The sequence below is a fragment of the Ciceribacter sichuanensis genome, from assembly GCF_024055605.1.
GTDB lineage: Bacteria > Pseudomonadota > Alphaproteobacteria > Rhizobiales > Rhizobiaceae > Allorhizobium > Allorhizobium sichuanense.
This window is the reverse complement of the sequence record NZ_JAMXLX010000004.1, coordinates 57,026-170,130: the sequence shown is the minus strand read 5'-3', so window position 1 is coordinate 170,130 and position 113,105 is coordinate 57,026. Positions and strand designations below refer to the sequence as shown.

Sequence of the window (113,105 nt, the reverse complement as noted above, 5' to 3'; positions counted from 1 at the left end):
GCGAAGTCCAGATATTGCTCGGTGGTCACCATTGGCTCTGAAAACGACGGGAAGTAGATCGGGCCGAAGTCGTAACCGTGAATTTCGTGATATTTCGGGATCGAATAATCAACGAGCTTGTGACCATTGAACCGAACAGGCACGACGGACGTGAAATAGTAGTCGAAATACTTGATGATGTCGCCGGCATAAACGAGATGCTTGAGCGCGATCCGTACGATTTCGCTTTCCCGGATGAAATCAAGATAGTGCGCCGTAACCTTGATCTTGATGCCCTTGCTTGAAGCCTGCTCCTGCAGAGGATGCGACAACATCTGGTATAACCCATCGATCTGCCTCAGCAGACCGGTGTTCACAATTTCATTCATCTTCTCACCCCAATGTGAAATACGCATGTTTCTATATTCGTAGGCACGCAATCTAGTGTGGGGCTTGTGAAGTTTTTTATCCTATTATCGGCGGCCGGTGCCAGCGCGCGGAACCATATCAAGAGCTTATCCAGGGTCAGGACCCAGGGGCCGAGGCAAGCACAGCTGGACTCAATCACTGCCGGATCAAGTACCTAGCTTTACAGACGATCGAAATGCAGCAACCGGCTCCGGCCGGAGTGGCATTGCTTTACGCGGCTGGCCGATGGTCAGCGCGGGGACTTTCGCGTCTCCGACAACTCCTCGAAAAGCTCGAGTTGCATCGCCTGGATCTTCGACAGTCTTTCCCACTGTCCCACGAGGATATGATCCAGTTTTTCATGCAGATGCCGGATCTCGAGTTCGGCCTTGAGGTTGATCTGGTAGTCGTTCTGCGAACGCAGCCTGTCCTTCTCCTCCTGCCGGCGTTGGCTCATCATGATGAGTGGAGCCTGGAAGGCGGCGGTCATCGACAGGAAGAGATTGAGCAGGATGAAGGGAAAGGGATCGAAGCTCGTGAAGATCGCCGGGATGGCGTTGACGAACATCCAGGCGACGAGGAAAAAGAGGAAGGACAGGATGAAGGTCCAGGAGCCGGCGAAGGAGGCGATCCGATCCGCAATGCGGTCGCCGAGGGTGACGGTCTCCTCGTAACTCTCCTCGGTGTTCTCCGTCACCACCTCATGCGAGGCGATGCTTTCGATGACCTCCCGGTCGAGTTCGCTCAACTGTCCGCGCTCACGGCGGATCATGTCCTCCACGGAGCGGCGGCGGCATTCCTGCAGGTCGTCGTGGCAGATCCAGCCGGTGGAGCGCCAGTCCGGCGTGGTACGGTCCAGTTCTTCCGCAAGCGAGGGACGCACGACATCGCACGCCGTCATTTCGCGCGTCGATTTCAAGAGCTTGCAGACGCCGCAGGTTTCCTGGACATATTGACGGGCGGGATGATGCGGCATGCCTGTGGTCTCCAATGCACGTGACGATTCGCGGCCATGGTGGCGACGCATGCGCGAGGAGGCAAGCGATCCCACGCGGTTCAGTCGATGTTGCGCGGATTGACGCCGGGATACCAGCCCCTGGAGGGAGGATTGCGGCCTTCGAAGACCATGCCATCCTTGGTGCAGCGGTAGATCACGACAGGCACGCCATCGCCGCTTCGAAGGGGGCTTTCGCGGCCCCGGTTAACGAAGCGCGTCGTGGTGTGACAATCATAGCCCGAGTCGGAAGAAAAACCGCCGGGCGGCATGGGACGGACACCGGGAAGGTCGGGATAGGAATCGCCTCCGGATTTTTCGAAGGTATTCGGCAGGCGAAGTCCGTCAGCGGCCGATGCCGTATCGAGAAGGGACGAAAAGGAAACGGCAACAGCCAGCCCCGCCATCAGGGTGCGTTTCAAGCCCCCCAGCTTCGGTCCCTGCCTCATCCGTTCACTGTCCGACATCGCATCCTCATTTCGCATCGACACGATCCGCCGCGCTCCTTTGCCGGCTGACCATTTCGTTATCAGATATAATGACAGCGCTATCCTTACGAAAAGGGGCATACGCATTTGTGATCGGTGCGCAGCTTTCAGGCAATCGGGCGGCGGTAACCGGTCGGCATGTCGTAGAGCCAGCCGATGCGCTTGACGGCGACGTCGAAATCCTCGCGCGCCACGGTCATGGTGTGGCCGTTGGCATGAAGGAGCGTGCTTTCGTCCTCCATGATACCGGCATGCCCCTTCCAGAAGACCAGATCGCCCCGGCGAAGCTCTTCGCGCGAAATGACCGTTCCGAGGCCCGCTGCCTGCATGTCGGAATCGCGCGGCGCGCTTCGTCCGGTCATCTGAAGCGAAAGCTGCACGAGACCCGAGCAATCGATGCCGAAACCCGAACGTCCGCCCCAGAGATAGGGCGTTTCGAGGAAGCGGGCGGCAATGGCGACGTAATCATCATCAGGCCAGGAGCCGACCGGCAGGCAATGGCCGGCGACGATGGCGCGGCCGTCCACCAGGAGATGATAGCGCGTGCCCCGCGTTTCGGCCTCGCCGACGACGGTGATGCGGCTGCCCATGGAAAGAGTTGACGACACGGGGAAACGCAGGTCCGGCCCCGGATAGATGAAGGTGCGCGGCACGACGACATGATGGGTCGGGGCTGGCGAAGCATCGGAAAGCACCGTTTCCGGCAGGTAGCCGACGTAACCATCCTGCCTGGCCTTCACCCATGCGAAGCCGCCTGCCCGATCGAACACCGTTACCTCTTCGCCGAAAAGCACTTCGGTATCGATGCCGACGGAAAGGTCGGGCCTCGGCCGCAGGGCTGCGACCGGCACTGCCAGTCTTGCGGGGGACCCCTCGACGAAACGGGCCGCTTCCACCTGTCCTTTGAGCGCGGCATCCGCCAGATCGACGCGGTAGGCGTTGAGCCTGCGATCGAGGATCGTTTCGGTGTTGCTCATGGATGTCTCAATAGCTCAGCTGTCGGCCCTGCTCGATGATCAGGTCGCCGAATTTTTCGAGGAACAGCGCGCCGCCCACGGTGCGTTTCACGATGACGCTGCGGCGGTCGCGCTCATCGCGGACGCGATCCACCAGCCCCATCTCGCCCATGGTGTCGAGCGCACGGGTGATGACCGGCTTGGTGACGTTCAAGGTCGCGGCAAGGCCACGGACGGTATGCGGCGGCGGCACGAGATATATCTCGAGAAGGATCGCGATCTGGCGCAACGTCAGGTCGCGCTTGTCCTGCTGCACTTGCTGCAGCGTCACCTTGTGCCAGAGGCCGAGCGCCTCCGTGGCGGTCAGTTCAACAGTCATGGGCGGATCCGAGACGTCGTTTGCAGATTTCTTTTCCGGCAATCGCCGCGGCATTGCAAGAGCGGCGACCACAGGCCGCCGCTCTTGACGTCATTACTTCAGACCGGTGCGCAGGAAGCGGTAGAGCGCGCGGATACCTTGCGCTTCGCCACCCATCGGCGAATGCGGCCGTTCGGACTGGGCCCAGCCGAAGATATCGAAATGCACCCAGCTCTTCGACTTGCCGACGAACCGCTTCAGGAAGAGCGCGGCGGTGATCGCACCGGCCATTCCGCCGGCCGGTGCATTGGTGAGGTCGGCTATCGGAGTGCGCAGGTTTTTCTCGTAGCCCTTGTAGAGCGGCATGCGCCACAGCGGGTCGTCGGTCTCGAGGCTTGCATCGACGATGTCGTGGGCGAGATCCTCGTCATCGGTGAAGAAGGGCGGGAGATCGGGGCCGAGCGCTACGCGGGCGGCACCGGTCAGCGTCGCCATGTCGATCAGCAGGTCCGGTGCATCCTCGTCGGCATAGGCAAGCGCATCGGCCAGGATCAAACGTCCCTCGGCATCGGTATTGTCGATCTGGACCGTCAGGCCCTTGCGGCTCTTGTAGACATCGCCCGGGCGAAACGCATTGCCGGCTATGGAATTCTCGACGGCGGGGATGATGACGCGCAGGTCGATCTTGAGCTTGGCGTCCATGATCATCAGCGCCAGACCGAGAACATTGGCGGCGCCGCCCATGTCCTTCTTCATCAAGAGCATCGACGAGGCAGGCTTGATGTCGAGGCCGCCGGTATCGAAACAGACGCCCTTGCCGACGAGGGTAACGCGCGGATGCCCCTTCTTGCCCCAGCGCATTTCCAGAAGGCGGGGCGCGACGGTGCTGGCGCGGCCGACGGTATGGACCAGCGGGAAGTTCTTCTCCAGCAATTCATCGCCGACGATGGAGGTGAATTCGGCCTTGTAGTGTTCCGCCAGCGCCCGGAAGGCGTTTTCGAGATCGGCGGGACCCATGTCGTTGGTCGGGGTGTTGATCAGGTCGCGGGCAAGGAAGACGCCGGCAAGCTGGCGCTTGATGTCGGCGGCATCGGCATCCTGCGGGATCAGCAGCTTGGGCTCGGCCGGACGCTCGGAACGGTAGCGGTCGAAGCTGTAGGAGCCGAGACCGTAGCCGAGCAACAGACGGTTTGCGGTCAACGGCGCCGTCTCGATGTGCCAGTCGCCAGCCGGCAGGCTGCGGGCGAGCTTGCCGGTGAGGAACGGGTTTTCCGAGGGGTTCGAGCCAAGGCCGAAGAGAGCACCGCCAAGATGACCGTCCTCGGTCGGGATGAGCAGCACCGAGCCGGCCTCCGCCTTGAAGCCGGCCTTGCGAGCCCAGTCGAGCGCGATCGGATCGATCGTGCCGGTCTCCACATGCGCCGGTGTCACCGCAAAGACAGGCAGCGTATGCCCCCCCCTGGAGCTGAAGGGATTGTGTCTCTCGATATACTGATAGGGTGCCATTGGCTGTCTTTCAGAGAAGGTGCGGGCGGGAACGGGTCGGGCGGCATCGGTGCGGACGGAATCACCGCGACCGTGGACCCGATTAACACTCCGTTAGGGTTAACAGATTATTGCTGGAGTGGAGGTTGCGCCGCTTTTCACCATGGCAGGGCGCGCAAACGTCACTGCAGCAGGAACAGGAACATGGTTATTCGGCACACCTCTTCGCATCATCGGTTGGACGCGGGCCACCGGATGAGAGTTTTCGGCGGCATCTGCCTGCTGATGGCGGCAAGCGTGCTGGCCGGCTGCTCTTCCACTTCCCGTCCCGACCGCTCGGTAACCACCGGTTCGATCCCGCGGCTTTCCAAGCCGGTCGAGAGCATGACCGCGCCGGAACTCGCCAGCGCCGCCGATAGCATCGGGAAGTCCTACGAGCGCAATCCGAAGGACCGCAATGTCGGCATGACCTATGCCAACGTGCTGATGATGACCGGCCGCAACGCGCAGGCGCTGGCCGTGATGCAGCAGGTGGCGATCGCCAATCCGTCCGATCGCGAAGTGCTGGCAGCGCTGGGCAAGGCGCAGGCCGCTGCAGGCCAGCTTGAAAAGGCGCTCGACACGATCGGCCGCGCACAGACGCCCGACCGTCCCGACTGGCGGCTCTATTCTGCCGAAGGTGCCGTTCTCGATCAGCTCGGCCGTTCGAACGAGGCGCGCTCGCGCTACCGCATGGCGCTGGACATCAAGCCGAACGAACCGACCATTCTCTCCAATCTCGGCATGTCCTACGTGCTGGGCGGCGATCTCCGCACCGCCGAGACCTACCTGAAATCCGCCTCGCAGCAGCCGGGCGCAGACAGTCGCGTGCGACAGAACCTCGCGCTGGTGATCGGCCTGCAGGGCCGTTTCCAGGAAGCGGAACAGGTTGCCCGGCAGGAGCTCAACCCGCAGCAGGCCGATGCCAACGTCGCCTATCTGCGCTCGATGATGTCCCAGCAGAATTCCTGGAAGCAGCTTGCCTCCAAGGACAAGGCAAGCCCGGATAACGGCACCAACTAAGGTCCTGATACCGGCGAGCGCCGCGTTTCGATCAGTCGCCGGTATCGATCTGCGCTCGGCCGCTCGTCAGGTCCGTGACCATGCGGATGACGGTTTCGGCTTCCGCAACCGGAACGGCGACATCGAGCCATGCGCCCTCCGCACCGAACTCCTCCTTTTCCACCCTCAAGTCGGGAACGCCGAGCAGGCGTGACCTGACGAGCGCGAGATCGGAAAAGCCGCAACCAAAGCGGACCAAAGTGCGTGGAACGATTTCGACCTTTTCCGCCGCCCTGAGACAGGTGGCCGCAGTGCCGCCATAAGCGCGGACGAGACCGCCGCTGCCGAGCAGGATGCCGCCGAAAAAGCGCGTCACCACCGCGACCGCGCCATCCAGCGCCTGACCGTCGATGGCCTGAAGCATCGGCTTTCCAGCCGTGCCGCTCGGCTCGCCATCGTCGCTGAAGCGATAGGCCTGGCCGATACGCCATGCCCAGCAATTGTGGTTGGCGGAGGGATCCGACACTTCAGCGATGAAGGCCTTCGCCTCGTCCTCGCTCGCGACCGGCGCGGCATGGGCGATGAAACGGCTCTTCTTGATATCCTGCGTGAAGGTTTCGCGCTGCTTGAGGGTAAACATTTCTTTCTCCGGCCACCCTCATAACGCCGGGAAGATCATACGGCCAGTGCGGGAAAATGCCTATTTTTCTCCCGCCCAGGGAACGAGCCATCGCTCCAGCGCGCGGGCGACGAGTTCCAGCAGGATCGCGATCAGGGCGATGACGCCGATACCGGCGATCACCACGTCGGTGACCAGAAACTGCGCCGCCGACTGGATCATGAAGCCTAGGCCGCGGGTGGCCGCCACGAGTTCGGCCGCGACCAGCGTCGACCAGCCGGTGCCGAGCGCGATGCGGATACCGGTGAGGATCGACGGCAGTGCCGATGGCAGGATGACATGGCGAAGAAGCTGGCCTCGGGTCGCGCCGAAGGAGCGGGCGGCATTCACATGATCCGACGAGGCCGACTTCACCCCTGCCGCGGTGGACAGGATGATCGCCGGCAGCATGGAGAGCGCGATGACGGTGATCTTGGAGGCCTCGCCGATGCCGACCCAGATGATGATCAGCGGCAGATAGGCGAGCGGCGGCAGCGGTCGCAGGAATTCGACGATCGGATCGAGAATGCCTCGGCCGATGCGGCTGGTGCCGATGGCAATGCCGGCGGGCACGCCGATCAGGATCGAGACCAGGAGAGCACCCAGAATGCGGCCGAGGCTTGCGGTCACATGTTCCAGCAGGGTGCTGTCGACAAAGCCAACGGTGACGAGGTTCCAGGCCGAGACGGCAACGACCGCGGGCGACGGCAGGAAGACCGGCGACACAAGCTCCAGTGCGGCCGCCACCCACCAGATGGCGATGATGGCAAGTACCGTGAGGCCGGAATAGACATAAAGCGGCACGACCGGTTTTCGCCGCGGCGGGCGGGCGGGGGTCCCTACTTCGGCATATTCGGCCCGGATTTCGCTCAGGATCGTCATGCGGCCTCCTCGTTTTCGTCCGCGGTGGAATGGATCAGTCCGGTCAGCCCGTCATGCATGCGCTTGTAGAGCGGCGAGGCCTTGATCTGGCCAATCGATGCTCCGGCAAGGAGATCGGTGGCAAAGCCGGTCTCGATATCGGCGGCGAGCCTGCCGGGATTGGGCGACAGCACCACGACGCGGGTGGCGAGCAGAAGCGCCTCTTCGATGGAATGGGTGATCAGCAGCGCGCCGGACCGGCTTTTTGCCCAGACATCCAGCAGGAAGCCCTGCATCTTGCTGCGGGTCAGCGCATCCAGCGCGCCGAGCGGTTCGTCGAGCAGCAGGAAACGGGGATCGGAGGCCAGCGCCCGGGCAATGCCAACCCGCTGGCGCATGCCGCCCGAAAGCTCCCTGATACGGCGGTTTCCGGCACCGGAAAGGCCGACCAGATCCAGCAGTTCATCGGCGCGGGCGCGTCGCTGCTTCTGGTCGATACCGCGCAGCCTGAGCGGGAACGCCACGTTTTCGCGGGCATCGAGCCATGGATAAAGCGCATCGTCCTGGAAGACCACGGCGCGATCCGCACCCGGCCCGGTGATCGGCTTGCCATCCACCTCGATACTGCCTTCGGACGGCGTCAGAAAACCGGCGGCAAGGTTGAGCAGGCTGGTCTTGCCGGAACCGGAACGACCGATCACGACGATGAACTCGCCGGCCTTCAGCGTCAGGTTGATGCGCTCCAGCACAGGTGACCTGCGTCCTACATCTGCATCACCGCTTCTCGGCGGATAGCGCAACGAGACGTCGCGAAAGGACAAGGTGCTCATGGTCAGGGCTCCGGTGAATGCGGGGGGCGGAGCGGCCCGGCCGTTTGCCGGGCCGCTCGCAAGGATCATAGGAGGGATCAGAAGGACAGCTTCGAGGCTTCGATCACCCAGCGCGGCGAGACGTAGGCGGAGTAGTCATCGAGCGTCGTGGGGATCTTGCCTTGCTCCTTGAGGAAGGCGGAGGTCGCGGCGACCGCCTTGACCGTACCGCCGCCTAGGAGATCGGCCTTGGCCTGCTCTTCGAGCGTCGGGAAGATATAGCCCTTGAGAAGGGCTGGAACCTCTTCCTGCCTGGCGCCCGTCAGACGGGCAATCTTTTCGGCCTCGGGCGAGGTCGCGCTCCACGCATCCGGGTTGGCGCGATAGGCGGCGGTCGCATTGCCCGTCACCCGGACGAAGGTCGCGACGATATCCGGATTGGCATCGGCGAACTTCTTGCTGACGATCCATGCGTCGAAGGTCGGGCCGCCCCAATCGGCGACGTCGGCCGAGGTGGCGAGCACAGTGCCGGACTTCTTGATCTCCGCAAGGACCGGATCCCAGACATAGGCGCCATCGATATCGCCGCGAGCCCAGGCGGCGGCGATTTCCGGGGGACGCAGGTTGAGGATCTCGACCGACTTCGGATCGATGTTCCAGTGCTTCAGCGCCGTGAGCAGGCTGTAATGCGCGGTCGAAACGAATGGCGTCGCGATCTTCTTGCCGGCGAGTTCTTCCGGCTTGGAAATGTTGCGAACGGCAAGCGCTTCGGCTTCGCTGATCAGGCCGACGAGCGCGATCGTCTCGATCGGCAGCTGGCGGCTTGCGGCGGCGGCCAGCGGCGAGGAGCCGACATAGCCGATGTCGAGCGAGCCCGATGCGATGGCCGCGATCACGTCGGCGCCGCCGTCGAACTTCTGCCAGTTGATCTTGGCGCCGGTTGCTTTCTCATAGGTGCCGTCAGCCTGCGGTACACGGGACGGCTCGACGATGGGTTGGTAACCGATGTTGACGGTCACATCGGCCGCCGCAGCGGCGGCGCCACCGAGGGTGGCAAACAGGGTGGCGGCAGCAACGAGGCCGGCCAGTTCTCTGCGTTTGAAGGTCATGTCGTTTCCTCTCCTGATTGCTGTCGGAGACCGCCCCCGGCCTCTCGATTGCATTAATGATGGTTCAATACATAGAATTAGTAGAGATAATTCCGCCTCATTTTCCGGCGTTCAGTGTCACGAATTTTCGCGGCAAGCCGGGTTTGCGAGGCGTTCGATCCCCATTTCGAACAGGTGCGACAGCCGGCACACAAGCGTATAGGATCGGTAACGGTAGCAAGAAAATCTATTGCGCATTTATTCTATAGAATTGGATGCGTTCGTTTGCCGCCGGTGGTTGGCTAGTTTCTGTCGGGAGAGATGAAGACAAGTGGGGCCGCGGTCCCACGCTGCGGAGATTTCGACATGTCATCCTATGCTCCCCTACCCGTCGTTGCGATCATCGGCGGGGGCTTTACCGGCGCGGCGGTCGCCGTGCATCTGGCCGAACACGGTCAAGCCGGCGTTGCGGCGCGCATCGTGGTGTTCGAACCACGCGAAAAGCTGGGCGCCGGGCTTGCCTACGACACCGACGAGGCGGCGAACCGCATCAACGTGCCCGCCGGACGCATGAGCCTCTATCCCGACGATCCGGAAAGCTTCATCCGCTGGGTGGAGGAGAACGACGCGCTGAAGGACGATCCGGATGCATTTTCCGCCGACGGACTGCCCTTTCCGCGCCGGCACGTCTTCGGCGACTATGCTTACGCGCAGGCAGCGCCGCATCTTTCCACCGGCCGGATCGAACATCGCCGGACCGAAGTCAGCGGTCTTCGCCGGTCGAATGGCAAATGGCGGGTGAGTGGCGCGGACGGCGCCGATCTGGAGGCCGATCATGTGGTGCTCGCCGTCAGCCACCCGGCACCCGCGGCACCGCGCGTTCTCTCCGCCCTTTCCGGTCATCCGCGTTTCATTGCCGACGCGACCGTAGCGGGTGCCGTCGATGGTATCAGGCCTGACGACCGGGTGCTGATTGTCGGCAACGGCCTGACATCGGCCGATGTGGTGGCAGCGCTGGCCGGTCGGGGACATAAAGGCCGGATCGTCTCGATATCGCGCCGCGGCCTGCGTTCGCGCGGTCATCCGGCCGTCACCCAGGAAGCCTTCGGGGATTTCGTGTCCGAACCGTCCCGCACGGCGTCGCATCTTCTGGCGCGCATCCGCCGGACACTGCGCGAGGCCGAAGCACTCGGCTTCACCTGGCATCCCGTGCTCGATGCGGTGCGCGGTCAGGGACAGGAAATCTGGAAAGCCCTGCCCCTCATCGAACGGCAGAGGCTTACCCGCCATGCCCGCGTCTATTGGGACGTCCATCGCTTCCGCATCGCGCCGCAGGTGGAAAAGGTGCTGGACGATGCCATCGCCGCCGGACGCCTCGAAATCCTGGCGGCGTCGCTCGCTTATGCGACACGCTCCGGTGATGACATCCGTGTCGGCATCAGGTTGCGAGATGGCGGTATCGAGCGTGAGATCGAGGCCGATGCCGTGGTGGTGACCACCGGGCCAGCCCATGACGGCATACTTCATTCGCAGCCTTTCTTTTCCCAACTGGAGGAACAGGGCTACCTGTCGCTCTGCGCGACGGGGCTCGGGCTTTCCTGCGACTGCCAATCCCGGGCACTGAGGGCGAACGGCGAGGCTGCGCCCGACCTCTTCATCGCCGGTCCTCTGGCGCGCGGCACATTCGGCGAGCTGATGGGCCTGCCGCAGGTGGCCGAACATGCGGCAGCCGTTGCGGGGGAGTTGGCCGAGGCTCTTGAAAGGCAGGTGGCCGACAGGCAGGCAAGACGCGGCGTCGCGGGCTGAGGGCTGGAGGTATTGTTTCCATCCGACCTTCAGTTGCTGAACGGGTCGTATTCAAAAGCAAGGCATCCTTCTCCGTCATGCCGGCAAGCCCGGCATGACGGCGGCGGGTGCAAAAATGCCGGATCACTGGGTCTGATCAGCAACGAATTTATTACCAGTCTGTGGCCGGATGGATATCCTCCATCCGGCCTTTCTGTTTTCATTCACAAGCTTGGGACGCAAACCTCAGGCCGCGTCGATGGCCTGGGCGAGATCGGCGATGATGTCATCCGGGTGCTCGATGCCGATCGACAGGCGGACGTAGCCGGGGGTGACGCCGGTCGCGAGCTGGTCGTCGGCCGAGAGCTGCGAGTGGGTCGTGGTCGAGGGATGGATGGCGAGCGAGCGCGCATCGCCGATATTGGCCAGGTGATAGAAGAGCTGGAGCGCATCGATGAAGCGCCGGCCGGCCTCGCGACCGCCCTTGAGTTCGAAGCCGACGAGGGCGCCGAAGGTACCTGATTTCAGATATTTCGCCGCCCGTTCCGCCGCGACACCCGTCTGGAACTTCGGGAAGATGACGTTCGCGACCTTCGGATGGTTCTTCAGGAAATCCGCAACCTTGACGGCGTTATCATTGTGCTGACGAAGACGGAGCGGCAGCGTCTCGACGCCCTGAATAAGCTGGAAGGCATTCTGCGGGCTGATGGCGGCGCCGATATCGCGCAGCAGAACGGCGCGGGCGCGCAGGATATAGGGATGGAAGCCGATGGCATCGGCCTTCTCGATCCAGGTCTTGCCCTGATAGCTAGAATCCGGCTCGTTGAGATTGGGCTGGCGATCCTTGAGCTCGGCCCAGGGGAAATTGCCGCCGTCAACAATTGCGCCGCCGATGGAGGTACCGTGACCGCCGATGTATTTCGTCGCCGAATAGACGACGATGGCAGCGCCATGTTCCAGCGGACGGATGGTCAACGGGGCAGCGGTGTTATCGACGATCAGCGGAATGCCGAAGCGGCGGCCGATTTCCGAGACCTCGGCAATCGGGAAGACCTCGAGCTTCGGATTGGGCAGGGATTCCGCATAATAGGCGCGGGTGCGCTCGTCGGTGGCGCGGGCAAAAGCTTCCGGATCGGCCGCGTCGACGAAACGGGTTTCGATGCCGAAACTCTTCAGCGTCGCGGCAAACAGCGCCCAGGTGCCGCCATAGAGGCCGGCGGCGCTGACGATGTTGTCGCCGGCGCGGGCAAGGTTGAGGAGCGCGAAGGCCGAGGCCGCCTGACCGGAGGAAACCGCAAGTGCGGCAGCCCCACCCTCAAGCTCGGCGAGACGCTGCTCGAGCGCATCCTGTGTCGGGTTGGAGACGCGGCTATAGAGATGGCCGGGGGCTTCCAACGCAAAAAGCTTGTCGGCGCCTTCGGTGCCGGGAAGCTGATAGGAGGTCGTCTGGTAGATCGGCACGGCGACCGCGCCGGTGGTGGGATCGAAGCGGAAGCTGCCGCCATGCAGCGCCTGTGTCTCGGGATGGCGGCTCTTGAAGGTCGCGGTGCCCGCGGGCGCCTGCGGCGTTGCCGATTGCACGATGGTCTCACTCGACTGCTGAATGGTCATGGGTCTTCCTCCGTTATCAGGCGTTATCGGGATTGATCGGTGGACCGGACACCGGTCCGGACCGTCAGGTTGAGAAGTGCCGCTGCCAGCAGGGCCGCGCCGACCCAGAGCGCTTCGGGCGCGTACCAACGGACGCCGAAGAAGTGGTCGTTGGTGCAGAGCGCCTCGGCGAGCCGACAAAGATCGGACGTGCCGGCCAAGCAGGGTGCCGCCTGCGCATAGGTGATGTAACCGCCCTCGACGACCTTGCCGAAGATCAGCCACCACCAGCCGAGCGCCAGAGCGGTGACGACGCTGCCGAGGAATGCGAGCAGCAGGGGAAGCCTTGCCTCAGACGCCATGGGCCACTCCCAGCTGTTCGAGCAGCGTCTGGCGCAGATGCACGAGGTCGGCGTCATCACGGCGGCGCGGGTGCGGCTTTTCGACGACGAGTTCCGAGACGATCCGCGCCGGACGGTTGGAGAAGACGATGATGCGGTCGGCCAGCAGCAGGGCTTCCTCAACGTCATGGGTCACCAAGAGCGCGGTGAAACCCACGTCTTTCCACAATTGCAGCAACTCGTTCTGCATTGAAAGCCGCGTCAGGGAGTCGAGCTTGCCGAAGGGCTCATCGAGCAGGAGCAGCTTCGGATCGTTGACCAGGGCGCGGGCAATCGCCACACGCTGGGCCATGCCGCCGGAAAGCTGGTGCGGGAAAGCATCGCCAAAGCCTTCGAGGCGGACGAGTTTCAGAACTTCGTCGATGCGGTGTTCCTGTTCGTTCAGGACACCGCGGGCATCGAGGCCCGTGGCGATGTTTCGCCGCACCGTCAGCCAGGGAAAGAGTGTCGCTTCCTGAAAGACCAGGATTCGATCCGGGTTCGGCTTGCGGATCACCTCGCCATCCTCGCGAAGCTCTCCCTGCAGCGGCTGTTCCAGCCCGGCAGCGAGCCTGAGCAAGGTCGACTTGCCGCAGCCCGAGGGGCCGAGAAGAGCGACGAACTCGCCGGGCTTCACATCGATCGAGACGTCGTCCAGCACCTGAAGCTGGCGCGTGCCGAGATCGAAGCCGTGGGAGACATGGTCGATATCGAGCGCGAGGCTGCGGCCGGCGTCCGTCTGCCTGTCGAATACGAGCGCCATCAGAGGATCCCCTTCTGCCAGCCGAGAAGCCGGTCACGCAGGATGAACTGCAGCCTGACGAGGCCTGCGCAGATCAGCGCCATGACGATCAGGGCAGCATAGACATTGGCGTAGGCCGAATATGCGGTGTTGAACTGCAGGTACCAGCCAAGGCCGAACTTGGCGCCGAGCATTTCGGCAACGACCAGCACCGCGAAGGAATAATAGAGGCCCATGAACAGGCCGACGAAGACGTTGGGCAGCGAGGCCGGGATCGCAACCTTGAAAATCAGGTAACGATTGGAGGCGCCGAGCGTGCGGGCAACGTCGTAATAGGAGCGGTTCACCTGTTCGACGCCGGCGGCCGTCAGGATGGCGACCGGAATGCCCGAAGCGAGCGCCACGAGGAAGATCGAAGCGTGGAAGGTCGACGGGAAGATGAAGAAGGTGCAGGGGATCCAGGCACTGGCCGGAACCGGCCCGATCAGCTTCAGGATCGGCATGCCCCAATAGGCGAAACGCCTGGACCAGCCCAGCGCCACGCCGGCAGCGAAGCCGACGACGATGCCGGAGAAGAAGCCGAGGCCCCAGAGACGCGCGGTATAGGCGACGCAGACGAGAAGCCTCTCCCAATCCGTGACATAGACATGCAGCAGGCCCTGCGGCGGCGAGAAGAAGGGCTTGGGCAGCCAGCCGAGCTTGGCGGTCAGTAGTTCCCAAACCGTGAACCAGACGCCGATGGCGATGAACCAGGGGCCGTAATGCACCAGCGTCCTTGCCCCTTCGCCGAGCCGCGGCACGGCGAAGGAAAGCGCGAGGAAGATGGCCGCGCCGATCGTCACCACGAGTGCGAACAGGCCGGTTGCGCCCCAGGTGATCACATCAGGGAGAAACCAGGTGACCGCGGCGGCGGCACCCCAGGTGGCGGCGGCCAGAAGGCCGTCCCGCCAGCGCGCCCGGCCCCGGAGTGGCACTGCCCCGGAAACCGCGCCGAACTCGCTTCGGATGACGTCGCTCATGGCCGGCTCACGCAAAGATGTCGATGGTGATGCGGTTTGCGATTTCCTCCGGATCGGTGGAGGCATCGGCAACGCCGGTGAGCTTCAGGTCCTCGTAGCCGGTCTTCACCTCGTTTACGAGTTCCTTGCCGAACCAGTGGTCGTGATAGGTGAAGGAAGCGAGAACCTCGGTCAGATCCTCGAGCGGCAAGCCGGGCTTGAGCGTGTCGAAATACCACTTCGCCACTTCATCGGGATGCTGCGCGGTGTACTGGTGGATTTCGAGGTTGGCGGCTGCAACGCGCTTGATGGCATCCTTGTTGGCCTCGTAATAGTCGCCGTTGACGCCGAGAACGCAGCAGACGCGATCCTGGAAGGTGCCGGTCTGGGTGTCGGCGATCTTCACGAAACCATGTTGCTTTTCATAGGAATAGGCCCAGGGGTCCATATGCGCGACGGCATCGGCCTCGCCCTTCAGAACACCTTCGGCAACGAGATCGAAGGGGAAGACCTTCCAGGTGACGTCGGTTTCCGGATTGAGGCCGGCCTTGGCAAGCGCGACCGAGAAGGCAACGCGCGAGGGCGACATGACGTCGAAGGTGCCGATCGTCTTACCCTTGAGGTCGGTCAGCGTCTTGATGCCGGAATCCGGCTTGACCAGAACGCGCTGGCAACCGCCATGGGAGCCGGCGAAGAGCTTGACATCGAAGCCCTGCTCGATCGGCTTCAGCCAGTCATAAAGAAGACCCGGACCGGCTTCCGCCTTGCGGGTGGCGAGCGCCTGAATGAGCGTCTGGCCGCTGGCGCCCTGATAGAACAGCTCGACGTCGAGGCCGTGCTTTGCATAGACACCCTTGGCGAGACCGAAACCGACGGGCGAGTGACAGGCCGCCACCTCAGTCCATTCGAGCTTGATCGGAATGAGATTGCCGGCAACAGCGTAGCTCGTCGTGCGGGCGCCGAAGATGCCGACGGTTGCGGCCGCTCCGGCGAGGCCTGCCGTCTTGATCAGGGTGCGGCGGGAGAGAGCGCCGCTTGCCGGCTGCGTCTCGGGTGAGGAATTGCTGGTCATTGTTCGTCCCCTTCAATGAGATCCGGGGACAGGATAATAAAAGTAATGTTATTTGATAGATTTTATAGACTAATGAGAATTGCCGAATGGGAATTTTCTACTCTTTCGAAGACGCCTCCGGGACGCCTGTACCAGTCCCCCGCCGGCAGATCCGGCGGGAGGCTGTCTTCATCGATCCCTGCCCTTAATAGGCCTGGGCAACGGCCGGACCGGCGAGCTGTTCCGGCGTCAGCAGGTCTGCGTGATGGGCGCGCGCGACATCCGGATGCGAACGGAGGCGGCTCTTCAGGTGGTTCTGGCCCACTTCACGGAAGATCGGGTTGAGCGGGTCGACGGTCACGCCGCGTTCGTCGCGCTTCAGTTCTTCCGGCAGGTCGATGACCGGAATCGTCGCGTCGTAGCGCGAGCCGAGGAAGAAGGCGACGGAGAAGCGCTCGACACCGGCCGGCGGGGCCACGACGTCATGCACGTCGGCGCGGACGAAACCGTTGGTCGCGAGTTCCAGGAGTTCGCCGGTGTTGATGACGAAGGTTCCCGGGATCGGCGGGGCTTCGAGCCACACACCGTCTTCCGTCTGTACGCGAAGGCCCGGAACGGTATCCTGCAGGAGCACGGTGACAAAGCCGCCATCCTTGTGGGCGCCGACACCCTGATCGGACTTGGCGACTTCGCGGCCGGGATAACGGATGATCTTCAGGAGCTGCGAGGGCTGCGGCTCGTAGATTTCGGCAAAGGCGTTCTCCGGCTGGCCGAGCGCCACGGCGATGGCCTTGAGGATGTCGATGCCTATACGGGTTACTTCGGCCTGATAGGCGAGCAGCAGGGGCTTCAGCTCCGGCAGGGCGGACGGCCACTGGTTGGGACCGAACAGGCGCTTCCAGGCCGGGGTATCGGGACCGAGCTTAACGGCCTCACCCTCCGTGTTGATATCCAGCTGTTCGCGCCAGTCCTGCTCGCCGCGGGTGCGCTCGTAGCCGGCGCGGTTATAGCCGCGGAAATGGGGCGACTTGACCATCTCGATTTCCAGCTTCTGCTCCAGCGGCAGCGCGAAGAACTGCTTGGAAGTGGCGATCACGTCGGCGATCAGCTTGGGATCGACGCCATGGCCGGTGAGATAGAAGAAGCCGTGGTCGTGGAGGGTGCGGCGCAGGTCGGCGATGAAGCTTTCGCGCTCCTCGGGCGAGGCGTGGAAACGTGAGATGTCGATCAGCGGCAAGTGAACGGGCAGAGTATGAATGGTCATGACATTTCTCCTTTTCTTGTAAACGCCGGAATGCCGGCGACGAATTCGGTCGGACAGAGCCTGTTTTCGCTAACGCTCATGCGGCGGCCCGGCGGCGGGCAACCCGGTGGTTGACGATGCGGGCCGTCCAGTCGCCGATCATCTGGATCGACTGGACGATCACCACGAGGATGATAACGACGGCGATCATCACTTCCGGCATGAAGCGCTGGTAACCGAAGCGGATGCCGAGGTCGCCGAGACCGCCGCCACCGACGGTGCCGGCCATGGCGGAATAACCGACGAGGCTCACCAGCGTGACGGTCTGGCCAGCGAGGATGCCCGGCAGGGCTTCCGGCAGCAGCACTTTCCAGATGATCTGCAGCGGGCTTGCGCCCATGCTTTCGGCGGCCTCGATCAGGCTCTGGTCGACCTCGCGCATGGCCGCCTCGGCAAGGCGGGCATAGAGCGGCGTGATGGCGACGGTGAGTGGCACGATGGCCGCAAGCGTGCCGACCGTGGTTCCGGCGACGAGCCGGGTGAACGGAATGATCGCGACCATGAGAATGATGAACGGCGTGGAGCGGACAAGATTGACCACCGTACCGGCGATGCGGTTGAAGATCGGCCGCTCCATGAACTGGCCGGGCGCGGTGACGACAAGCAGGATGCCGAGCGGCAGGCCGATGGCAGTCGAGAGCAAGGCGGCCGCAGCCACCATGGTCACCGTCTGCTTCAGCGATTCAAGAACGAGGCCGACCAATGCCGGCGGAAACAGATCGAACAGCATGGCCGACGAGCTCTCCGTGAAGTCCAAGGGATGAAAGATAAGCAAGGATGCCCGACAGTTTCGGTTCGGCACCTTCTGCGACGAGGGTGATGACCCCGAGCGGGCGTCCGTCGATGTAGTCGATGCGACCATGCAGGATGTTCGGGCGCACGCCGAATTGCTCGACCAGGGTAGCGACCACCGGATCGTGCGCCGCGTCGCCGGTAAAGACGATGCGAAGGACGGGATCGGTGTTGGCGGCCGGCGCGGGAAGAAGCCGGCTGGAGACCTCCCGCGGCAGGTCATGGGCCACGATGCTCGCGAGGAAGGAGCGGGCGACGGGCGATTGCGGGAAGGCGAAGACGTCGAAGGTCTCGCCGCTTTCGACCACCCTGCCATGCTCCAGCACGGTGACGTGGCTGGCGATCTGGCGCACCACGTCCATCTCGTGAGTGATGAGCACGATGGTCAGGCCGAGGCGGTGGTTGATGTCCTTCAGGAGGTCAAGGATCTGCTCGGTGGTTTCGGGATCGAGCGCCGAGGTCGCCTCGTCGGACAGCAGCACACGCGGCTCCAGCGCCAGCGCACGGGCAATGCCGATGCGCTGCTTCTGGCCGCCGGAGAGTTCGGACGGATAGGCGTCCGCCTTGGCGGACAGACCGACGAGATCGAGGAGCTTCGGCACGCGGGTTCGGACGGTCTCGCGATCGACGCCGGCGATCTCCAGCGGCAGCGCGACGTTGGCGGCGGCAGTGCGCGACGACAACAGGCTGAAATGCTGGAAGATCATGGCGATATCGCGCCTTGCGGAGCGCAACGCCGAACCGGAAAGGCCGCTGATCTCGCGACCGCCGACCGAGACCTTGCCGGAGGTCGGCTTCACCAGTCCGTTCAGGCAACGGACAAGAGTGCTCTTTCCCGCGCCGGAACGGCCGATGATGCCGTGGATCTCGCCTTCCGCGACCGTAAGCGAAACGCGGTCGAGGACAGGGCCGGTCTTCGGATCGTAAATCTTCGTCAGCTCGTCCACCCGGATGAGAGGCGCGCCGGCCGTCTCAACGGAACGGGCCGGGACCAATTCATCAGGCAAAGCAAGATCCGGGGAGCGGGAAAGAACGTTCATGACATCACCAGCCGGCGATGACGTTGCCTTCGAACGTCTTCTCGATGGCAGCCTTCACTTCCGGCGACTTGTAGGATTCGACCAGGGTTTTCACCCACGGAGCGTCCTTGTTCTTTTCCGCAACCGCGATCAGGCAGAAATATTCGGAAAGCTGGTCTTCGACGAGCAGGCCGTCCTTCTTGGGGTTGAGGCCTGCCGAAAGAGCGAAGTGCGAGGTGATGACCGAGAAGTCCACATCTTCCAGCGAGCGTGGAAGCTGGGCGGTTTCCATCGGGATGATCTTGATGTTCTTCGGGTTCTCGATGATGTCGAGTTCGCTGGCGTTATAGGTGGAGCCGGGGGTGAGCTTGATGACGCCGCCAGCTTCGAGCAGCTTCAGGGCGCGGCCGGCATTGCTCGGATCGTTGGGGATCGACACCTGAGCGCCTTCCGGCAGGTCGGCCAGCGACTTGAACTTGTGGGAATAGCCGGCCATCGGCAGAAGAACGGTCTTGCCGCCAACGGCGACGAGGTTCAGGCCGCGGTCCTTGTTCTGACGGTCGAGATAAGGCGTGTGCTGGAAGCCGTTGGCATCGAGATCGCCATCATTAGTGGCGGGGTCGATCAGCGCACCGTCGGAGAATTCAACGACCTGGATATCGAGGCCCTTGGCCTTGGCGACCGGCACCAGCGCTTCGGCGATCTGGGCATGCGGGCCGGCGGTGACGCCGAACTTGATGGTTTCGGCAAGTGCCGCGCCATGCGCCGCGATGAAGAGCGCGACGGCCGAGACGGTACCGGCGATCAGGGAGGAATAACGCATGCAGTCTTTTCCTTTTTGAGAGACTTGTTCTGTCTTGTTCGTGGATCAGGTGTCTTGGTGATCAGGTGTCCGGCAGGACCTTGCCGGGATTGAGAATGCCGTGCGGATCGAGCGCGGCCTTGAGGCTGCGCATCAGGGCAATCGCCTCCGCGCCGTGTTCCCGCTTCTGGAACTTGCGCTTGCCAAGCCCAACGCCATGCTCGCCGCTTGCCGTGCCGCCGGCCGCCAGCGCGCGCTCGACGATGCGGTCGGAAAGGCGGGCAACCTCGGCCTCCTCTTCCGGCCGGAGCATGAAGACGCAGTGGAAATTGCCGTCGCCGACATGGCCGACGATGTAGGCGGGGATGCCGGAACGGGCGACGTCTTCCCGGGTTTCGAGAACGACCTCGGCGAGCCTCGAAATCGGCACGCAAACATCCGTCGGCCAGGAATGCGCGCCCTCGCGCTCGGCCTTGGCCCAGGCGAGGCAATCGCGGCGGGTCTCCCAGAGCACCCGGCTTTCTTCCGCATTCACAGGCCATTCGAGGCCACGGCCGCCGTTTTCGGCCACGATGTCGGCAATCGTGCCGGACAGCGACGCGATCTCGGCCGGCGCACCGTGGAATTCGAGGAACAGCGTGGGCAGGGCCTCAAGCCGCATGTCGCCGCGGCGGTTGATGACATCGACCAGCGGCGCATCGAGCAGCTCGACACGGCCGATCTGCAGGCCTGCGCGCTTGATATCGGTGACGGCATTGACCGCGCCGGCCAGCGTCTCGAAACCGGCATGGGCGGAAACGGCATCAGGAATGGGATGCAGACGGAGCGTGACTTCGGTGACAACGCCGAGCGTGCCTTCGGACCCGACGAAGAGCCGCGTCAGGTCATAACCCGACGACGACTTGCGGGCGAGCGAGCCGGTTTTCACCACCTTGCCTTCGGCGGTGACGACGGTAAGCCCGAGCACGTTTTCCCGCATGACACCGAAGCGCACGGCATTGGTGCCGCTCGCACCCGTCGAGACCATGCCGCCAATCGAGGCATTGGCGCCGGGATCGACCGGGAAAAACAGGCCGGTGTCGCGCAGCGCCTGATTGAGATCCAGACGACGGACGCCGGCACCGACGCGGGCAATCATGTCATCGGGGCGGATCTCGAAGATCTCCGAGAGTTCCGAGGTATCGAGCGAAATGCCGCCCCTGTGCGGAATGGCACCGCCCTCCAGCCCCGAGCCCGCGCCGAATGGCGTGACCGGCACGCGGTTGCGCGCGGCGATCTTCACGACATCCACCACTTCAGCCGTCGACTTCGGATGCACGACGATATCCGGTTCGCTCGGCTCGTGATGGCTTTCGTCGCCGGCATGCAGGCGGCGGGCCGATTTGCCCGTGGAGACCGACGAGGGAAAACGCGCCTCCAGCGCCGCAATCGCGGCCCCTATGTTCCTCGGGGTCGCATGGCGGTTCACGAGGCCGCCCTCCAGCCCTGCCCTTCCCGCCAGCGGCGGAGCCGGGAAACGGCGGAAATGATGGTCTCCTCCTTCTTGGCGAAGCAGAAGCGGACATGGCTCTTCACGTCGCGGTCGCCATAAAAGGACGAGACAGGCACGGGCGTGACGCCTGCCTCCAGCGTCAGCCGGCGGGAGAAGGCAAGATCGTCGCCTTCGGGATCGAGCGGCGCGACATTGGCGACGGCGAAATAGGTCGCCGGCACGTCGGCCACCTCGAAGCCCGCATCCCGCAGGCCCTTGACCAGCAGGTCGCGACGGGTGGCAAGCGTCTTGCGCAGACCGAGGAAATACTCGTCCGGCAGGTTGAGGCCGACGGCGACGGCGGCCTGCAGGGCGGGTGGCGTGGTGAAGGTCACGTACTGATGCGCTCGGGCAATCGGCTGCAGCAGGTCAGCGCTTGCCGTGATATAACCGACCTTCCAGCCGGTGACCGAAAAGCTCTTGCCGGCAGAACCGATGCGCACGACCCGGTCGCGGATGCCTTTAACGGCAAACAGGGAGTGGAAGGGGCGCGCATCGAAGACCAGATGTTCGTAGACCTCATCGGCGACGATGACGAGATCGTGCTCGATGGCGAGATCCGCCAGGAACCCCAGTTCCTCGGGATCGAAGATCTTGCCGATCGGGTTCATCGGCGTGTTGATGACGATCAGCCGGGTCTTCGCGGTAATGGCCTTCGTCAGCGCTTCGCGGGGCAATTCCCAATGGGGCGGAGCAAGTCTCACCGGCACGACCTTGCCGCCGGCACGCCGGATCAACGTTGCATAGGCATCGTAGACCGGTTCGAAGACGATCACCTCGTCGTCCCGGTCGAGAAGCGCAAGGAAGGTATCGGTCAGCGCTTCGGTGGCGCCCGAGGTCACGAGCACTTCGCTCTGCCAGTCGATATCCAGCCCGAGGAACCGCTTGGCATTGTCTGCAACCGCCTTGCGCAGCGCCGGCAGGCCCATCATCGGCGGATACTGGTGCGGTCCGTTCTGCAAAGCCTCCACTGCCGCATCGATCAGCTCGCGCGGCTCGAAACCTTCCGGAAAGCCCTGCCCGAGATTGATGGACCCCGTTTCCGACGCCAGACGCGACATGGATTCGAAGATGGAGGTTCCGGATTTCCCGAAGATCGGATTGACCATTTGCATTTGCCCCTGCAATGCCCTTGCGACATTTGATGCAAACGCTAAAGTCTATAAATAAAATAGACAAAGTATGTTTTATTACGCTTGTGCGGCGATGCGGAATGGTTTTGCTGAAATCCCCGCCAAACGCATCGGTCGAGTACTCCCGGCCCGTCGCGGGCACCGGACTTGACGGATGTCATCTTCGGCCACTTTTCCGCGAAACCGCGATGTCGAGAAAAAACCTTCCTCCAATTAATCTATAAAAAATATAGAATGACTGTCATTGCTGAACCGGTCTGCGATGCTGACTGACAGGCGGTTGGCGAAATCGAACGGAGCCATTTCATGACCAAGACCATTCACTTCAACGCGTTCGACATGAACTGCGTTGGCCATCAGTCGCCCGGCCTGTGGGCGCATCCTCGCGACCGATCCTGGAAATACAAGGATCTGGACTACTGGCAGGATCTCGCGCAAACGCTGGAAAGCGGCATTTTCGACGGCATCTTCATTGCCGATGTCATCGGCTATTACGACGTCTACAAGGGCGACAATTACCACGCCATTCATCAGGCGGCGCAGATCCCGGTAAACGATCCGCTGCAGCTTGCGGCACCGATCGCGCTTGCGACCGAGCATCTCGGTATCGGGATCACGGCCTCGACATCCTTCGAGCACCCCTACACCTTCGCCCGGCGGCTGGCGACCGCCGACCACCACACGAAGGGACGCGTCGGCTGGAACATCGTCACCTCCTATCTGGAGAGCGGCGCGAAGAATATCGGTCAGGCGGGCCTGCAACGGCACGACAACCGCTATGACATCGCCAACGAATATCTCGAGGTGATCTACAAGCTTCTCGAGGGATCGTGGGAAGATGGCGCCGTGGTGCGCGACCGGGAAAACCGGGTGTTCACGCTGCCGGAAAAGGTTCACGAGATCGGCCACAAGGGCAAGTATTTCGACGTGCCGGGCTATGCCTTGACCGAGCCATCGCCGCAGCGCACGCCGGTTCTCTATCAGGCAGGCGCATCCGGTGCGGGCAAGAAGTTTGCCGCCGAACATGCCGAATGCGTGTTCGTGGCCGCGCAGACGAAGACGATCCTGCGCAACTATGTGGCCGACGTCACCACCCGGGCCACAGCCGCCGGCCGCACGCGCGACAGCCTGAAAATCTACAACCTGCTCACCATCATCGTCGACGAGACCGATGAGAGGGCCAAGGCGAAGTTCCGCGAATATCTCGACTACGTCTCCTATGACGGCTCGCTGGTGTTCATGTCCGGCTGGACCGGCATCGATTTTTCCCGTTACCGGCCCGACGACCTCGTGCGCAAGGTCGAGACCAATGCGATCCATTCGGCGGTGGAGAGCCTGTCGGAAGGCGATCCGAACAAGCGCTGGACCATTCGCGAGCTTGCCGAATGGGGCGGCGTTGGCGGCATGGGGCCAGTCGTGGTCGGCTCTCCGGCAACCGTTGCCGACGAGTTGCAGCAATGGGTCGAGGAAACCGGCGTCGACGGCTTCAACCTCGCCTATGCGGTAACGCCCGAGACCTTCGAAAACATCGTCGGCTATCTGGTTCCCGAACTGCAGAAGCGCGGCGTCTATCCCACCGAATACCGGCCCGGCACGCTGCGCGAAAAGCTGTTCGGCCGCGGCGCGCGGCTCGAGGCTCCCCATCCGGGCGCCCGCTACCGCGACATCGAGGCGATCAAGCGCAGCGAAGCCCTGCTTCCCACCGGTAGCTGATTTTTCATTCCACCTTCCATTTTGCCGAGGACATCACCATGGGTACCGTTCCCGAAACCAAGATCGATTATTCCGTCCATCCCCGCGTCAACTCCGCCGATCCGGTGCCGCCGCGTCCGCGGCCGGTGCAGCCCGCGCATATCGTGAAGAGCGATGCCGAGGCGATCGAGATTGCCGAAAAGCTCGCCGAGAAGTTCAAGGTGGGTGCAGCGTTGCGCGACCGCGAAGGCCTGCTGCCGATTGCCGAACTCGATGATTACTCCCAGAGCGGCCTGTGGAGCATCAACGTGCCGAAGGCCTATGGCGGCCCCGGCGTTTCCTACGCCACGCTCGCCAAGGTCATCTCGATCATCGCTACCGCCGATCCGGCGATTGCCCAGATCACCCAGAACCATCTGGCGATCGTCGGCACCATCGACCTCGACGGGACGGAGGAGCAGAAGCGCGACCTGTTTGCGCTGGCGCTTTCCGGTATCCGCTTCGGCAACGCCTTCTCCGAACTGAAGAGCAAGAACGTCGCGGCCTTCGAAACGCGGGTCCGCTTCGAAGGTGACGAGGCCATCGTCAACGGCGAGAAGTTCTACACCACCGGCGCGCTGCTCGCCCATGTCGTGCCGATCGTCGCCGTCACCGAGGACGGACAGGCCTATCTGGTCTTCGCCGACCGCGAGGCGCAGGGCCTGACCGTTACCAACAACTGGTCGAGCTTCGGCCAGCGCACCACCGCTTCGGGTGCCGTGCGCATCGAAAACGTCAAGGTCGCGAAGGCACGCGCGCTGCACGTCACCTCCTTCGAACACCCGACCGTTGCCGGCCCGGTTTCCCAGATCATCCAGTCGGCCATCGATCTCGGCATCGCCCGCGGCGCCATCGAAGACACTATCGCCTTCGTCAAGACCCAGAGCCGTCCGTGGATCGACAGCGGCAAGGAGACGGCAGGCGAAGACCTCTTCACCATCGCCGCCATCGGCGACCTGCAGATCAAGCTGCATGCCGCAGAAGCCCTTCTCGAGATTGCCGGTCGCAGCATCGACGTCGCCGATGCCGACGCCAACGAGCAGACGGTCTCGGAAGCGACGATCAAGACGGCCGAATCCAAGGTTCTGACGACGGAAGTGGCGATCCTTGCCACCAACAAGCTGTTCGAACTGGCAGGCACCCGCTCGACGCTTGCCGAGCACGGCCTCGACCGGCACTGGCGCAATGCCCGCGTGCACACGCTGCACGATCCGGTGCGCTGGAAGTTTTACCACGTCGGCAATTACTACCTGAACGGCGTCAACCCGCCGCGTCACGCCTGGAACTGAGGTCGGAGCGATGAGCCAGAACGACCGCAAACTGCACCGGAAGGCCGCGCTCACCGCCGGCCGTCCGGCACCCCATATCCCGCCGCGCCGCACGAAAGCCAACGTCATCAGGGACGATGCCGAGGCTATCGCCGTGGCGAAGGAACTGGCGCGGGATTTCGCAGCAGGAGCCGCGACCCGCGACCGTGAGCGGCGCCTGCCGCTCGCCGAGATCGAGCGCTTTTCGCAAGCCGGCCTCTGGGCCATCACCGTGCCGAAGGAATATGGCGGCGCAGGTGTCTCGGCGGTCACGCTTGCCGAGGTGACGGCGATCATTTCCGCCGCCGACTCCTCCATCGGGCAGATCCCGCAGAACCATTTCTACATGGTCGAGGCGCTTCGCCTTGCCGGCAGCGAGGAGCAGAAGAAGCACTACTTCCAGCGCATCCTCGACGGCGACCGGCTGGGCAATGCTTTTACCGAAATCGGCACCAGGACACCTGTCGACTACAAGACGAATTTCCGCAACGAGGGCGGAAAGCTGCTGCTCAACGGCCAGAAATTCTATTCGACCGGTTCGCTCTTCGCCCACATCATCGTGGCCGTCGCCAAGAACTGGGACGGCCGGGTGCATGTCGTCTTCATCGATCGCTCGACGCCGGGCGTCGATTTCGTCGACGACTGGACTTCCTTCGGCCAGCGTTCGACGGGCAGCGGCACGGTGACCTTCGACGATGTGGAGATCGCGCCCTTTCAGGTGGTCGATCATGAGGTCGTCTTCGAAAAGCCCACGTCGATGGGTCCCTTCGCACAGATCATCCATTCGGCGGTGCAGGTCGGGATCGCCCGCGGCGCACTCGCCGAAACGGTCTCCTATGTCCGGGCCTATTCGCGGCCGTTCTTCGAACTGACCATCGAGCACGGATACGAAGACCCGCACACGATCCACGCGGTCGGTGACGTCTCAATCCGTGTTCATGCGGCGGATGCACTGCTGGCAAGGGCGGGCCGCCTGCTGGATATCGCGACGGCAGATCCGAACGAGAAGACGGTGGCAGAAGCTTCCATCGCGGTCGCCGAGGTCAAGGCGCTCGGCACCGAGGCGGCGCAGCTCGCCTCGACAAAGCTGATCGAACTCGGCGGCGCCCGCTCGACGCTCGAAAGCTACGGGCTCGACCGCTACTGGCGCAATGCGAGAACCCACTCGCTGCACGATCCGGTTCGGTGGAAATATCACCATATCGGCAACTACTATCTCAACGGTCTCCTGCCGCCACGGCACGGCGCGCTCTAAGACTTTCTTTCTTGAAGCATAATCCTACTGGTCCTCGTTTCACTCCGGTCGGATTATGCTTTAAATCATGGTAACCCGACCTCGCCGGATGCGGCTTACCCGCATTCGGCCTTTTCACGTGCAATGGAACCCTTGAATGACCTACACAGCAAACCCCGCCCGCTATGACGGCGCCATCTATCGCAAGACCGGGCGCAGCGGCCTGAAGCTGCCGGCCATCTCGCTCGGCCTCTGGCACAATTTCGGTGACACCACGACGCTCGAAACCCAGCGCTCGATCCTGTTCAAGGCCTTCGACCTCGGCATCACCCATTTCGACCTCGCCAACAATTACGGCCCGCCGGCCGGCAGCGCCGAGATCAATTTCGGCCGCATCCTGAAACAGGATCTTGCCGCCTATCGCGACGAACTGATCATCTCCACCAAGGCCGGCTGGGACATGTGGCCCGGCCCCTATGGCGTTGGCGGCGGTTCGCGCAAGGCGCTGCTTTCGAGCCTCGACCAGAGCCTGAAGCGCCTCGATGTCGATTATGTCGACATCTTCTATTCGCATCGCTTCGACGCCGAGACCCCGCTCGAGGAAACCGCGGATGCGCTCGCTTCCGCCGTGCGCCAAGGCAAGGCGCTCTATGTCGGCATCTCCTCTTATTCCGGCAACAAGACCCGTGAAATCGCGGCCCTGCTTCGCGAGCGAAACGTTCCGCTCCTGATCAACCAGCCATCCTACAACCTGTTCAACCGGTGGGTCGAGAAGGACCTGCTCGCGGCGAGCGACGAGGGCGGCGCGGGCGTCATCGCCTTCACCCCGCTCGCACAGGGCCTTCTCACCAACAAATACCTGAACGGCATTCCGCAGGATGCGCGCGTCAACCGCCCGGGCGGGGATTTCCTCAGGCCTGAACACCTGAAGGAAGAAAACATCGAGCGGGCCCGGGCGCTCGCCAAGATCGCCGAGCGACGCGGCCAGTCGCTGGCGCAGCTGGCGCTGGCCTGGGTGCTGCGCGACCCGCGGGTGACCTCGGCGCTGATCGGCGCAAGCTCGGCCCGTCAGGTGGAGGAAAATGTCGTGGCACTCGACAAGCTTTCCTTTACCGCGGAGGAACTCGCCGAGATCGACCGCTACGCCGTCGAGGGCGGCGTGAACCTCTGGGAGAAGCCCTCCCACGATCAGGCGGTGTAAGCCCGCCCGGATATCCTTCCTCGTGACGCATGGAACATGCGACAACAAGGAACCAACAAAGATGAAACGCGGCAGGCCGGTGGAACTCCGGATCCTGCCGCGTTCGTTTTTTCAGGAACGCAAGGAAGGCATGCGGGGCGCAAATACCGGTCGAAACGTCCGCCATTTATTAATTTGCGGTAAATTCCATCCTCTGGAAGGGATACTTAACCAGATGATAACCAAGCTCTTTTCTATTTCCGTCGCAGGTATTTACTTCGATTTTTACTGACTTAAACGTGGCCGTGCCATTCAAACAAGGAGGACAGCATGAAGGCTGCGCCAGACTACGGACTGATTGGCGTTACGGGATTGGCAGTGATGATCTTTGCCTATCTCGCCCTTTCGGGGGTTACGCCTTAGTCGATTGCCATGAAGGCGTCGACGTCAGAAAAAGCGGAATTAAAGACCTCGCCTTGCCGGGGCTTCGGACTGCTGACAAACCCGCCGACATCTCGGCGGGTTTTGTCTTTCAGGGTTCATTTCGGTGCGAGGTCGGGCGGAACCGACCGAATGACCCACCTGAATCCCCTCAATGCTGCGGATTCTGTAGTTCGTTGATATCTGCGAGCCCCTTCAATCCATCGCGGTTACCGGTCGCGGCAACGGCTTCGAACAGGCGGCGAGCATCCCCCATCATTCCGAGCTTCAGCATCGCGTAGCCGCGCAGCACCATGAGATCCGTCGGTTCCGGCTGCAGCATGGCGCGCTGGTCGAGATAGACGATGGCTTCGCGATAACGTTGCGAATCGAAGGCGGAAAGCGCCCGATTGGCGAGAATGGCCACCTGAAGCTCCGAGGAACGTTCCGGCCGCTGGGGCGACTTCGTTGCCGCAACAGCCGCACTCTTCGTAAGCCCCAGCCGAAGATAGGCAAGGCTCTGCCCGTAGGCGGCATCTTCCCTCACATTGCGCGAAGGGCTCTTCAAGGCGATTTCGAAGGCATCGGCCGCTTCCATCGGGCGGTTCATGTCCATGAGGCACCAGCCGCGCATGTTCGCCTGATCCGGGGATAGGCTGGAGACGGTATCCGTCACCGAGCAACCACCTCGTCTTGCCGATTTCGCGGGTGCGGCAACCCTTGCGACCGGGGCTGGCGCACGTTCCGAGAGGTATCCCTGCTGCACCACCACCGGCCGGTCCTGTTGTTCCACGGGCCGGTAAGGCTGTTCGGCAACAACCTGCGGTGCTGCGGCGGCTGGCACAGTCCGGTTCGTCAGCATGCCCAGTCGGGCGATACGTTCCGAGCGTCCCGCCCATGCCCTCTGGATTTCATCCACGCCGGCGCGGTCGTTCATCTGCTGCCGGGTGATGACGAGGCCATAGGCCGACGGTTCATCATCCGGCTTCCACTGCAACGCGGTTTCAAACCAGCGGGCGGCAGTCTGCCATTGGCCAAAGGCGCGGGCGTACCAGCCGAGCTGCTGCGCGGTGGGCACATAATGCTTCTCGATCACGGTGGTTGCGACGCGCCGGAGCACCGGTTCCGGAACAGTCGGCGGCGGATCGCCGGCCAGGAGGTTTGCGGTGGATGCGAGATAGGTCGCGGTCGCCTCTTCGGAATCATCGCGCCAGCGATACATGACGTCTTCCGCTTCGGCGGAAGCATTGCGGGCGATCAATGCCAGCGCCAGGCCTTGCGAAGCGGAGGCCGTATCGTCCTTCTGCCGCGAGGCGCGGAACCACTTCTCCGCCTCCGTCATGTCCTTGTGGCGGATGTAATACCACCCGAGCAGCAGGCTATCAGTGGCTTGCTGTCCCTGTTCGGCCAGCCGGCGCAACCGCTCCAGATATTCCGGGGCAATGGTCAATTCCGGCTTATCATTGGCATCAGCCACGAAACGCCGGGCCAGATCGTCCCGCAGCGGGTCGAATTCGCGAGCGCCATCGGCCCCGGTCTTCTCGAAGGCTAGAAGCGATTGCAGGTCGGCATAGGGAAGAAGTGTTTGCGCCTTCTGGATGGTCGCGACACGCTGGGCGGAGTCGGTGCAATTCTTCAGGATATAGCTGTAGGCATCAACGCCGCGCTGTACCCTTTCGGTTTCGATGAAAGCTTCCGCCACGCGCCAGAGTACATCGACATCGGAGCAATTGAGCAGGCTCGGCGTGGCCGCACCGATACCGATTACCGTGGCATATTGCTTGAGGTTCGATGCGTTCACCAGCCGCGTCCGCGCCTCGGCGACATCAAGCCGCTCAAGAAGATCGGCCGGCGGCTGCCAGCCTGCCTCCGCCGTCTGGCGGTCGGATATGGCCCTGCGAACCTCGGCATACCGGCCCTGAGAATAAAGCTGCCACATCGCCTCAAGCTTCTCATCCCCGTTGACGGGAACAGCAAGCGGATCGGCAGGTGGGGTCCAGTTCGGATAGAGCGAGCGCAGCCGGGCGATCTCCGCCTGCAGCCGGGCGGTATCGCCCTGGGTCGCGAAATAGCGCAAGGCGCTGAGATCGGGCTGGCCTGCCTGTCCGGCGGCCGGTGCGGCATTGGCCGGCGGCGAAGCCGCGGGAGAGGCGGAAGGGCCGACGGGAGGTGTTTGCGGAAGCGACATCTGCGCCTGAGCCACACCGGCCGCATTTTCCGCACTCACATCCTCGGGGCCGTCCGAGACGTGCTGCACGAGCCTGCCGGTACGGATCTGCTCCGCGATGGCTTCCGCATCGATCTGGGCGGTCAGGACCGGCAGGCGGGAGTGGCGCTGGCTGGCGGTATCTGCGGAAACAGCCTGACGCTCCGTATCGCCCCCCGTCACCACCGTGACAAGGCTACCGGCTACCGCTGCCGCGGAAAGCAACATCAATGACAGCTTCAGAGACACTCCGGGTGTTTCTCCCTGACAAACGCCAGACCCAGCAGTTGCAGGGTGGACGGATAATAGAACTCCGGCTCGAAACGAAACGCCGACGACGGCAGTTTCGTCCCATCCACTACACACGCCACAATATGGTTAACGATCTGATAACCGGCATCCGCCAGGACTTCCTTCGGCTGCCCACTATCGAGATCCACAATGGCCGGCAGATCCTGATCCGTCGTCATTCCCTTCTGCAGCCGCTTGAGGAGTTGAACGTCGTCTACTCCCGCTCTCGCAAGATAGAGCGGAATACGGATGGAATTGTAGGAAAATTCCCTGTCGAAACCGCTCGCCGGTTCGGGCCTGCGCTTCAGGCTGACCCATTCCGCCGGCAACAGGGCCGGGCCGAACTGCAGGGAGCGGACGATATCGAGCCCCCCCTGCGAGACCTTTCTCCACGCATCGGAGGGAGCGAGCAGTTCCAGGACGGGAAATGCCTCGAAGATCCAGTAGGACGGATTGACGACCGGCCCGTCATCCCGGTCCTTTGCCGAAAATCCCGAGGCGCCCGGCAGGAGGATCGTTCGGCCTCCAGACACGACGACCGTCTTGTTCAGGATGCCACGGGCGATAACGGATGCGGCCTTGATGTATTCCGGTTGTCTCCATGCGGCGCCCGCAAGCGCCAGCGCGTAAGCAATCAGGATGTCGCCGTCCGTTGCATTATTGGTGTCGGTGACGCGGGGTTCCTCTTGCGGATTCCATTTCCACACGGCAAGCCCGTCGTCGCGGAGCAGGAGCTCCGTCTGGGTGAAGTACCAGATCTGTTCGAAATCGGCAGGGCTATTGGCCAGATAGGCGAGCAGCAGGCCATATCCCTGCCCCTCGCTGTGGCTGATATCGCCGTTGGCGTTGTCGACGATCCGGCCGCTGACATCGAGAAAGCGAGACTTGTAGAGCGCCCATTCCGCCGTCTGGATCGGCGGCTGCGCCGCCGGCGCCGGGCCGGCAAAGACCATGGCGACCGCCGCGAACAGGGCGCAGCATCTCCGCCTCATGGCTTCCTCCCGAGCGTCGAAAGGAGAGAGGCCGTCACGATGCCGAGCAGCAGGGAGAGGGTAATGAACACGACGGCATAGGAAAGGATGTTGGTCGACAGCCAGTTGGCGGCGATCAGGCGATAATTGTTAAGCGAGCGCGGCTGCGTTTCCACCAGATCGAAGCGATTGGCAGGCACCGTGGTCAATTCCGCAGTCTTGGCCGCATAGGCGGTGAAGCGGCCGGAGAGCTTGCGCCACGACGTCTCCTGCGCAAGGGCCCCGACGCCGGTGCGCAGATCGGCCGGCGTCGGGGCGGCGACCATTGTCCATGTCGCCTCACCCTGCGGGCTTCTTCCCTGGGCAACCAGCAGGCTCTGCTGCGCGGACGGCTCGAAGACCGCATCGGACTGCGGCAGGAACTGAAGGGATGCGAGCGAGATGTCGAAGTTGCGATGCATCCATTCCTGCAGCGAGCTGATCTGGCCACGCCATGCGCCGCCGCTGACGCGGGATCGCCATTGATCGAACGCCCTGCTACTGTCGTTCTCCTGCGCCACGAGCGGACCGGCGGGCCGCCACGACGTGATGCTGGCCGGCGCGATGTTGAGTTGGCTCAGGACCTTCGGCGGCATCTGCGAGATGGAGCCGATGAACAGGGCATTCCGCTCACCGACGCCACCCGGCGATGGAGCTGTCTCCACCGGAAACAGCCGGCCGGCGACCAGGGCCATTCTCGAAAGAACGGTTGCGGCAGCACTCAGGGTATCGGCATCCAAACGGTCAATGGAAAGGACCAGCGGATCCGGAGTCCGGTTATAGGGAAAGCCCGTTCCCGCCAGAGCCGACAGGCTGGGGCTTTGGCCAGCGCGAGCGAAGTGCGGCATCTGCCATTCAGAAGTATCGAACAGCGCGAACCGCGGATCCTTCGACGCCGTGGCGCCGGGCACGCAGGTCGCATCCTCATCGGCCACGAGCACGGCTTCAATGGAGATTGCATTGACCCCGGGCCTGATGTGACGCAGCGGGATCTTGATCGGCAGGTGACGCAGTATGCCGCCATGCGCCGAGGTGATCGGAGCCGTCGAGGCGATATTGTTGTTGATATAGATGTCGATGTGGCTGCCCGGCCTGACGCTGTCGGCAAAGGCCGCGTCGAGCAGCAGGACGGCTTCCCCATAGGCATTGGCGTAGAAATCCGCGGGAACGGCAATGTTGAAATTCGCCTTCACGCGACGTCCCGGAAACTCGATGGTTTCGACGCCCATCTGCGAGAGCGGCAGCTTTTCGCCACCGAAGAAAAGCGGCGCATCGGGAGATGACCAGCGCTGGGTGGCGATGACGTCGCGGCGCACGTCATAGGGCTGGTCCGCCACCGCAACGACGGCATCGACAGCTGCCATGATCGCTTCCCAGGTCGGGCCGGAGATCAGCAGGATATTGCCGTCATTTTGCGGTCCCGGCACGATAGCCGCAACTGCGGAGAGGCTGGCGGCCTGCGGGAGATGCGGGAAGACCCCCTGCAGTTCGGCGGCCGTTCCGATCACCACGCCGAAGCGACCCGGCGCGGCAACCGGCATTTCGGATGCGGAAAATGAAAAGGTCTGGTTCGGCATGCCCGAGAGTACGGACAGCCCCTGCGCCAGACGCATGACGGGAGCGGTCGCGCTCGGCTGTCCCAAGGCGGGCATCAGGATCTTGAAGGTCGTGCCGCCGGTCTCGTCCACGCCGACCGAACGCACCGCCTCGGCGGTCGAGACAGGGCTGTCGGGATTGCGGGAGAAATCCAGATAGGTCTGCCTGGTATCGAAGCTCGTCCAGAGATCGTAAGTCGAACGCACGTCGCAATCGGTGCGGTGACGCTGTGACGCCCTGATGTCGATCTGGTTGGCGCCAGCCTGCAGCATTCCGGCCGGAACGTCCAGAACGGTCGCACGCACCGAGTCGGGCGACGAGATGGACGATGCCGTCAGGCGATGCCCGTTGATCGTGACCGTGAGTTCGGAGGCCTCGGGCGCGACGACGACGGCATTCTGGTAGGCAAACTGCAATCTGGCCGGGCTGCTCGCCTCGCCTTCCGTCAGGTAGATCGACCAGGTATTGCGGTCGTATTCTCCCGACAGGGTAAGCTCACGGCCCGGAATGATGTATCTGCGATGGGTGCCGAGTGACTGCGTCACCGCAGGCGCCTGCGCGGCCGGCTGGGTTGGAGACGGGGCCGGTGTCTGGGCCGGAAGCGCAGGTGGCGGCGATGCGCGTTCGGCGGCGCCCGGAACGGTCGGGGGCAGCGTTATCTGCGGTTCGGGCTCCGGCGTGGCGGGCCGCTCGGTCGACATGTCGAAGGGAATGACCTGAGCCATCGTCGCCGATGCGAGGGACGCCAGAAGCGCGGTCGTGGCCGCCAGGTTCGTAACGATGCGCTTCATGCCGCTTTCCTGTTCAAACCCCGGAACAGATAAACCAGGCCTCGGCTCGTCTGGTACATCGACAGTCCCAGGAACCATATGGTGCCCCGGAAAAGGCCTGGATTCCGCCGTCTGGCGCGCTGAAACTCCTCCCACTGCGACGAATTCGCAAAGATCAGGTCCGCGATCCAACGATGATCGAGCGCGCTCGCGGGCGCATACTGGCAGCCGACGGCCGTGATATCGCCGGTTACCTGAAAATTGCGCACGGCAAGCGGCAGCAGGGCTGTGCCTTCGCCATTGTGTGGCGTGAAACGAATGTGAACGGTATTGCCTTCCTTCAATGCCAGAATGTTCCGGCCGAAGACCTGCAGCCTCGCGCCCCCAGCCGACACGTCTTCCACGGACGCCGGATACCAGGTGTCGTCGACGCCGAACTCGCAGCGCCGGTTGATCTTGAAGCGTCTGGAGGAAGCCCGATCCTTGCGCTCCGACACGACCCCGAGCGCACAGCCGGCCATGATGAGGTTGAAGAGGTTCCAGCCGCCGACCACAAGCGTCACGTCGGCGTTATAGGGTTCCGTGTAGACCCGGTAGGCGGCAACCAGAAGCGCCACGAACAGGGCGGCGAAGATCACAAAGAAGGGACGCCCGATTTCCGAGAGACGGCTGACCGAAACCGATTCGTCCTTGGCCGTGACCTTGAAGGTCGGCTTCCGTGGATTGAGCATGACGGATATCACCGCCGGCAGGAGGTGGACCGTCTGGATGTATTCGTAAAGCTCGGAAATCCAGGGCCAGCGGAACGAACCGTAGAGGTAGTTCTGCATCATCAGGTTCACGATCATATAGGCGAATGTGTAGCCCAGGAACTCGCCGCCGGAGGCCGTGAAGATCTCGAGATCGAACAGCAGATAGAACAGCGGCGCGAAGAGAAAGATCGTCCGCGGAAAGGGAAAGAGCCAGAAGAGCGTCGAGGACATGTAGCAAAGACGCTGCGGCAGGGAGAGGCCGCGCTTGAACAGGGGGAAGCGGAACCTCAAGATTTGCATCATGCCCTGAGCCCAGCGGCTGCGCTGGCCGATGAAGCTCGCAAACGTCGCCGGCTGCAGGCCCGCGATCAGCGGCTTGTCGATATAGATGCTGTTCCAGCCCTGGCTATGCAGGGCGAGCGCCGTCTCGCAGTCTTCCGTGATGCTGATGCCACTGAAACCATCGGTGGTTTCCAGCGCCTTGCGGTTCAGGACAGCGGCCGAGCCGCAGAAGAAGGCGGCGTTCCACTTGTCGAGCCCGCGCTGGATGATGCCGTAGAACATCTCGTTCTCGCTCGGCATCGATTCGAATGTCTGCAGGTTTCGTTCCAGCGGGTCCGGATTGATGAAGAAATGCGGGGTCTGGACGAGGAAGAGCTTCGGATCGTCCTCGAAATAACCCACCGTCTCCATCAGGAAATCATGTGCCGGCGCGTGGTCGGCATCGAACACCGCCACGAGTTCGCCCTGCGAATGCTTCAGGCCATTGTTGAGATTGCCGGCCTTGGCATGCTCGTTACGCTCGCGGGTCAGGTAATTGACGCCAAGCTCCTCACAGAGCTGCGTGAGTTCGCGGTTGCGGGTGACGGCGGCCTCGGCATCGCGGATGTTGCTGGAGTGCTGCTTCTGCAGGGTGCCGCCGTCATCGAGCAGCCAGATCTGCACCTTGTCCTGCGGGTAATCCATCGCCTTCGCCGCAGCCAGCGTATTGGCGAGCAGCGCGGCATCTTCATTATAGGTCGGGACGAAGACGTCGACTGTCGGAAAATGCTTGCGATCACGCGCATGCGACGAACGGGACGGCAGCGGCATGGCGACGATGAAAAGACTGAGCGCCAGCATCATCACGCTGTACATTTCTGCCAGATAGAGCAGCAGGCCGGGAATGAAGTTTTCGGGCTGGTTGATCGGCGGAAGCGTCTCGGTGGTGCGCCAGTAGACGTATCTGAGCACAATGGATGTGCCGAAGGCGAGCGCGATCAGGCGCCATTTTCCGCCCGCTTTCAGGACCTTGATCAGGGCCATGAACGCCACGACGCTCAGGCTGCAGATAAGCTGGGCCTGCAGGCTGACCGGCAAGGTGATCACGACGATCATCAGAACCGAAATGACTGCCCATAGAATGATATTGCGGGCCATGAATATCGACATCCCTTCGGCAGAAAGGCCGGCTGCACCATTGCGCCGGTTTAGTTGCCTTTTGTGGAGCACGCGGCCATCATGACCGTCGCGCCGATGCAATCCGGCGAAGGAACGTTGACCGTTTCTCCACCCGAAGCCTTGCCGGGCACAGCCACCGCAGACGATGACTGAACCGGCGCCGCGGGCGCTGCTTCGATTTCAGGAAGCGGCACGCGCGGCCCGTTGCTGCGCTCGACGGGCACCGAAGGGCTTGTCTCACGCACGACTTCTGCACGCACCGGTTTGGCTTGGCGAGCGGTCGCGACAGGCGGCGAATAACCAAACGAGATATTCTGCGAAACGGTTTCGGCTGCAGGATATATTGGCTGTCCTGTCTGTCCGATACGGCTGTCCACCCCACCGGGACGGCCGTAGGGATTCCAGATTTCTCCCTGGAAGCCACCCGTGACCGTGTAACCATACATGACAGTCAAAAGTTGACGTTCGGTTGCCTGGTTATCGCATATGCGAACACGGATCTGGATCATTCCGAAATCGCGGCCCATGCCGCTTCCCGTGCTTCGCGACCGGATCTGCTGCCAGCCGTAAAGGCAGGCTTCGCCGCTGCTGCTGCGGCCGGAGGCATAACCGAAGGGACCGTAGGCATTCTGCAGGAATGCAGTGGAGCGAACGAGCGGCACGCCGGGCGCGGCGCGCGCGATTTCCCGACGCAGATCGCCCTCGTTCAGGCCGCGATACGTCATGGCGGGACCGTCCTGCGAGCCGGAACTGCCGTAGAATGCTATCTTGAAATAGTTCTGCCCCTGCACAGTGGAGGAGGTGGCGAGCGAGATCGTCTGCTCCACGCCGTTTCCGCGCGTGCGCCCGATCACGCCGACAATCGCCGGCCCGCCGGGAGGCGGCATGACCAGCGCCTCTTCCTTGTCAACCAGTTCCGGTCCGTTACCCTGCTTCACGCTGCCACTGCTGGTGCACGCAGCCAGCATCGCGACAGCCGACAAGGCCGAGACAATCCTCAACAAAGAGCGGAGGTCTCCAAGCAAGACGTTTCCTAACGCAGTTGAAATAGAGGGCCTCGCCAATCAGGCAATGAACGGCGAGTTAACGCGTTTAGTAGAGCCTGCTTATGGTTAACAAAGCGTTAAAAATGGCCATTTCCGGCCTGTTTACGGAAAGCTGGAGTACATCTGCGGCCAGGGTACTTCTCGCGTCTTCGGACGGATTTACTGCCGGAAACAAATGACGTTCAGGCTCACACCCGGCGAACGAAACAATATTCAATTGTCGGAAAAAAATGGCGGACAGGGAGGGATTCGAACCCTCGGTACGCTTTCACGCACACACGCGTTCCAGGCGTGCGCCTTAAACCACTCGGCCACCTGTCCTTGACGGCAATCTGTCCCTTGCGGGGCAACTCGGCCGGTCGGGCGCGATATATACCGATGAATTTCGGCGGATCAACCCAAATCTGACAGAATTTTGACTTGTCCGCGCAAATACCTATCTATTAGCTCTTGGCGGACAGGAAGGGGGCTTGATCCGCAGGTGTGGCGTTCGGCCGTCCCTCTCGGCAAATGCTGGAGACGGAAATGCTGCGCTTTGTATTTCGTGCCTTGAGTTTCCTCTGCCTCTGCCTTGCGGTGATCGTGGCAACGGTCGATTCGATCGAATCGGTTTCCATCTCGCAGGTCACGGTCTCACCGCTTTCAACGACATGGGCCGAGGCGAGCCCCGCAAGCCTCATACAGGCGCAGTCCCTCGTCGAGGTCTATGCCGGCAAGCAGGTCTGGCAGATCGTTTCCGCCTGGCTATTGCCCCAGCCGGCTTTTGCCGTGCTGCTGCTACTGGCGCTGCTCTTGTGGATGGTCGGCTACAAGAAGCCATCGCCCGCGGGCCGCTTCGCAGCCTGACCTGACAGCGGCGCAATGCCGTTCCTATATATATGACACGAATAGCCCGAGGCTGGCAGAGCCGGCCGCAGACAGGAGACCGGAATGTTCCTGATCGACATGTTCAACAAGAAGACCACCATGCCCACGCCGGAAACGGCACTGCCCGGACGCGACCAGCCGCTTCCCACGGCAGAAATCCACTTCACCTCCGGCCGACCGCTCAAGGGTCCCTACCCCGAAGGCCTGAAGACGATCTATCTCGGGATGGGTTGCTTCTGGGGCGCCGAGCGGCTGTTGTGGAATACGCCGGGCGTCTGGGTTACGGCTGCCGGCTATCAGGGCGGCATTACGCCGAACCCGACCTATCAGGAGACCTGTACCGGACTTACGGGCCATACCGAGGTGGTGAAGGTCGTGTACGATCCGAAGCAGGTGACGCTCGAAGCCCTGTTGAAGATCTTCTTCGAGGCGCACGACCCGACGCAAGGGATGCGCCAGGGCAACGATATCGGCACCACCTACCGCTCGGCGATCTATGCCGATACGCCCGATGACATCGACACCGCGATCCGCATGCGCGACGCCTTCCAGGAGGCATTGATCGCATCCGGTCGCAAGACGACGGTCACGACCGAGATTGCAGCAGCCGGCCCCTTCTACTATGCCGAGGATTATCACCAGCAGTATCTGGCGAAGAATCCCGATGGCTACTGCGGCCTTCGCGGCACCGGCGTCTCCTGCCCGATTGCACCCGCAGCATAGGCCCGCTGCCCAAGACGGCGGCAGAAAGCCCATTGATCTGACAGGATTTTCGGCAATCGATGCCAAAAATCCTGAGCCCCCACTATTCCTTTACCGGATGAAAAAAATCTGGTGAATTTTTCCATGAGCCATGCAAGGATGCGCCCAGCCAGGCCCTTGATGAGGGGGTCGGTGGTTCCGCAGACATGCCTTCCAAAGGGCTTGCGGGAGGACCCAACAAGATCAATAGCAACAACAGGGCTGCACAATGAAAAAAACCCTTTTGAGCCTCTTTGCCTTGACTGCCATGTCGGCCGCGGCGCTTGCCGCGGACGTCAAGCCGGCACTCGTCTACGGCACCGGCGGCAAATTCGATAAGTCCTTCAACGAGGCGGCCTATGCCGGCGCTGAGAAGTTCAAGGCCGAAACCGGCATCGACTATCGCGATTTCGAACCGACCGGCGACACCCAGGGCGAACAGGCTATCCGCAACTTCGCATCCAAGGGCTACAATCCTGTCGTTGCTGTTTCTTTTGCCTGGACCTCGGCGATCGAAAAGGTAGCAGCCGAATTCCCGGACACCAAGTTCGTTCTCGTCGACAGCGTCGTCGACCTGCCGAACGTTCGCTCGGTCGTCTACAAGGAAGAGGAAGGCTCGTACCTCGTCGGCATCCTGGCTGGTCTCGCCTCGAAGACCGGCAAGGTCGGCTTCGTCGGCGGCATGGACATCCCGCTGATCCGCAAGTTCGAATGCGGCTACGAGCAGGGCGCCCGCGCTGCCAAGGCCGACATTCAGGTCTTCCAGAACATGACCGGCACCACCGGTGCTGCATGGAACGATCCGGTTCGCGGCGGTGAACTCACCAAGAACCAGATCGACCAGGGCGCGGACGTCATCTACGCGGCAGCCGGCGCGACCGGCCTCGGCGTGCTGCAGACCGCAGCCGACAACGGCAAGATGTCGATCGGCGTCGACTCGAACCAGAACCACCTGCATCCGGGTTCGGTGCTGACCTCGATGGTCAAGCGCGTCGACCTCGCCGTCTACAACGCCTATGCCGATGCCAAGGGTGACAAGTTCACCGCCGGCGTTCAGGCTCTCGGCGTCAAGGAAGACGGCGTCGCCTACGCACTCGACGACAACAACGCCAAGCTGATCACCGACGACATGAAGGCAGCGGTCGAAAAGGCCAAGGCCGATATCATTGCCGGCACGATCAAGGTCCACGACTACATGTCGGACAATTCCTGCCCGAAGTGATCTGATACGGGCGCAAGACGGCATGATCGGCCGTCTTGCGCCCTTTCCATGTCTTGAGCATCCTGTCCGCTCCTGAGGCGGGACCGATAAAACGGGCGGGCTGCTTCAAAAATCCATAAAAGAGGGTGTTCACCGCAGATCTGCGGGCAGCGCTCCGGGGGATTGGAATGAGCGAAACGAACCGGGCACCGGCGATCGAACTGATCGGCATCGACAAGAAGTTCGGTGCGGTGCATGCCAACAAGAACATCAACCTGACCGTGGCCAAGGGTTCGATTCACGGGATCATCGGCGAAAACGGGGCCGGAAAATCGACGCTGATGTCGATCCTCTACGGCTTCTACCACGCCGACAGCGGCAGCATTCACATCGATGGCAAACCCGTTGCCATCCGCGACAGCCAGTCGGCAATCGCCGCCGGCATCGGCATGGTGCATCAGCATTTCATGCTCGTCGAAAATTTTACCGTGCTTGAAAACCTGATGCTCGGCGCCGAAGGCGGCGCCCTGCTCGCCAAGGGCACGGATGCGGCACGCGCCGCACTGAAGAAGCTCGAAGAAGATTACGAGCTCGAAGTCGATCCGGACGCAGTCATTGAGGAACTGCCGGTCGGCCTGCAGCAGCGCGTCGAAATCCTGAAAGCCATGTATCGCGGCGCCGAGATCCTCATTCTCGACGAACCCACCGGGGTTCTGACGCCGGCCGAAGCCGACCACCTCTTCAAGATCCTGCGCGTGCTGCGCGACCAGGGCAAGACCGTGATCCTGATCACCCACAAGCTGCGCGAGATCATGGCGATCACCGACACGGTGTCGGTCATGCGCCGCGGCCAGATCGTGGCGACCCGCAAGACGGCGGAGACCACGGTGGAAGAGCTGGCCGAGCTGATGGTCGGCCGCCGGGTTCTGCTGCATGTCGAGAAGGGTAGCGCCAAGCCGGGCGACGTCTATCTCTCGGTGCGCAACCTCACCGTCAAGGACAGCCGCGGCGTCACCATGGTCGACAACGTCTCCTTCGACGTCCGGGCCGGCGAGATCGTCGGCATCGCCGGCGTCGCGGGCAACGGCCAGAGCGAACTGCTGGAAGCCATTACCGGCATCCGCAAGCCGACCTCGGGCGAGATCTTCATTTGCGGCGAACCGGTCGCCGGCTACGATCCGGCCAAGCTGCGCTCCATCGGTCTAGCCCATATCCCGGAAGACCGGCATCACATGGGCCTTATCCTGCCGTTCGAGGAAAGCCAGAACGCCATTCTCGGCTATCACCGCGATCAGCGCTACGGTAAAGGCCCGTTCCTCGATCCCGAACTCATCCGCAAGGCGGCCGTCGAAGAGATCGAGAAATACGACATCCGGCCGCCGAACCCACGGCTCAAGACCGCAAACTTCTCCGGCGGCAACCAGCAGAAAATCGTCGTTGCCCGTGAAATCGAGCGCGACCCGAAGCTTTTGATCGTCGGCCAGCCGACCCGCGGCGTCGATATCGGCGCCATCGAATTCATCCATCGCCGGATCGTGGAGACGCGCGACGCCGGCAAGGCCGTGCTTCTGGTGTCCGTCGAACTAGACGAGATCCGTTCGCTCTCCGACCGTATCCTGGTGATGTTCGCCGGCAAGATCGTCGGCGAGAAGAGCCCGGAAACCGGCGAACAGACACTCGGCCTGATGATGGCCGGCATTGCCGCATGAGGTTTTGATGAGTACCGCTTCCGTACCCCTTCCCAATTGGATCAACTATGCACTTCTGCCGTTGATCAACCTCATCCTGGCGTTTCTGGTTTCCGGTTTCGTCGTCTGGATCATCGGCGAAAATCCCTATGAAGCGCTCAAGCTGATGTTGCAGGGCGCGCTTGGTCGCGGCGAAGGCATCGGCTTCACGCTCTACTACGCCACCAACTTCATCTTCACCGGCCTTTCGGTCGCCGTTGCCTTTCATGCCGGCCTGTTCAACATCGGCTCGGAAGGGCAGGCCTATGTCGGCGGTCTCGGCGCGGCACTCGTGGCGCTCGCCTTCGACCATTACGTGCCGTGGTATGTGACGATGCCCTTCGCCGTGCTGGGGGCTGCTGCCTTCGGTGCCGCATGGGCGCTGATCCCGGCATGGCTGCAGGCCAGGCGCGGCAGCCATATCGTCATCACCACGATCATGTTCAACTTCATCGGCGCGGCGCTGATGGTCTACCTGCTCGTCAATGTGCTGATCGTGCCGGGCAAGATGGCTCCGGAAACCCGCACCTTCCTGCCCGGCGGCCAGCTGCCGAAGCTCGACTGGCTGATGGCGCTGTTCGGGCTGAAGCTCGGTCCCGCCCCCTTCAATGTGTCGTTCCTGATTGCACTCTTCATGTGCGTCGTCGTCTGGGTGCTGATCTGGCGCACCAAGCTCGGCTATGAGATGCGCACGCTCGGCCTTTCCCGTTCGGCGGCGGCTTACGCCGGCATTCCTTATGTGAAGATCGTCATGATCACCATGCTGATCTCCGGCGGCCTTGCCGGCATGATGGCCCTCAACCCGGTGCTCGGCGCTTCCGCCCGCCTGCAGGTCGAGTTCGTCGGCGGCGCAGGCTTTGTCGGCATCGCGGTCTCGCTGATGGGCCGTAGCCACCCCCTCGGCATCGTGCTCGCGGCCATCCTCTTCGGCGTGCTCTATCAGGGCGGCGCGGAGCTTTCCTTCGACATGCCGAACATCACCCGTGACATGATCGTCGTAATCCAGGGTCTCGTCATCCTGTTTGCGGGCGCGCTGGAATATATGTTCCGTCCGGCGATCGTGCGCATCTACCAGCAATTCGTGAGAGGTTGAGGCAAGACGATGGATTTCTTCGATATCCTCATCAGCATTCTCGGATCGACCATCCGCCTGTCGATCCCGCTGATTTTCACCGCCCTTGCAGGCCTCTTTTCCGAACGCGCGGGCATTTTCGACATCGGGCTGGAAGGCAAGATGCTGGCGGCAGCCTTTGCCGCTGCGTCAGCGGCCTATGTGACGGGATCACCATGGATCGGCCTTGCGTCTGGTATCGGCGTTTCGCTCGCCTTCTCGCTGGTGCACGGTTTTGCCTCGATCACCAATCGCGGCAACCAGATCGTCTCGGGTGTGGCGATCAACTTCGTCGCGGCGGGCTTGACCGTGGTCCTCGGACAGGCCTGGTTCGGCCAGGGCGGCCGTACGCCGCAGCTTGCGAGCACCGCCCGTTTCTCGCCGATCACGCTGCCGGGTGTGGACGCAGTGCGTGACGTGCCTGTTATCGGCCCGCTTTATGCCAATGTGATCTCCGGCAACAACCTCCTGACCTACCTCGCCTTCCTGGCCGTGCCGCTTTCGTGGTGGGTGCTTTACCGCACGCGCTTCGGCCTCAGACTTCGCGCGGTCGGCGAAAATCCCGGCGCCGTCGATACCGCCGGTATCTCGGTCACCTGGCTGCGTTATCGGGCCGTGCTGGTCGCGGGGTTCCTCTGCGGCTTCTCGGGCACCTATCTCGCCATCGCCCAGTCGGCGGCCTTCATCAAGGACATGTCGGCCGGCAAAGGCTATATCGCGCTCGCCGCGCTGATCTTCGCCAAGTGGAAGCCGGTGCCGGTGCTGCTCGCCTGCCTGCTCTTCGGTTTCCTCGATGCGCTCGCCAACTTCATGCAGGGCAAATCCGTGCCGCTGATCGGCGAAGTGCCGGTGCAGATCTTCCAGGCCCTGCCCTACATCCTGACCTGCATCCTGCTCGCCGGCTTCATCGGTGCGGCAAACCCGCCGAAAGCCGGCGGCGTCCCCTATGTGAAGGAGCGCTGACCATGTCGCACGACCTCTTCGAAGCCGCACGCGATGCGATGAAGTTTGCCCACGCGCCCTATTCGAAATTCCCCGTTGGCGCGGCCATCCGCGCCGATGACGGCAAGGTCTATACGGGCGCCAATATCGAGAACCTCTCCTTTCCGCAGGGCTGGTGCGCCGAACCGACGGCTATCGGCTGCATGATCATGGGCGGCGGCAAAAAAATCGTCGAAATGGCCGTCATCGCCGAAAAGCTGGCGCTCTGCCCGCCTTGCGGCGGATGCCGGCAGAAGATCGCCGAATTCGCCGATGCCGGCACGAAGATCTATCTCTGCGACGAGGTGGGCGTGCAGAAGACCATGACAATCTCGGAACTCCTGCCCTTCAGCTTCAAGACGGATATCCTCGGATGAGGGACGTCATCGATCTTCTCATCGACAGGCTGAACGGACTGGTGCCACGCCATGGCATCGTGCTCGGCTCCGGTCTCGGCTCCCTCGTCGACGAAATCCGCAACCCCATCCGCATTCCCTATACCGAGCTTCCGGGGTTTCCGGTGAGCGGCGTGTCGGGTCATGCGGGGGCCGTGGTGGCGGGCCTGCTCGGCAATGTGCCTGTCATCATGCTGGCCGGCCGCATCCACTATTACGAGCACGGTGACCCCAACGCCATGCGACTGCCGATCCAGGTGCTGATGGGGCTTGGCGTGCAGTCGCTGATCCTGACCAATTCGGCCGGATCGCTGCGCGAGGACATGCCGCCGGGCTCGGTGATGCTTATCTCGGACCACATCAACTTCTCCGGTCACAACCCGCTGATCGGCCAGGACAGCGACAAGCGCTTCGTCGGCATGACGTCGGCCTATGACGAGGAACTCTCGGCCGGGATGCGTCGCGCGGCGGAAGAAGAAGGCATTCCGCTTTCCTCCGGTGTCTATATGTGGTTCTCCGGCCCGAGCTTCGAAACGCCGGCAGAAATCCGCATGGCGCGCATTCTCGGCGCCGATGCGGTCGGCATGTCCACGGTGCCGGAAGTGATCCTTGCGCGCTTTTTTGGGCTGCGCGTCGCCGCTGCATCGGTTATTACCAATTACGGAGCCGGCATGACGGGTGGTGAACTCAGTCACGAAGAGACCAAGGACATGGCTCCGATCGGCGGAAAACGACTTGCCGCCATCCTGAAGAGGATGATTGCCGGCGGAGGGACAACCAATGGACACCCATGAACTGCGGGCGACTGCCGCCCGGGCCTTGTCGCTGCTTGACCTGACCAACCTCAAGGACGATTGCACGCCAGCCGCCATCGAGGCGCTGTGCGAACGGGCGGTGACCCCTTACGGCCATACGGCCGCGATCTGCATCTGGCCGCGTTTCGTGCCGCAGGCCCGCGCGCTGCTGAACGGTGGCACCCCGGTTCGGATCGCCACGGTCGTCAACTTTCCTTCCGGTGAGATGAAGACCGAAGACGTGGTTGCCGAAACCCGCGACGCGATTGCCGACGGGGCCGACGAGATCGATGTGGTCATTCCCTACCGCGCGCTGATTTCCGGCGACGAACAGGGCGTCAGCGATCTGGTGGCCAGTGTCAAGGCCGCCTGCGGCCCGACCATCACGCTCAAGACGATCCTCGAAACCGGCGAACTCAAGGACATGGCGCTGGTTCGTCGCGCCTCGGAACTGGCGATCGAAGCCGGAGCGGACTTCATCAAAACCTCCACCGGCAAAGTCGCCGTCAACGCCACGCTGGAAGCGGCCGACACCATGCTGCAGGCGATCCGCGACAGCCGCAAGAAGGTGGGCTTCAAGCCGGCGGGCGGCATCTCGACCGTCGCGGATGCGGCCCTTTATCTCCGGCTTGCCGACACCATCATGGGCGAGGATTGGGCGATCCCATCGACCTTCCGCTTCGGGGCTTCGGGTCTGCTCGACGATATTCTCTCCGTTCTCGGTGGCGCGCGCGTGAGCGCCGGCACTTCCGATTACTGAACCCCGGAACATCAGACATGCTGCCACAGGAAATCATCCGCAAGAAACGCGACGGCGGCACACTGACGCCGGAAGAAATCGCCGGTTTCATCGAGGGGCTGAGCAAGGAGACGATCTCCGAAGGTCAGGTCGCCGCCTTCGCCATGGCTGTCTTCTTCCGCGGCATGACGCCGGAAGAGATCGTGGCGCTGACGCTCGCCATGCGCGATTCCGGCGAGGTACTTTCGTGGCAGGGCGTGGGCAAGCCGATTGCCGACAAGCATTCGACCGGCGGCGTGGGCGACAATGTCTCGCTGATGCTGGCGCCGATCGTTGCGGCCTGCGGGCTGGCGGTGCCGATGATCTCCGGCCGGGGGCTTGGTCACACGGGCGGCACGCTGGACAAGCTGCAATCCATTCCAGGCTATGACGTCATGCCATCGCCGGAGACATTCCGCCGGACGGTGGACACGGCGGGCTGCGCCATCATCGGCCAGACCGGCGACCTCGCCCCCGCCGACAAGCGGCTCTATGCGATCCGCGACGTGACCGCGACAGTGGAATCCATCCCGCTGATTACCGCCTCGATCCTTTCCAAGAAGCTCGCAGCCGGTCTCGAAAGCCTCGTCCTCGACGTCAAGACCGGCAACGGCGCCTTCATGAGCAACCCAGAGGATGCGGAGGCGCTGGCGCGCTCGCTGGTGACGGTGGCGAACGGGGCGGGCGTCAAGACCACGGCGCTGCTCACGGACATGAACCAGCCGCTGGCCGACTGCGCCGGCAATGCGGTCGAAGTGCAGAATGCCGTCGATTTCCTCAAGGGCGAGAAAGGCGGCACGCGGTTGGAAGAGGTGACGCTGGCGCTTTCGGCCGAAATGCTGGTCAATGCCGGCATCGCGGCAGACATCGAAACGGCACTTGCGCGCTGCCGCGCCGCCCTCTCCTCCGGAAAAGCGGCGGACTATTTCGGGCGGATGGTCCATGCGCTGGGCGGCCCTGCCGACTTCATGGAGCGGGCGGAAAGGCACCTGCCCAAGGCTCCGGCTCAGATCCCGGTTCTCGCTTCCTCCGACGGCTGGCTTTCGGCCTGCGATACACGAGGCCTCGGACTCTGCGTCGTGGCACTCGGCGGCGGACGGCAGCGCCCGAGCGATGCGATCGACCACAAGGTAGGCCTCACCGGCTTCCTGCCGCTCGGAACGGCTGTCTCGAAGGGTGGCGTCATCGCCGTTGTGCATGCCAATGACGAAGCCAAAGGACGCCAAGCTGCTGAAATGGTGGCGGCAAGCTATACGGTCGGCGCAATAGAACCGGTCATCGACCCTGCCGTCGGCAAGCGGATCGCCTGATTTCGTCTCGCGAGCGTGAGATAGAGCATTTCCGGCGATAGCAGCATCGCCTCCAATGCTCTATCTCATTGTTTTCCCGCAATTCCAGCAAAACCGCTGCGCACTTTTGCTGGAATTGCTCTAGCGGGTAAGCCGCATGGTGTCGCCTTCGGCGGCATAGGCGTCGAGGCGCTTCAGGAAGCTCATGCCGATCAGCGTGTTGGAAAGCGCCTTGTCGCGCAGCACGAAGGCCTCGACCTTCTCAACCCTGACAGTCCCGATCTCGACACGCTGAAGGGTGATGAGTGCCGCATCCGTGCGACCATTGGCGGTGGAGATCGGATATTTGAAATCGAGTCCGGCAATGCTGATGCCGAGCCGTCGAGCCGTGGTTTCATTGATCGCAACAAGCGAAGCGCCGGTGTCGACGAGGCCCTCGACCGGCTTGCCGTTCATCTTGAAACTGCCGGTGTAGTGACCGCGTCCATCGGCCTTCAGCAGAGCCACACCGCTCGGAAGGCTGGCCGGGGTCGCAGCTGCAACGTCGGCAGCAGACACCGTTGCCGGCACCGTTTCAGCATCCTTCTCGATAAAGCGCGGCACCTGCGTTGCAAGAACGGCAGCCACGGAAACGAAGACAAGCGTGCGCACCAGCATGGGCAATCCCCGACATGACGAAGAGTAGCCTCACTAGCACGCGGAGGCTGAAAAGCTGCTAACCGCAAACGGAAAGCAGCCCGCAAAGGCTGTTTGCGGGCTGCTTTCCTGTTCCGGTGGTTAAGATTTCATTTCGTGCCGTACATGCGGTCGCCGGCATCGCCGAGGCCAGGCACGATATAGCCCTTCTCGTTCAGATGGCTGTCGATGGCGGCGGTGAAGACCGGGACATCCGGATGGGCTTCACAGAAATGCTTGATGCCTTCGGGAGCTGCGAGAAGGCAGACGAAGCGAATGTTCTTCGCGCCGCGCTCCTTCAGCTTGTCGATGGCGGCAATCGAGGAATTGCCGGTGGCGAGCATCGGATCGACGACGATGATCAGACGCTCGTCCAGCGCATCCGGCGCCTTGAAGTAATATTCGACCGGCTGCAGCGTATCGTGGTCGCGGTAGACGCCGATATGGGAGACGCGGGCGGCCGGTACCAGTTCCAGCATGCCTTCAAGAAGGCCGTTTCCGGCGCGCAGGATGGAGGCGAAGACCAGCTTCTTGCCTTCCAGCACCGGCGACTGCATCTCGGTCAGCGGCGTCTCGATCGTCTCCATGGTGAGTTCGAGATCGCGGGTGACCTCATAGCAGAGAAGCGTCGAGATTTCCCTGAGCAGCCGGCGGAAGCTCGATGTCGAGGTCTCCTTGCGGCGCATGATCGTGAGCTTGTGCTGTACGAGCGGATGACCGATGACTGTGACGCCGTGCATGGGGATAACCTTCTTCTATTCTTTGTGGGTGAAATTGTTCTTCCACATTCGCGCGCCGGCCCGCAAGAGCAGGCCGCAAATTTGTGTAATCATCCCCAATCGGCAGCCAATAACTTCGCCAGCAGCGACTCTCGCGTCACCTCATCGACGAAAGCCGCTTCGATCGCGGTGCGGGTCATGGCATTGATCTCGGCATCCGAGAAGCCGAACACCTTCGACGCCGTCTCATATTCCTGCGCAAGCGACGTATGGAAGAAGGGCGGGTCGTCGGAGTTCAGCGTTACCCGCACACCGGCCTCGACGAAGCGGCGCAGCGGATGGCTTTCGTAATCCGGGAAGACCTTCAGCGAGATGTTGGAACCCGGGCAGACCTCCAGCACGGTTCCGAGATCGGCCAGCCGCTTGACCAGATCGGGGTCCTCGATCGCACGCACGCCATGGCCGATACGGCTCGGTCGCACGAGGTCGAGCGCATCGGCGACGGAGAAAGCGCCGCAGAGTTCGCCGGCGTGAATAGTGATGCCGAGGCCTGCCTCGCGCACGATATCGAAGGCACGCGCATAATCGGCCACCCGGTGCATGCGCTCCTCGCCAGCCATATTGAAACCGGTCACCAGAGGATGCTCGAACTTCGCCGCCCATTCGGCCCGGCGTAGCACGCTTTCCGGCCCGAGATGGCGTTCACCGATGATGATCATGCGGCATTCTATGCCGGTCTTTTCCCGCGCGGCCATGACACCCGCCGCCAGACCGCCGACATAGTCGTCCGGGGAAAGGCCGACGGCCTCGCCATGGTCAGGGGAAATGAACAGCTCGCTATAGATCGTGTTCGTGGCAGCCAGTTCACCAAGATAGGCCTCGGCAAGGGCCGCGTAGTCCTCCGCGGTTCGGAAAACCGAGGCGACGAAATCATAGCAATCGATGAAACTGGTAAAGTCCTGCCAGAGATAGCCCCCGTCACGAACGAATTTCGTGGAATCGATCCCGTATTTTTCGGCCTGGGCAAGTGTCAACGCCGGCGGGGCTGCACCTTCGACATGGCAGTGCAGTTCGGCCTTCATCAGATGAGATGTCAAAGAAAACTCCGTCCATGCGGCCCGGCGGGAATGCCGAGATGGGCCGCGATCGTTTCGCCGATATCGGCATAGGTATTGCGGATGCCAAGCGCGCGCGACTTGATGCCGGGGCCAAACGCCATGATCGGCACACGCTCGCGGGTGTGATCGGTGCCGCGCCAGGTCGGGTCACAGCCGTGATCCGCCGTCATGAGCACCATGTCGCCGGGTCGAAGCTTGCGGTGAACTTCGGGAAGGCGCAAATCGAAGGCTTCGAGAGCGGCGGCATAGCCCGGCACATCGCGGCGATGGCCATAAAGCATGTCGAAATCGACGAAGTTGGTGAAGACGAGATCGCCGTCTTCCGCCTCGTCCATGGCCTGCAGGGTGACATCCATCAGCGCCATGTTGCCATTGGCCTTGAGCACGCGCGAGACCCCCTGATGGGCGAAAATATCGCCGATCTTTCCGACGGCATGCACGTGCCGTCCGGCTTCGACCAGCCGGTCAAGCAGCGTCGGCTCCGGCGGCAGGACCGAATAGTCTCGACGGTTTCCGGTGCGCTGGAAGTCGGCCGGGGTTTCGCCCACAAAGGGCCGCGCGATGACCCGGCCGATATTCAGGGGATCGACAAGCTTGCGGACAATCTCGCAAAGCGAGAGCAGACGTTCCAGGCCGAAATAGGTTTCATGAGCCGCGATCTGGAAGACCGAATCCGAGGAGGTGTAGCAGATCGGCTTGCCGGTGCGGATATGCTCTTCACCGAGCCTTGCGATGATCTCCGTGCCGGAGGCATGGCAATTTCCGAGAATGCCCGGCAGATCGGCCTCGCGACAGATGGCCTCGACCAGTTCGGGCGAAAAGGCGTCGCCTTCCGCCGGAAAGTAACCCCAGTCAAACATAACAGGCGTTCCGGCGATTTCCCAATGTCCCGATGGCGTGTCCTTGCCATGCGATACTTCACTGGCGGCGCCATAAAGTCCGAACACGCGCTCGGGAATCGGCATGCCCGCCGGCAGGTGTCCGGAAGCCAGCCGCGCGATCTCGACGAGACCAAGCGCTGACATGTTGGGCAGGGAGAGCGGTCCGGAGCGCAGGCCCTTGCGGTCGCCGATGCCGGCAGCACAGAATTCGGCGATATGGCCGAGCGTATCGGATCCCTCGTCGCCATAGCGATGGGCATCCGGCGCGCCGCCAATGCCGAAGGAATCGAGAACGAAGAGAAATGCACGTGCCATGGTCCACCTGAATCGCAGGTCCGCTGGCCGTCATGGCCATTTCATTCCCGCGTCTATTCGTGCCGATGTTTAGCGCCATGTTGAAGACTTGGCAAACGGGCGGGAAATCCCGCGCCGTGCTCGCCCTTAAGCAGTAATCGGGCGGGCGAAAATGATATCAGCAATCATTGCAGGTTATGTTGTCGCCGACGCGCTGGCGAAAGAAAAATTCGCGAGGGATGGTGATGTTCTTGATGTTCTGGCCCGAGAGGGCGGGCAGATAGAGCAAGAGTTCATGTCCAACGCTGAGTTCCGAATGGACGAGGAAAGTGCTCGCGATCAGCATATCGTCGGGAACCTTGACGGCAGCACCCACGCCATAGGGCGCAGTGCCCGTGTTCGACCAGGACCACGCCACGGTGGCCTGCTTGTTGGCATCGACCTTCACCCCGGTGATCTTCAGGGAGAGATTGTTGACGGAATAGGGAACGAAGATGGCATCTGCGACATCCACCATCCCTGCAAGATCGCTCTTGGTCACCTTATCTTCACGGCTCACGAGATCCGCAATCGTGCTCGACGCCGCCGTGGCCTTCTTTGCCACGGTGAAACCCATCATCAACTCGAAGGCGCAGAGGTAGATAACGATCAGCATCGGCGCCAGCAGCGCGAATTCGACGCCGCCAATGCCCTGGCGGTCGGACAGAAAACGCCGCAACAGCACGGAGGTGCGCGTGAGAACACCCAGCTGGCCGGCGAGGGTATCTTTCCCGTTCAATTCTGGAGCGGAGCGCTTCACGGATACTCCTCGTTGCGGAACGCCGTGGTGGCAATAAGGAGGACCTGATTGGTTTGGCTATCCGGCCGGATGTTGCTGATGGACCGCAACAGATCCATGGTCACGTCCCATCGGTAATAGGCGCGCAGCAGGTTGATCGTATCAGGTCCGCCGGGGGAAAAATGGAAGGCGGACGTATCGAGATCCGAGAGACCGCCATTGATACGCGGAACGCCGACCTTGTCGGCAACCGCTGCAAAGGTCGGGAGCGTCTCAAGATCCAGATAGAGCTTCTGCGGTGTGGCGGCCTCGGTGGCGGAACAGGCGATCACGACGGAAATCTGGTCGCAGAACGCGACCCGGAACTCTTCCATCGTCATGTCGGTATCTCGCCCGAGATTGTAGGTGATGTTACCCGTGCGCACTTCGCGCGCCATGACGTTGACGGCGTTCGCCACGATCTGTTCGGCCGTATAGGCGACAAAGGTCTCGAGAGTCGCAAAAATGATGAGAAAGTAGGGAATGGCCAGGATCGCAAATTCGATTGCGGCCGCGCCATCCCGGGAACGGGCCATCCGGCGCCATAATGAAAAGCGCGGCCGCTTCCTGCGGGTTTTTGCTTCGTCCGGATGAGTGACTGGATTCATCGCCTGTGACCGAAATGCGGTTTTGTCGAGACCCTAGAGGCGAAGTATTGAAATTCCGTTTCCGGTTTCTTTACGTTTTTCCCGATCTGGGGCGGCAAAAGGTCTCACTTCGTCCGGTTATTTCGAGCTGACACCGGTAGCGGCATGCTCCTCGCAATTCGGTGTGCAGGAAAGCACGGTGCGGCTGGTCGCCTTGAACACACGCACCGTATTGCCCTCGTCGATCGATACCAGAATACGTTCGTCGACGATTGCATTGCCGTCGGCATCGAGAAGGACAAGGTTTGTCGAACCGAAGGCACGTCCGGTCAGAACGATGGTCTTAGCGTCGGCAACGGTCGCGTCGGCAACATCGGAATTGCCGACGATCACCTTGCTGACGGGACGGTCGAGCTTGAGGACGCGCGCATTGTTCATATAAACGCGGAGATAGCCGCTATCGTCTTCAGCCGAAGCGGAAAACGGCAGTGCCGCACTCAATGCGAGCACACCGGCGACAGCAAGAAGTTTGAGACCGCTGCAAGACAACATGCGTGCCAGCCTTCCGAAGCTTTCAATACGTGGATCCTGACGCAGGATGGAGCGGATTGGTGAACGGACGGTTAAGCCGGGGCATTTCTGTGTGAACAACACCAGCCGAGCGAGCCGGCAACGGTCCCGGATGCGCACAGCGCACGCTTGAACGCGATCTCGCCGCTCTCCTGTCCTTCTCGAAAACCGTATCGGCGACCAAGCATCGACCTAGGTTCGTACCAAAATTGGTCACACATCCGCAACTTGTCCTGCGAAGAACAAGACGGTGACGATCACAGCCGCGCCATCCAGCCATGAATGCCTTTCGTGAAGGCGATGCAAATAGCTGTTTTATCATCGATTTTCCGGCGTGTGCGCCTTGATCGATAAAATGCGGAATTTCGGTGCTTCCAACCGTTTACCAAGTCCCGGGCATTTGGGTTTTCAGGAGTTGGTAACCGTCTTTCTTAAGTCGATGGCAATGGGCTGATGTGTAGGTTCCAGTCATCCGAGCAACGGCAAACAGTTGCCGGGAGTGCTGAACAACCATTGTGGAGTAGGAGAGTAGAATGACCAAGATTTTCGCACGTTTCCTGAAGGATGAGTCCGGCGCCACCGCTATCGAATACGGCCTGATCGCAGCCCTCATCTCCGTCGCCCTGATCACCGGCGCGACGACCCTCGGCAACGCCCTGAACACGCAGTTCTCTGATCTGTCGACTAAAATGACCGACGCCAACGGCAAGTACTGATAAGCTTGCTTGTATCACTGAGCTCTCAGCGTGGCCGCCTCTATGCAGGGCGGCCACGTTCGTTTTTGGCAAATAAACAAACGTAAAGCGGCTTTGCGATTTCGTAAGCCTTTGCAAACATGATCCCGCGATTGAACGAAAAGGAAGTCAGCCATGTATGAAGCTGCGGTTTTCGTAATTCTGCCGATCTGCCTCGTCGTTGCGGCTTTTACCGACCTGTTCGAGATGACTGTCCCGAACCGTATTCCGGTCATCATTCTTGCATCCTTCATATTGATTGCACCTTTCTCCGGTCTGAGCCTCCCCGAATTCGGCTGGCATATCGTGGCAGGCGCCGCCGTGTTCGCTGTCGTCTTTGGCCTCTTCGCCATCAACGTCATGGGCGGCGGCGATGCAAAGCTTCTGACCGCAGCGGCGGTGTGGTACGGTTTCACTCCATCCCTGCTGCATTTCCTGATCTATGTCGCCTATGGCGGCGGCATCCTGACCATTCTCATTCTGCTGGTGCGGGCGCGCGCCAACACCGTCATGGCGCTCAACCTGCCGGTGCCGCACTCTATCCTGACGGCCAAGAAGATCCCCTATGCGATCGCGATCTGCGTCGGTGGCCTCGTCACGTTTCCTCAATCGCCGCTCGTGCTGACGGCGCTGGAGCAGATGCGGTAAACGCTGGCAGCCGACCACAGGAAGCTATCGTTAACCAAGACCGTAAGCGTCTCGTTAACCATAATTACACCAATTGCTGATCATTCTGCGGGGCACAGTGCTTTGTGCCGCTCAAGGAAAGATCATGAAACCCGCGCGCATCATCATCCTCGCCGTCGCCGTCGTGGCGGCCGGCATGGCAGGGCTCCTCGCCATGAGGCTCGGCGGCACGAAACAGGTCGTGATGCAGCAGGTGAGCGGCGAGGTCAAAAAAGAGCCGACTGTCGACGTGCTCGTCTCCTCGGAAAATCTTCCCGTCGGCGCCCGGCTGAACGAAAAGTCCATTCGCTGGATGGCCTGGCCAGAAGGCAGCATCGTTCCCGGTTTCATTACCCGCACGGATCGCCCCGACGCCCTGACGGAACTCGCGGGCGCGGTCGTGCGCCTTCCGATGTTCGAGGGAGAGCCGATGCGCCGCGAGAAGATCGTCGATTCCTCGACGCGGATCATGTCGTCGCTGCTGCCCTCCGGCAAGCGCGCGGTCGCCACCGAAATCTCCGTCGCGACTGGCGCCGGCGGCTTCATCCTGCCCAATGACCGCGTCGACATCATCATGGTCCGCAAGGGTGACGAGAACAATTACCTGACCGAAACCGTGCTCTCCAACATTCGCGTGCTGGCGATCGACCAGCAGGTCGAGGAGAAGGAAGATGGCAGCAAGTCCGTGGTCGGCACCACGGCGACACTGGAACTCACGCCCGACCAGGCCAAGGTGATCACTGTTGCTCAGCAGATGGCGGACCGGCTGTCGCTGGCGCTGCGCTCGGTCGCCGACGCACAGGAAGAAGATACGTCGGTCGCGGATTACCTTCTGAGCGGCGGCTCGGGGGCGCCTTCAATTCAGGTCATCAAATCCGGCACGGTGGTCAAGACCTCCGGTTCGGAAAACCAGACACAATGATCGGGGATGCCACGGTGCTGAACTTGAAACAGAAAATCCGCACTTCGCTGGCCGGAGGATTGGCCTTCTCCATGGCCTTTTCCGGCATGCCCGGCAATTTCGCCCCCCACATCTTCGATGTGCCGGCTGCAGAAGCAGCGGCCCAGAGCGTTGTCCGCATCAACCAGTCCGGTCCCGGCGCTCGGCGTACCCTCAAGCTCGGTCTCAACAAGGCGCTCGTCGTCGACCTGCCGCAGGACGCGCACGACATCCTCGTTGCGGATCCGTCGATGGCCGATGCCGTGACCCGCACCTCGCGCCGCATCTATCTGTTCGGCAAGGCCGTCGGCCAGACGAACATCTTCATCTTCGGCGCCAACGGCGAGGAAGTGGTAAGCCTCGACGTCGAGATTGAACGCGACATCGCAGGACTCGAAAACAATCTGCGCCGCTTCATTCCCGAATCCGACATCAAGGTCGAGATCGTCTCGGACAACATCGTCCTGACCGGCACGGTGCGCACCCCGCAGGACGCCTCCCGTGCAGAAAGCCTTGCCAACGCCTTCCTTAAGGGCGGTGAAGCGACCACTCGCAACCAGACCGCGACGGCATCCAGCGAGAGCGGGGACGCAGCCGTTGCAATCTTCGCGGAAGACCGTCAGGTCTCCCAGATCGTCAACTTGCTGACGATCGAGGGCGAGGATCAGGTTTCACTCAAGGTCACGGTCGCCGAAGTCAGCCGTTCAGTCCTGAAACAGCTTGGCTTCAGTGGTCGCATTTCGGATGGCACGAGCGGTATCGGTTATGCCAATCCCGCCAACCTCGGCAACTCCGTCAACCTGGATGGCATCGCGAAGGTTGTCGGCTCGCTCGGAAGTTCCGGCTATGGAATCACTTCCTACATCAATGCCATGGAACAGGCCGGCGTGATGCGCACACTTGCCGAACCGAGCCTGACGGCGATTTCCGGCGAACAGGCAAAATTCTATGTTGGCGGCGAATATCGCCTACCCAAAGAACAAGAAGTCGATTCCGAGGAAAACACGATTACACGCACGACGGAATCGGTGGAATATGGCATCGAGCTGAACTTCCGTCCGGTGGTCCTGGCGCCGGGGCGCATCAGCTTGGCAATCGAGACCAATGTTTCCGAACCGACCTGGGAAGGATCGGACGTCTCTGGCAACCAATTGGACGTTCCAGGCTCGACCTATCTGTCGATCCGCAAGCGCGAAGCCTCGACCACCGTCGAACTGCCTTCAGGCGGCTCCATCGTGATAGCTGGTCTCGTTCAGGACAACATCCGCCAGGCGATGTCGGGCTTGCCCGGCCTTTCCAAGATCCCAGTTCTCGGCACGTTGTTCAGAAGCAAGGACTTCCAGCGCAACGAGACCGAACTGGTCATCATCGCCACGCCCTATCTCGTTCGGCCGGTCGCGCGCAACCAACTCGCCCGCCCCGACGACAACTTCAACCCCGAGAACGACGGCGCCACCTTCTTCCTGAACAAGGTGAACAAGGTCTATGGCCGCCGTCAGGCTGATGCCACTGGCCAATACCATGGCGCGGTCGGATTTATCTACAAGTGAGCCCGGAGGCCGACATGAAGACGCCAACGACCAAGCTCGAAAGAACGGAAAGCCGGACCGCCATGGCCGAACACACGATCCGCTGCGGGCGCATCGCCGCAACCCTGCTGGTTATCGGCGCGACCACCATGCTCGCCAGCTGCGGCAGCATGAACAAGGACCAGATGTCGACGGGGGCAATCCCCGACGATTACCGCACCCGTCATCCGATCACCCTGACTGAAGTCGAGCATACCCTCGATATTCCGATCGCATCGGGCGACCGCAGCCTGACGACCGGAACACGGGATGCCATCGCAGGCTTTGCCGGCGACTACGCATCGAAGTCCAGGGGGAACCTGCAGATCCTTCTGCCGCAGGGTTCGCCGAATTCGGTTGCCGCCGCCCATATGCGCAAGGAAATCCGCTCGGTACTGGCGGGCAATGGTGTACCGGCGCCCCGTATCGTCGAAACCAGCTATCAGGCAGGCGCGACGGGCGACACTGCACCAGTCAGGTTGAGCTATGTCGCGGTCACCGCCGTCACCGACCAGTGCGGCCAGTGGCCGGAAGACCTGCAGAACAATACCTATGCCAACAAGAACTGGCATAATTTCGGCTGTGCCACGCAAGCAAACCTTGCGGCCCAGATTGCCAATCCGATGGACCTCGTGACGCCGCGCGCGACCGCGCCGATCGATGCGACGCGACGCTCGACTGTCATCGGTCTCTATCGCGAAGGCGCCGATACCTCGACGAACTAGCAGGGCCGCAACGTCCGAAGGCAGGATTAAAGCATGAGCGCGATCGATTACGACATTGACACGGGGGCCAACGGGGGCCGCATGGCGGATGAGCCTGCCGCGACTGGCGATCTCGACAGCCTGCGTCCGCTGCCGCGCATTTCGGTGCACGCCTTCTGCATATCGGATGCGGTCCGGCGCGTGATGGAGCAGTGCTCCCAGGATCGACGGATGGCACGGGCAAGCCTCAGAATCACCAGCGGCAACATCGCCGCCGCCGCGAGCATGTTTGCCTCCACGCCAACACCGAACCTCATCATTCTGGAAACCGAGGCGGTCGCCGGCAACCTGATGGCAGAACTCGCGCCTCTCGCCGAGGTTTGCGACCCTGCCACCAGGGTCATCATCATCGGTCGTCACAACGACATCACGCTCTATCGCGAACTGATGCGCAACGGCATTTCCGAATATATCGTGGCTCCCCTCGCCATGGCCGATATCATGACCGCCATTTCGGCCATCTTCGTCGACCCGGAAGCCGAACCGCTCGGCCGCAGCATTGCCTTCATTGGCGCCAAGGGTGGCGTGGGCTCCTCGACCATCGCCCACAATTGCGCTTTCGGCATTTCGAGCCTGTTTTCGACGGAAACCATTCTGGCCGATCTCGATCTTCCCTTCGGGACGGCAAATATCGACTTCGACCAGGACCCGGCGCAGGGCATGGCGGAAGCGGTCTTCTCGCCGGAGCGGCTGGACGAAGTGTTCCTCGACCGCCTGCTGACGACCTGCTCCCAGCATCTCTCGCTGCTGGCCGCGCCCTCGCTGCTCGACCGCGCCTATGACTACGACCGCGATGCCTTCCAGCCGGTGCTCGAACTGTTGCAACGCAGCGCGCCGGCGACCGTGCTCGACCTGCCGCATGCCTGGTCGGACTGGACGCGCACGGTGCTCGGCGAAGTCGATGAGATCATCATCACCTGCGCTCCCGACCTCGCCAATCTGCGCAACGCCAAGAACATGCTCGACGCGCTGAAGAAGATCAGGCCGAACGACAAGGCGCCGCATCTCATTCTCAATCAGGTCGGCATGCCGAAGCGTCCGGAAATCTCGCCGCAGGATTTCTTCGAGCCGCTGGAAATCGAGCCGGCCGCCATCATTCCGTTCGACGCAGCGCTGTTCGGAAACGCGGCCAATAGCGGGCGGATGATCTCCGAGATCGATGCAAAATCGCCGACATCAGAGACATTTTCGCAGATCGCCCATCTCGTGACCGGCAGGGCCACGATCAAGAAGCCCAGAAAGGGCGGGCTGGGCAAGATGCTCGGGCTGCTCGGCAAGAAATAACGGCAGGACGGAAACAGGTTAAGGCTGATGTTTGGAAAGCGCGGAGGCGACGGTTTTGGAAAGAGTGGATCGGGGGTCGGCACGGTGCCGCCCGCGGCCGCGCCCGCTGTTGCGATACCTCCCCAGCGTAGCAGCATGGCCGCTCCGGAGTCCGCACGCGACGAGCCGCGCCAGCAGGTTGCGCCTCCGCCGCTGCAGGCGCAGCAGCCTGCCGGCCGCAAGCGGCCCGCCCGTACGCAGGACTATTATGACACCAAGTCCCAGGTCTTCTCGGCGCTGATCGATACCATAGACCTGTCGCAGCTTGCCAAGCTGGACGGGGAAAGCGCGCGCGAAGAAATCCGCGACATCGTCAACGACATCATCACCATCAAGAACTTCGCGATGTCGATCTCCGAGCAGGAGGAACTGCTCGACGATATCTGCAACGACGTGCTCGGCTACGGTCCGCTGGAACCACTGCTTGCGCGCGACGACATCGCCGACATCATGGTCAATGGCTCCGGCCAGACCTTCATCGAAGTGAACGGCAAGACGATCGAGTCGGATATCCGGTTCCGCGACAACGCCCAGCTTCTCTCCATCTGCCAGCGCATCGTGAGCCAGGTCGGCCGCCGCGTCGATGAATCCAGCCCGATCTGCGACGCCCGCCTGCCTGACGGCTCGCGCGTCAACGTCATCGCTCCGCCGCTCGCCATCGACGGGCCGGCCCTGACGATCCGCAAGTTCAAGAAGGACAAACTCAACCTCGCGCAGCTCGTCAAATTCGGAGCCATCACGCCGGAAGGTGCGGAGATCCTGCAGATCATCGGCCGCGTGCGGTGCAACGTCGTCATTTCCGGCGGTACCGGCTCGGGCAAGACCACACTGCTCAACTGCCTCACCGGCTTCATCGATGCCGACGAGCGCATTATCACCTGCGAAGACACCGCCGAACTGCAACTGCAGCAGCCGCATGTTGTGCGTCTCGAAACCCGCCCGCCGAACATCGAAGGCGAAGGCGAGATCACCATGCGCGATCTCGTCAAGAACTGCCTGCGTATGCGTCCCGAACGCATCATCGTCGGCGAAGTGCGCGGACCGGAAGTGTTCGACCTCCTGCAGGCGATGAACACCGGCCATGACGGCTCGATGGGCACGATCCACGCCAATACGCCGCGCGAATGCCTGTCGCGTATGGAATCGATGATTGCCATGGGTGGCTTCACCCTTCCTGCGAAGACGGTGCGCGAAATCATTTCCGGCTCCATCGACGTCATCATCCAGGCGGCCCGCCTGCGCGATGGTTCGCGCCGCATCACCCATGTCACCGAGGTGATCGGCATGGAAGGCGACGTCATCATCACCCAGGATCTTCTGCGCTACGAGATGGAAGGCGAAGACCTCAACGGCAAGATCATCGGACGGCACATGTCGACCGGGATCGGCAAGCCGCATTTCTGGGATCGCGCGCGCTACTATAACGAGGAGCGCCGTCTGGCGGCGGCACTGGACGCCATGGAACAGAAGGGCAAGGGGGCCTGAGACGATGTTCGGCTTCGATCCCCTGGTACTGGCCATCATCGCGCTTGCGGCAATAGCAACCGGCGGCATCGCCTACGGACTGTTGTACTCACAGATCGAGACCGAGAAGAAGACAGCAAGCCGCATCAACCGCGTGAAGGCGGCGGAGACCGATCACGCCAAGGTCAAGGCGGCCCGCGACCGCGTGCAGGAAATCTCCAAGCGGCGAAAATCCGTTCAGGATTCGCTGAAAGAACTGGAGCGCAAGCAGCATGAACGGCAGAAGAAGGCCGCAGCCACCAGCCTGAAATCACGGCTCACGCAAGCCGGCCTTTCCGCCACCCCAAGCCAGTTTTACACCTTCAGCGTCATCTTCGGCGTCGTCATCGCCGTGTTCGCCTTCGTCGCCGGGCTGCCGCCGCTCGCGCTTGTCGGCGTGGCCTTTGTCGCTGGCTTCGGCATTCCGCGCTGGCTCGTCGGTTTCCTGGTCAAGCGCCGGCAGAAGAAATTCCTGAACGAGTTCCCCAATTCGCTCGATGTCATGGTCCGTTCGATCAAGTCCGGCCTGCCGCTGAACGACGCATTGCGGCTGATCGCTTCCGAAGGACAGGAACCGGTGAAGACGGAATTTCGCCGGGTCGTTGAATCCCAGCAGGTGGGCCTCAGCGTCCCGGAAGCCTGCCAGCGCATGATGATCACTATGCCGCTGCAGGAGATCAATTTCTTCTCTATCGTGATCGCCATCCAGAGCCAGGCCGGCGGCAATCTTTCCGAAGCGCTGTCCAACCTCTCGCGCGTGCTGCGCGACCGAAAGAAGATGAAGGCGAAGGTCAACGCGCTTTCGATGGAAGCCAAGGCCTCGGCAGTCATCATCGGCGCCCTGCCCTTCATCGTCGCGCTACTCGTCTACCTCACCTCGCCGCAATACATCATGATCCTGTTCACCGATTCTCGCGGTCACCTGATCCTCGCCGCCTCGGGCGTGTGGATGTCGCTCGGCATCCTGGTGATGCGCAACATGATCAACTTCGACATCTAGGGAACCGGGCGATGAATGAAGACTTCGCGGCAAGCCTGACAAATCCCTCGCTGATCATCGCGGTCCTCGTGGCGATCGCGGTGTTCGCCACCCTTTACACCATCGCCATTCCCTTCTTCGAGCGCGGCAATCTCGACAAGCGCATGAAGGCGGTCTCCACCGAGCGTGAGCAGATCCGTGCACGCGAGCGGGCGCGCATGAATGCCGAGACGGCCCGCGGCAAGGCGAGCCTTCGCGCAAACAACAACCAGTCGGTCCGGCAGATCGTCGAACGCCTCAACCTGCGTCAGGCTCTGGTGGACGACGCCACGCTGGACAAGCTTCGCGCGGCAGGCCTACGTTCGCAGAACGCGCTGAACATCTTTCTCTTCGCGCGTTTCTTCCTGCCGTTCCTGACACTCGCAATCACCGCCATCTGGATCTTCGCGCTTGGCAATCTTGCGGAAAAGCCGCTCGCGATCCGTCTGCTCGCCACGATCGTCGGCGGCTATATCGGTTTCTACCTGCCGAACATCTATGTCTCGAACCGTATGAGCAAGCGGCAGCATTCGATCCGCAGGGCATGGCCCGACGCACTCGACCTGATGCTGATCTGCGTTGAATCCGGGATTTCCATCGAGGCCGCCATGCGTCGCGTGGCGGATGAGATCGCCATCCAGTCACCGGAACTCGCCGAGGAAATGGTTCTGACGACGGCTGAACTTTCCTTCCTGCCGGATCGCCGAACCGCGCTTGAAAACCTCGGGCTTCGCACTCAGCTCGACAGCGTTAAAAGCGTTACCCAGGCGCTGATCCAGGCGGAGCGCTACGGCACGCCCGTCGCACAGGCGCTGCGCGTACTCGCGCAGGAAGGCCGCGACGAGCGCATGAACGAAGCGGAAAAGAAAGCGGCGGCACTGCCGCCGAAACTCACCGTACCGATGATCCTGTTCTTCCTGCCGGTGCTGATCGCCGTCATTCTCGGACCGGCCGGCATCCAGGTTTCCGACCGGTTCTGACGCCTCCGTCAGTGGACCGTAGGTTCCTGCTCGTCCTGCAGGAGGGCAAGGGCGTCGCGCAGAGCATCGACGAGGATATCGGTCAATTCGTCACCCCTGTTTTCGACAATGAGCATCTGCAGCGCTACGTCCTGCTGCTCGAAGAAGTGATCGGGATCGTTCGTCATTTTCATATCCTATACGCGCCGAATCACATTTTCGGCCTCAAGCCACTGTCGCTCCAGTGGCTTGCGCAAGGCTTTCAGGCGGGATGCCGCCACATTCACGCGGAGGCGCTGACCGCCCCGCCGGGAGCCGCGGTCACCAGCTCCGCAAATTTCGAGAAGAACTGCCCGGCAAGCTTTTTTGCGGTGGAATCGATCAGACGGGAACCGAGCTGGGCGATCTTGCCCCCGACCTCGGCCTTGACCGCATAACTCAGGATCGTGGCATCCGGCCCATCGGCCTCAAGCGAGACATCGGCTCCGCCCTTGGCAAAACCGGCAATGCCGCCCTTGCCCTCACCGGAGATCGTGTAGGAACGCGGCGGATTGAGGTTCTGCAGTTCCACGGCGCCTTCGAACTTCGCCTTGATCGGTCCGATCTTCAGAACGACCTTTGCGATCAGGTCCGTGTCGGAAGTCTTTTCCAGTTCCTCGCAGCCGGGTATCGCCTGACGCAGGATGTCCGCGTCGTTCAACGCCCGCCATACCGTTTCGACCGGAGCCTCGATCCGTTCGGTGCCGTTCATGTCCATGATGTCTTCCTCCCTGAAGCGATGTGGTCACGCTTTCCACCACGCCCCTCCCCGGGCGCAGCAGAATATTTGACCGACAGCTTACAGACAAGCGGACGGATCGCAAGAACCGGGCATCGGCCTTGCTGTCGATATCAGACGAGCACGACCTGCTCCACGCGGTCGTCCGAGCCGAAGAACTTCAGGTAGCGTTCCACTTCGGCCGGATCGCCGGTCGCCTTGCGCGGATTGTCGGAGAGCTTGACCGCTGGGCGGCCATTCGCATCGCTCACCTTGCAGACCAGCGAAATCGGCTTCAGGCCCTCGATCTCGCGAGGCGCGCAGCCGGCGAAATCGTTGGTGAGGTTGGTGCCCCAGCCGAAGCTCATGCGCACGCGCCCCTCGAAATGACGATAGGTGTCGATGATCGCATCGACATCGAGGCCGTCGGAGAAGATCAGCAGTTTCTGCCGGGGATCACGCCCCTTCTGCTTCCACCATTCGATGATCTTCTCGCCGCCCTCGATCGGCGGGGCGCTGTCGGGGCGGAAACCCGTCCAGTCCGCCACCCAGTCGGGCGCATTTCGCAGGAAGGCTGCGGTGCCATAGGTATCCGGCAGGACGATCAGCAGGTTGCCGCCATAGAGACGGTTCCAGTCCTGCATCACCTTGTAATTCGCAGCCGCGAGTTCCTCGTCGTTGCGTGCAAGTGCTGCCGTCACCATCGGCAGTTCGTGCGCGTTGGTACCGACGGCCTCGAGATCAGAATCCATGGCGAGCAGCACGTTGCTGGTGCCGGTAAAGGCTGGGCCGATGCCTTCCTTCAGGGCTTCGACGCACCAGCGCTGCCACAAAAAACTGTGCCGGCGACGGGTACCGAAATCGGAGATCCGCAGGCCTGGAAGCTCACGCAGGCGCTCGACCTTCGACCACATCTTGGCCTTGGCGCGAGCATAGAGGACATCCAGCGTGAAAAGCCCGAGAGACTTCGACACTGCGCGCGAGCGGAGCTCGTTGATGATGGCAAGCGCGGGGATCTCCCACATCGTGGTTTCCATCCACTTGCCATGGAAATGCAGGCTGAACTGGCCGTCCTTCTTTGACAGTTCGTATTCCGGCAGTTGAAAATTGGAAAGCCAGGTCAGGAATTCCGGCTCGAAGATCTGGGCGCGGCCGTAGAAGGTGTTACCCGCGAGCCAGATCGCCTCCTTCTTGGTAAGGCGCAGCGAACGGGCGTAATCCAGCTGGTCGCGCAGTTCGGTCTCGTCGATTTCTTCCGCCAGGCGCACCGTCTTGGTGCGGTTGATCAGGCTGAAGGTTGCGTTCACATCCGGATAGAGCTTCCAGATCATCTGCAGCATCAAGAGCTTGTAGAAATCCGTGTCGATCAGGCTGCGGAGGATCGGGTCAAGCTTCCATGTGTGGTTGAAAACCCGTGTCGCGATATCGGTCTTGGTCATCGGCGGACAGTCCTGCAAACCGCGGCCGACTGCGACCGCTTTCGGCGACCGGGATCAGCCCGGCCGCTTCACGCGTCACTTATCAGAAATTCGGTTCACAAAGTCCATATCCCCGGAGGACTACTGTTGCGGCGGATTGTTCTGCGCCGGCGGAGCCGTTTCCTGCTGCACCGGCTGGTTGGACTGGTTTTCAGGCGCCGTGGCGCTGCCCCACCATTCGGTCGGTATCCATACCAGCAATGCGAGGATCAGGCCCGCAAGCAGAATGACGAGTACCGGCTTGCCGAGAAGACCCTGCCTCGCCTCGGTCGCGGACAACGCTTCCTGCTTCGGTTCGACGGAACCCGGTTGCAGATCGGGATCAGGGGTGTCTGAACGCGGATCCATGGAAAATCTCCCTGTTTCAGCGTGATGGCGACCCGATGTCGCCAACGGATAACAGGGAAACGAAGAGGCTTCGGATATAGTTCCGCCCGTCGGCTCAGTAGCCAGCCATGCGATCGACGACGTGCTGCAGAGAATCGCCGCCCTCCAGACGCGCCATCTGCCTGTCGGCATGGCGGAAAAGCGCCCTGACATCGGAGGAAGCCGCCGCATGGGGGGTGATGATGACGTTTTCGAAATCCCAGAGCGGGCTTTCCGGGGCGAGCGGTTCCTTCTCGAAAACGTCGAGCGAGGCCGCGCCAAGGACGCCGCCTTCAATCGCCGAGACGATATCCGTCTCGACCTGGCTGCCGCCGCGGCCGGCATTCAGGAAAACAGGTCTTTCGAGAGCGCCGCCCTGGCGAAGCTTGGCAAACAGGGAGGCGTTATAGATGCCGCGCGTCTCCTCGGTCAGCGGCAGAAGGCCGACGAGAATGTCGGTCCTGGCGAGGAAGGCATCGAGCCCCGCCTCGTCGAAGGTCTCGACACCCTCAATCACCTTCATGCTGCGCGACCAGCCGACGACCTCGAAGCCCATGACCTTGAGCTTGCGGACGGCATCCTGACCGAGAACGCCGAGACCCATGACGCCGACGGTCACATCGCAGGCCTCGGGCTGCGGATCGAGTTCGCGCCATTCATGGTTCTTCTGCTGGCGAGCATAGGCGAGCGACCTTCGCAAGTGGGTCAGGCATTGCAGCACGACCCACTCGCTCATGCGGTCCGTCAGGCTGCGGTCGACGAAACGGACGATCGGCACATCGGGCAGTTCGTAAGCCGTCAGGATATGATCGACACCGGCGCCGCCGGAAAAGATCACCTTGAGGTCCGGCATGCGGGAAAACAGAGCCGGATCCGGCTTCCAGACGACGGCATAGGCGCTGCCGGAAAGATCGCGGCCAGCATTTTCCGCCAAGGCCATGTCAATGATCTCGCGGCCGGGAAAGGCGTTCTTCAAGCCTGCGACGACGCTTTCGCGGTCGAACTTCAGGTCGATGACGACGGGGCTCTTGTCGGACATGGTCACTCTTTCCGTAAGCAGGATGTTACTGGCGGTAAGCGGGATGTTACTGGCTGACGCCGCCGATCTCGACGGCTTCGAGATTGAAGGCGGCGGCCATCAGGGCGCGGGTATAGTCTTCCCTGGGCGCGGAGAAGATCGAACTCGACGGCCCCTGCTCCACCACCTTGCCGGCGCGCATGACGATCACCTCGTTGGCAAGCGCCTTCACCACGCGCAGGTCGTGGCTGATGAAGAGATAGGCGAGGTCGTGCTTCTTCTGCAGGTCGCGCAGCAAATCGACCACCTGTGCCTGCACCGTCATGTCGAGCGCCGAGGTCGGTTCGTCGAGCATGACGAAACGGGGTTTCAGCACCATGGCGCGGGCAATCGCGATGCGCTGCCGCTGGCCACCGGAAAACTCGTGCGGGTAACGCCAGCGGGTCGCCGTATCGAGGCCGACCTCCTCCAGCGCCCAGCAGACCCGGGCATCGCGCTCATCCGCCGACAGCGCGCTCTCGTGGACCTTCAAGCCTTCCGCGATGATCTCGCCCACCGACATGCGAGGGCTGAGCGAGCCGTAAGGATCCTGAAAGACGATCTGCAGGCGGTCGCGCAACGGACGCATCTCGCTATAGGAAAACCCGTCGATTTCCTGCCCGATGAAGCTGATGCGACCCTTCGACGAGATGAGGCGGGCCAGCGCCAGACCAAGCGTCGTCTTGCCGGAGCCGGATTCGCCGACGACGCCGAGCGTCTGGCCGGCGCGCAGCACCATGTCGACGCCATCAACCGCCTTCACGTGATCCACCACCTTGCGCAGGAAGCCGGCCTTGATCGGGAACCAGACGCGGATGTCTTCACCCTTCATCACCACCGGCTTGGTCTCATCGAGCGCCGGCGGTTCGCCGCGCGGCTCGGAGCCAAGAAGCTTTTTCGTATAGTCGTGCTGCGGATTGTTGAAGATCTCCTCCACCGGCCCGCTTTCGACGATCCGGCCCTTGGTCATGACGCAGACCCGGTCGGCAAACTTGCGCACGATGCCGAGGTCGTGGGTGATGAACAGCATGGACATGCCGTGATCGGCCTTCAACTGTCGGAGAAGCGCCAGAATCTGCGCCTGAACGGTCACGTCGAGCGCGGTCGTCGGCTCATCGGCGATCAGCAGTTTCGGCCGGTTGGCAAGCGCCATGGCGATCATCACACGCTGGCGCTGGCCACCGGACAATTCGTGCGGATAGGCGGAGAGGCGCTTTTCCGGTTCGCGGATGCCGACCTGCCGGAGAAGCTCCAGCGTCCGTTCGCGCGCCGCGGGTCCGCTCATCGCCTGGTGCAGTTCGAGGATCTCGCCGATCTGCTTCTCGATGGAGTGGAGCGGATTGAGCGAGGTCATCGGCTCCTGGAAGATCATCGTCACGTCATTGCCGCGCACTTGACGAAGTTCCGCCTCGGGCAACTTGAGAAGATCACGACCCTCGAACAGAATCTCTCCCGAAGGATGGCTCGCCGCCGGATAAGGCAGGAGGCGCAACACGGAGTTGGCCGAGACGGACTTGCCGGAGCCGGACTCGCCAACCAGCGCCACGACCTCGCCCGGGGCGATGTCGAAGGAGACCCGGTCGACGGCAAGGGTCTCCTTGCCGCCCTGATGGAAGGCGACGGAAAGATCGCGGACGGAAAGAAGCGGAGCGGTCATCGGAAGGTCTTCCTCGGATCGAAGGCGTCACGCACGGCTTCGCCCACGAAGATCAAGAGCGACAGCATGATCGACATGGTGAAGAAGGCGGTGAGGCCGAGCCACGGAGCCTGGAGGTTGCGCTTGCCTTGGGCGATGAGTTCGCCGAGCGAAGGCGATCCCGGCGGCATGCCGAAGCCTAAGAAGTCAAGCGATGTCAGCGTGGTGATCGAGCCGGAGAGAATGAAGGGCAGGAAGGTCAGCGTGGCGACCATGGCGTTCGGCAGGAGATGCCGGAACATGATGGTCCAGTTGCCGACTCCGAGCGCGCGGGCGGCATTCACATATTCGAAATTGCGGGCGCGCAGGAATTCCGCCCGCACGATGCCGACGAAACTGACCCATGAGAACAGCAGCATGATCCCGAGCAGCACGAAAAAACCGGGCGGCAGAATCGCGGCAATGATGAGCAGGATGTAAAGCACCGGCATCGAGGACCAGATCTCGATGAAACGCTGCATCAGAAGGTCTGTCCAGCCACCGAAATAGCCCTGTACGGCACCGGCGGTGACGCCGACGAAGGCCGAGCAGATGGTCAGCACGAGGCCGAACAGGACCGAGATGCGGAAGCCATAGATCATGCGGGCGGCAACATCGCGCGCCTGGTCGTCGGTGCCGAGCCAGTTGAGATTGCCGAGAATGCAGTTTGGATCCTGATCCTTGAGCGGATAGGCCGAGCAGCGCTCCGCCTTGTCCATCAGCCAGAAGGGCGGCGTCGGGGCGGAATGCGGAATGTCCGAATTCACTGTGCGGTAGGAATAGCGGATCGGCGGCCAGATCATCCAGCCATTGGCGTTGATCTCGTCGCTGATGAAGGGCGAACGATAGTCGGTGACGGCGAGGAAGCCGCCGAACTTCTCCTCCTGATAATCGACCACCACCGGGAAAAGGATCTCTCCCTTGTAAGAGGCGATCAGCGGCCGGTCGTTGGCGATGAATTCAGCGAACAACGACAGGACGAAAAGGATCATGAAGAGCCAGAACGACCAGTAGCCGCGACGATTGGCCTTGAAGTTTTCAAGACGCCGTAAATTCGTCGGCGAAAACCATGGCTTCTTCACGGGAGCTGCGACAGCGGTACGGGCGGTTTCGACGGAAGACATGTCAGACATCCCTCCGGTCGAAATCGATGCGCGGATCGATCCAGGTGTAGATCAGGTCGGAGACGAGACCGACGACAAGGCCCATCAGCGAAAAGATGTAGAGGGTGGCAAAGACGACGGGATAATCGCGATTGACCACCGAGAGATAGCCGAGCCGGCCGAGGCCATCGAGCGAGAAGATGTTCTCGATCAAGAGCGAGCCGGTGAAGAAGGCCGAGATGAAGGCTCCGGGAATGCCGGCGATGACAATCAGCATGGCGTTGCGGAACACATGGCCATAAAGCACCTGCCGTTCGTTCAGGCCCTTGGCGCGGGCGGTCACGACATACTGCTTCTTGATCTCGTCGATAAAGGAATTCTTCGTGAGCAGCGTGGTGGTGGCGAAGGCCGACAGCGACAGCGCGATCAGCGGCAGGGTCAGGTGCCAGAAATAGTCGACGATCTTTTCCCACCAGGACAGTTGGGCGAAATTGTCGGAGACGAGACCACGCAGCGGGAACCAATCGAAGAAGGAACCGCCGGCGAAAAGCACGATCAACAGGATGCCGAACAGGAAGCTCGGCACGGCATAACCGATGACGATGACGCCGGAGGTCCAGACATCGAAGGGAGAACCGTCCGCGACAGCCTTCTTGATGCCAAGCGGGATCGAGATCGCGTAGGAGAAGATCAGGATCCAGACGCCGAGCGAGATCGACACCGGCATCTTCTCGACGATCAGGTCGATGACCGTGGTGTTGCGGAAGAAACTCTCGCCGAAATCGAAGCGGATATAGTTCCACATCATGTCGAGGAAGCGGGTGAGCGGCGGCTTATCGAAGCCGAACTGCTTTTCGAGCTTGGCAATGAGTTCCGGATCGAGCCCCTGAGCGCCGCGATACTTGGCGTTCATCTCGTCGTTGCCGAATTGCTGGTTGAGCATGTCGCCGCCGCCGGAAAGGCGCTGGTCGGCGCTATCGCCCTGCCCGGTCAACTGGGCGATCACCTGCTCCACCGGGCCGCCCGGCGCAAACTGGATGACGAGGAAGGAAATGCCCATGATGCCGACAATGGTCGGGATCATCAGCAGGAGACGTCTGAGGATATAGGCACCCATCAGGCCGTCTCTCCCGCGTGGCGCATAATGTCCGTCTCAAGTCCCGCTATCAATCCGTTTGTCCTTTTCCGCCGGCAGACGGCGCTGCCGGCCCATGCGATTCGTGGGGTTTATTGGTAGCTGCTCAAATGTGGCACGCAAGCCCCGCAGCTCACTTCGATGCGCCCTTGGCCCACCAGATGGACGGAAAGCCGATACCGTATGTCGGCAATTCCGCCGGCCGAGCCAACTTGTCCCAATAGGCGATGCGCGAGGAGCGCATGGTGTAGGACGGCACAGTGTAGCTTCCCGCCAACAACAGTCGATCCAGCGCCTTGACCGTCGGGATCAGGGTGTCGCGATCCTTGGCGAAAATGATCCGGTCGATCAGCTTGTCGATCGCAGGATTGGAAATGCCGGCATAGTTCTGCGAGCCTTCCTGCCCGACCGACTGGGAGCCCCAGTAGTTCTTCTGCTCATTGCCCGGATTGAGGCTCTGCGCCCAGCCAAGATAGATCATGTCATAGTCGAAGCTGCGGACACGGTTGGTGTATTGCGACGCATCGACGGTGCGGACCGACACCGTGACGCCGATCTTCTTCAGGTTATCGGCGAACGGCAGCGCCACCCTCTCGATGGTCGGGCCGCTCAGCAGGATTTCGAAGGAAAGCGGCGTTCCGGTCTTCGTATCGGTCATCCGGCCGCCCTTGATCTCGTAGCCGGCCTCGCGGAAGAGCGAGACGGCAGTGCGGAGATTGTCGCGCAGCTTTGCGGGATCGCCAGACACCGGGTTCTTGTATTCGGCGGTGAAGACTTCCGGGGGCACGCCATCGCCGAGCCCCTTCAGGATTTCCAGTTCCCTGCCTTCGGGCAGCCCCGTGGAAGCGAGTTCGGAACCGTAGAAATAGCTGTCGATGCGCTGGTACTGGCCGAAGAAGATCGTGCGGTTCAATTCCTCGAAATCGAAGGCATAGTTCAGCGCCTTGCGGACATGCGGATCCTTGAACTTGTCGCGGCGCATGTTGGGGATGAAGCCGACGAGAATGCCTGAGGTCTTGTATTCGTTGTCCAGCACCTCCCGCTTGACGCGACCGTCGGTGACTGCAGGGAAATCATAGGAACGCGCCCAGCGCATGGCGGAGTTTTCCGCCCAGTAATCGACATTGCCGGACCGGAAGGCCTCGAACTCGACATCGAGGTCGGCAAAATAGGTGTAGGTCTGGCTGCGGAAGTTGTTGTAGCCGATGTTGACGTTGAGATCCTTGCCCCAATAATCGTCGCGAAGCTCGTAGCGGATCGTCGAACCGGGCGAGAAGGCGGCGATGCGATAGGGGCCCGAGCCGAGAACCGGCTCCAGCGTCGTCTTCGATATGTCGCGCGGCTTGCCGTCCGGGCCGTTGGCCGTCCACCAGTGCATCGGGACAATATCGAGTTCACCGACGATGACGGGCAATTCACGATTGTTCTTCTCGTCGAAGGTGAAGGTGACTTCGCGTTCGCCGGTCTTTTCCGCCTTCAGCACATGCTGGTAGTAGCTGGCGTATTTCGGATTGAGATCCTTGAACCTGTCGAAGCTGAAGACGACGTCCTCGGGCGTGACCGGCCGGCCATCCGCCCATTTGGCCTCCGGCCGCAGGCGGAACTTCGCCCAGGCGTAGTCTTCCGGGTAGGAAACGGCTTCGGCAAGCAGGCCGTAGACCGCATCGACCTCGTCCATCGACGGCTTCAGCAGCGTCTCGGTGACCAGAGAAGCACGCGGCGTCAGGCCGGCGGCAAGCTCGCCCTTGTCGAGCACGGGATTGAAGGTGTCGAAGGTGCCGTCGGCGGAAAGCTTCAGATCACCGGCCTTGGGCGCATCGGGATTGACATAGTTGAACCGGGGAAAATCCTTCGGATATTTCGGCGCCTCGATGACGGCGAGCGCGTGGCGCCATTCAGGTTCCTGCGCCTGCAGCGCCTGCGGCACAAAGGTCGCCGCGGCCAGCGCAAGAATACCCGCCCTCAGGAAAGCCAATCCCATGCAAATCACCCCAGTTGTTTTCCGTTGGCATGAGCATAGGCCAAACCTCGGCAAAAAACAGACCGGAGGGAGATCACGATTAAAGCATGTCGCGCAAAAGTGAGCAGCGGTTTTGCGGCAACGACATGCGATGAACAAAAGACCGAAGGCGAAAGGAGCGAATCTGAAAGATCGCGACACGCCTGAGATCACGGATTCAACAAAATCGGCATTCAGGTTAAACTTGAAGCAAATCACCCGGCGAAGCGGGTGGAGGAAATGCGGCGGGCGGGCATGATGATGAGAACTGTTTCGAGGCGGCTGGCGTTGGTGCTGGCCTTTACGGCAAGCATGGCGGGCGCCATCGCGGACGGATGGGCGGCCGACGGCCCGCCCGCCAAGGAACTCTTCGGCGGGGTGAAGCTGCCAACACGGGCGGAGCCGAGTTCCTACGGCTTCTATTCTAAGGGCTGTCTTGCCGGCGCCGTCGCCATTCCGACCGATGGACCGACGTGGCAGGCGATGCGCCTTTCGCGCAACCGCCGCTGGGGCCATCCGCAGATGATCACCCTGCTCGAGCGGCTTTCGCAGGATGCCGCGAAATACGACGGATGGCCGGGCCTCCTGCTCGGCGACATCTCGCAGCCGCGCGGCGGGCCGATGTTGACCGGCCATGCCTCCCACCAGATCGGGCTCGACGCCGACATCTGGCTGACGCCGATGCCCTCGCGCACGCTGACGGCGGCCGAACGGGAAAACATCTCGGCCACTTCGATGCTCGACACCAAGAAGTTCCTCACCATCAATGAGAAAGCGTGGACGCCGGGGCAGGCGCGCGTGATCATGCGGGCGGCGAGCTACCCGCAAGTGGAGCGTATCTTCGTCAATCCCGCGATCAAGAAGAAGCTTTGCGACACATGGCAGGGCGACCGCACCAATCTCGGCAAGGTGCGCCCCTATTACGGTCATGATTACCATTTCCACGTCCGCATCAAATGCCCCGCCGATGCCGTGGGCTGCAAGGATCAGGCCGATATTCCGCCCGGCGACGGCTGCGACAAGTCGCTGGCCTGGTGGTTTACCGACGAACCCTGGGCAAAGCCGAAGAAAGACCCGAACGCGAAGCCCGCGCCCAAGCCGAAGCCGATGCAGCTTGCCGACCTGCCGAAGGCCTGCTCCCTGGTGCTCAAGTCTCCAGCTGTAGACAGCGAGTGGGCGGCAACCTATTCCGCCAACGGAGCGCCCCCCGTTTCGGCACTGACTTCGCCGCCGCAACCGGCAGCAGCAGGTTCGGCCATCGCGGCCCAGATGCCGGACGCTCCGCCGGTCGATGTTCCGGTTCCGCTGCCCCGTCCGGCCGGCAATTGAACACGCGCTCACCGGTCTTGCCCGGCTCCTTACTCTGGGTCGGGCTTTTCAAGCGCTTCCGGCTGCGATAGAAGGCAGTCAAATCGATTGAATATCCGGACCGAGGCGCTTCGTGACCGCTCTGAAATGTATCGCCCTGATTGCCCACGACCAGAAGAAGGACGATATGGCGGAATTCGCCCGCCGGCACGAGGCCGAGCTTTCCAGGCGGCGCATCGTTGCAACAGGCACGACCGGAGGGCGCATCAAGGAAGCCTGTCCCTCACTTGACGTCACACGCCTGAAAAGCGGCCCGCTCGGCGGCGACCAGCAGATCGGCGCGATGATCGCGACGGGCGAGGTCGACATGTTGATCTTCTTCGTCGACCCTTTGACATCCATGCCTCATGATGTCGATGTAAAAGCCCTGATGCGGCTCGCAACGGTCTACGATATTCCGATGGCCCTGAACCGCGCCACCGCAGAGATTCTCCTGACCCCCGGCGCCCTTGGCGCCTGAGCCCCTAAAAGGTCCGATACGGAACCCGCCATGCCCAAGTCCCTCGAAAACGAACAGCTCACGTTTCCCATCCTGATCGGCGACATCGGGGGCACGAATGCGCGCTTCTCCATCCTGATCGACGCCTATGCCGAGCCGAAGCAGTTTCCGAACGTGCATACCGCGGATTTCGCGACCATCGACGAGGCGATCCAGGTCACGGTTCTCGACAAGACATCGATCCAGCCGCGCTCGGCGATCCTCGCGATTGCCGGCCCGATCAATGACGACGAGATCCCGCTGACCAATTGCGACTGGGTCGTGCGTCCCAAGGCGATGATCTCGGACCTCGGATTTTCCGACGTGCTTGTTGTCAACGATTTCGAGGCGCAGGCGCTGGCGATTGCATCGCCTGCCGATCAATATCGCGAGCCGATCGGCGATCACGGCGACACTTCGCTTGCCTCGCGTGTCGTTCTGGGTCCGGGCACCGGGCTTGGCGTTGCCGGCCTCGTGCATGCCCAGCACATGTGGTTTCCGGTTCCCGGCGAAGGCGGACATGTGGATGTCGGACCGAGGAGCGAGCGCGACTATGAGATCTTCCCGCATCTGACGCCGATCGAGGGGCGCATTTCGGCCGAGCAATTGCTGTGCGGCCGGGGCATTCTCAACATCTACGGCGCCGTCTGCGCCGCAAGCGGCATCGAGCCGGTCTACAAGGATCCGGCCGAAGTGACGACCAATGCGCTTTCCGGGGCAGATCCGGTCGCTGTCGAGACGATCTCTCTTTTTTCTACCTATCTCGGGCGTGTTGCCGGCGACATGGCGCTGATCTTCATGGCGCGCGGCGGCGTCTTCCTTGCCGGCGGCATCTCGCAAAAGATCATTCCGGCGCTGAAGAGGCCGGAATTCCGTCAGGCTTTCGAAGACAAGGCACCGCACAGCCACCTGATGAAGACCATTCCGACCTTCGTCGTCACGCATCCGCAAGCGGCGCTTTCGGGACTTGCCACTTATGCCCGCACACCCAGCAGTTTCGGGCTTGCGACCGACGGGCGGCGCTGGCGCGGCTGACCCGCCCTTTCGCCCGCGCAGCAATTGGCTATGGCCAAACGGCCCTCCACTGGCTATAGAGCGCGCAGAAAGAGGGCATGACGCCCGCAACGACCCAGTTTCACGGGGATTGGCCTCATTTTGGACGCCTCCAGAACACAGACGACCGCTATCAGCTCGAACAGCGTGACGGCAGTCCTCAAACGCATCATCGCCGAAAACGGCCGCGCCCACATCCGCGGATACATATTCGCCGTCATCTGTCTGGCGACTGTCGCCCTCACCACCGCCTTTACCGCGTGGATCATGGAATCCGTGGTCAACGAGGCCTTCGCCAACAAGCGCGCCGACCTCGTCTGGCTGATCTGCGGCTCCATCCTCGCCGCCTTCGTGCTGCGCGGGTTTGCAGGCTACGGTCAGGCCGTGACTCTTTCGAAGATCGGCAACAACATCGTGGCGCGTTACCAGCGCCGGCTCTTCGCCCATCTGATGACGCTGTCGCTCGGCTACTTCAACGAATCCCGCTCGGCCCATCTCGCCGCCCAGATCAGCCAGAACATCAACGGCATCCGCGACGTGCTCAACCTGACGGTGACCTCGACGGCGCGCGACCTCTTGAGCCTCATCGCGCTGATCGGCGTGATGATCTTCAAGGACCCGATGCTGACGCTGATCGTCTTCGTGGTCGCTCCGCCGCTTCTCTATGCGCTGCGCTACATTTCCAAGCGCCTACGCGCTGCGACAAAGGAAGCGATCATCTTCAACAGCCATGTGCTGGGGGCGATGCAGGAGACGGTGCAGGGCATCGCCATCGTCAAGGCCTTCACGATGGAAGAGCAGCTCGAACGCAAGGTCAGCGTCACCATCGAGTCTGCCGAGAAGCGGTCGAACCGGATCGCGCGGCTCTCGGAGCGCACCTCGCCGCTCACCGAAACCTTTGCCGGTGTGGCGATTTCCAGCGTTATTGCCTATGCGGCCTTCCGCTCGATCTATGGTGGCATGCTGCCGGGCGCCTTCTTCTCCTTTGTCACCGCATTGCTGATGGCCTATGAACCGGCCAAGCGGCTCGCCAAGCTGCAGGTGCAGATGGAACGCGCCGTCGTCAATGCGCGGATGATCTACGAAATTCTCGACATGCAGCCACACCAGCGGGAAAAGCCGGGTGCGGCCGATCTCGCGGTCACCGATGCATCGATCGAGTTCCGCGGCGTGACCTTTGCCTATGGCGAAAACGAGAAGGTGCTCAAGGGCATCGATTTCGTTGCCGAAGGCGGCAAGACAACCGCTCTCGTCGGCCCCTCCGGCGCCGGCAAATCGACCGTCATTACGCTCATCCCGCGCTTTTACGATCCCTCGAGCGGCGAAATCCTGATCGATGGGCAGAACATCGCCGACGTGACCAAGGCATCGCTGCGCAAGCACATCGCCTATGTTTCGCAGCAGCCCTACCTCTTCGAAGGCACGATCCGCGACAACATCCGCTACGGTCGCCCGGATGCGACGGATGCGGAAATCGAGGATGCGGCCCGGCTTGCCTATGCCCACGACTTCATCACCGCGCAGCCTCTCGGCTACGATACGCCGGTCGGCGAAAACGGCGTGACCCTTTCCGGCGGTCAGCGGCAGCGGCTTTCAATTGCCCGCGCTCTCGTGCGCAACGCAGCGATCCTGCTGCTCGACGAGGCGACGTCTGCGCTCGACACCGAATCCGAGGCTGCCGTGCAGAAGGCGCTCGACCAGGCCATGCATGGCCGCACCGTGGTCGTGATCGCCCACCGCCTCTCGACCGTCATCAAGGCCGACAAGATCATCGTCATGCATGAGGGTCGGATCGCCGAGGAAGGCACGCATGAGAGCCTTGCGCAGCGTCCGGACGGGCTCTACGCTCGCCTCAACAACCTGCAGCCCGCCCCACAAAACGATCTCAGCTAGGGACAGCGTACCATCATGAAGGATGCAATGAAGCTCGTCGTCGTCGGTGCCGGTGGGCGCATGGGCCAGGCGCTCATCCGCATCATTCACGCGACCGAAGGCGCGACCCTTCATGCGGCCGTTGTGCGCCCCGGTTCACCGCTGGTCGGCAAGGACGCCGGCGATATTGCGGGCCTGGGCCCGATCGGCGTTGTGGTGACCGACGATCCGCTTTCGGCTTTCCTCGATGCCCACGGGGTGATCGACTTCACCGCGCCCCAGACCACGACGGAATTTGCCGCGCTGGCGGCGCAGGCCCGCATCGTCCATGTGATCGGCACCACCGGCTGCCAGCCGGAACACGAGGCCAAGATCGAGGCCGCCGCCCGCCATGCGCGGATCGTCAAGTCCGGCAATATGAGCCTCGGCGTCAACCTGCTCTCCGTGCTCGTGCAGCAGGCAGCCCGCGCGCTCGACGCGGCCGGATGGGACATCGAGGTCCTGGAAATGCACCACAAGCACAAGGTGGACGCTCCCTCGGGAACCGCGCTGCTGCTCGGCGAAGCCGCCGCGAAGGGCCGCGACATTGACCTCGCCGGCCATTCGGTGCGCGTGCGCGACGGCCATACAGGCCCGCGCGAGACCGGCTCCATAGGCTTTGCCACGCTGCGCGGCGGCTCGGTCATCGGCGAACATTCGGTCATCCTTGCCGGCGAAGGCGAGTTGGTGACGCTCTCCCACAGTGCCGGCGACCGCACCATCTTCGCCCGCGGCGCGGTCAAGGCGGCGCTTTGGGCCTATGATCAGAAGCCCGGTCTCTATTCCATGCTCGACGTGCTCGGGCTCAATCCCACCAAATAACTTTGCCTCGGAGGATTTTTGCAATGAGTGGTACTCTCGTGCTCGTGCGTCACGGCCAGAGCGAATGGAACCTCAAGAACCTTTTCACCGGCTGGCGTGATCCGGGCCTGACGGAGCTTGGCGTGCAGGAAGCCAATGCCGGCGGCAAGGCGCTTGCCGACTACGGCATCAAGTTCGATGTCGCCTACACCTCGGCGCTCAGCCGCGCCCAGAAGACCTGCCAGATCGTGCTCGACAATGTCGGCCAGCCCAACCTCGAGACCATCCGCGACGAAGCGCTGAACGAGCGTGACTACGGCGATCTCTCCGGCCTCAACAAGGACGACGCCCGCGCCAAGTGGGGCGAGGAACAGGTGCATGTCTGGCGCCGCTCCTACGACGTTCCGCCTCCGGGCGGCGAAAGCCTGCGCGACACCGGCGCACGCGTCTGGCCCTATTACATGACGGAAATCCTGCCGCGCGTTCTCAGGGGTGAAACGGTTCTGGTCGCCGCCCACGGCAATTCGCTGCGCGCCCTCGTGATGGTGCTCGACCGCCTTTCCAAGGAAGAGATCCTCAAGCTCAACCTCGCGACCGGCGTGCCGATGGTCTACAAGCTCAAGGCCGATTCCACCGTCGCTTCCAAGGAAGTGCTCGGCGACATGTCCGGCGCCCACTAAACATTATCAGGGCGCGCTGGAGACCGGCGCGCCCTTTTTCCTTCGATCATTTCACCCGATCAGGCACCGATGGTGAACTGAACACGATCCGCGGGAAAGCGCGTTATCGAATACTGGATCGGTTGCCCGTCGAGATCGGTATTGAGCGCCCGGGTGACGAGAACGATCGCGCCCGGTGTCAGTTCCAGCGTGGCAACGTCATCGGGCTCCGCGTGCCGGGCGGTGATTTCCGTTGTGTCGCGCAGATAATCGCCAACGCCGAACTCCGACAACGCCTTCGTCACCGACCCCGTTTTAGCAAAAATTTCCGCAATGCCCTCGAAACGGGCTGCAGGAAACCATGTCGTTGCCCGCGAAAGGGCACGGCCATCGGCCTTGCGAACCGCTTCCAGCCTTATGACCTCGGTTCCAGGCGCAAGCTTCAGCCAGCGGGCGACTTCCGCCGTGGCAAGTTCGCGCGCCGATGACAGGAGAAACCCTTCGATGTCGCGCGCCTGACGGCCGATGCCCTGCGTGAAGCGGGTGCGCAGGCCGATCGGGAAATTGAAGCGGTCCTTCACCTCGATCATCGTTCCGCGGCCCTGCATGGCGCGAACGATGCCCTCCTGCCCGAGCGCGGCAAGCGCGCTGCGGATCGTATGGCGGTTTACCCCGAACTGCTCGGCCAGCACTGTCTCGGGCGGCACCATGCCGGTGGCATCGTATTCCCCGGCCGAAATATTCGCCCTGATCTTGTCGGAGATCTGGCGCCAGAGCGCCACGCCCTTCTGTCTTTGTACCGTTCCTACATCAGCCATGTCACACGCTTGTCACGCTCGATTGGTAGCTATAACCTAACTTGTATGGTCGTCTATATTAATAGACATTTCGGGATTTGGCAATGGACACGGCAAAACAACACGAGGCGGCCGGCGCGCCGCAGAGAAAGTGGGTGACGGACCTTCTTGCGAGGGCGACCGCCACCGAGTTGAAATCTGTCTGGGAGGCGCTTGAACAGAAGCCCGACTTTTCACCGTTGCGCGGACCGGAAACCGGCCTCGTAATGGTGCGCGGGCGCATTGGCGGCGGCGGCGCGGCCTTCAATCTCGGCGAGGCCACCGTCAGCCGCGCCACCATCCGGCTTTCCTCCGGCACCGTCGGCCACGGCCATGTGCTCGGCACCGACCGCAGCCGCGCCCGCCTTGCGGCGATCTTCGATGCGATGTGGCAGGAGACTGAATACCGGCCGCTCATCGAAGCCCGGTTGCTCGAGCCGGTCGCCACCCGCATCGCAGCCGAGGAACGCGCCAAGGCGGAAGAGACGGCAGCGACCCGCGTGGATTTCTTCACCATGGTAAGGGGAGAGGACTGATGGATCCGAAGACCGATGCCTTGACCGGCGGTTTCACCGAACCGGTCTTTCACGCCCAGAGCGTCTTTCGCACGCTGATGGACTGCATGGCCCGCCCGGGCAGCATTCGCGCCGTTACGCCGCATGTCGATCCGCCGGCACCGCTGGGTGCTGCTGCCGGCGCCATTGCGCTGACGCTTTGCGACCACGACACGCCGGTCTGGCTCTCCGCCGGTCTTTCCAGATCGCCGGTCGCCGATTGGATCTCCTTCCATACCAGCGCACCGCTGACCCGGGAGAAGGTCGAGGCCCGCTTCGCCTTCGCGGAGGCCGGAACCGCGCTCGCCTCCTTCGGCCTCTTTTCCTCCGGCACCCAGGAATATCCGGACCGTTCGACGACCATCGTCATCGAGGTCGCAAGCCTGGAAGGCGGGCCGGGCCTCGCGCTCACCGGCCCCGGCATTCGGGAAACGACGCATATCGCGCCGAAGGGACTGCCGGAAATGTTTCTCAGGCAGTGGGCCGACAACCGGGCGCTTTTCCCGCGCGGCGTCGATGTGGTGCTGACGGCAGGCAGCGAGATGCTGGGCCTGCCGCGGACATGCAAGATCACCGCAAGGGAGATGTGAAACCATGTATGTTGCCGTAAAGGGTGGCGAGGCGGCCATCGCCAATGCCCATCGCCTGCTCGCCGACCGACGCCGGGGCGATCGTTCGCTACCTTCACTCACCATCGAGCAGATCGTCGAACAGCTCGGGCTCGCCGTCGACCGCGTCATGGCCGAGGCGTCGCTGCATGACCAGGCGCTTGCCGCCCTCTCCGTCAAGCAGGCGCGGGGCGACATGATCGAGGCGATCTTCCTGCTCAGGGCCTATCGCACGACATTGCCGCGCTTCGGCTATTCCGTCCCGATAGACACCGGCCGCATGCGCGTGGAGCGGCGTATCTCGGCGACCTACAAGGACCTGCCGGGTGGTCAGCTGCTCGGACCGACCTTCGACTATACCCACCGTCTGCTCGATGTCTCGATGCTGGAAGACGGCGCGGTGGAGGAACCCGCCCGCCGGCAGACTTCCGACGAAGCGGTGATGCGGGTCTCCGACATCCTTGCCGAGGAAGGTCTGGTCGAAGCCGACGGGGACCTTCCGGAGGACCACCTGGCCGGCGACATCACCCGCGAGCCGATCGAGTTTCCGATGACGCGAGACCTGCGCCTGCAGGCACTGGCGCGCGGTGACGAGGGTTTCCTGCTGGCGCTAGCCTATTCCACCCAGCGCGGCTATGGCCGCACGCATCCCTTCGCAGGCGAAATCCGCATCGGCGAGGTGGAGGTGGAGATAGAGGTGGCAGAACTCGGATTTGCCGTTTCGCTCGGCCCGATCCGCGTGACCGAATGCCAGATGGTGAACCAGTTCAAGGGCTCGGCCAAGGCGCCGCCGCAATTCACCCGCGGTTACGGCCTCGTGTTCGGCCAGAGCGAGCGCAAGGCCATGGCGATGTCGCTGGTGGACCGGGCGCTACGCGCAACCGAACTCGGCGAGGACATCGTCGCTCCGGCGCAGGACGAGGAATTCGTCATCTCGCATTCCGACAACGTGCAGGCCACGGGCTTCGTGGAGCACCTCAAGCTGCCGCATTATGTCGACTTTCAGGCCGAACTCGATCTCGTTCGCCGAATGCGCCGCGACTTCGAAGCCGCGCGCGGCGATATTAACGCCACTCGCGCCGAGGCAGCGGAATGATCTTCGCCGACCTAGTCCCTTTCTTCCTGGAACCAGTACGCACTGATGACGGTCGTGGCGATCATTGTCGCAATGATGATTGTGAGTATCACACTGACTTCCATATCCAGCACCTCCTTCAGAGCAAGGACAACGCCCGATGACGCAAGAAGTTTCGCAGTATGGCGACCTAGCGAGCTATAATTTCGCTTATCTCGACGAACAGACCAAGCGGATGATCCGCCGCGCGATCCTGAAAGCCATCGCGATACCCGGCTATCAGGTGCCTTTCGCATCCCGCGAAATGCCTATGCCCTATGGCTGGGGAACGGGCGGTGTGCAGGTCACGGCCTCGATCCTCGGCCCCGAGGACGTGCTGAAGGTGATCGACCAGGGTGCCGACGACACCACCAATGCCGTTTCCATCCGGGCCTTCTTCCAGAAGGTCGCCAATGTCGCGGTGACCACCCACACCCGTGAGGCAACGATCATCCAGACCCGCCACCGCATTCCGGAAGAGACGCTCAACGAGAACCATGTGCTCGTCTATCAGGTTCCGATCCCCGAACCGCTGCGCTTCCTCGAACCGCGCGAGACGGAAACGCGCAAGATGCATGCGCTTGAGGAATACGGGCTCATGCATGTGAAGCTCTACGAGGATATCGCCCGCAACGGCCGGATCGCCACCACCTATGCCTATCCGGTCAAGGTCGCGGGACGCTACGTGATGGACCCCTCGCCGACGCCGAAGTTCGACAATCCGAAGATGCACATGTCGGAAGCGCTCCAGCTCTTCGGCGCCGGCCGCGAGAAGCGCATCTACGCCATTCCGCCCTTTACCGAAGTCGTCAGCCTGGATTTCGAGGACCATCCCTTCGAGATCCAGCGTTTCGACAGGCCCTGCGCGCTGTGCGGCGCAGAGAACGTCTATCTCGACGAGGTCATTCTCGACGACAAGGGCGGACGCATGTTCGTCTGCTCCGACACCGACCATTGCGAGGAACGCCGGGAACACGGCCATGCCGGCCATCTGCTCGCACCGAACAAGGAGGCAGCCGAATGACCGACCAACCGCTTCTCAAGGTTCGCGACCTGTCGAAATTCTACGGCAGCCGCATCGGCTGCAGCAACGTCGCCTTCGAACTCTGGCCCGGCGAGGTTCTCGCCATCGTCGGTGAGTCCGGTTCAGGCAAGACCACCCTGCTCAACTGCATCTCGACCCGGCTGATGCCGACGACCGGCAGCGTCGAATACCACATGCGCGACGGCCAGTATCGCGACCTCTACCACATGAACGAGGCGGAGCGCCGCTTCCTGATGCGCACCGACTGGGGCTTCGTGCACCAGAACCCAGCCGACGGCCTGCGCATGACGGTTTCGGCCGGCGCCAATGTCGGAGAACGCCTGATGGCGGTCGGCGACCGGCATTATGGCCATATCCGCCAGACGGCATCGGAATGGCTGGAACGCGTCGAGATCTCCACCGACCGCATCGACGACCAGCCGCGCGCCTTTTCCGGCGGCATGCGCCAGCGCCTGCAGATCGCCCGCAATCTCGTCACCGGCCCGCGGCTGGTCTTCATGGACGAGCCGACCGGCGGCCTCGACGTTTCCGTGCAGGCTCGTTTGCTCGACCTCGTGCGCGGCCTCGTCAACGATCTCGGTCTCGCGGCCATCGTCGTTACCCATGACCTCGCCGTCGCCCGCCTTCTTTCCCATCGCATGATGGTGATGAAGGACGGCCATGTCATCGAACACGGCCTGACCGACCGGGTGCTGGACGATCCGCGCGAACCCTATACCCAACTGCTCGTCTCATCGATCCTGCAGGTCTGAGAACAGGAAAAACCATGGCCACGCCTCTCGTCGTTTCCGAAGTCTCGAAGAGCTTCACCATGCATCTGCGCGGCGGCCTCAAGCTGCCGGTCGTCTCCAATGTTTCGTTTTCGGTTGCCGGCGGCGAATGCGTCGTGCTCGGCGGCCCGTCGGGCGTCGGCAAGAGCTCGATCCTGAAGATGCTCTACGGCAATTACGCCGTCGATACCGGACAGATCCTTATCGATCATCTCGGCCGCATCATCGACATCGCGACAGCCGATCCGCGCGCGGTGCTCGATGTGCGCCGCTCGACGCTCGGCTATGTCAGCCAGTTCCTCAGGACCGTTCCGCGCGTTTCCACCCTCGACGTCGTCGCCGAACCGCTAGTCGCCCGAGGGGTTTCGGCAGAGGAAGCACGCGAGAAGGCAGCGGACCTGCTGTCGAGGCTCAACCTGCCCAGGGAACACTGGCAATTGCCGCCGGCGACCTTTTCCGGCGGAGAGCAGCAGCGCGTGAACATCGCCCGAGGCTTCATCACCGATCACCGCATACTCTTGCTGGATGAGCCAACGGCATCTCTCGACGCCACCAACCGCGCCGTCGTCGTCGAGATGATCCGCGCCAAGAAGAAGCAGGGCATTGCCCTTCTCGGCATCTTCCACGACGAGGAAGTGCGCGAACTCGTCGCCGACCGCATTCTCGACGTCTCGCAGTTTTCGCCGCGGAAGGCCGCAGCATGACCCGTCTCCTGTCTGAAACGCCCATGATCCACGAGACGGCGCTGGTGAAGACGACCACGCTTGGCCGCTACACCAAGGTGACTGAATTCTGCCGCATCCGGGAATGCGAGATCGGCGACTATTCCTACATCATGGAACACGGCCATCTCTGGAACACCAGGATCGGCAAGTTCTCCAACATCGCGGCTTTCGTGCGCGTCAATGCCACCAACCATCCCGTCGAGCGCGCGACACTGCACCACTTCACCTACAGGCCGGGCGACTACTGGGCCGACCTGGAACCCGAAGAGGCCGAGTATTTTGCCGCCCGACGCAGCAAGATCGTGACCATTGGGCATGACACCTGGATCGGACACGGGGCCACCATCCTCACCGGCGTGACAGTTGGAAACGGCGCGGTGATCGGCGCCGGAGCGGTCGTCTCCAAGGATGTCGCCCCCTACACCATCGTCGGCGGCGTGCCCGCCAAACTCATCCGCGAGCGTTTCGACGCTCAGACTGCCGAGGGCATGGAAAAGCTCGCCTGGTGGGACTGGCCGCACGACCAACTGTTTGCAGCACTTGCCGATTTCCGCGCCCTGCCGGCAGGGGCTTTCGTGGCGAAATACGCTTAAATATCAATAAAAACCAAATACTTAGTTGGTATAATATTTCTTACACATAACTGACATTGGCGCTTCATCAACTGTCGCTAGAGCATTGCCCACAACGTGGACATGACGTCGAAAGAAAAGACATGCGATTTCAGCTGAAAAACGTCACCCGGCAATTCGGACAGCATATTGCCGTCGACAATGTCAGCCTGGAAATTCCGGCAGGCCAGATGGTGGGCGTCATCGGACGTTCGGGGGCCGGCAAGTCGACGCTGCTGCGCATGATCAACCGTCTGGTCGATCCTTCCACGGGTTCCATTCATTTCGGTGGCGCGGAAGTTTCGTCGTTGCGCGGCAAGGGCCTGCGCAACTGGCAGCGCGACTGCGCGATGATCTTCCAGCAGTTCAACCTCGTGCCGCGCCTCGACGTTCTGACCAATGTCATGCTCGGCCGGCTCAATCACCGCTCGACGATGATGAGCCTTCTCAGCATCTTTTCCGACGACGAGCGGCTTGCTGCCATCGCAGCGCTCGAGCGCCTCGGCATCGAACAGACGGCCATGCAGCGCGCGGGAACGCTTTCCGGAGGTCAGCAGCAGCGCGTCGCCATCGCCCGCGCCCTGATGCAGGCACCGAAGATGCTGCTCGCCGACGAGCCGATAGCCTCGCTCGATCCGCTGAACGCCAAGATCGTGATGGACGCGCTGCGCGACATCAACGAACGCGATGGCATCACCGTCATCACCAACCTGCACACGCTGGATACCGCGCGCAGCTATTGCGAGCGGATCATCGGCATGGCGAGCGGCCGCGTCGTCTTCGACGGCCCGCCTTCCGAACTCAATGCGGATGCCGTGCAGGAAATCTACGGCTCCGACAAGGACGGCGCCGGCATCGACGAGACGATGACCTCGACCAGCATCAACATCCCCGGCGCAGAGGCGAGCGGGGAAAAGCAATCGGGCGGTATCGGCACACTGGCAAGCGCCAGGGCCTGAGACCCGCACCTTCGATCGTCTGCCCGCGTAAAGGGCACTTTTCATGACGAAACTCCGGATGGTCCGGAAACAGGAGATCACCATGCTCAAGAAAGCTCTTCTTGCTGCCGTCGCACTCGGCGTCGTCGCAAGCTCCGCAATGGCTCAGGACGTCAAGGTTCTGCGCATCGGCCTCGACGGCTCGGAAAACGAAGCCGACCAGATCCGCAACACCCAGTGTGTCGCCGATGGCCTGAAGGCTGCGACCGGCGTTCCGGAAGTCCAGATCTTCCCGTCGCCGGACTATAACGGCGTCATCCAGGGCCTGCTCGGCGGCACGATCGACATCGCTTCGATGGGCGCCTCCTCCTACGCCGCCATCGCGATCAAGGACCCGAACGCCGTCGACCCGATCCTGACCTACACCCAGTCAGACGGCTCCAGCGGTTACTACTCGATCATGGTTGCCCGCAAGGACAGCGGCATCAAGACGCTCGCCGACCTGAAGGGCAAGAAGCTCGGCTTCGCCGATCCGGACTCGACCTCCGGCTACCTCGTCCCGAACGTCGCCCTGCCGAAGGAAATCGGCGCCTCGGTCAAGGACTACTTCTCTGAAACCGGCTTCGGCGGCGGCCACGAGAACCTCGTTCTCGCCGTTCTCGACAAGAAGTTCGATGCCGGCACGACCTTCGGTTCGGGCGTTGGCAAGTGGGAAGAGGGCTACACCGGCGGCAACCTGCACCAGATGGTCAACAAGGGCATCCTCGACATGGACGATATCGTCGAAGTCTGGAAGTCGCCGCTGATCCCGAACGGCCCGCTGATGGTTTCCAACAAGCTGCCGCAGGAAATGCGCGACAAGGTCGAAGCCTTCTTCCTGGAACTGCCGAAGAAAGATCACGATTGCTTCAAGGCCTACACCCAGGGCGACAACAAGGAATACATCAAGGTCGATCCGTCCTTCTACCAGACGATCATCGACGCTCGTAAGTCCGTTATCGGCGGCTGATTTTCCTAGAACATCATCCGGCGGCGGCGTTGAAAGACGCCGCCGTTCGACAACCGGGAGCGCGGATCATGGCGACCATCAGCGAACAGAACAGTGGCGGCCCATTGGGCGGTCAGAGTGGCGACCACGGGAGCGGGCTCGGTCCTGCAGCTTCCCTGATGATGCGGCACTACCGGCAGCAGATCAGGACACGCCGTGTCTATACAGCGATCTCGATCGTCGTCTTTCTCGCCGTGCTCATCGCCTCGCTGAAATTCGCCAATGACGCCAATGCCGGCAAGTTCTTCGAACGCCTGCCCTATTTCTTCGATTTCATCCGCAGTTTCGTGCCCGACAGCCCGATGGAAATCGTCCGGGCGATGTTCGACCTGCCCTCGCCCTATGCCGACGGCTCACTGAAGTACAACTACACCGCCGACCGCCATTACATCACCGACACACTCTACATTCCGAACTTCTTCTACCAGTTGATCATCACGATCAATATCGCGCTGGTCTCGACCATCATCGGTGCGGCCCTTGCCTTCCTGCTCTGCTTCTTCGCCTCGACCAATCTCGTCGGCGCCGGCGCGACCCGCTTCGTCGTCCGCCGCATCATGGAAGTGATGCGCGCCTTTCCGGAAATCGTCATAGCCGGCCTCCTGACCGCGATCCTTTCGATCGGCCCGATTGCGGCGATCATCGCCATCACGGTCCATACGATTGGCGCGCTCGGCAAGCTGTTCTTCGAAGTAGTCGAGAATTCCGACATGAAGCCGGACGAGGGCCTGCGTGCCGCCGGCGCAAACTGGGTCGAGCGGGTGCGCTTCGCCATCGTTCCCCAGGTGCTGCCGAATTTCGTCTCCTACACGCTGCTGCGCGCCGAGGTTAACGTTCGCGCCTCCACCATCATCGGCGCCGTCGGCGGCGGCGGTATCGGCGAGGTCTTCCGCCTGGCGATCGGTCGCGATCACGCTGCCAAGACCTATGCGATCATCATCCTGCTGCTCGTCAGCATCATCATCATCGACCAGTTCTCCGCCTGGCTTCGCCGCCGGCTGATCGGCCAGCAGTCCTTCGAATTCGGCAGGGGAGCAGCCTGATGTCCTCGGTACCCACCATCCACGCATCCGAACGCGAGCGCCTGCGCAGCCAGTATCCGCAGGTCTTCCATCGCTCCTTCATGCAGCGCTTTGGGCTCGTAATCGGCTCCGGCATCGTCACCATCTATCTCGCCATCTGCTTCTTCGCCTTCAATGTCGGCCCCGCCTTCATGAACGGCCAGTGGGACCGTGCCTCGCTCTATGTCCAGGACTGGTATTCGTGGCGCGCCCAGCCGCGCCTGCGGTTCCAGGACGACGGTACCGTCAAGGTTCAATGGTCGAGCCGCGGCCAATATGCCCAGGGCGCCGATATCTCCTGGCTGCAGCCGATCGAGAATGGCGGCTATTCGGTCACCTACGGCCGGGAGGGCGATCGCCTCGACGTGACGACCGACAGGGTCGATGTCTATGTCAACGGCACCGTCTATCCGGTGACGATCAGCGGAGATGCCGTGACCGTGGTCGCGGACGCACCCTCCTCTATCGTGCAGGACGGCAACAAGGTGGTCGTCAATTATGGCTTCGAGGGTCAGGCCGAAATCCGTTCGGGCCAGGTCTATGTCCAGCGCCGCTTCCTCGGCTGGGCGAACTTCATGTTCGACCCCAAATCGGACTTCTGGGGCAAGGACTGGGGTGAACTTGCAGCACTCGCCACTTTCGGCGAACGCCTCGATCCCAACCGCTCCAACATCGGGCACATGGTCGACGATTTCCTCGGCAACAGCGTCTGGCAGCACAGCGATATTCTGTCGAAGCTTCTGCAGACGCTGGTGATGGCCTTTGTCGGCACGCTGCTCGGCACGCTGTTCGCCTTTCCGCTCGCCTTCATCGCCGCGCGTAACATTACCCGCAACCGCGCCGCTAACTGGGGCATGAAGCGGCTCTTCGATTTCCTCCGCTCCGTCGACATGCTGATCTGGGCTTTGTTCTTCACCCGCTCCTTCGGTCCCGGACCGATCCCCGGCATCGCGGCGATCTTCTTCACCGACGCCGGCGCGCTCGGCAAGGTCTATGCCGAAGCGGTCGAGAACGTCGACGACAAGCAGCGCGAGGGCGTGAAATCCGTCGGTGCGAATCCGGTCATCGTCAACCGCTTCGGCGTGGTGCCGCAGGTCCTGCCGGTGTTCATCTCCCAGTCGCTCTACTTCTGGGAATCGAACACCCGCTCTGCCACCGTGATCGGCGCTGTCGGTGCCGGCGGTATCGGTCTCAAACTGCTCGAAGCGATGGGCACGAATGCCGACTGGGACAAGGTCGCCTACATGGTGCTGCTGATCCTGCTCGTGGTCTTCATCTTCGACTCGATCTCGAATGCCCTGCGATCAAGACTGATCGGTACGCAACACTGATTTATTTCGCCGGATACCGGCCGGTATCATCAATCTGTCACGCGGATCGGCTAGCCAGCCGGTCTTGCCTTTGGACGACGAAGCAGCCCATGGTGGCGACCCGTCCATCGATCCGAGGAATGCTCTCTTGCGCTATGCCGTCTACTTCACCCCGGAAGCCGATCATCCGTTGACGCTGGCGGCATCGGACTGGCTGGGACGTGATGCCTTCAGCGGCATGGAGAGCGCCATTCAACCCGTCGCGGACTTCTCCCAAGAAGAGCGCACCGAACTTACCGCCGATCCTCGCCGCTACGGTTTCCACGCCACGCTCAAGGCTCCTTTCGCACTTGCCGACGGTTCGAGTGAAGCCGCGCTCATCGAAGGCTTCCGGGACTTCTGCGCGACCAATGCCGCCTTCGACATTCCGTCGGCGGTGGTGAACCGTATCGGCCCCTTCTTCGCGCTCGTTCCCGCAGAGCTTCATCCGCCGCTGCAGGCATTTGCGGCTTCTATCGTCGAGGCATTCGAGCCGTTTCGCGCGCCGCTCGGCGAGGCCGATATCGCCCGCCGCCGGCCGGAGCGAATGAACGAGGCCCAGCGCGCCCACCTGATGCGCTGGGGCTATCCATATGTCATGGAAGAGTTCCGTTTTCACATGACGCTCACCGGCCCCGTTCCGGAGGAACGGGCAAGCGCCATGGCCGAAGTGCTGAACCGGCGCTTTGCCGATTTCATCCGTCGCCCCTTGCGCATTTCCGGGCTCGCCCTGTTCATAGAACCGGAACGCGGCGCGCCCTTCATCGTCCACGACTGGCAGCCGCTTGCGGCCGCCTGATCCTTTCGAAAGCCTTGAGAAAATGTCCGCCGAAACCGTTTTCAGCAATGCCCTCATCGTTCTGGAAGACCAGCTCCTCTCCGGCTCCGTCCAGATCCGCGACGGACGCATCACCGATATTTCGGAAGGTGCGAGCCGGACGGGCGAGGATTTCGGCGGCGACTATCTGATTGCCGGCCTCGTCGAGCTTCATACCGATCACCTGGAATCGCACTATTCGCCGCGTCCCGGCGTGCGCTGGAACAAGACATCGGCAATCCAGGCCCATGATGCACAGGTCGTCACCTCCGGCATCACCACGGTCTTCGACTGCCTGCGCATGGGCTCGGACGAGGATGGCGGCTTCGAACTTGGCGAAATGCGGGAGATGGCCGATGCCATTCAGGCGGCCGAAAAGGAAGACCGGCTGCGCGCCACCCATCTCATCCACCTGCGCTGTGAGGTGGCGTCCAACAACGTGCTCGACCACTTCGCCGATTTCGAGAACGATCCGCATGTGCGGCTCGTCTCGCTGATGGACCATTCTCCGGGGCAGCGCCAGTTCCAGACGATGGAACAGTACACGCTCTACTACAAGACCAAGCGCGGGCTTTCCGATGAAGCCTTCGCCCGCTTCGTCGATAGCCGGCTGGCGCTTTCGTCCCAGTTTTCCCGCCCGCATCGCGACACGCTGGCACGGATCTGCGCCCAGCGCGGCATCACGGTTGCGAGCCACGACGACGCCACGCTTGCCCATGTTGAGGAAGCCATGGGGCACGGCGTGAAGCTTGCGGAATTCCCGACCAGCTTCGATGCCGCCGAAGCCTCGCACAAGGCGGGCATGAGCGTACTGATGGGCGCGCCGAATGTGGTGCGCGGCAAGTCGCATTCCGGTAATATCGCGGCACGGGACCTCGCCGCGCGCGGCGTGCTCGACGTGCTTTCCTCAGACTACGTGCCGCTCAGCCTGCTGCATGCGCCCTTCGTTCTGGCCGATGATTTCGAGGACATCTCCCTGCCGCAGGCGCTTGCCATGGTCACCTCGACGCCGGCGCGCACCGTCAGCCTCGACGACCGCGGCCGGATCGCAGCAGGCCTGCGCGCCGATCTGGTTCGGGTACGTCGTCAGGAGGGCGTTCCGGTCGTGCGTTCGGTCTGGCGCGAAGGCAACAGGGTCGCCTGATGGACGGACGCGCGGCAAGGCTTCACCCGAATGCGGCCACCGGCACCATGGTTGTCGTGGTGGGGCCGAGCGGCGCCGGCAAGGACAGCCTCATCCAGATCGCGAAGGATCATTTTGCCGGGCGGGCGAACGTGCATTTCGTCCAGCGGGTGATCACCCGCCCGGCCGATGCCGGCGGCGAAGAGCACAAGGATGTTTCCGACGCCGAATTCCGCGGCATGCGGGAAGAAGGCGCCTTCGCGGTGGACTGGGATGCCCATGGCCTTAGCTATGGCATTCCGTCGGCCGTTCACGAGAAGCTGGCGCTCGGACATCTGGTCGTCGCCAACGGCTCGCGCTCGGTGCTCGGTCGGTTCGCCGAGGCGTTTTCACCGCTTCTCGTCGTCAACATCACGGCTCGACCCGAAGTCCTGGCGCAGAGGCTGGAGCAGCGTGGCCGCGAGACCCGCGAGGATATCCTCGCGCGGCTGAACCGTGGATCGCTCGAAATCCCCGAAGCGTTCGACTGCGTGACGATCGACAATAGCGGCCTGCTGGCCGATGCCGGAAAGACGCTCGTGGGCACCCTTGAAGGTATACTGGCGAGGAATTCTCAGTCCTAGTATATTATCCGGCTAAGTAATATCCGGAACCGCGCGACGCAAATCAGGCCGGATCGCCGATGCGCTCGACGGACGTCAGCAGTGAAAGCGCGTGGTTGAGCGCCGTGCCGGTCGCTTCGATCATCTGCGGCAGGACGAGCCATTCCAGCGTCCAGGCGGTGCCAGAACGTTCCTGCTCGTGTACCAGCGCATGATGAATGGCCGAGAGCTGCGTGGCGTTGTAGCGGGCGAGCGTAACGAGGATCTCGGCACGAACCGGATTGTGCTTGTGGGGCATGGCGGAGGAACCGCCGCCGCCGGATACAGCCATCTGGTCGATACCGTTCTGCACCATCAGCGCCACATCCTGCCCGAACTTGCCGAGCGCGCCGGTGAGACGGGAGAGGAAGCCTGCAAAAGCTGCGATCCGGCCGCGATCCGCATGGGGCACGTAGTCCGGAACGGCAAGGCCGAGTTCCGCCGCCATGGTTTCGCGCACCGCGTCGATCCGGTCACCGAATTTTTCGGCCGTGCCGGCAGCACCCGCAAGCGACAGGATCATCATCTGACGCCGCTGCCCCGCCAGCTCCAGGGCGACGCGGGAGACAGATTTGCGCCAGACGTTGATGCGTGCGCCGGAGGTGATCTCGATTGCCGCCTGCATGCGGGAACGCGCCATCAGCGGCGTATCGCCAAAGCGGGCGAGAAGATCGGCAAAGGCATTGTCGATGGCGGCAAGACGCTCCTCGAAAAGGGCGAAGACCGGCTCAAGCTTCAGCGCGAGAGCCGTATCGACGGCATCCTGGGTGGTCGCGCCGAAATGCACCTTGGCCGCGGCATCGCCCCCGACCCTTTCACGTAATTGCTGGACGTAATTCGGCGCCGGTACGCCATCCTTCAGGGTGGCCACCGCCATGCGATCGGCATCCGGCACGAAACCTTCGGCCTTGCGGGCAATCTCGCCAGCCGTTTCGGCATCGAGCATGCCGGCTGAAGCTTCGGCCCTTGCCAGCGCCACCTCGAACCGCAGCATCGCCACCAGATCGGCCTCAAGGCCCAGATGCCGGGAAACGGCCTCGTCACCGAGCAGGCGGTCCAGATAGGGCAGGTTCGTCAACGGCATGATCAGGCTTGCTCCGATGGCTGATGATAGTTTCGGCTATTTCCTCACCGGAGGAAAGGCCGACGGAAAGCGCAGATGACGGCGCGATCCCATGGGAAGCGCGCCGTCCTAATTTGAGGACCGGAGCGGAGTTCCAACCGGGCAGCAAATGTGCCCGCCCGATTCTGCTCCGCTTTCCATCCCGACATCACATGTCGAAGAACACCGTCTCGTTGTCACCCTGAAGGTAGATGTCGAAGGTGTAGGTATTGCCTTCGCGCTCTGCGATCAGGGTCGGCACGCGGACCTTGTGCTCGATACGCGCCAGAACCGGATCCTCGGCATTCGCCTCGGCCTCGTCACCAAAATACATGCGGGTGTGAAGACCGATGTTGATGCCACGCGCGACAATCCAGAAGGTGATATGCGGCGCCATGAGGCGGCCATCGCGGAAGGGCACGCGGCCCGGCTTGATGGTCTCGAAGACGTATTCGCCGGTCGCCATGTCACCAGGACAACGCGCCCAGCCGAGGAAATTCGGATCGGCGGTGCCGCGGGTTTCCGACGGGCTCTGGTAGAAGCCGTCAGCATCGGCCTGCCAGATCTCGATCAGCGCATCCCTGAGCGGCGTGCCGGAACCGTCGATCACGCGGCCACGGACAGTGATGCGCTCGCCCTTGGTCTTGTCATTGACGAGAGGGCCGGAACCCAGATCTGTCTCGAAGACGCCGTGAATGCCGGTGAAATTCGGCGTGCAGCCGATATGAACGTAAGGACCGGCCGTCTGAGACGCGGATTCCCTGAGATAACCGAGCGGCTGAACCATGTCAGTTGCCCTCCTTGCGGTTTTCAAACAGCGTCGACCGGCGGCCACGCAGCACGATGTCGAACTTGTAGGCACGCATGTCCATGGGAATGGTGGCGTTCATGTCGAGCGGCGCGATCAGCTGCCTGATGGCTTCCTCGTCCGGGATCGTCTTGACGATGGGACACATCCAGATGAGAGGGTCGCCTTCGAAATACATCTGCGTAATCAGACGCTGGGCAAAGCCGTGGCCGAAAATGGAAAAATGAATATGGGCCGGACGCCAGTCGTTGACGCCGTTCGGCCAGGGATAAGGGCCGGGCTTGATGGTCTTGAACCAGTAGTAGCCGTCTTCGTCGGCAATCGTGCGGCCGACACCGCCGAAGTTCGGATCGAGTGCCGCGAGATAGGTTTCCTTCTTGTGACGATAGCGACCGCCGGCATTGGCCTGCCAGAATTCGACAAGCGCACCGGCGACACCCTTGCCGCGCTCGTCCACCACGCGACCATGAACGAGAATGCGCTGGCCGATCGGGCTTTCGCCGGGCTTGGCGTAGTTGACGATCAGGTCGTTGTCGAACTCGTTCAGCATGTTGTGGCCGAATACGGGACCCGTGATCTCGCTTTTCGTTCCTTCCAGCGAGATCAACGCGCGCTGCGGCGAGCGCAGCACGGTGGTCTTGTACCACGGCGCATAGGCCGGGGGATGCATTTCACGGTCACGGGGGAAAAACGCCCCCGTTTCTGGCATGGTATTCCTCATTTCCCTTCCTCCGAATGTTCTGCCGCATCCATTTCATTGAATACGCCCTTGGCGATCTTGATCGCGTGATTTGCGGCGGGCACGCCGGCATAGATCGCCACATGCAACAGCGCCTCGAGAATATCCTCCCGCGAAGCGCCGGTATTGCGGGTTGCCCTTACATGCATGGCAACCTCGTCGTCCTGTCCCAGCGCGGCCAGAAGCGCGATCGTCACCATGGAACGCTCGCGCTTCGACCATTGCGGCCGTGACCAGACATGCCCCCAGGCGGCTTCCGTGATCAGATCCTGGAACGGCTCGTCGAAGGCGGTCTTCGACTGCTGTGCTTGGTCGACATAGCCATTGCCGAGCACGCTGCGGCGGGTCGCCATGCCCTGATGATAACGGGCCGACTTTTCGGGGGCTTCACTCATTTTCGCTTCATGCCTTCCTGACAAAGGGCTGCAAAAGGGCTGCCAGCTGTTCCGGCTGCTCCACGCAGGGGATGTGGCCGCAGCCTTCGATGATTTCAAAACGCGCACCCGGGATCCGGTCCGCTGCTGCCTTGACGAGTTCCGGCGGGGTCGAGCCATCCTGATCGCCAACGACGACGAGCGTCGGGACAGTGATGGTCGGCAGCACATCGGAAAAATCGGTATCGCGGATCGCGCCGCAGGTGGAATTGTAGCCATCGGCCGGCTGGCGCATCATCATCAGGCGATAACCAGCGAGATCCTCGACCCGTTCCTGATGGAAGTCGGGCGTGAACCAGCGCTCCATGACGGCATCGGCGATGCTTTCCAGCCCATTCGCCTTGACTGCATCGATGCGGCTGCTCCAGGCTTCCGCCGTGCCGATCTTCGGTGCGGTGTCGCAGAGCACGAGCTTCCTGACGAGGTCCGGGCGCTTCTTCCAGAGGCCCTGGCAGATGATGCCGCCCACCGAAAGGCCGCAGAAGACGGCGCGCTTGATGCCGACATGGTCGACGAGGGCAATGAGATCATCGACGAGATCATCCATGCCGAACGGCTTGTCGGCGCCGCCCGTCAGTCCATGACCGCGGGAATCGTAGAGCAGGACCGAGACATCATCGACGAGTTCATCGAAGACGGGGAGCCAGATACGGAAATCGGTGCCAAGCGAATTCGAAAATACGACGAGGTTCTTCGCATCGACATCGCCGAGCAGTTCGTAGTGGACCGTGATTCCGTTGATAGTGGCGAATGCCATGGTGTTTCTCCTCACCTGGGCTGGAAATTAGACGATGATTTTCGATAGGAAAAATGATATCTGAGGCAAAAACCATAACCATTTTGGCATGATTTATGGACCAGCGGATCAAATTCCGGCATTTGCAAACCTTTCTTGAGGTGGCACGCCAGCGAAGCGTGGGCAAGGCCGCCGATGCATTGGCGATCACGCAGCCCGCCGTGACGCGCACCATACGCGAGCTTGAAGAGGTTCTCGGCGTAGCGCTTTTCGAGAAGGAAGGTCGCGGCATCCGGATCTCGCATTTCGGCGAGGTGTTCCTGAAACACGCCGGCGAAAGCCTCGCCGCCGTGCAGCGCGGGGTGGATTCGCTTGCGCAGGCGCGCGCATCCGGCGGGCCGCCGCTGAGGATCGGCACGCTGCCCACCACGTCCGCCACCTTCATGCCGGATGCGCTGGCGGATTTTCTCGCGATCGGCACGGGGACCCACGTCACCATCGTTTCGGGCGAAAACCGCTTCCTGCTGGATTCGCTGAGGCTTGGGGAACTCGACCTCGTGGTCGGACGACTGGCGGCGCCCGAGCGCATGACGGGCCTGATCTTCGAACCGCTTTTCAGCGAGGAGGTCGCCATCATCGTTTCGCCAGACCATCCGCTGGCGGTCAGGCGCAATTTCACGCTCGGCGCGCTCGCCAATTATACTGTGCTGATGCCGACGGCGGGATCGGTCATCCGCCCCTTCGTCGACCGGCTGCTTCTGACCAACGGCATTCCCGAACTGCCCAATACGGTGGAAACAGTGTCGGACTCCTTCGGTCGCGCTTTCGTCTCGCGGCACAGGGGGGTCTGGTTCATCTCGCGCGGCGTGGTCGCCGACGACCTGTCGAGCGGCCGCCTGGTCGAGCTTGAGATCGACATGGGAGAAACCCGCGGCGCCGTCGGCCTGACGACGCCCGCAGGCGTCGAACCGAGTGCGGCACTTACCCTGATGAAACAGACGATCCGTAACCACGTGGAAGCGCGAAACGGACGCTTCTGACGACGGCACCCGCCGTCAGAAAGCGGGAACCGATCAGTGTGCCTCGTCCCAGTTCATCGCGGCGCGTGCATCGACCTTGAGCGGAACGCGCATGGCAACCGCCGGCATGGAGGCATGCTCCATGGTTTCAACGATGATCGGCATGGCGGCGTCGACCGCCTCGTCCTCCACCTCGAAGATCAGTTCGTCATGAACCTGCAGCAGCATGCGGACCTTTTCGCCCAGTCCGGCCTCGGCCAGCACCGGCTCGATCTTGATCATCGCCCGGCGGATGATATCCGCAGCAGAGCCCTGGATCGGAGCGTTGATCGCCGCGCGTTCATTGAAGGCACGCATGGAGGGGTTGGACGACTTGATCTCGGGGTAATGGGCGCGGCGGCCGAAGATCGTCTCGACATAGCCGTTCTCACGGGCAAACGCCTTGGTGCTGTCCATGTAATCCCGGATGCCGGGGAAGCGCTCGAAATACTTCTTGATGTAGTCGCCGGCCTCCGACCGCTCGATGCCGAGCTGGTTGGCGAGACCGAAGGCGGAGATGCCGTAGATGATGCCGAAGTTGATCGCCTTGGCGCGGCGACGAACCTCGGACGGCATGCCCTCGACCGGAACGCCGAATATCTCGGAAGCCGTCATCGCATGAATGTCGATGCCATCGGCGAAAGCCTGACGCAGTTGCGGGATATCTGCCACATGGGCCAGCACGCGCAGCTCAATCTGGCTGTAGTCGGCAGAGAGAAGCTTGTGCCCCTGTGAGGCGATGAAGGCGGTTCGGATCTTGCGGCCTTCGGCCGTGCGAACCGGAATGTTCTGCAGGTTGGGCTCGGAGGAAGACAGACGTCCTGTCGTCGTCGCCGCCAGCGAATAGCTGGTATGAACGCGCTTCGTTTCAGGATGGACGTAACCGGGAAGCGCATCCGTATAGGTGGATTTCAGCTTGGTGAGCTGGCGCCAGTCGACAATCTTGCGCGGCAGCGGCGCTCCTTCGGCGGCCAGATCTTCCAGCACCTGCGCCGAAGTGGACCACTGGCCGGTCTTGGTCTTGGAGCCGCCGGGCAAACCCATCCTGCCGAACAGGATATCGCCGAGTTGCTTGGGCGAGCCGATATTGAAACGTTCGCCGGCGAGTTCGTAGATCTCATCCTCGAAGGCAGCCGCCTTCTGGGCAAGCTCACCAGAGAGACGCGACAGGATCTGCCGATCGATGGTGATGCCGCGTTCTTCCATATCGGCAAGCACCGGCACCAACGGCCGTTCCAGCCGCTCGTAAATGCGGGTCAGCTTTTCTGCGGCGAGACGCGGCTTCAGCACCATCCACAGCCGCAGCGTGACATCGGCATCCTCAGCCGCATAGGCCGTCGCCTTGTCGATCGCCACGCGGTCAAAGGTCACCGACGACTTGCCGCTGCCGGCGACGTCCTTGTAGGCAATCGGTGTGTGGCCGAGCCAGCGTTCGGAAAGACCATCCATGCCGTGGTTCGACTTGCCCGCATCGAGCACGTAGGAAATCAGCATGGTGTCGTCGAAGCCCTGGATGACGATGCCATAGCGCTTCATCAGAAGGTAATCGTATTTGAGGTTCTGCGCGACCTTGAGAATGGAGGGATCTTCCAGCAGCTCCTTCAGGGCGGCCAGCGCCTCCTGCATGGGAATCTGGCCCTCGGCAAGCTTCAGACCATCGCTGAACAGGTCTTCCCCACCGGTCCTGTGACCGAGCGGCACATAGGCGGCGCGGATGTCTGTCGAACCGGGCGAGCGGGTATTGTCGGCGATTGCCAGCGAGAAGCCGACGAATTCCGCCTGCATCGGATCGAGCGAGGTGGTTTCCGTATCGAAAGCGACAAGACCGGTTTCGCGGGCGGCGGCAATCCAGCGCTCCAGCGCCGCGAGATCGCCAATCGTCTCATAGGCGGAGTGGTCGATCTTCTGTCCGGCAAAGGCAGCGGCGCGGGCGGCAGCGAGATCGGCGGGGGTCGGATCTCCCGTGGTGGCGGAAACAGTCGTTGGCTTCGGGGCGGAAGACGATGCGACAGCACCGGCTTCACCCGACAACGGTGGTTCCTGCGTATCGACGTCGGGACCGTGGGCGGCATCGCCGCGTTCGACCTGCACCAGGGCGGCTTCGATCGCGCCGGCATCGCAGTCGCAGGCTTCGGCGACACGGCGGGTGAGCGTGGTGAACTCCATCGCCTTGAGGAAGCCGATGAGCTTAGGTCCGTCCTGTTTTTCCAGCACCAGCGCGTCGAGCGGCATGTCGAGCGGCACATCGGTCTTCAGCGTCACCAACTGACGTGAAAGGCGGGCGCGGTCGGCATTGGCGACGATGTTTTCGCGGCGCTTGACCTGCTTGATCTCCTCGGCGCGGGCAAGAAGCGTGTCCAGATCGCCGAACTCTTCGAGCAACTGCGCCGCCGTCTTCGGCCCGATCCCCGGAATACCAGGCACGTTGTCGGTCGAATCGCCGGTCAGCGATTGCAGGTCGATCATCTTTTCCGGCGGCACGCCCCATTTCTCGATGACGTCGGGGATGCCGATCTGCTTGTCCTTCATGCTGTCGTACATGTGGACGCTGGTCGTCACCAGCTGCATCAGGTCCTTGTCGGAGGAAACGATGGTGACATCGGCGCCGATCGCTTCCGCCGCGCGGGCGTAAGTGGCGATGATATCGTCTGCCTCGAAGCCTTCGGTCTCGATGCAGGGCAGATTGAAGGCACGGGTCGCCTGACGGATGAGGCCGAACTGCGGTATCAACTCTTCCGGCGGTGCTGAACGGTTCGCCTTGTATTCCGGGTAGAGTTCCTTGCGGAAGGTCTTCGACGAATAGTCGAAGATGACCGCCAGATGGGTCGGCGTGACACCGACGCTGGTATCGCGCGCATCGGTCAGGAGCTTCCACAGCATGTTGCAGAAACCCGAGACCGCACCGACCGGCAGACCGTCAGACTTGCGGGTCAGCGGCGGCAAAGCGTGGAACGCCCGGAAGATGAAACCCGAGCCGTCGATGAGGAAGAGATGATCGCCTTTTTTCATGGCGCATGGATAGCGCGGGGCGGCCAGTGCGTCCATATAAAGTTCGAAAACAGGCGGGCGCCCAAACACGGAAACGTTACAAATTTGTAATCCCGGCTTCCCTTGAAAAACCACATTCGGCCCATCATTTCATAGTCACCGGCGCCTGATCACGCCGCAGTCTGAAAGAGGCCCGTCCCCCGCCGCTTCAGACTTGGACAAAGGCCTTATCCCCCTCTCCGGGCCTTTGTCCCTTTTTTCGAGAAGCCGCCGTGGCATCCGCCTCCAGCCACGGCGGCTTCGTCGTTTCCGACCGATCGAAGCATCCCGGCATCACCCGAAAAACACTGGCCAAACGAATATATCGCCTGCGATTTATCTTGAGGAGACGGCAAAACGCGCCTATCGATTTGTCATGGCTTTCGATCGCTCAGAGTCCGCTACCTATCTCGCAGCCCAGCTCGCCCGCGGCTTCTCGCGCGCCCTGCAGAGCCGGGCGGTGAAGCTCGGCTTTTCCGCCGGACAGTTTCCGATCCTGATCGAACTCTGGAACGAGGAAGGCCTGACCCAGCGCCAGCTTCTCGACCGCGTCGATGTCGAGCAGGCGACGATGGCGAACACGCTTGCAAGGATGGAGCGGGACGGCCTGATCGAGCGCCGGCCGCATCCGCAGGACAGGCGGGCGCAGCTGATCTTCCTGACGGACAAGGCGCGCGAATTGAAGAACGAAGCCCTTCAGGCCGCAACCGAAGCGGACGAGGCGCTGTTTGAAGGCTTCCGCAGGTTCGAAAAGGAACTGATGCTGGAATACATCCGCCGGGCCATCGACAACGCCCGCAAGCTCGAGCCGTAAAATATCCCATTCTGCGGGTCGAAACCGGCGCGCCTTTGATCTATCGTCCCGCTCGATTTGAACCGTGCAGGACATATGCCATGACCGATATTTCAGCCGTTCTCGCCAGCGCCGACAAAGCCCTTCCGCAGAGCCTGGACCGTCTCTTCGATCTCGTAAGAATCCGTTCGATCTCCACCGATCCAGCCTACAAGGCCGAGTGCCGCAAGGCTGCGGAATGGCTGGTGGCGGATCTCGTCTCGATTGGGTTTACGGCTTCGGTGCGCGACACACCCGGCCATCCGATGGTGGTCGCCCATCACGCCGCCGCAATCGCCGGTGCGCCGCATGCCCTGTTCTACGGCCATTACGACGTGCAGCCGGTCGATCCGCTGAACCTCTGGGAAAACGATCCCTTCGCGCCGGCGCTCAAGGAGATCGAGCCCGGCCGCAAGGTTATCACCGGTCGCGGCACCGCCGACGACAAGGGTCAGCTCATGACCTTCGTCGAAGCATGCCGCGCCTACAAGGAAGTGAACGGCAGCCTGCCGATCAACATCACCATCCTGTTCGAAGGCGAGGAAGAATCGGGCTCTCCGTCACTCAAGCCGTTCCTCACAGCCAACGAGAAGGAACTGAAGGCCGATTTCGCACTGGTCTGCGACACCAGCATGTGGGACCGGGAAACGCCGGCCATCGCCGCCGCCCTGCGCGGGCTGGTCGGCGAGGAAATCGTCATCACCGCAGCCGATCGCGACCTGCATTCCGGCCTTTTCGGCGGCGCGGCCGCAAACCCGATCCATATCCTCGTCGACATTCTCGCCGGCCTGCATGACGAAACGGGCCGCATCACCCTTCCCGGCTTTTATGAAGGCGTCGAAGAAACCCCGGCCAACATCAAGGCCTCCTGGGAGACGCTCGGCCGGACGGCGGAGAGCTTTCTCGGCGAGGTCGGCCTTTCGGTTCCCGCCGGCGAAAAGGGGCGTTCGGTGCTTGAACTCACCTGGGCGCGGCCGACGGCCGAGGTCAACGGGGTCACCGGCGGCTATACCGGCGAAGGCTTCAAGACGGTGATCGCGGCACAGGCTTCCGCCAAGGTTTCCTTCCGCCTCGTCGGCGATCAGGACCCGGCGAAGATCCGCGAGAGCTTCCGCGCCTATGTGCGCTCGAAGCTTCCGGCTGACTGCTCGGTCGAGTTCCACCCGCATGGCGGCTCGCCGGCCATCCAGCTTTCCTACGATTCGCCGGTGCTGACGAAGGCAAAGAACGCGCTTTCCGAGGAATGGCCGAAGCCCGCCGTCGTCATCGGCATGGGCGGCTCAATCCCGATTGTCGGCGATTTCCAGAAGATGCTCGGCATGGATTCCCTGCTGGTCGGCTTCGGACTGACCGACGACCGCATCCATTCGCCGAACGAGAAGTACGAACTGCAGTCGTTCCACAAAGGCATCCGCTCGTGGATCCGCATTCTCGACGCTCTCGCCGCGCGCTAAAGACGAGAAAAGGACACGCCCATGGATTGGCGCGTGTCCTTACCCTGAAAAACAAAAAGGCCGGGCAAGCCCGACCTTCCGTATCCCGTTTCGACGCCCCTGCCAGTACATCCGTGGTCAGGGGCGGAAACGGGCAATGCTCATTTCCAAGTGTGTGATCGCGGCGTTGAGGCCATTCACATCACCCTCTGACAAACAGGATCGCGCGAAGTGCTTAACAACACATTAACGCTGCAGATCCATTTGCCCTGAAATGTTTCGACAGCCTGTGAGGCGCCGCTGCACTGGTTGATCCGCATATGGGTAACCTCTTCCGCTACTTCAAGCCCCAGGCGATCGGGTCACGATTTTGACCGTGGTTTGGAAAGGCATTCTCCCTGCCGGCCGATACCCGACAGCATTCGCCCTTGCTCCGCTTCCGGCGATCCGTTTAGATGACGCCATGAGCCTAGAATCCGTCCGCACCTTCTTTTCCGAAAAAGCGCCCGACATTTCCGTCATCGTCACCGACGCAAGTTCCGCGACGGTCGCACTTGCTGCGGAAGCCCACGGCGTCGAGCCCGACCAGATCGCCAAGACGATCTGCCTGAGGATCGGCGAGGAGGTCGTGCTTGTCGTTGCAGCCGGTACCAAGCGTCTCGACAACCGGAAGTTCAAGGATCGCTTCGGGGTGAAGCCGCGCATGCTCGGCGCCGAGGAGGTGGTCGAGGCGACCAGCCATCCCGTCGGCGGCGTCTGCCCGTTCGGCCTGCCTTCCGATCTCAAGATCTATTGCGACGTCTCGCTGAAATCCTTCGACGAGGTGGTTCCGGCTGCCGGCGCCACCAATTCGGCGGTGCGGATCGCGCCCGGGCGGTTGGCGGAACTGACGGATGCGGAGTGGGCCGACCTCTGCCAGTAAAGAGGCGACGCGGCAGTTGCATTCCGGGTGTGGATACAGGCGTTTACCGCATGTTAACCCCCCTTTAAATCGCCTCAATTAATGTTCAGTGCTTCGGTCACTTTTTCCGCTTGTCACGCGGCTATCACCCACCGCGCACAACGGGCTCCGGCAAGGCCGGCATCGTAGACGCAAGATTCTGGAGCAAGATCGCCGGCAATGGCAAGCAAGGGCAAATCCCGCGAACGTGTCGAACCGAGCTTCGGAGGAAGCGACGAGGACGGCAGCGAGATTCGCATCGATGCAGGCGACCGGATCGGCGCAAGGGGCCAGTCCCGCAACAAGGCTTCTCCCGGCAAGGCCACAGCACGCGAACGCGGCAACGGCAGAAAGCGCAAGGAAAAACAGCGCTCAAGCGGCGGCGGGCTGGCCGGGTTCATCAGCCGGATGATCTACTGGTGCGTTGTGCTCGGCATCTGGGGCGCGATCGGGGTCGCCGGCATCGTGTTCTACTACGGCGCCCGCATGCCGAGCGCGAGTTCCTGGTCGATCCCCGAGCGACCGCCCAACATCAAGATCGTCTCCGTCGAGGGCACGGTGATCGCCAATCGCGGCGCGACCGGCGGTGAGGCGCTGGCGCTTGAGGACATGTCCCCCTTCATTCCGCAGGCCGTCATCGCCATCGAGGACCGGCGCTTCTATTCGCATTACGGCATCGATCCGCTCGGGCTTGCGCGCGCCATCGCCACCAATCTGGTTTCGGGACGCATGGTGCAGGGCGGCTCGACGCTGACCCAGCAGCTCGCCAAAAACATGTTCCTTTCGCCTGAAAGGACGCTGGAACGCAAGGTGCAGGAAGTTCTCCTGTCCTTCTGGCTGGAGCACGAATACACCAAGGACCAGATCCTGACGATGTATCTGAACCGGGTCTATTTCGGTTCCAACGCCTATGGCGTGGAAGCGGCCTCCCGGCGTTATTTCAACAAGTCGGCGCGCGACGTGAACCTTGGCGAGGCAGCCCTTCTCGCCGGCCTTCTCAAGGCCCCTTCCCGCCTTTCGCCCGCCCGCGATCCGGAGGCTGCGGAAGCCCGCGCCCAGGTGGTGCTCGGCGCCATGCGCGAAGAGGGCTTCATCACCGACGACGAGGTGAAGACGGCGATGACGCAGTCGCCGACCCAGGCGAAGCGCTACTGGAGCGGCGCCGGCCAGTATGTCGCCGACATGGTGGTCGAAGAGGTCAAGTCTCTGGTCGGAGAGGTCAAGGAAGATCTCGTGGTCGAGACGACCATCGACATGACGCTGGAAAAGAAGGCGGAAGCGGCGATTTCCGAGAGCATCGACGCCGAGGGCAAGAAGCTGAACGTGTCCCAGGCCGCACTTGTCTCCATCGACGGCACCGGCGCGATCCGGGCGCTTGTCGGCGGCAAGGATTATGCGGAAAGCCAGTTCAACCGGGCGGTCAAGGCCCAGCGTCAGCCCGGCTCCGCTTTCAAGCCCTTCGTCTATGCCTCCGCCATGGAGATGGGACTCAGGCCCGATTCGGTGCGCAACGACGCGCCGATCCGAATCGGCAACTGGACACCGGAGAACTACGACCAGAAATTCCGCGGGCCGGTAACGCTTGCCGGCGCGATGGCGGAATCGCTCAACACCATCGCCGCGCAGCTGGTGATGGAGGTCGGACCCGACCACGTCATCAAGCTTGCTCACCGTCTCGGCATCGAATCGGATCTCCAGTCGAATGCCTCCATCGCGCTCGGCACGTCGGAAGTCTCCCTGCTCGAGCTGACCGCCGCCTATGCGCCTTTCATGAACGGCGGCTACAAGGCCACGCCGCATATCGTTCGCCGCATCACGACGCCGGAAGGGAAGGCCGTCTACGAAAACGACTATGCCGATCCTCCTCGCGTGCTGAGCGAAGGCGTCATCTCCGAGATGAACCTGATGATGAAGGGCGTAATCGAGAACGGCACCGGCAAGAAGGCCAGGATCAAGGGCTGGGAAGCCGCGGGCAAGAGCGGCACCACCCAGTCCTTCCGCGACGCGCTGTTCGTCGGCTATACCAGCAATCTCACGACAGGCGTCTGGTTCGGCAATGACGACGGCAGCTCGATGAAGAAGGTGACGGGTGGCGGCTTGCCGGCCAAGGCCTGGCACGACTTCATGACCACCGCGCATACCGGGCTCACGCCCGCGCCGCTGAACGGCGGCACCTATGTCGAGCCTGCCATCGAGCAGGAACCGCAATCGACCCTCGGCACGATCATTTCCGACGTCCTGTCCGGTGGTGGCGAGGAGCGCTATCCGGCACAACCGCAGCCGCAGCAACAGGGCGGCGATGTCGGGCTGGCAGCACCGATGCCCTCAGGCGACATGGGGGCCATCCCACGAGGGGGGCCGATGCCGCCCGGGGACATTCCGATGGATGGGCAGCCAGAGGAGCCGGACGGCGCGATCCTTGAGGGACCCGTGCCGCCCGGAGAGGTCGGCGGACCGGTTCCTTCGGGCCGGCGGCGCACCACGCTTCTCGACATCATCATGGGGCAGTGAGATGCGGACCGCCGGCGGATCTTGCATTCGCGGCCAGCCATCGCCATCTGGCGGAAAGCATGCCCGGCGCAAGGCTTGGATGCTATGCAACCCGTAACGGGCTGGCCTCGTGCAGGCAGCAAATGGCGGATTGCATGTTCCGCCAATCTGTTCTTTTTACTGGATTACAGCGGATTTCCAGCCTTGCAGTCAGAAAAACTGCTTCTTATATACGCGACATAGCCGCAGCGAGGACTGCGATATCCCAGACCATCCACGTCGAGGGGCTGTCAACGGAATGCCTTTTCGGGGTTCCGACAGTCTGCTTCAAGGAGAAAATAACATGGCAAAAGTAATCGGTATCGACCTTGGAACGACCAATTCCTGCGTCGCCGTCATGGACGGCAAGGATGCAAAAGTCATCGAGAATTCCGAAGGCGCACGCACCACGCCCTCCATGGTGGCTTTTTCTGACGACGGCGAACGCCTCGTCGGCCAGCCGGCCAAGCGCCAGGCGGTCACCAACCCCACCAACACCCTGTTCGCGGTAAAGCGCCTCATCGGCCGCCGTTATGAAGACCCGACCGTCGAGAAGGACAAGCACCTCGTGCCGTTCCAGATCGTCAAGGGCGACAATGGCGACGCATGGGTTGAAGCTCAGGGCAAGGGTTATTCCCCGGCACAGATCTCCGCGATGATCCTTCAGAAGATGAAGGAAACCGCTGAATCCTATCTCGGTGAAAAGGTCGAGAAGGCCGTCATCACCGTTCCGGCATATTTCAACGACGCCCAGCGTCAGGCCACCAAGGATGCCGGCCGAATCGCAGGTCTCGAAGTCCTGCGCATCATCAACGAACCGACGGCTGCCGCACTCGCCTACGGCCTCGACAAAAAAGAAGGCAAGACGATCGCCGTCTACGACCTTGGCGGCGGTACCTTCGATATCTCGATCCTGGAAATCGGCGACGGCGTCTTCGAAGTGAAGTCGACCAACGGCGACACCTTCCTCGGTGGTGAAGACTTCGACATGCGTCTCGTCGAATACCTCGTCGCCGAGTTCAAGAAGGACAACGGCATCGACCTGAAAAACGACAAGCTCGCCCTGCAGCGCCTCAAGGAATCCGCTGAAAAGGCCAAGATCGAACTGTCGTCCTCGCAGCAGACGGAAATCAACCTGCCGTTCATCACGGCCGACGCTTCCGGTCCTAAGCACCTGACGCTCAAGCTGACCCGCGCCAAGCTGGAAAGCCTCGTCGACGATCTCGTCCAGCGCACCATCGCGCCTTGTAAGGCAGCGCTGAAGGATGCCGGCGTCACCGCTTCCGAAATCGACGAGGTGGTCCTCGTCGGTGGCATGAGTCGCATGCCGAAGGTCCAGGAAGTCGTCAAGCAGCTGTTCGGCAAGGAACCGCACAAGGGCGTGAACCCGGATGAAGTCGTCGCTCTCGGCGCCGCCATTCAGGCCGGCGTTCTGCAGGGCGACGTCAAGGACGTTCTGCTGCTCGACGTGACCCCGCTGTCGCTCGGCATCGAAACGCTCGGCGGCGTCTTCACCCGTCTGATCGATCGCAACACGACGATCCCGACGAAGAAGAGCCAGACCTTCTCCACGGCCGAAGACAACCAGAACGCCGTGACCATCCGCGTTTCGCAGGGCGAGCGCGAAATGGCCGCAGACAACAAGCTGCTCGGCCAGTTCGACCTCGTCGGCCTGCCGCCGGCACCGCGTGGCGTTCCGCAGATCGAAGTCACCTTCGACATCGACGCCAACGGCATCGTGCAGGTTTCGGCCAAGGACAAGGGCACCGGCAAGGAACAGCAGATCCGCATCCAGGCTTCCGGCGGCCTCTCCGACGCCGACATCGAAAAGATGGTCAAGGATGCTGAATCGCATGCTGAAGACGACAAGAAGCGCCGTGCGGGCGTCGAAGCCAAGAACCATGCCGAGAGCCTGATCCACTCCACGGAGAAGTCGCTCAAGGAATACGGTGACAAGGTTTCGGAAACCGACCGCAAGTCCATCGAGGATGCCATCGCATCGCTTAAGACCGCGATCGAAGCTTCGGAACCGGATGCCGACGACATCCAGGCCAAGACCCAGACCCTCATGGAAGTTTCCATGAAGCTCGGTCAGGCCATCTATGAAGCGCAGCAGGCGGAAGGTGCCGGCGACGCTGACGGCGGCAAGGACGACGACGTGGTCGACGCCGACTACGAGGAAGTCAAGGACGAAGACGCGAAGAAGTCGGCCTGATGCGGCTGTCGAAGCGACGTTTCACCGTCATGGGGCTGGCTTTCGGGCCAGCCGCATTTACATTGGCCCTTTGCGTGGCATCCGCTTCCGCTCAGGAAGCAGGCCAGATCGAAGCGGTCTATCGCAAGGTGAACGCCGCCGAGGCGAGCATTGCAAAGGCGATCGGTGCGGGCGACAGTCGACAGCTATCCAGAACCGGCAGCGAGCTTGGCCGGGTTATCGAAGCGGCGCTGAAGCGTCGTGAAGAGGGCCAGGCTGTTTCCTCCTGCGACATGGCCGCCCATTCGCTGGCCTATGTCGCCGTATCGGCGGCCGATGGGCTGGCGAACAAGGGCGAGGCCCGCAAGGTGCTGATCGAGGATGCGCGAGCCGCCGTGTCCGACTTCCAGAAGGACATGGCAGCCTGCGAGAAGCAGGCGGGCAAGAAGACTGGCAGCCACACGAGTGTGGAGAAGGCTTTGAGAGCTCTGTAGGACCATGGCAAAAGCAGATTTCTACGAAACCCTCGGGGTGAGCCGTACGGCGGACGAGAAGGAGCTGAAGAGCGCCTTCCGCAAGCTGGCGATGAAATATCATCCGGACAAGAATCCCGACGACAGTGAATCCGAGAAGAAATTCAAGGAAATCAACGAGGCCTACGAGACGCTGAAGGACCCTCAGAAGCGCGCGGCCTATGACCGGTTCGGTCATGCCGCCTTCGAGCAGGGTGGCATGGGCGGCGGCGGTTTCCATCCCGGCGGAGGTTTCTCCGGCGGTGGTTTCTCCGACATTTTCGAAGACATCTTCGGCGAGATGATGGGCGGCGGGCGCGGCGGTGGCCGGGCACGTTCCAGCGGCGGACGCGAACGCGGTGCCGACCTCCGCTACAACATGGAGATCTCGCTCGAGGAATCCTTTACCGGAAAGACGGCGCAGATCCGCGTGCCGACGTCGATCACCTGCGATGTCTGCACCGGCACTGGCGCCAAGCCCGGCACCAAGCCGACGACCTGTGCCACCTGTCAGGGTTCCGGCCGCATCCGCGCAGCTCAGGGTTTCTTCTCGGTCGAACGCACCTGCCCGACCTGTCACGGTCGCGGCCAGACGATCTCGGATCCCTGTACCAAGTGCAGCGGTCAGGGCCGTATAACCGAGGAGCGGTCGCTTTCGGTCAACATTCCGGCCGGCATCGAGGATGGCACCCGCATTCGCCTGCAGGGCGAGGGCGAAGCAGGTCTTCGAGGTGGTCCTGCAGGGGATCTCTATATCTTCCTGTCGGTAAAGCCGCATGAGTTCTTCCAGCGCGACGGTGCGGACCTCTACTGTTCCGTACCGATCTCCATGACGACGGCGGCGCTCGGCGGCACGTTCGACGTGGTGACGCTCGACGGCTCCAAGTCGCGCGTCAGCGTTCCGGAAGGCACGCAGGCCGGCAAGCAGTTCCGATTGAAGGGCAAGGGCATGCCCGTGCTGCGCTCGTCGCAGACCGGGGATCTCTACATCCAGATCCAGATCGAGACACCGCAGAAGCTTTCGAAGCGCCAGCGCGAACTGCTGCAGGAATTCGAGCAGCTGTCCTCGAAGGAGAACAATCCGGAATCGACGGGCTTCTTTGCCCGGATGAAGGATTTCTTCGATACGCTCAGCGATTGAGCGGCGATCCCATCCCATATGAAAAGGCCGGCTCTCATGGGGCCGGCCTTTTTCGTTCCATGCCTGTTTCAGGCGGTTTTCCTGCGTGGCAGCCGCATGATGAACCAGGCGAAATGGCGCTGGATCAGCGGCGCGATGCCATAGACGATCGAGAAGACCATGATCGGCGCCAGCAACGCCGTACGCTTCCACAGCGGCCAGCCCTCGGTCAGCGGCATGATGATGTAGAGGATGCCGGTCACGAAGGGATAGACCGCCAGAAGCATCAGCACGGCGAGCCTCAGCTTGGAGGGCTTGGGCATGATGGCGGGATCGGACATTCGGCTCTCCATAAGAACGGTACGTTTCGTTCCATATCGAAACGATGCGTTTCGTTCAATATCCTTCCGTGATATCAGTCGGAAAATTCGGGAGGCATTCATGGAATCCATCACGGCCGCTCCGGCCCGCCGCACATCCATCGGCGCGCAGCGCAACCCCGATAGCGAGGAGGCGATCCTTGCGGCTGCCGAGGCCATCCTGATCGAGGAGGGCTTCTCGGCATTTTCGATCGAGGCGGTTGCACGGCGCGCCAAGGCCGGCAAGCCCACGATCTATCGCTGGTGGCCTTCGAAAGCCGCGCTGCTTCTCGACGTCTACCACCGGCAGAAGCAGGACATGAGCGTGGCCGATAGCGGCGATGTGCGGAAGGATCTCGCGCTTTTCGTCAAGGGGCTGCTGTCCTTCTGGCAGGATAACGGCGGCGCGGTGTTTCGCTCCGTGATAGCCGAAGCCCAGAGCGACCCGGCAACACTTGAAGCGCTACGGAACTACCTGCTGCAGCGCTGGCAGCAGACAGGCGACATCATCAAGCGAGGACAGGAACGCGGCGAGATCAAGCCGGGCATTCATCCGGAACTCCTGATCGAAATCCTCTCGGGCTTTGCCTGGAGCAGGCTGCTGACCGGGCGGCTCGATTGCAGCAATGCCGAGATCGACGCCGCCGTCGATGCCGTGGTCAGCGGGATCGCTGCCCGCTGAAGTTAATCAGTAGTGCGGCGGTTTGGTAATTGCGGGAGCTTCCAGTGCCTGCTCTTCCAGGGAAAGGAAGCGCTCCGTCAGCCGATCGAGCTTGGCACGCGTCTGTTCCACGACCTTCCACTGTTCGGTCAGTTGGTCAGACAGATCCTCGATCACGCGGGACTGATGCGCCACGGTTTCCTCAAGGCGCGTGATGCGGTCTTCCTGATCGGCCATGAAGCCCTCCTGCATTGAACCTGTGACACAGCGCCCCGCGCTTGAAAGGCATGGTGCGCGGGTTTGGTCATGCAGGAGCGGAAGGACGAGGTCAATGGACCCGATGCAGAACCATGCGCCGGAGCAGCCTCAGCGCTGCTTCTTTTTCTTGTAGGGCATCAACATCACGGCCGATGCTGTCACGGCGGCGGCGAATGTCAGCCCGAGCGGCACGGCGACCATGAAGGCCGGCAGGATCGGATTGCTGGCGCGGCCAAGACGCGTACCGAGGCCACCGATATCCAGCCACATCAATGCGATCGCCACCATGATCCCGAGCCCGGCACCGAACAGCGCATTGACCGCCAGAAACCGCAGCATCTCCCAGTGATCGCGCCGGGCTTCCTCCGGGGTCAGCTCATCTCGATCGGTGGTCATCGGTCATTGCTTTCATGAGAAACGGCGCGGGAAGGATACATACGCTTGAGGTGTCGGTCCATGCATCAAAATGATGAAGCCGATGTCACGCCATCTGTCGAAAACCATCTCCTCGCCTTGCCATTACGCGCCTTTCATCCTAGCTCAGGGCAACACCAGATCCGGACCCCATGACGCATAAAGTTTTCATCCGCCGCCTGAAGCTCACCGACTTCCGTAATTATGCGGGATTGTCGCTGACGCTCGACGCGCGTCATGTCGTGCTGACGGGAGAAAACGGAGCCGGCAAGACGAACCTGATGGAGGCGGTATCCTTCCTGTCTCCCGGTCGCGGCCTAAGGCGCGCCGTGCTGGCGGATGTCTCCCGCGTGGGCGCTGCAGGCGGCTTTTCCATTTTCGCCGAGATGGAGGGCATGGAAGGCGATGTCGAAATCGGCACCGGCACCGAAAGCGACGAGGAAACGATGGTGCGCCGGCTGCGCATCAACGGCACCACGGTAAAATCGGTCGACGAACTGACCGACCATCTGCGGGTGCTCTGGCTGACGCCATCGATGGACGGGCTGTTTACCGGCTCCTCCTCCGACCGCCGCCGCTTTCTCGACCGCCTGGTGCTCTCGCTCGATCCAGCCCATGGCCGCCGCGCCAGCGATTTCGAACGCGCCATGCGCAGCCGCAACAAGCTTCTCGCCGAAGGGCGATTCGATCCGAGCTGGCTCTCCGGCATCGAACGGCAGATGGCAGGCCTCGGCGTCGCCATGACCATGGCACGGCGCGAGATGATGGGTCTCCTGCGAGGTCTTCACGATCCGGGCGTGGGTGTCGGCAGCTTTCCTTCGGCGGGGCTTGCGCTCAGCGGCTTCATGGACGACGAGGACCTGCAATCGCCGGCAATCGAGCTGGAAGACCGCTATGCCGAGATGCTGGCGGCCGGGCGATATCGTGATGCCGCCGCTGGCCGCACTCTCGACGGGCCCCACCGCGCCGACCTTCTGGTTCGGCATATCGAGAAGAACATGGATGCGGAGCGTTGCTCCACCGGCGAACAGAAGGCTCTGCTGGTCGGTCTGATCCTCGCGCATGCCCGCCTTGTCGCGACGATGACCGGTCACGCCCCCATTCTGCTTCTGGACGAGATCGCCGCCCATCTGGACGAAAACCGCCGCGCCGCCCTGTTCGACCGGATCGATGCGCTCGGCGGTCAGGCCTTCATGACCGGCACAGACCGGTCCATGTTCTCGGCGCTTGGAGAACGCGCCCAGTTCATCACCATTCGCGACGGAACGGCGTCGGCCTGACGGACATGCCTTTTCGCAAGCCTGTCGCCATGCGATAAGGTGGCCATGGAAAAGCTAACGCCCGAGGAAATCTCCCGCTACCATCGCCACATCCTGCTGCCGGAAATCGGCGGGGCGGGACAGCAGAAGCTGAAGGCCGCGCGCGTGATGGTGATCGGCGCCGGCGGGCTCGGCGCACCGGTGCTGCAATATCTTGCCGCTGCCGGCGTCGGCAGCATCGGCATCGTCGACGACGACCGGGTGTCGCTCTCCAACCTCCAGCGGCAGGTGATCCATGACAGCGGCACGATCGGGGAAGAGAAGACGGAAAGCGCTGCCCGCGCCCTCCTCCGCCTCAACCCGAATGTCCGCGTCGAACGTTTCGAACAGCACTTCGAGCCCGATTTCGCCGGCTCCTATCTCGGCCGTTTCAACCTGCTGATCGACGGTTCCGACAATTTCGAGACACGCTATGCGGCGGCCGACGCGGCCGAAGCCCGCAAGATCCCGCTCGTCACCGGAGCAGTCGGGCGCTTCGACGGTTCGGTCACCGTGCTGAAGCCCTACGAAGCATCGCCGGACGGCGGCCTCAACCCGGGTTACCGCGACCTCTTTCCCGAGCCGCCGCCAGAGGGCCTTGTCCCCTCCTGTGCGGAGGCGGGTATCGTCGGCGCACTCACCGGCGTCATTGGCACACTGATGGCCATGGAAGCGATCAAGCTCATCACCGGCGCCGGAGAGCCGCTAGTCGGTCGTCTGCTGCTCTATGACGGGCTCTCGGCCCGTTTCGACACCATCCGTTATCGCCGGCGCAAGGCGACTTCAGGAACATGACAATCGAACTTAGCCGCCTCGACGACGATTTCCAGCGATATGACGACCTTCTCGACCTGATCCTCAGGGCATTCGCCAATATGGATGGCGTCATTGATCCGCCGTCATCGGCCCATCGCCTGACGCCCGACCTGCTTCGCAGGAAGGCGCAAGAGGAGATAGGCGTCGCGGCATCTGAGGACGGCCGACTGGTGGCTTGCGCTTTCTTCAGACCCGAACCCGCTTCGCTCTATATCGGCAAGCTCGCGGTGCTGCCGGAGGCGCAGGGCAAAGGGATCGGCCGGCAGTTGCTTGCGGAAGCCGAAACCATCGCCGGAACCCTCGGGCTTCCAGACCTCCGACTGGAGACCCGCATCGAACTTGTCGACAACCACCGCCACTTTGCGGCATGGGGCTTCCGCAAGACTGCGGAAAACAGCCATGCCGGCTATCAGCGGATCACGTCGATCGAGATGCGCAAGACGCTCACCTCGGCTTGACCTGATCAAGTACGGCTGGGCAGGACGCGGTTCGGCGGACGGT

Annotated in this window: 111 protein-coding genes and 1 tRNA gene (2 of these 112 running past the window's edge); 58 read left to right on the top strand and 54 right to left on the bottom strand. The window is 62.2% G+C overall.

The window, feature by feature from the left end:
• From NBH21_RS13900 to NBH21_RS13875, 6 genes are all read right to left on the bottom strand, one after another.
• Window positions 1–368: the 5' portion of an FkbM family methyltransferase gene (locus tag NBH21_RS13900; RefSeq protein WP_250914101.1), read on the bottom strand. 580 nt of this gene lie to the left of the window's left edge; only the first 368 of its 948 coding nucleotides appear in the window; it begins with the start codon at window positions 366–368; its stop codon lies beyond the left edge, outside the window.
• A 269-nt stretch (window positions 369–637) separates the two neighbouring features.
• On the bottom strand, window positions 638–1,363 hold the full coding sequence (locus NBH21_RS13895) for a DUF1003 domain-containing protein (RefSeq protein WP_250914102.1): 726 nt from the start codon (window positions 1,361–1,363) through the stop codon (window positions 638–640).
• 80 nt (window positions 1,364–1,443) lie between these two features.
• Window positions 1,444–1,848, bottom strand: a complete 405-nt coding sequence (locus tag NBH21_RS13890) for a hypothetical protein (protein ID WP_252759575.1) — start codon at window positions 1,846–1,848, stop codon at window positions 1,444–1,446.
• A gap of 128 nt (window positions 1,849–1,976) precedes the next feature.
• Window positions 1,977–2,846, bottom strand: coding sequence for a C40 family peptidase (locus NBH21_RS13885; protein WP_250914104.1), 870 nt, complete (start codon window positions 2,844–2,846; stop codon window positions 1,977–1,979).
• 7 nt (window positions 2,847–2,853) lie between these two features.
• A complete protein-coding gene (locus NBH21_RS13880; RefSeq protein WP_250914105.1) occupies window positions 2,854–3,204 on the bottom strand; it encodes a MarR family transcriptional regulator in 351 nt (116 codons plus the stop codon).
• Between the two features lie 93 nt (window positions 3,205–3,297).
• Complete coding sequence (locus NBH21_RS13875; RefSeq protein ID WP_250914106.1) at window positions 3,298–4,689, bottom strand: leucyl aminopeptidase family protein; 1,392 nt, start codon at window positions 4,687–4,689, stop codon at window positions 3,298–3,300.
• Window positions 4,690–4,923: 234 nt separating this feature from the next.
• Here NBH21_RS13875 and NBH21_RS13870 point away from each other — a divergent pair, with 234 nt between their 5' ends.
• Window positions 4,924–5,730, top strand: a complete 807-nt coding sequence (locus tag NBH21_RS13870) for a tetratricopeptide repeat protein (RefSeq protein WP_250914258.1) — start codon at window positions 4,924–4,926, stop codon at window positions 5,728–5,730.
• 31 nt (window positions 5,731–5,761) lie between these two features.
• On the opposite strand, the gene NBH21_RS13865 is transcribed toward NBH21_RS13870, so the two are convergent.
• The 4 genes from NBH21_RS13865 to tauA form a co-directional block, all read right to left on the bottom strand.
• Entirely contained in the window at window positions 5,762–6,349 is a 588-nt protein-coding gene (locus NBH21_RS13865) for an IMPACT family protein (RefSeq protein ID WP_250914107.1), read from the bottom strand.
• 60 nt (window positions 6,350–6,409) lie between these two features.
• On the bottom strand, window positions 6,410–7,249 hold the full coding sequence (locus tag NBH21_RS13860) for an ABC transporter permease subunit (protein WP_250914108.1): 840 nt from the start codon (window positions 7,247–7,249) through the stop codon (window positions 6,410–6,412).
• A complete protein-coding gene (locus NBH21_RS13855; protein WP_250914109.1) occupies window positions 7,246–8,058 on the bottom strand; it encodes a taurine ABC transporter ATP-binding protein in 813 nt (270 codons plus the stop codon). The genes NBH21_RS13860 and NBH21_RS13855 overlap by 4 nt, the downstream gene beginning before the upstream one ends.
• Before the next feature lie 77 nt (window positions 8,059–8,135).
• A complete protein-coding gene (gene tauA / locus NBH21_RS13850; RefSeq protein WP_250914110.1) occupies window positions 8,136–9,146 on the bottom strand; it encodes a taurine ABC transporter substrate-binding protein in 1,011 nt (336 codons plus the stop codon).
• A 345-nt stretch (window positions 9,147–9,491) separates the two neighbouring features.
• Here tauA and NBH21_RS13845 point away from each other — a divergent pair, with 345 nt between their 5' ends.
• Window positions 9,492–10,931: an FAD/NAD(P)-binding protein gene (locus NBH21_RS13845; RefSeq protein ID WP_250914111.1), complete on the top strand. Its 1,440-nt coding sequence runs from the start codon at window positions 9,492–9,494 to the stop codon at window positions 10,929–10,931.
• A gap of 225 nt (window positions 10,932–11,156) precedes the next feature.
• Here NBH21_RS13845 and NBH21_RS13840 read toward each other — a convergent pair whose 3' ends face one another.
• From NBH21_RS13840 to NBH21_RS13790, 11 genes are all read right to left on the bottom strand, one after another.
• On the bottom strand, window positions 11,157–12,521 hold the full coding sequence (locus NBH21_RS13840; protein WP_250914112.1) for an O-acetylhomoserine aminocarboxypropyltransferase/cysteine synthase family protein: 1,365 nt from the start codon (window positions 12,519–12,521) through the stop codon (window positions 11,157–11,159).
• 23 nt (window positions 12,522–12,544) lie between these two features.
• Window positions 12,545–12,862 carry a hypothetical protein gene (locus NBH21_RS13835; RefSeq protein ID WP_250914113.1) on the bottom strand — a complete coding sequence of 106 codons (318 nt, stop codon included), beginning with the start codon at window positions 12,860–12,862 and terminating at the stop codon, window positions 12,545–12,547.
• The gene (locus tag NBH21_RS13830; protein WP_250914114.1) at window positions 12,852–13,643 is read right to left on the bottom strand and encodes an ABC transporter ATP-binding protein; all 792 of its coding nucleotides are present in this window, start codon (window positions 13,641–13,643) and stop codon (window positions 12,852–12,854) included. The genes NBH21_RS13835 and NBH21_RS13830 overlap by 11 nt, the downstream gene beginning before the upstream one ends.
• Window positions 13,643–14,641, bottom strand: coding sequence for an ABC transporter permease (locus NBH21_RS13825; RefSeq protein ID WP_250914115.1), 999 nt, complete (start codon window positions 14,639–14,641; stop codon window positions 13,643–13,645). The genes NBH21_RS13830 and NBH21_RS13825 overlap by 1 nt, the downstream gene beginning before the upstream one ends.
• Before the next feature lie 7 nt (window positions 14,642–14,648).
• Complete coding sequence (locus NBH21_RS13820) at window positions 14,649–15,692, bottom strand: ABC transporter substrate-binding protein (protein WP_250914116.1); 1,044 nt, start codon at window positions 15,690–15,692, stop codon at window positions 14,649–14,651.
• Window positions 15,693–15,876: 184 nt separating this feature from the next.
• Window positions 15,877–16,935: an isopenicillin N synthase family dioxygenase gene (locus tag NBH21_RS13815; protein WP_250914117.1), complete on the bottom strand. Its 1,059-nt coding sequence runs from the start codon at window positions 16,933–16,935 to the stop codon at window positions 15,877–15,879.
• Between the two features lie 76 nt (window positions 16,936–17,011).
• A complete protein-coding gene (locus NBH21_RS13810; protein ID WP_250914118.1) occupies window positions 17,012–17,704 on the bottom strand; it encodes a methionine ABC transporter permease in 693 nt (230 codons plus the stop codon).
• The gene (locus tag NBH21_RS13805) at window positions 17,658–18,806 is read right to left on the bottom strand and encodes a methionine ABC transporter ATP-binding protein (protein ID WP_250914119.1); all 1,149 of its coding nucleotides are present in this window, start codon (window positions 18,804–18,806) and stop codon (window positions 17,658–17,660) included. The genes NBH21_RS13810 and NBH21_RS13805 overlap by 47 nt, the downstream gene beginning before the upstream one ends.
• Before the next feature lie 4 nt (window positions 18,807–18,810).
• The gene (locus NBH21_RS13800; protein WP_099056192.1) at window positions 18,811–19,608 is read right to left on the bottom strand and encodes a MetQ/NlpA family ABC transporter substrate-binding protein; all 798 of its coding nucleotides are present in this window, start codon (window positions 19,606–19,608) and stop codon (window positions 18,811–18,813) included.
• Between the two features lie 61 nt (window positions 19,609–19,669).
• The gene (locus NBH21_RS13795) at window positions 19,670–21,055 is read right to left on the bottom strand and encodes an FAD-binding oxidoreductase (protein WP_250914120.1); all 1,386 of its coding nucleotides are present in this window, start codon (window positions 21,053–21,055) and stop codon (window positions 19,670–19,672) included.
• Window positions 21,052–22,227, bottom strand: a complete 1,176-nt coding sequence (locus tag NBH21_RS13790) for an aminotransferase (protein ID WP_250914121.1) — start codon at window positions 22,225–22,227, stop codon at window positions 21,052–21,054. Before NBH21_RS13790 ends, NBH21_RS13795 begins: the two co-directional genes overlap by 4 nt.
• Window positions 22,228–22,557: 330 nt before the next feature.
• Here NBH21_RS13790 and NBH21_RS13785 point away from each other — a divergent pair, with 330 nt between their 5' ends.
• The 5 genes from NBH21_RS13785 to NBH21_RS13765 all read left to right on the top strand — a co-directional run bounded on the left by NBH21_RS13785 (window position 22,558) and on the right by NBH21_RS13765 (window position 27,995).
• The gene (locus NBH21_RS13785; RefSeq protein ID WP_250914122.1) at window positions 22,558–23,964 is read left to right on the top strand and encodes an LLM class flavin-dependent oxidoreductase; all 1,407 of its coding nucleotides are present in this window, start codon (window positions 22,558–22,560) and stop codon (window positions 23,962–23,964) included.
• A gap of 38 nt (window positions 23,965–24,002) precedes the next feature.
• Window positions 24,003–25,271, top strand: a complete 1,269-nt coding sequence (locus tag NBH21_RS13780) for an SfnB family sulfur acquisition oxidoreductase (RefSeq protein ID WP_250914123.1) — start codon at window positions 24,003–24,005, stop codon at window positions 25,269–25,271.
• A gap of 10 nt (window positions 25,272–25,281) precedes the next feature.
• On the top strand, window positions 25,282–26,544 hold the full coding sequence (locus tag NBH21_RS13775) for an SfnB family sulfur acquisition oxidoreductase (protein ID WP_250914124.1): 1,263 nt from the start codon (window positions 25,282–25,284) through the stop codon (window positions 26,542–26,544).
• Window positions 26,545–26,680: 136 nt separating this feature from the next.
• The gene (gene mgrA, locus NBH21_RS13770) at window positions 26,681–27,724 is read left to right on the top strand and encodes an L-glyceraldehyde 3-phosphate reductase (RefSeq protein ID WP_250914125.1); all 1,044 of its coding nucleotides are present in this window, start codon (window positions 26,681–26,683) and stop codon (window positions 27,722–27,724) included.
• Window positions 27,725–27,785: 61 nt separating this feature from the next.
• Window positions 27,786–27,995, top strand: a complete 210-nt coding sequence (locus tag NBH21_RS13765; RefSeq protein WP_250914126.1) for a hypothetical protein — start codon at window positions 27,786–27,788, stop codon at window positions 27,993–27,995.
• A 300-nt stretch (window positions 27,996–28,295) separates the two neighbouring features.
• On the opposite strand, the gene NBH21_RS13760 is transcribed toward NBH21_RS13765, so the two are convergent.
• The 6 genes from NBH21_RS13760 to NBH21_RS13735 all read right to left on the bottom strand — a co-directional run bounded on the left by NBH21_RS13760 (window position 28,296) and on the right by NBH21_RS13735 (window position 37,555).
• The gene (locus NBH21_RS13760; protein ID WP_250914259.1) at window positions 28,296–30,557 is read right to left on the bottom strand and encodes a tetratricopeptide repeat protein; all 2,262 of its coding nucleotides are present in this window, start codon (window positions 30,555–30,557) and stop codon (window positions 28,296–28,298) included.
• 11 nt (window positions 30,558–30,568) lie between these two features.
• Complete coding sequence (locus tag NBH21_RS13755; RefSeq protein ID WP_250914127.1) at window positions 30,569–31,612, bottom strand: family 8 glycosyl hydrolase; 1,044 nt, start codon at window positions 31,610–31,612, stop codon at window positions 30,569–30,571.
• Window positions 31,609–34,017: a cellulose biosynthesis cyclic di-GMP-binding regulatory protein BcsB gene (locus tag NBH21_RS13750; RefSeq protein ID WP_250914128.1), complete on the bottom strand. Its 2,409-nt coding sequence runs from the start codon at window positions 34,015–34,017 to the stop codon at window positions 31,609–31,611. Before NBH21_RS13750 ends, NBH21_RS13755 begins: the two co-directional genes overlap by 4 nt.
• The gene (bcsA, locus tag NBH21_RS13745) at window positions 34,014–36,167 is read right to left on the bottom strand and encodes a UDP-forming cellulose synthase catalytic subunit (RefSeq protein ID WP_425340420.1); all 2,154 of its coding nucleotides are present in this window, start codon (window positions 36,165–36,167) and stop codon (window positions 34,014–34,016) included. The genes NBH21_RS13750 and bcsA overlap by 4 nt, the downstream gene beginning before the upstream one ends.
• A 50-nt stretch (window positions 36,168–36,217) precedes the next feature.
• Entirely contained in the window at window positions 36,218–37,171 is a 954-nt protein-coding gene (gene bcsN / locus NBH21_RS13740) for a cellulose biosynthesis protein BcsN (protein WP_250914129.1), read from the bottom strand.
• Window positions 37,172–37,465: 294 nt separating this feature from the next.
• Window positions 37,466–37,555, bottom strand: a tRNA-Ser gene (locus tag NBH21_RS13735).
• Between the two features lie 207 nt (window positions 37,556–37,762).
• Between NBH21_RS13735 and NBH21_RS13730 the strand changes: the two genes are divergently transcribed.
• From NBH21_RS13730 to deoA, 10 genes are all read left to right on the top strand, one after another.
• Complete coding sequence (locus NBH21_RS13730; protein ID WP_342452013.1) at window positions 37,763–38,080, top strand: hypothetical protein; 318 nt, start codon at window positions 37,763–37,765, stop codon at window positions 38,078–38,080.
• 84 nt (window positions 38,081–38,164) lie between these two features.
• Window positions 38,165–38,824, top strand: coding sequence for a peptide-methionine (S)-S-oxide reductase MsrA (msrA, locus tag NBH21_RS13725; RefSeq protein WP_250914131.1), 660 nt, complete (start codon window positions 38,165–38,167; stop codon window positions 38,822–38,824).
• Window positions 38,825–39,071: 247 nt separating this feature from the next.
• Entirely contained in the window at window positions 39,072–40,064 is a 993-nt protein-coding gene (locus NBH21_RS13720) for a BMP family lipoprotein (RefSeq protein WP_250914132.1), read from the top strand.
• A gap of 167 nt (window positions 40,065–40,231) precedes the next feature.
• Window positions 40,232–41,752 (top strand): ABC transporter ATP-binding protein, encoded by a 1,521-nt coding sequence (locus NBH21_RS13715; RefSeq protein WP_250914133.1) that lies wholly within the window; start codon window positions 40,232–40,234, stop codon window positions 41,750–41,752.
• A gap of 7 nt (window positions 41,753–41,759) precedes the next feature.
• Window positions 41,760–42,863 (top strand): ABC transporter permease, encoded by a 1,104-nt coding sequence (locus tag NBH21_RS13710; RefSeq protein WP_250914134.1) that lies wholly within the window; start codon window positions 41,760–41,762, stop codon window positions 42,861–42,863.
• A gap of 9 nt (window positions 42,864–42,872) precedes the next feature.
• Window positions 42,873–43,844 carry an ABC transporter permease gene (locus NBH21_RS13705; protein ID WP_250914135.1) on the top strand — a complete coding sequence of 324 codons (972 nt, stop codon included), beginning with the start codon at window positions 42,873–42,875 and terminating at the stop codon, window positions 43,842–43,844.
• A gap of 2 nt (window positions 43,845–43,846) precedes the next feature.
• Complete coding sequence (locus tag NBH21_RS13700; protein ID WP_250914136.1) at window positions 43,847–44,239, top strand: cytidine deaminase; 393 nt, start codon at window positions 43,847–43,849, stop codon at window positions 44,237–44,239.
• Window positions 44,236–45,051, top strand: a complete 816-nt coding sequence (locus tag NBH21_RS13695) for a purine-nucleoside phosphorylase (RefSeq protein ID WP_250914137.1) — start codon at window positions 44,236–44,238, stop codon at window positions 45,049–45,051. The genes NBH21_RS13700 and NBH21_RS13695 overlap by 4 nt, the downstream gene beginning before the upstream one ends.
• On the top strand, window positions 45,038–45,811 hold the full coding sequence (gene deoC / locus NBH21_RS13690) for a deoxyribose-phosphate aldolase (RefSeq protein WP_250914138.1): 774 nt from the start codon (window positions 45,038–45,040) through the stop codon (window positions 45,809–45,811). The genes NBH21_RS13695 and deoC overlap by 14 nt, the downstream gene beginning before the upstream one ends.
• A gap of 17 nt (window positions 45,812–45,828) precedes the next feature.
• Window positions 45,829–47,139 carry a thymidine phosphorylase gene (gene deoA, locus NBH21_RS13685; protein WP_250914139.1) on the top strand — a complete coding sequence of 437 codons (1,311 nt, stop codon included), beginning with the start codon at window positions 45,829–45,831 and terminating at the stop codon, window positions 47,137–47,139.
• A gap of 120 nt (window positions 47,140–47,259) precedes the next feature.
• Here the strand turns inward: deoA and NBH21_RS13680 are convergent, their stop codons facing one another.
• From NBH21_RS13680 to NBH21_RS13650, 7 genes are all read right to left on the bottom strand, one after another.
• On the bottom strand, window positions 47,260–47,775 hold the full coding sequence (locus NBH21_RS13680) for a TIGR02281 family clan AA aspartic protease (RefSeq protein WP_250914140.1): 516 nt from the start codon (window positions 47,773–47,775) through the stop codon (window positions 47,260–47,262).
• Between the two features lie 128 nt (window positions 47,776–47,903).
• Window positions 47,904–48,533, bottom strand: a complete 630-nt coding sequence (upp, locus tag NBH21_RS13675) for a uracil phosphoribosyltransferase (protein ID WP_250914141.1) — start codon at window positions 48,531–48,533, stop codon at window positions 47,904–47,906.
• Between the two features lie 89 nt (window positions 48,534–48,622).
• Window positions 48,623–49,609 (bottom strand): adenosine deaminase, encoded by a 987-nt coding sequence (locus NBH21_RS13670; protein WP_250914142.1) that lies wholly within the window; start codon window positions 49,607–49,609, stop codon window positions 48,623–48,625.
• A complete protein-coding gene (locus NBH21_RS13665; protein WP_250914143.1) occupies window positions 49,606–50,826 on the bottom strand; it encodes a phosphopentomutase in 1,221 nt (406 codons plus the stop codon). The genes NBH21_RS13670 and NBH21_RS13665 overlap by 4 nt, the downstream gene beginning before the upstream one ends.
• 157 nt (window positions 50,827–50,983) lie before the next feature.
• On the bottom strand, window positions 50,984–51,604 hold the full coding sequence (locus NBH21_RS13660) for a TadE/TadG family type IV pilus assembly protein (protein WP_250914144.1): 621 nt from the start codon (window positions 51,602–51,604) through the stop codon (window positions 50,984–50,986).
• Window positions 51,601–52,230, bottom strand: coding sequence for a TadE/TadG family type IV pilus assembly protein (locus tag NBH21_RS13655; protein WP_425340419.1), 630 nt, complete (start codon window positions 52,228–52,230; stop codon window positions 51,601–51,603). The genes NBH21_RS13660 and NBH21_RS13655 overlap by 4 nt, the downstream gene beginning before the upstream one ends.
• Before the next feature lie 117 nt (window positions 52,231–52,347).
• A complete protein-coding gene (locus NBH21_RS13650; RefSeq protein WP_250914261.1) occupies window positions 52,348–52,758 on the bottom strand; it encodes a pilus assembly protein N-terminal domain-containing protein in 411 nt (136 codons plus the stop codon).
• 554 nt (window positions 52,759–53,312) lie between these two features.
• Here NBH21_RS13650 and NBH21_RS13645 point away from each other — a divergent pair.
• From NBH21_RS13645 to NBH21_RS13605, 9 genes are all read left to right on the top strand, one after another.
• On the top strand, window positions 53,313–53,495 hold the full coding sequence (locus tag NBH21_RS13645; RefSeq protein ID WP_099056147.1) for a Flp family type IVb pilin: 183 nt from the start codon (window positions 53,313–53,315) through the stop codon (window positions 53,493–53,495).
• Window positions 53,496–53,648: 153 nt separating this feature from the next.
• Window positions 53,649–54,161 (top strand): A24 family peptidase, encoded by a 513-nt coding sequence (locus NBH21_RS13640; protein WP_250914146.1) that lies wholly within the window; start codon window positions 53,649–53,651, stop codon window positions 54,159–54,161.
• 124 nt (window positions 54,162–54,285) lie between these two features.
• Window positions 54,286–55,101, top strand: coding sequence for a Flp pilus assembly protein CpaB (cpaB, locus tag NBH21_RS13635; protein ID WP_250914147.1), 816 nt, complete (start codon window positions 54,286–54,288; stop codon window positions 55,099–55,101).
• Entirely contained in the window at window positions 55,098–56,669 is a 1,572-nt protein-coding gene (locus tag NBH21_RS13630) for a type II and III secretion system protein family protein (RefSeq protein ID WP_250914148.1), read from the top strand. Before cpaB ends, NBH21_RS13630 begins: the two co-directional genes overlap by 4 nt.
• Window positions 56,670–56,731: 62 nt before the next feature.
• Complete coding sequence (locus NBH21_RS13625; RefSeq protein ID WP_425340430.1) at window positions 56,732–57,412, top strand: CpaD family pilus assembly protein; 681 nt, start codon at window positions 56,732–56,734, stop codon at window positions 57,410–57,412.
• A 33-nt stretch (window positions 57,413–57,445) separates the two neighbouring features.
• Window positions 57,446–58,735, top strand: coding sequence for a CpaE/TadZ family protein (locus tag NBH21_RS13620; protein ID WP_250914150.1), 1,290 nt, complete (start codon window positions 57,446–57,448; stop codon window positions 58,733–58,735).
• Between the two features lie 27 nt (window positions 58,736–58,762).
• The gene (locus tag NBH21_RS13615) at window positions 58,763–60,259 is read left to right on the top strand and encodes a TadA family conjugal transfer-associated ATPase (protein WP_250914151.1); all 1,497 of its coding nucleotides are present in this window, start codon (window positions 58,763–58,765) and stop codon (window positions 60,257–60,259) included.
• Window positions 60,260–60,263: 4 nt separating this feature from the next.
• Window positions 60,264–61,277: a type II secretion system F family protein gene (locus NBH21_RS13610; protein WP_250914152.1), complete on the top strand. Its 1,014-nt coding sequence runs from the start codon at window positions 60,264–60,266 to the stop codon at window positions 61,275–61,277.
• An 11-nt stretch (window positions 61,278–61,288) separates the two neighbouring features.
• Window positions 61,289–62,275, top strand: coding sequence for a type II secretion system F family protein (locus tag NBH21_RS13605; RefSeq protein ID WP_250914153.1), 987 nt, complete (start codon window positions 61,289–61,291; stop codon window positions 62,273–62,275).
• Between the two features lie 8 nt (window positions 62,276–62,283).
• Here the strand turns inward: NBH21_RS13605 and NBH21_RS13600 are convergent, their stop codons facing one another.
• From NBH21_RS13600 to NBH21_RS13560, 9 genes are all read right to left on the bottom strand, one after another.
• Entirely contained in the window at window positions 62,284–62,442 is a 159-nt protein-coding gene (locus tag NBH21_RS13600) for a hypothetical protein (protein WP_250914154.1), read from the bottom strand.
• Between the two features lie 95 nt (window positions 62,443–62,537).
• Window positions 62,538–63,011 (bottom strand): SRPBCC family protein, encoded by a 474-nt coding sequence (locus NBH21_RS13595; protein ID WP_250914155.1) that lies wholly within the window; start codon window positions 63,009–63,011, stop codon window positions 62,538–62,540.
• A 134-nt stretch (window positions 63,012–63,145) separates the two neighbouring features.
• Window positions 63,146–64,450, bottom strand: coding sequence for a nicotinate phosphoribosyltransferase (gene pncB / locus NBH21_RS13590; RefSeq protein WP_250914156.1), 1,305 nt, complete (start codon window positions 64,448–64,450; stop codon window positions 63,146–63,148).
• A 120-nt stretch (window positions 64,451–64,570) separates the two neighbouring features.
• Complete coding sequence (locus NBH21_RS13585; protein ID WP_250914157.1) at window positions 64,571–64,837, bottom strand: hypothetical protein; 267 nt, start codon at window positions 64,835–64,837, stop codon at window positions 64,571–64,573.
• A 94-nt stretch (window positions 64,838–64,931) separates the two neighbouring features.
• A complete protein-coding gene (locus tag NBH21_RS13580; protein WP_250914158.1) occupies window positions 64,932–65,894 on the bottom strand; it encodes a 2-hydroxyacid dehydrogenase in 963 nt (320 codons plus the stop codon).
• A gap of 46 nt (window positions 65,895–65,940) precedes the next feature.
• On the bottom strand, window positions 65,941–67,569 hold the full coding sequence (locus NBH21_RS13575) for an ABC transporter ATP-binding protein (protein WP_250914159.1): 1,629 nt from the start codon (window positions 67,567–67,569) through the stop codon (window positions 65,941–65,943).
• Window positions 67,566–68,711, bottom strand: a complete 1,146-nt coding sequence (locus NBH21_RS13570; protein WP_250914160.1) for an ABC transporter permease — start codon at window positions 68,709–68,711, stop codon at window positions 67,566–67,568. Before NBH21_RS13570 ends, NBH21_RS13575 begins: the two co-directional genes overlap by 4 nt.
• A 1-nt stretch (window position 68,712) precedes the next feature.
• Window positions 68,713–69,807, bottom strand: coding sequence for a microcin C ABC transporter permease YejB (locus NBH21_RS13565; protein ID WP_250914161.1), 1,095 nt, complete (start codon window positions 69,805–69,807; stop codon window positions 68,713–68,715).
• 151 nt (window positions 69,808–69,958) lie between these two features.
• Window positions 69,959–71,806 (bottom strand): extracellular solute-binding protein, encoded by a 1,848-nt coding sequence (locus tag NBH21_RS13560; protein ID WP_250914162.1) that lies wholly within the window; start codon window positions 71,804–71,806, stop codon window positions 69,959–69,961.
• A gap of 330 nt (window positions 71,807–72,136) precedes the next feature.
• On the opposite strand from NBH21_RS13560, the gene mepA reads away from it, so the two are divergent.
• The 6 genes from mepA to NBH21_RS13530 all read left to right on the top strand — a co-directional run bounded on the left by mepA (window position 72,137) and on the right by NBH21_RS13530 (window position 78,115).
• Window positions 72,137–73,153 carry a penicillin-insensitive murein endopeptidase gene (gene mepA, locus NBH21_RS13555; RefSeq protein ID WP_250914262.1) on the top strand — a complete coding sequence of 339 codons (1,017 nt, stop codon included), beginning with the start codon at window positions 72,137–72,139 and terminating at the stop codon, window positions 73,151–73,153.
• A gap of 112 nt (window positions 73,154–73,265) precedes the next feature.
• Window positions 73,266–73,652 (top strand): methylglyoxal synthase, encoded by a 387-nt coding sequence (locus NBH21_RS13550; protein WP_163902730.1) that lies wholly within the window; start codon window positions 73,266–73,268, stop codon window positions 73,650–73,652.
• 30 nt (window positions 73,653–73,682) lie between these two features.
• Window positions 73,683–74,705, top strand: coding sequence for a glucokinase (locus NBH21_RS13545; RefSeq protein ID WP_250914163.1), 1,023 nt, complete (start codon window positions 73,683–73,685; stop codon window positions 74,703–74,705).
• A gap of 120 nt (window positions 74,706–74,825) precedes the next feature.
• The gene (locus tag NBH21_RS13540; RefSeq protein ID WP_250914164.1) at window positions 74,826–76,616 is read left to right on the top strand and encodes an ABC transporter ATP-binding protein; all 1,791 of its coding nucleotides are present in this window, start codon (window positions 74,826–74,828) and stop codon (window positions 76,614–76,616) included.
• Window positions 76,617–76,643: 27 nt separating this feature from the next.
• Complete coding sequence (gene dapB / locus NBH21_RS13535) at window positions 76,644–77,456, top strand: 4-hydroxy-tetrahydrodipicolinate reductase (protein WP_425340429.1); 813 nt, start codon at window positions 76,644–76,646, stop codon at window positions 77,454–77,456.
• Between the two features lie 23 nt (window positions 77,457–77,479).
• Window positions 77,480–78,115 (top strand): 2,3-bisphosphoglycerate-dependent phosphoglycerate mutase, encoded by a 636-nt coding sequence (locus tag NBH21_RS13530; protein ID WP_250914166.1) that lies wholly within the window; start codon window positions 77,480–77,482, stop codon window positions 78,113–78,115.
• Between the two features lie 59 nt (window positions 78,116–78,174).
• Here NBH21_RS13530 and phnF read toward each other — a convergent pair whose 3' ends face one another.
• Window positions 78,175–78,912 (bottom strand): phosphonate metabolism transcriptional regulator PhnF, encoded by a 738-nt coding sequence (gene phnF / locus NBH21_RS13525; RefSeq protein WP_250914167.1) that lies wholly within the window; start codon window positions 78,910–78,912, stop codon window positions 78,175–78,177.
• 83 nt (window positions 78,913–78,995) lie between these two features.
• On the opposite strand from phnF, the gene phnG reads away from it, so the two are divergent.
• From phnG to phnN, 14 genes are all read left to right on the top strand, one after another.
• Window positions 78,996–79,466 (top strand): phosphonate C-P lyase system protein PhnG, encoded by a 471-nt coding sequence (gene phnG / locus NBH21_RS13520; protein ID WP_250914168.1) that lies wholly within the window; start codon window positions 78,996–78,998, stop codon window positions 79,464–79,466.
• Window positions 79,466–80,074, top strand: a complete 609-nt coding sequence (phnH, locus tag NBH21_RS13515; RefSeq protein ID WP_250914169.1) for a phosphonate C-P lyase system protein PhnH — start codon at window positions 79,466–79,468, stop codon at window positions 80,072–80,074. The genes phnG and phnH overlap by 1 nt, the downstream gene beginning before the upstream one ends.
• Window positions 80,075–80,078: 4 nt before the next feature.
• Window positions 80,079–81,188 carry a carbon-phosphorus lyase complex subunit gene (locus tag NBH21_RS13510; protein ID WP_250914170.1) on the top strand — a complete coding sequence of 370 codons (1,110 nt, stop codon included), beginning with the start codon at window positions 80,079–80,081 and terminating at the stop codon, window positions 81,186–81,188.
• 139 nt (window positions 81,189–81,327) lie between these two features.
• Complete coding sequence (locus NBH21_RS13505) at window positions 81,328–82,230, top strand: alpha-D-ribose 1-methylphosphonate 5-phosphate C-P-lyase PhnJ (protein ID WP_250914171.1); 903 nt, start codon at window positions 81,328–81,330, stop codon at window positions 82,228–82,230.
• Window positions 82,227–83,003 (top strand): phosphonate C-P lyase system protein PhnK, encoded by a 777-nt coding sequence (phnK, locus tag NBH21_RS13500; RefSeq protein ID WP_099056118.1) that lies wholly within the window; start codon window positions 82,227–82,229, stop codon window positions 83,001–83,003. Before NBH21_RS13505 ends, phnK begins: the two co-directional genes overlap by 4 nt.
• Before the next feature lie 14 nt (window positions 83,004–83,017).
• Entirely contained in the window at window positions 83,018–83,725 is a 708-nt protein-coding gene (phnL, locus tag NBH21_RS13495) for a phosphonate C-P lyase system protein PhnL (protein ID WP_250914172.1), read from the top strand.
• Complete coding sequence (locus NBH21_RS13490; protein ID WP_250914173.1) at window positions 83,722–84,339, top strand: DapH/DapD/GlmU-related protein; 618 nt, start codon at window positions 83,722–83,724, stop codon at window positions 84,337–84,339. The genes phnL and NBH21_RS13490 overlap by 4 nt, the downstream gene beginning before the upstream one ends.
• Window positions 84,340–84,461: 122 nt before the next feature.
• On the top strand, window positions 84,462–85,316 hold the full coding sequence (phnC, locus tag NBH21_RS13485; protein ID WP_250914174.1) for a phosphonate ABC transporter ATP-binding protein: 855 nt from the start codon (window positions 84,462–84,464) through the stop codon (window positions 85,314–85,316).
• 82 nt (window positions 85,317–85,398) lie between these two features.
• Complete coding sequence (gene phnD, locus NBH21_RS13480; protein ID WP_250914175.1) at window positions 85,399–86,304, top strand: phosphonate ABC transporter substrate-binding protein; 906 nt, start codon at window positions 85,399–85,401, stop codon at window positions 86,302–86,304.
• Between the two features lie 158 nt (window positions 86,305–86,462).
• Window positions 86,463–87,386, top strand: a complete 924-nt coding sequence (phnE, locus tag NBH21_RS13475; RefSeq protein ID WP_342452012.1) for a phosphonate ABC transporter, permease protein PhnE — start codon at window positions 86,463–86,465, stop codon at window positions 87,384–87,386.
• Window positions 87,386–88,735, top strand: a complete 1,350-nt coding sequence (gene phnE, locus NBH21_RS13470) for a phosphonate ABC transporter, permease protein PhnE (protein WP_250914176.1) — start codon at window positions 87,386–87,388, stop codon at window positions 88,733–88,735. The genes phnE (NBH21_RS13475) and phnE (NBH21_RS13470) overlap by 1 nt, the downstream gene beginning before the upstream one ends.
• A 127-nt stretch (window positions 88,736–88,862) precedes the next feature.
• Window positions 88,863–89,552 (top strand): DUF1045 domain-containing protein, encoded by a 690-nt coding sequence (locus NBH21_RS13465; RefSeq protein ID WP_342452011.1) that lies wholly within the window; start codon window positions 88,863–88,865, stop codon window positions 89,550–89,552.
• A gap of 22 nt (window positions 89,553–89,574) precedes the next feature.
• Entirely contained in the window at window positions 89,575–90,714 is a 1,140-nt protein-coding gene (locus NBH21_RS13460) for an alpha-D-ribose 1-methylphosphonate 5-triphosphate diphosphatase (protein ID WP_250914178.1), read from the top strand.
• A complete protein-coding gene (gene phnN / locus NBH21_RS13455) occupies window positions 90,714–91,316 on the top strand; it encodes a phosphonate metabolism protein/1,5-bisphosphokinase (PRPP-forming) PhnN (protein WP_250914179.1) in 603 nt (200 codons plus the stop codon). Before NBH21_RS13460 ends, phnN begins: the two co-directional genes overlap by 1 nt.
• 43 nt (window positions 91,317–91,359) lie before the next feature.
• On the opposite strand, the gene NBH21_RS13450 is transcribed toward phnN, so the two are convergent.
• The 5 genes from NBH21_RS13450 to pcaD all read right to left on the bottom strand — a co-directional run bounded on the left by NBH21_RS13450 (window position 91,360) and on the right by pcaD (window position 95,174).
• A complete protein-coding gene (locus NBH21_RS13450) occupies window positions 91,360–92,418 on the bottom strand; it encodes a 3-carboxy-cis,cis-muconate cycloisomerase (RefSeq protein WP_250914180.1) in 1,059 nt (352 codons plus the stop codon).
• A gap of 187 nt (window positions 92,419–92,605) precedes the next feature.
• The gene (gene pcaG / locus NBH21_RS13445) at window positions 92,606–93,223 is read right to left on the bottom strand and encodes a protocatechuate 3,4-dioxygenase subunit alpha (protein ID WP_250914181.1); all 618 of its coding nucleotides are present in this window, start codon (window positions 93,221–93,223) and stop codon (window positions 92,606–92,608) included.
• 1 nt (window position 93,224) lies between these two features.
• A complete protein-coding gene (gene pcaH, locus NBH21_RS13440; RefSeq protein WP_250914182.1) occupies window positions 93,225–93,965 on the bottom strand; it encodes a protocatechuate 3,4-dioxygenase subunit beta in 741 nt (246 codons plus the stop codon).
• On the bottom strand, window positions 93,962–94,378 hold the full coding sequence (gene pcaC, locus NBH21_RS13435; protein WP_099056109.1) for a 4-carboxymuconolactone decarboxylase: 417 nt from the start codon (window positions 94,376–94,378) through the stop codon (window positions 93,962–93,964). The genes pcaH and pcaC overlap by 4 nt, the downstream gene beginning before the upstream one ends.
• A gap of 7 nt (window positions 94,379–94,385) precedes the next feature.
• Entirely contained in the window at window positions 94,386–95,174 is a 789-nt protein-coding gene (gene pcaD, locus NBH21_RS13430; protein ID WP_250914183.1) for a 3-oxoadipate enol-lactonase, read from the bottom strand.
• 95 nt (window positions 95,175–95,269) lie between these two features.
• Here pcaD and pcaQ point away from each other — a divergent pair, with 95 nt between their 5' ends.
• Window positions 95,270–96,193: a pca operon transcription factor PcaQ gene (pcaQ, locus tag NBH21_RS13425; protein ID WP_250914184.1), complete on the top strand. Its 924-nt coding sequence runs from the start codon at window positions 95,270–95,272 to the stop codon at window positions 96,191–96,193.
• A 33-nt stretch (window positions 96,194–96,226) separates the two neighbouring features.
• Here pcaQ and polA read toward each other — a convergent pair whose 3' ends face one another.
• Entirely contained in the window at window positions 96,227–99,220 is a 2,994-nt protein-coding gene (gene polA, locus NBH21_RS13420; RefSeq protein ID WP_250914264.1) for a DNA polymerase I, read from the bottom strand.
• A 394-nt stretch (window positions 99,221–99,614) separates the two neighbouring features.
• Between polA and NBH21_RS13415 the strand changes: the two genes are divergently transcribed.
• The 7 genes from NBH21_RS13415 to dnaJ all read left to right on the top strand — a co-directional run bounded on the left by NBH21_RS13415 (window position 99,615) and on the right by dnaJ (window position 108,819).
• Window positions 99,615–100,052: a MarR family winged helix-turn-helix transcriptional regulator gene (locus tag NBH21_RS13415; protein WP_250914185.1), complete on the top strand. Its 438-nt coding sequence runs from the start codon at window positions 99,615–99,617 to the stop codon at window positions 100,050–100,052.
• An 80-nt stretch (window positions 100,053–100,132) separates the two neighbouring features.
• Window positions 100,133–101,524 carry a M20/M25/M40 family metallo-hydrolase gene (locus tag NBH21_RS13410; protein WP_250914186.1) on the top strand — a complete coding sequence of 464 codons (1,392 nt, stop codon included), beginning with the start codon at window positions 100,133–100,135 and terminating at the stop codon, window positions 101,522–101,524.
• A 442-nt stretch (window positions 101,525–101,966) separates the two neighbouring features.
• Window positions 101,967–102,425: a YbaK/EbsC family protein gene (locus NBH21_RS13405; protein ID WP_250914187.1), complete on the top strand. Its 459-nt coding sequence runs from the start codon at window positions 101,967–101,969 to the stop codon at window positions 102,423–102,425.
• A gap of 198 nt (window positions 102,426–102,623) precedes the next feature.
• A complete protein-coding gene (locus NBH21_RS13400) occupies window positions 102,624–104,954 on the top strand; it encodes a transglycosylase domain-containing protein (protein WP_250914188.1) in 2,331 nt (776 codons plus the stop codon).
• A 322-nt stretch (window positions 104,955–105,276) separates the two neighbouring features.
• The gene (dnaK, locus tag NBH21_RS13395) at window positions 105,277–107,187 is read left to right on the top strand and encodes a molecular chaperone DnaK (RefSeq protein ID WP_250914189.1); all 1,911 of its coding nucleotides are present in this window, start codon (window positions 105,277–105,279) and stop codon (window positions 107,185–107,187) included.
• Complete coding sequence (locus tag NBH21_RS13390) at window positions 107,187–107,660, top strand: hypothetical protein (RefSeq protein ID WP_250914190.1); 474 nt, start codon at window positions 107,187–107,189, stop codon at window positions 107,658–107,660. Before dnaK ends, NBH21_RS13390 begins: the two co-directional genes overlap by 1 nt.
• A 4-nt stretch (window positions 107,661–107,664) precedes the next feature.
• Window positions 107,665–108,819 (top strand): molecular chaperone DnaJ, encoded by a 1,155-nt coding sequence (gene dnaJ, locus NBH21_RS13385; RefSeq protein WP_250914191.1) that lies wholly within the window; start codon window positions 107,665–107,667, stop codon window positions 108,817–108,819.
• Window positions 108,820–108,887: 68 nt separating this feature from the next.
• Here dnaJ and NBH21_RS13380 read toward each other — a convergent pair whose 3' ends face one another.
• Complete coding sequence (locus tag NBH21_RS13380) at window positions 108,888–109,139, bottom strand: putative antibiotic biosynthesis monooxygenase (RefSeq protein ID WP_250914192.1); 252 nt, start codon at window positions 109,137–109,139, stop codon at window positions 108,888–108,890.
• A gap of 100 nt (window positions 109,140–109,239) precedes the next feature.
• On the opposite strand from NBH21_RS13380, the gene NBH21_RS13375 reads away from it, so the two are divergent.
• Window positions 109,240–109,839 (top strand): TetR/AcrR family transcriptional regulator, encoded by a 600-nt coding sequence (locus NBH21_RS13375; RefSeq protein ID WP_250914193.1) that lies wholly within the window; start codon window positions 109,240–109,242, stop codon window positions 109,837–109,839.
• A 6-nt stretch (window positions 109,840–109,845) separates the two neighbouring features.
• On the opposite strand, the gene NBH21_RS13370 is transcribed toward NBH21_RS13375, so the two are convergent.
• Together NBH21_RS13370 and NBH21_RS13365 are read right to left on the bottom strand one after the other, a co-directional pair.
• On the bottom strand, window positions 109,846–110,055 hold the full coding sequence (locus tag NBH21_RS13370) for a SlyX family protein (protein ID WP_250914194.1): 210 nt from the start codon (window positions 110,053–110,055) through the stop codon (window positions 109,846–109,848).
• 129 nt (window positions 110,056–110,184) lie between these two features.
• Window positions 110,185–110,472: a hypothetical protein gene (locus tag NBH21_RS13365; RefSeq protein WP_250914195.1), complete on the bottom strand. Its 288-nt coding sequence runs from the start codon at window positions 110,470–110,472 to the stop codon at window positions 110,185–110,187.
• Between the two features lie 170 nt (window positions 110,473–110,642).
• Between NBH21_RS13365 and recF the strand changes: the two genes are divergently transcribed.
• The 3 genes from recF to NBH21_RS13350 are packed head-to-tail and all read left to right on the top strand — an operon-like array spanning window position 110,643 to window position 113,062.
• Complete coding sequence (recF, locus tag NBH21_RS13360; RefSeq protein ID WP_250914196.1) at window positions 110,643–111,770, top strand: DNA replication/repair protein RecF; 1,128 nt, start codon at window positions 110,643–110,645, stop codon at window positions 111,768–111,770.
• Window positions 111,771–111,815: 45 nt separating this feature from the next.
• Window positions 111,816–112,583, top strand: coding sequence for a molybdopterin-synthase adenylyltransferase MoeB (locus NBH21_RS13355; protein ID WP_250914197.1), 768 nt, complete (start codon window positions 111,816–111,818; stop codon window positions 112,581–112,583).
• A complete protein-coding gene (locus tag NBH21_RS13350; protein WP_250914198.1) occupies window positions 112,580–113,062 on the top strand; it encodes a GNAT family N-acetyltransferase in 483 nt (160 codons plus the stop codon). Before NBH21_RS13355 ends, NBH21_RS13350 begins: the two co-directional genes overlap by 4 nt.
• A gap of 5 nt (window positions 113,063–113,067) precedes the next feature.
• Here NBH21_RS13350 and NBH21_RS13345 read toward each other — a convergent pair whose 3' ends face one another.
• Window positions 113,068–113,105: the 3' portion of a 2-hydroxyacid dehydrogenase gene (locus NBH21_RS13345; protein ID WP_250914199.1), read on the bottom strand. It continues 967 nt past the right edge of the window; only the last 38 of its 1,005 coding nucleotides appear in the window; its start codon lies off the right edge, out of view — the gene reads right to left on this strand; it ends in the stop codon at window positions 113,068–113,070.

Bases quoted from the DNA above. Each gene is read 5' to 3' on its own strand.
- NBH21_RS13655 (WP_425340419.1), bottom strand. From the start codon at position 52,230: ATGAATCCAGTCACTCATCCGGACGAAGCAAAAACCCGCAGGAAGCGG.
- NBH21_RS13620 (WP_250914150.1), top strand. From the start codon at position 57,446: ATGAGCGCGATCGATTACGACATTGACACGGGGGCCAACGGGGGCCGC.
- NBH21_RS13785 (WP_250914122.1), top strand. From the start codon at position 22,558: ATGACCAAGACCATTCACTTCAACGCGTTCGACATGAACTGCGTTGGC.
- polA (WP_250914264.1), bottom strand. From the start codon at position 99,220: ATGAAAAAAGGCGATCATCTCTTCCTCATCGACGGCTCGGGTTTCATC.
- NBH21_RS13775 (WP_250914124.1), top strand. From the start codon at position 25,282: ATGAGCCAGAACGACCGCAAACTGCACCGGAAGGCCGCGCTCACCGCC.
- phnN (WP_250914179.1), top strand. From the start codon at position 90,714: ATGGACGGACGCGCGGCAAGGCTTCACCCGAATGCGGCCACCGGCACC.
- NBH21_RS13600 (WP_250914154.1), bottom strand. From the start codon at position 62,442: ATGACGAACGATCCCGATCACTTCTTCGAGCAGCAGGACGTAGCGCTG.
- pcaG (WP_250914181.1), bottom strand. From the start codon at position 93,223: ATGGTTCAGCCGCTCGGTTATCTCAGGGAATCCGCGTCTCAGACGGCC.
- pcaC (WP_099056109.1), bottom strand. From the start codon at position 94,378: ATGAGTGAAGCCCCCGAAAAGTCGGCCCGTTATCATCAGGGCATGGCG.
- mgrA (WP_250914125.1), top strand. From the start codon at position 26,681: ATGACCTACACAGCAAACCCCGCCCGCTATGACGGCGCCATCTATCGC.
- NBH21_RS13695 (WP_250914137.1), top strand. From the start codon at position 44,236: ATGAGGGACGTCATCGATCTTCTCATCGACAGGCTGAACGGACTGGTG.
- NBH21_RS13570 (WP_250914160.1), bottom strand. From the start codon at position 68,711: ATGTCTTCCGTCGAAACCGCCCGTACCGCTGTCGCAGCTCCCGTGAAG.
- phnK (WP_099056118.1), top strand. From the start codon at position 82,227: ATGACCGACCAACCGCTTCTCAAGGTTCGCGACCTGTCGAAATTCTAC.
- dnaJ (WP_250914191.1), top strand. From the start codon at position 107,665: ATGGCAAAAGCAGATTTCTACGAAACCCTCGGGGTGAGCCGTACGGCG.
- NBH21_RS13405 (WP_250914187.1), top strand. From the start codon at position 101,967: ATGAGCCTAGAATCCGTCCGCACCTTCTTTTCCGAAAAAGCGCCCGAC.
- NBH21_RS13875 (WP_250914106.1), bottom strand. From the start codon at position 4,689: ATGGCACCCTATCAGTATATCGAGAGACACAATCCCTTCAGCTCCAGG.
- NBH21_RS13460 (WP_250914178.1), top strand. From the start codon at position 89,575: ATGTCCGCCGAAACCGTTTTCAGCAATGCCCTCATCGTTCTGGAAGAC.
- NBH21_RS13790 (WP_250914121.1), bottom strand. From the start codon at position 22,227: ATGGTCAATCCGATCTTCGGGAAATCCGGAACCTCCATCTTCGAATCC.
- NBH21_RS13895 (WP_250914102.1), bottom strand. From the start codon at position 1,363: ATGCCGCATCATCCCGCCCGTCAATATGTCCAGGAAACCTGCGGCGTC.
- NBH21_RS13815 (WP_250914117.1), bottom strand. From the start codon at position 16,935: ATGACCATTCATACTCTGCCCGTTCACTTGCCGCTGATCGACATCTCA.
- NBH21_RS13720 (WP_250914132.1), top strand. From the start codon at position 39,072: ATGAAAAAAACCCTTTTGAGCCTCTTTGCCTTGACTGCCATGTCGGCC.
- NBH21_RS13855 (WP_250914109.1), bottom strand. From the start codon at position 8,058: ATGAGCACCTTGTCCTTTCGCGACGTCTCGTTGCGCTATCCGCCGAGA.
- NBH21_RS13765 (WP_250914126.1), top strand. From the start codon at position 27,786: ATGAAACGCGGCAGGCCGGTGGAACTCCGGATCCTGCCGCGTTCGTTT.
- NBH21_RS13890 (WP_252759575.1), bottom strand. From the start codon at position 1,848: ATGTCGGACAGTGAACGGATGAGGCAGGGACCGAAGCTGGGGGGCTTG.
- NBH21_RS13865 (WP_250914107.1), bottom strand. From the start codon at position 6,349: ATGTTTACCCTCAAGCAGCGCGAAACCTTCACGCAGGATATCAAGAAG.
- NBH21_RS13380 (WP_250914192.1), bottom strand. From the start codon at position 109,139: ATGTCCGATCCCGCCATCATGCCCAAGCCCTCCAAGCTGAGGCTCGCC.
- NBH21_RS13810 (WP_250914118.1), bottom strand. From the start codon at position 17,704: ATGCTGTTCGATCTGTTTCCGCCGGCATTGGTCGGCCTCGTTCTTGAA.
- upp (WP_250914141.1), bottom strand. From the start codon at position 48,533: ATGCACGGCGTCACAGTCATCGGTCATCCGCTCGTACAGCACAAGCTC.
- NBH21_RS13605 (WP_250914153.1), top strand. From the start codon at position 61,289: ATGAATGAAGACTTCGCGGCAAGCCTGACAAATCCCTCGCTGATCATC.
- NBH21_RS13595 (WP_250914155.1), bottom strand. From the start codon at position 63,011: ATGGACATGAACGGCACCGAACGGATCGAGGCTCCGGTCGAAACGGTA.
- NBH21_RS13390 (WP_250914190.1), top strand. From the start codon at position 107,187: ATGCGGCTGTCGAAGCGACGTTTCACCGTCATGGGGCTGGCTTTCGGG.
- bcsA (WP_425340420.1), bottom strand. From the start codon at position 36,167: ATGGCCCGCAATATCATTCTATGGGCAGTCATTTCGGTTCTGATGATC.
- NBH21_RS13370 (WP_250914194.1), bottom strand. From the start codon at position 110,055: ATGGCCGATCAGGAAGACCGCATCACGCGCCTTGAGGAAACCGTGGCG.
- phnE (WP_342452012.1), top strand. From the start codon at position 86,463: ATGATGCGGCACTACCGGCAGCAGATCAGGACACGCCGTGTCTATACA.
- deoC (WP_250914138.1), top strand. From the start codon at position 45,038: ATGGACACCCATGAACTGCGGGCGACTGCCGCCCGGGCCTTGTCGCTG.
- NBH21_RS13710 (WP_250914134.1), top strand. From the start codon at position 41,760: ATGAGTACCGCTTCCGTACCCCTTCCCAATTGGATCAACTATGCACTT.
- NBH21_RS13645 (WP_099056147.1), top strand. From the start codon at position 53,313: ATGACCAAGATTTTCGCACGTTTCCTGAAGGATGAGTCCGGCGCCACC.
- NBH21_RS13885 (WP_250914104.1), bottom strand. From the start codon at position 2,846: ATGAGCAACACCGAAACGATCCTCGATCGCAGGCTCAACGCCTACCGC.
- NBH21_RS13560 (WP_250914162.1), bottom strand. From the start codon at position 71,806: ATGGGATTGGCTTTCCTGAGGGCGGGTATTCTTGCGCTGGCCGCGGCG.
- NBH21_RS13615 (WP_250914151.1), top strand. From the start codon at position 58,763: ATGTTTGGAAAGCGCGGAGGCGACGGTTTTGGAAAGAGTGGATCGGGG.
- tauA (WP_250914110.1), bottom strand. From the start codon at position 9,146: ATGACCTTCAAACGCAGAGAACTGGCCGGCCTCGTTGCTGCCGCCACC.
- NBH21_RS13630 (WP_250914148.1), top strand. From the start codon at position 55,098: ATGATCGGGGATGCCACGGTGCTGAACTTGAAACAGAAAATCCGCACT.
- NBH21_RS13355 (WP_250914197.1), top strand. From the start codon at position 111,816: ATGGAAAAGCTAACGCCCGAGGAAATCTCCCGCTACCATCGCCACATC.
- NBH21_RS13830 (WP_250914114.1), bottom strand. From the start codon at position 13,643: ATGGCGCTCGTATTCGACAGGCAGACGGACGCCGGCCGCAGCCTCGCG.
- NBH21_RS13575 (WP_250914159.1), bottom strand. From the start codon at position 67,569: ATGACCGCTCCGCTTCTTTCCGTCCGCGATCTTTCCGTCGCCTTCCAT.
- NBH21_RS13845 (WP_250914111.1), top strand. From the start codon at position 9,492: ATGTCATCCTATGCTCCCCTACCCGTCGTTGCGATCATCGGCGGGGGC.
- NBH21_RS13705 (WP_250914135.1), top strand. From the start codon at position 42,873: ATGGATTTCTTCGATATCCTCATCAGCATTCTCGGATCGACCATCCGC.
- NBH21_RS13580 (WP_250914158.1), bottom strand. From the start codon at position 65,894: ATGTCCGACAAGAGCCCCGTCGTCATCGACCTGAAGTTCGACCGCGAA.
- NBH21_RS13530 (WP_250914166.1), top strand. From the start codon at position 77,480: ATGAGTGGTACTCTCGTGCTCGTGCGTCACGGCCAGAGCGAATGGAAC.
- NBH21_RS13585 (WP_250914157.1), bottom strand. From the start codon at position 64,837: ATGGATCCGCGTTCAGACACCCCTGATCCCGATCTGCAACCGGGTTCC.
- NBH21_RS13410 (WP_250914186.1), top strand. From the start codon at position 100,133: ATGACCGATATTTCAGCCGTTCTCGCCAGCGCCGACAAAGCCCTTCCG.
- NBH21_RS13800 (WP_099056192.1), bottom strand. From the start codon at position 19,608: ATGCGTTATTCCTCCCTGATCGCCGGTACCGTCTCGGCCGTCGCGCTC.
- deoA (WP_250914139.1), top strand. From the start codon at position 45,829: ATGCTGCCACAGGAAATCATCCGCAAGAAACGCGACGGCGGCACACTG.
- NBH21_RS13835 (WP_250914113.1), bottom strand. From the start codon at position 12,862: ATGGCGTCTGAGGCAAGGCTTCCCCTGCTGCTCGCATTCCTCGGCAGC.
- pncB (WP_250914156.1), bottom strand. From the start codon at position 64,450: ATGACCAAGACCGATATCGCGACACGGGTTTTCAACCACACATGGAAG.
- NBH21_RS13350 (WP_250914198.1), top strand. From the start codon at position 112,580: ATGACAATCGAACTTAGCCGCCTCGACGACGATTTCCAGCGATATGAC.
- mepA (WP_250914262.1), top strand. From the start codon at position 72,137: ATGGCGGGCGCCATCGCGGACGGATGGGCGGCCGACGGCCCGCCCGCC.
- NBH21_RS13805 (WP_250914119.1), bottom strand. From the start codon at position 18,806: ATGAACGTTCTTTCCCGCTCCCCGGATCTTGCTTTGCCTGATGAATTG.
- recF (WP_250914196.1), top strand. From the start codon at position 110,643: ATGACGCATAAAGTTTTCATCCGCCGCCTGAAGCTCACCGACTTCCGT.
- NBH21_RS13490 (WP_250914173.1), top strand. From the start codon at position 83,722: ATGACCCGTCTCCTGTCTGAAACGCCCATGATCCACGAGACGGCGCTG.
- NBH21_RS13840 (WP_250914112.1), bottom strand. From the start codon at position 12,521: ATGACCATTCAGCAGTCGAGTGAGACCATCGTGCAATCGGCAACGCCG.
- NBH21_RS13625 (WP_425340430.1), top strand. From the start codon at position 56,732: ATGGCCGAACACACGATCCGCTGCGGGCGCATCGCCGCAACCCTGCTG.
- pcaQ (WP_250914184.1), top strand. From the start codon at position 95,270: ATGGACCAGCGGATCAAATTCCGGCATTTGCAAACCTTTCTTGAGGTG.
- msrA (WP_250914131.1), top strand. From the start codon at position 38,165: ATGTTCCTGATCGACATGTTCAACAAGAAGACCACCATGCCCACGCCG.
- dapB (WP_425340429.1), top strand. From the start codon at position 76,644: ATGAAGCTCGTCGTCGTCGGTGCCGGTGGGCGCATGGGCCAGGCGCTC.
- NBH21_RS13750 (WP_250914128.1), bottom strand. From the start codon at position 34,017: ATGAAGCGCATCGTTACGAACCTGGCGGCCACGACCGCGCTTCTGGCG.
- phnG (WP_250914168.1), top strand. From the start codon at position 78,996: ATGGACACGGCAAAACAACACGAGGCGGCCGGCGCGCCGCAGAGAAAG.
- cpaB (WP_250914147.1), top strand. From the start codon at position 54,286: ATGAAACCCGCGCGCATCATCATCCTCGCCGTCGCCGTCGTGGCGGCC.
- phnH (WP_250914169.1), top strand. From the start codon at position 79,466: ATGGATCCGAAGACCGATGCCTTGACCGGCGGTTTCACCGAACCGGTC.
- NBH21_RS13760 (WP_250914259.1), bottom strand. From the start codon at position 30,557: ATGTTGCTTTCCGCGGCAGCGGTAGCCGGTAGCCTTGTCACGGTGGTG.
- dnaK (WP_250914189.1), top strand. From the start codon at position 105,277: ATGGCAAAAGTAATCGGTATCGACCTTGGAACGACCAATTCCTGCGTC.
- NBH21_RS13700 (WP_250914136.1), top strand. From the start codon at position 43,847: ATGTCGCACGACCTCTTCGAAGCCGCACGCGATGCGATGAAGTTTGCC.
- phnD (WP_250914175.1), top strand. From the start codon at position 85,399: ATGCTCAAGAAAGCTCTTCTTGCTGCCGTCGCACTCGGCGTCGTCGCA.
- NBH21_RS13610 (WP_250914152.1), top strand. From the start codon at position 60,264: ATGTTCGGCTTCGATCCCCTGGTACTGGCCATCATCGCGCTTGCGGCA.
- NBH21_RS13545 (WP_250914163.1), top strand. From the start codon at position 73,683: ATGCCCAAGTCCCTCGAAAACGAACAGCTCACGTTTCCCATCCTGATC.
- NBH21_RS13755 (WP_250914127.1), bottom strand. From the start codon at position 31,612: ATGAGGCGGAGATGCTGCGCCCTGTTCGCGGCGGTCGCCATGGTCTTT.
- NBH21_RS13640 (WP_250914146.1), top strand. From the start codon at position 53,649: ATGTATGAAGCTGCGGTTTTCGTAATTCTGCCGATCTGCCTCGTCGTT.
- NBH21_RS13665 (WP_250914143.1), bottom strand. From the start codon at position 50,826: ATGGCACGTGCATTTCTCTTCGTTCTCGATTCCTTCGGCATTGGCGGC.
- NBH21_RS13860 (WP_250914108.1), bottom strand. From the start codon at position 7,249: ATGACGATCCTGAGCGAAATCCGGGCCGAATATGCCGAAGTAGGGACC.
- NBH21_RS13820 (WP_250914116.1), bottom strand. From the start codon at position 15,692: ATGACCAGCAATTCCTCACCCGAGACGCAGCCGGCAAGCGGCGCTCTC.
- NBH21_RS13880 (WP_250914105.1), bottom strand. From the start codon at position 3,204: ATGACTGTTGAACTGACCGCCACGGAGGCGCTCGGCCTCTGGCACAAG.
- pcaH (WP_250914182.1), bottom strand. From the start codon at position 93,965: ATGAGGAATACCATGCCAGAAACGGGGGCGTTTTTCCCCCGTGACCGT.
- NBH21_RS13715 (WP_250914133.1), top strand. From the start codon at position 40,232: ATGAGCGAAACGAACCGGGCACCGGCGATCGAACTGATCGGCATCGAC.
- NBH21_RS13450 (WP_250914180.1), bottom strand. From the start codon at position 92,418: ATGCCGTTGACGAACCTGCCCTATCTGGACCGCCTGCTCGGTGACGAG.
- NBH21_RS13510 (WP_250914170.1), top strand. From the start codon at position 80,079: ATGTATGTTGCCGTAAAGGGTGGCGAGGCGGCCATCGCCAATGCCCAT.
- phnF (WP_250914167.1), bottom strand. From the start codon at position 78,912: ATGGCTGATGTAGGAACGGTACAAAGACAGAAGGGCGTGGCGCTCTGG.
- NBH21_RS13415 (WP_250914185.1), top strand. From the start codon at position 99,615: ATGGCTTTCGATCGCTCAGAGTCCGCTACCTATCTCGCAGCCCAGCTC.
- NBH21_RS13400 (WP_250914188.1), top strand. From the start codon at position 102,624: ATGGCAAGCAAGGGCAAATCCCGCGAACGTGTCGAACCGAGCTTCGGA.
- NBH21_RS13365 (WP_250914195.1), bottom strand. From the start codon at position 110,472: ATGACCACCGATCGAGATGAGCTGACCCCGGAGGAAGCCCGGCGCGAT.
- NBH21_RS13825 (WP_250914115.1), bottom strand. From the start codon at position 14,641: ATGAGCGACGTCATCCGAAGCGAGTTCGGCGCGGTTTCCGGGGCAGTG.
- NBH21_RS13375 (WP_250914193.1), top strand. From the start codon at position 109,240: ATGGAATCCATCACGGCCGCTCCGGCCCGCCGCACATCCATCGGCGCG.
- phnC (WP_250914174.1), top strand. From the start codon at position 84,462: ATGCGATTTCAGCTGAAAAACGTCACCCGGCAATTCGGACAGCATATT.
- NBH21_RS13680 (WP_250914140.1), bottom strand. From the start codon at position 47,775: ATGCTGGTGCGCACGCTTGTCTTCGTTTCCGTGGCTGCCGTTCTTGCA.
- NBH21_RS13870 (WP_250914258.1), top strand. From the start codon at position 4,924: ATGAGAGTTTTCGGCGGCATCTGCCTGCTGATGGCGGCAAGCGTGCTG.
- NBH21_RS13505 (WP_250914171.1), top strand. From the start codon at position 81,328: ATGACGCAAGAAGTTTCGCAGTATGGCGACCTAGCGAGCTATAATTTC.
- phnE (WP_250914176.1), top strand. From the start codon at position 87,386: ATGTCCTCGGTACCCACCATCCACGCATCCGAACGCGAGCGCCTGCGC.
- pcaD (WP_250914183.1), bottom strand. From the start codon at position 95,174: ATGGCATTCGCCACTATCAACGGAATCACGGTCCACTACGAACTGCTC.
- NBH21_RS13565 (WP_250914161.1), bottom strand. From the start codon at position 69,807: ATGGGTGCCTATATCCTCAGACGTCTCCTGCTGATGATCCCGACCATT.
- NBH21_RS13780 (WP_250914123.1), top strand. From the start codon at position 24,003: ATGGGTACCGTTCCCGAAACCAAGATCGATTATTCCGTCCATCCCCGC.
- phnL (WP_250914172.1), top strand. From the start codon at position 83,018: ATGGCCACGCCTCTCGTCGTTTCCGAAGTCTCGAAGAGCTTCACCATG.